A 115,343-nucleotide genomic window follows, 5' to 3' on the forward strand; every position below is an offset into this window, starting at 1 on the left:
GGAGATGCCGTGACCACGCTGGGAGACCTCTTCGACGTGGCCCGCGCCCGTCTGCGAGCGGCCGCCGAGACACCGCTCGCCGCCCGGGGACCGCAGGAGAGAGCCGGCGTCGTGCTCAGGCTCGAGCTCTTCCTGGAGCAGCTGCACGCGAGCCTCTCCACCGGCGTCTCGGATGCGCCCTCCGCCGAGGGGGAGTTGACCGTCCATGTGCGGGCCGCCCGGGCATCCCTGCACACGGCCCAGGAGATGCTGCCGGTCCGGACGGGGACCGGCGTCGCCGAAAGCCTCGTCCACGAGGCCACCCGCGCTCTGGCGGCGGCCGGCGATCTGATCGCGGGTCACCGGGGCGCCGACGGCGAGCCGCTGACCGCGTACGCCGCCGCGCTGAGCACCCGGGAGGCCCGCGACCACCTCACCCGGCGGTCCGCCGAACTCGCCTATGAGGCCGGCCACGTCGCCTACGCCCTGTCCCTGGGAGAAGGACACCCCGGCGCGGCGGCAGCGCTCCTGGACGTACGGCTCGCGCTCGGCCGCGGCCTGGTCCTCAGCGACGCCAGGGTCCGCGACGCCGGCACGACCGTCGACGCCCTGCCCCTCGCCCTGCCCGGCCAACCGGTCCGGATCTCTCCCGCGGAGACGCCCCGGGAGGGGGCGCGCCGGCTCGCCGAGGACTGTGAGCGGCTGTCGCGGGCCGCCTTCGAGACGCTGCGCGGCCGGTCCGGTCACCGGCTGAGCGGATCGGACATCCAGGACCTGTCCAAGTGGCTCGCTCTCGGCCACTTCCTGTCGGGCCGGCTGCTCCTGCACGCCGCGCAGCAGTCCCCGGAGGCCGGGGCGTTGCGCGAGGCGGCCGCGGCGCTGCGCACGGCCGCGGTCGCAGTCGCGTGGCAGCAGGCGTCGGCCGCCTGGCACCGCGTCGTGGACCTGGCCGACCCGCGCCATCACCCCGCGCTACCGAAGGCCCCGTACCGGCTCCGTCACCTGGGCCGGGTGGTGCAGCTGCCCCGGGTGGATCCCCATCCGGCCGTGGTGACGGCGTGGACGTCGGCTCTGCGCGTGGGAAGGCTGCTGTACGGGCCGGAGTGGACTGCCGAGCGGAGAGAGACGGCGATGCGGGCCAGGCCCGTGGAGGACGTGCTCGCCGACTGCGGCGGGCCGGGTGCTCGCCGCGGCGCTCTACCGGTTGCCGGCGACCGGCTGGCAGCTGGCCCTGGCGGTGCCGCTGGCCGTACGGCGGGCTCAGAAGGGCCTGGTCACGGACGACATCGAGGGCCGGCCGGCTCACTTGGACGGCGGGCTGCCCTTCTATCCCGTCTCGCAACAGCAGGTGCAGGACCTGCTCCGTGTCCACGAGGCCGTGCTCCGGCCGGAGCAAACCGCCGCGAGCGTGCTGATCCACGCCGCGGGGCGGTGCGGAACGTCCGTCCCGCGGGCTCGTCTGGACGCGGCGGCGCACAACGTGCTGGTACGAGAGGCAGGGTGGGAGGCGCAGCCCCCTCGGGCTGTTCAGCGACCGAGACGACAGACGCTTCCGCCGGAGCGCCCCCGGATTGGGCGCGGTGGGCTCCGCCGGTGACTGGTCTGGTCTGTGAGGGGCCACGGTTCGGCGGTGCAGCGGCGGCTGACCGGCCCGCCGGCCGGGAAACAGACCGGGGCTCAAGAAGGCTCGGACCGAGGGGTGTCCGGTCGAGCCTTCTTGAGCCTGCTGGGGATGGTGACCCTCCCGGGAGTTACGTCACGTCGACGTAGTCCGCCGTTGAGGCAACCGCCCGGGTGGTGGACGTGCCTGCGAAGGAGTAGCGGAAGTAGCCGTCCGCCGTGGCCTTCGTCGTCGTCCTCAGCTTGCCCTTGCTGTCCGTCGTGACGGTCTTGAGGGTCTTGTAGGTGCTGGTGCCCTTCTTCTTGAACTGGAGCTTCACCGGCTGCTTCGTGTAGCCCCCGTACTTGTAGGTCTCCCAGTTGGCGCGGGTCAGGGCCCCCGTGACAGTGATCGTCTTGTTCTTCTTCACCGGTTCCGGCGAGGCGTTGACCGTCAGCCTGGAATTGCGCAGGACCTTCGCCTTCGCGGCGGAGTCCTTGGTGATGTAGTCACCGTCGTTGGCCAGGGCGTGGGCTCTCACGGTCCAGGTGCCGGCCGTGGTGTTGTCCTGGGGGTGGATGCGCGGGTTCATTTTCAGTGTGTAGGTGCAGGTTGTCGTGGTGGAGCTCTGGCGCACACACGTGCCCGCGATGTCGTCGGGCATCACGAGACCGTAGGAGTCGCCGTTCGGGAGGGGCGTGTGCCACATGACCGGGAAGGTGTTTCCGACCTCGATGCCCGAGTCGTCCGTGGCGGTCACCGCGATGGTGAACGTCTTCACGTCCGTGGTCCCCAGGACGATGTTCTTCCCTCCGTTGACGACCACCTTCGTGATCCTGATGTCGCCCGATACCTCATCTGCCTGGGCGGCCCCCGGAATCGCGAGCGCGGTCAGGGCGATGGCCGCCCCGGCGAGGCCTGCCACGGTGGTGCGGTGATGCACGAGGCGTTTTCCCCCATGTTCCAGCGCCTCGGGAACGTCCCGAGGCGGGGCTGACAATGCCCACCCGGTACGCGGGTGGCACGGACATGACCATCAGGTCGCGGGAATGGTTGCCCATCGGTCACACAGCTGAGCTTCCAGGCGTAGCCGACCTTGCGCTTCACGCCTGCTTCCGTTTTGGGCCGCAAGGGCGGCGGCGACGGTGTCGTCCAGGTGACGACGCAGGGTGGGTTCAAAGGCGCCGCTGGGCACCGAGGGCGGGGGGAGGATCGTGAGCAGTCTGATCCTCCGACTTCATCAAGGAGTGGCTGTGGCCGAGGAAGCGCGGGCGCTTGAGCTGGTCCGGTTTGCCGACCGGACGCAGAGCGTCACCGTCGAGGTGGCGTGTGATGCGCCCGTTGTCATGGGTGACGAGCGGTTCTACGCCGCCGAGGTCATGCTGGTGAGCGGCTTCGTCAGCGGCCGGGTGGGCCTGATGGTCTCGCTGGAGGATCTGAACGACTGGGGAAGGTGTCTCGACATCCTGGCGGAGGACGAAGCAGTGGAGTGGCCCAGCGGAGACCGCAGCGCGTGGCTGGAGGTGGTGCCCGGTGATCCGGTGGAGGTGACCGTGCAGGACTCGCCGTCGACGCAGATCGCGGTGCGGGTACCCCTCGACGTCGCCACCGAGTGGCTGGAGGAGAACCGGTTGCGGCTCAGCCAGGTCAGGGCAGCGGTCGGGCACAGGATCTCGGGAGCAGCCAACGATTCGTGTGGCGGGTAAGGACGTCAGGGTGACGCCGGAAAAGGCGAGAAAGATCAACTCTCCTGACGGCTGGAGCGACCTCAGCGAAGCCGAATTGGCGGAGGTTGGGATCGGCCCGAGGATGTCCGAGCCCGGGGACGACTCCGGGTGCGCACCGATGCGCGCAGTGCAGCAGGACCGCTGAACCGGCGCGGCGGCCGGGCATCCTGGAAACCACGCCGCCACGGGTGATTCGCCGACGAGGATGGGGACTCCCCGCCGCCCGCTGCCGGAGCTCCGCCGACGTGCCGGAACCCCGTCCGTCCTGGTTGTCAGCACGATGTCCGGTGCCAATCGGCGCAGCGCGTGCAGCGGCCCCACGGCTCTCGGACGGCGGAGGTAGATGGCCGGGCGGCCAGGGGCGACGTCAGGACGGGGGCGGTGCCGGGCGGACGAGTGGAAGAATGCTGCGGGGGTTGCAGAGCCTATGAAAGAACAGACGAACACTATGCCCGTTTCACTGCTTTCGCGAAGATCGGCGAAAGTAAGTAAAAACAGCGTCCCTCGCCAGTAAACCTGCAGGTCGCGAACTCTGCTCCCCGCGCACGCGGGGATGGTCCCTTCCGGGGGGAAGCCCATGCAGCGCCGTCCCTCTGCTCCCCGCGCACGCGGGGATGGTCCCCGGATCGAACCGGCGACGTCGGCGCCCGGCCTGCTCCCCGCGCACGCGGGGCCGGCCCGAGGCATCGGCCACGCGTTCGACGGCTGCCGCCCGAGGCAGAGGGACCGGCCGCCCCGGATGATCTAGAGTTCCGGCGGCGGCAATTGACCCGCCGAACAGACACTCGGCTCAGGGGTGGGGATTGATCACTTCAATATTGGCTGCTGCTCCGCAGCGGCGCAAAGCCTCGGCTGCACGGCGTGCGGCCGTCGCGGCGGTGGCCGGGGGCATGGCGTTGGCGGGCGTGGGGCTCACGGCGCCGAGCGCGCACGCCGCCGACAGTGACATCTCGTTCTCGAACGTCGTGTTCAACAATGGCAAGCCCATCGTCGTCGGCATCAGCGCCGAGGTCGAGGCCCCGTTGACGTACACCGTCAAGAGCAAGGTGACGCTCGACTCCTGGTGGGTCGAGGCCTACCGGGGCACTTACGGGACCAACGAGTACACGCTCGCGGGGACCACGACCAGGTGGGGCTGCGGGCGGTCCTCCGCGGGCGGCTACACCTTCCACGACTGCGACGAGACGATGACCATCGACCCCGACGACATGCCGGGCGGCAATGGCAACAAGCTCGTCAACAGCGACGCCACCGCCTGGAAGAGCGTCGGCACGGCCATCAAAAAGAACGGCAGTTACGACGACGACCGGCTCTCCGCGACGGTCCGCCTCCAGCGTGCCACGCGCATCCGGAACATGAACGCCTCCCCGGAGCCCGTCACCAAGGGCAAGCCGATCACCGTCACCGGCACCGTGCAGCGCGCGAACTGGAGTCTGCACCGCTACGACAACTACGGCGGCCGACTCGTTAAGCTGCAGTTCAAGCCCGCCGGTTCCAGCACCTACACCACGGTCAAGTCGGTAACCGCCAGCAGTACCGGCTACCTGAAGACCAAGGTGACCGCCTCCAAGGACGGCACATGGCGCTGGCGCTACAGCGGCAACACCACGAGCGGCGCCAGCAACTCCTCTGGTGACTACGTAGACGTGAACTAAGTCCCCTGGGCGCCCCTTCGACCTGCGTCTCGGTCGCCGCGCCTGATCGCGCAGCGGAAGCCCCGCTCCGGCGGGGCTTCCGCACGCCGGGACACGATGACCGCCCCTGCCCGACTGGCGTGCCGACCACCGGGTGCTGCCCATGCTCGTGAACATCGAACGCGGCCGGGATCGAGAGCCGCCCGAAGTGCTGAACAACCGCTGCCGGCACTCGCGAACAGAACCAGCGAATCATCACCGAGGGCTGCGCCCGCTGCGCGAGCGCTTCGGCCAGTCCACCGCGGATCTGGCCCGGGCCGCCCTGCGCTACCGTCTCCAGCACGCCGACAACGCCGCTGTCCTGACCGGCTTCACCACTCCCGAGCAGGTCACCGAGAACCTCAAGACCGTGAGCGAACCCCTCGGCCCCGAGGACATCACGTTCATCCGTGAGACCGCCGGGCGCCTCCAGCAGCGGCTCGACACCGCCGGAGAGGTCTTCTTGGACGAGAATGACACCGCGCGATGACCGACATCCCCGCCCAACTCCCCCTGCTCACCCCCGCACGCCCCCGCCACGCCCGCTCCGGTCGCCCGCTCGGACCCGTTCATGCAATGAGGACTCCACGTCGATAAGTGTCCGCACAGCCACAACGGTTCCCGATCCATCGGGCCGGGGTATGCCTGGCTGACTGCGCGCACCCTGTTGTTGCGGGAGAGGAAGCCGAGGACCCGGCCGACCGGAGCGGGCGTGGCGGAGGGCTAAGGGCTGTCCCGCTACTCCGCCCTGGGCAGGATCAGGGTTGAGTGCTGGGACGACAGGCCCCGATATCGGGTGTGGTTTCCTGGCCGTCATCGGACAGCAGATGCTGGCATGATGATGCTCATGACCTTGTACCGAAAGGCCGATGCCGCGTAGACGGCCCGGCGCGCTACGCGCTGAACAGTCTCCTCGTGTCCCTTGGAGCTTGCCCCCGGACCGGATCCACGGCCTCTCGTCCCGGACCAGCGTGGCGATAGATCGGGTGGAGAGACTCTCGGACGACTACTACCTCTACCCCGGCGCTACCGACCGCGCGCTGCGGCGATATAGCGCGTTCCTGCAACCACCGGGTCGACGACCCCTGTATCCGCAGGAGACGGGGTGTTCATGCCGTGGCTGTTCCTTCGAGGACGTCCGACACGCCCGCGATGTGCTTGAGGAAGTCTTGCGGCAGTTGCCACCCAGGCCACTGGCCGAGCTCAAAGACCGAGTGCGTGCCCTGGACGTCAGGTATGTCGAGCGCACACTGCCGGATCAGTTCGCGGCTCATCGTCAGTGGCGTTCTGACCGCTGGTGGCGGCGCCGCCTGGCCGACGGTCCGGAAGGTAGGTGAGGAGTTCTGCCCTGGCATTGAAGCAGCGGTGGAATGATCAACGCGTGGCTGGTGTGATCAAGGGGGTTGCAGCCGTCCTGGATAGGGCCTTTCACCGGGCTGGGCCCGCGCTGCTTCGGCAAGGTCGTGACCGCCATGCGCTGCGAAGAGCGGACGGGGCCCGCCGAGGCTGGCCGTGGAGCCTCCCCCTGGAGGACCGTGTTTTGCTTGTCGCGGCGTACTGGCGCACCAACTTGACGCTGCGCCCAAGCCGTCGCTGAACTACCAGCAGCGGCCGCTCGGGTCAGCTCATACGAAACGGTGGGCGGCGCGCAGCCAAGGTGGCCCGCCGCTCCGGATGCGTGGGAGTCACGCAGGAAGGAGTTGGACGACTCCCACCCACGGAGAGTCACCCGTCTCGTGGGCCGCACGAACCCTCTACTCCCCGCGCACGCGTGGTGAAACATGGACGCCGGAGATCGACAAGTCATTGAGAATTCGAGGCAACGACCGGGCAGGGTGGTGGGATGCCTGAGTCGTCCTTGCCGGGAGGTTTCGTCAACGCCGTCGTTCGTGTCGGGGACACGGTGCGTCGTCCGGCCTCTGCTCGCACGAAGTTCGTGGGTGATCTGCTGAGGTTGCTCGAAGCCGGTGGCTGGAGCGGGGCTCCGCGGTATCTCGGTGTGGACGAGAAAGGCCGTGAAGTGCTCAGTTACCTTCACGGCCATGTGGCGTGGGAACCGCGGCAACCTGCTGCCGTGTCGTCGGACGAGAGCCTGGTGGCGGTCGTCCGGCTGGTGCGCGAGTTCCACGACCTGACGGCCGGCACCCCACTGGCTGGAGACCACGAGGTCGTCTGTCACAACGATCTGTCGCCCAAGAACACGGTCTACCGGCTGGTCAGTGGCTCGCTTCGGCCAGTGGCGTTCATCGACTGGGACCTTGCGGCGCCGGGCGCCCGGATCCATGACGTCGCTCATGTCTGCTGGCAGTACCTCGGGCTGGGCCCTGTCGTGGCCGACGTCGGGGATGCGGCTCGGCGCATGAGGCTAATCGCTGACAGCTACGAACTGGCGGACCGGCGACGTCTTGTGTCCACGGTCCTGTGGTGGCAGGACCGGTGCCGGCGTGGCATCGAGACCGGGGCCGATGCGGGTGACGTCGCCATGGTCCGGCTTCGTGATGCCGGGGCGGTGAGGGGGGTTCAGAGGGCGTATCAGTGGGTTTCCGATCACCGGGGTGCTTTGGAACGCGCACTGCAGTGAGTGCGTGGTCACGGTCGATCCGGGTCGTGGGGCCTTCGGGCCTTCCTCCCGTCCGCGCCGGTACACGTGGGCACGGTCAGTCACCAACTGTGCGGATCCGTCCGACAAGGATTCTGGCCGGTGAGTCGGCCCGCCTGGTCCCGTGGCCTCGGCACGGGTGAGAATCCCGCCATGCACCCCGCCGTGGCACGTCTGATCGAACTCGTTCCTCCCCCAGGGCCGCGCCGCTCCCGCGACTGGCAGGCCGCCGAAGAGGAACTCGGCACCCCGGTTCCGGCCGACTACCAGCAGCTCGTCGAGGTCTACGGAGGCGGTGTCTTCGACGAGAGCATCTGGCTACTGGACCCCGCGTGCCCCGACGACGACTACAACCTCCTCGTCGCAGCCGCGGAACGCGCTGAGGTCCTCGCCGCCCTCTGGGAGACCGAGCCCGTACCCGAACAGCTCCAGAGGGCCGGGACACGGGTGATCCCATGGGCCTACGTCGAGGACAGCGGGGCCTGGCTGTACTGGCTGGTGCAGCCCGGGCGGAAGCCGGACGAATGGACGGTGATGCTCAATGAAGGCCGAGGCCCCCTGTGGGAACACCACAGCACTCCCTGCGCAGACTTCCTCCTGGCCGTCCTCACGGGACAGGCGGAAACCGAGTACTTCCCCGATCTCCCCGCCGGTGAGCACCGGTTCGACTCCAACGACGGCATCGAATAGCCCCGCACACCACCATGCCGACCCCGCCCCACCGCGACCGCCGCGGTCCTGGCCAAACAGCCCGAACCGCTCCGGTTTCGGCGCTGCCAACAGTAATGGCCAGGACGTCAGCACCAAGCATTCGTCCAGCCGCGAGCACGGGATCTTCCTGCGGTCTTGCACGTGCCTCTATGCTCAGGCGGGCGGGCGCTACGCACCAAAAAACCATGCAGTCCGTGCCACTCGGGGGAAGTCGTGGACGTGCCGATGCTGATCCTGCTGGGTGCGGCGGGAGGGGCGCTTCGCGGGCTCCTCGACGCCTATAGCCGGTTCCTGGACTGGCAGTCGGACCGCCGTGGCCATCGGCAGTTACCTGCCGAGCAGGCGAACGAATCGCCCAAGTTCCGGGATTACTTCGACCCTGTCGCCGACCCGATCGCGGCCGCCGTGCACAGTGCCATGGGTGCGGCGGCCGCGGTGCTCTTCGGTACCACCGGGCAGATCAGCGGTGCGTACGCGGCCGTCGTGGTCGGCACCTCTGCCCCTGTCATCCTGACTCAGCTCGGCCGTGTCCAGTCGATCAGCGATGCCGTCAACGGTGCACCGCAGGCAGGGACTGCCGCCGAACAGGGAACCGCCGAAGGCTCTCCGCAAGCCGCATCGCCGGTCCAGCAGCTTTCGCCGGCCGGCGATGGGTTCCAGCCCTCTGTCGCGCAGTCGGCCGTGATCGGCCTGACGCAGTCGCCATCGACGGTGCCCGCTCCTTCCCCAAGCTTCGACGAACGCCGTGGGCCAAGCCTCACCGGTCAGGGCTTCGCGAGTCCTGACCTTCACGTCGACCGCCAACCGGGCATCGGCGCCCGCGACCCCCAGCTGAACGGTCGGCCGGTGGACTCCGCAACAGCCGGGTCGGACGGCGCGCTCAATGATCAGAGGGCGCCGAGTCACCCGCACGGGCCGGTCATCGGCGAGGAAGGGACCACACGATGACGCGGCCCTCCATGAGCCGACGCATCGCTGCGGCGATCATGGGTGCCGGCCGCCCGGGCGACCGGCCGTCCGCTGTCTCGCATCAGCGTCGACTCCCCCTTGGTCGCCGTCTGCTGACATCAGTCCTGGGTAGTCAGGCACGCCCGCCGACAGTTTCCGCATCCCCACTCGAAGAGCCGAAGAGAGTAAAGGAAACACCCCGCACCGATGGCACAAGCCGCTTCGTCTCCCCGCCGGACACACCGAGCCCGCTGCCGCGGGACCAGTCGGGACCCCGGTACCCGGGCGGCCGCGTTCGGTCACGCACGCCGAGTGAGAGCCGCCCGGAACGCGGTGAGCGCCGGGCGAATCCGCTTGCGCAGAACCTGCTGAGCGAAGACCGCCACGAATACGAGCGGATCCTCGACGAGGCACTGCGCCATGCCCCGCACCGCTTTCCCGAACTGGCCGCTGTCGGACCGCGGCTCAGCAGCGAACAACTGCGCACCATGGCGCTCGCCGCCACCGCAATCATCACGGCGACCGCAGCGACCGAGTACCAGCACTACGTCAAGGCCCGCGATGAACTGCGTCGGCTGGCCCCGTCCACCCGCAAACCCGGCTACGGAGACCCGGACGCAAGCATGGGACTCGTCGCCCCCATGGGAGAGGTTGCCGAGAGTGACGGCGCGGGCATGGGCGCCGTCGTCGCCGTCCTCGTCCCCTTTCTGACCGGAGCCGCAGCAGCGATCTCCCTGCTCGCGGGATTCATTCTGAAGATGCTCGTCCCCAAATCGGCGTCGGCCGAGCGCCTTCTGACCTTTGGGTGGATCTCCGGAGCGGTCGCCGCAGCCGCCGTTCTCGTCGCTGCCGTCGCGTTGCTACACACCGCACTGCGCCACCCGCCCCGCCCCGGCAAGCCGTACCGCGAACTGAGCGGGGAGGTGGACCGGGCCAGGGCAGCCTGGCGCGAGGCCCTGCTTGAGCGCGGCATCCTGCCGTTCCTGCAGGACGCCCTGACCGACTCGGGCACGGCGGCACTGCGCCACCCGACACCGCCGGCGGCGGCCGGCCGAACGCCGCTCCTCGGCTATGCCCGCCCGGGCTTCACGAGCCCGGACTTCGAGGAGCCAGCCGAAAGCAGCCCCTCCACGGGACCCGAACAATCAGGCTGATCATCCCCTATGCGGCGTGAGGCGGAGGGCCCCGGAGCCGGCGGGGTGGCGGGCGGGGGCTGTGGTCGCTTCGGAGGTGGCCAGGTGGAGGTCGAAGTCGGTCTCGGCGGTGGGTGGCGGCGGGGGCGGCGGTGTCTCGTGGCCGTGCCGCGCCTGCCATCGGTACCGTCCGCGCCGGGCGGTCGGGGCCACAGGTCGGCGGGGTTCTCCGCCCGTTCGGTGCTGGACTCGGGCCCGGGCACGGTCGGGTTCCCCGTCGGTTCGGTGGTCGGCTCATGCACGGTGGGGCTCCTCTGCCGCCGGGGCTGTGGGCGGTACGCCGGTGTCGTCCCCGGGTCCGGGCTGCGGTCCGAGTCCTCCTTGCCCTGCCCTCGGCACCGGCTCCCTTCCCGGCCCCGGACATCGTCCCGACCCCGGCTCCGTCCCGTATCCACGCTCAGCCCCGTATCCGGGTCCGGCTCCGAACCCGGACCCGGGCTCTGGCTCGCGATCGGACCCGGCCCCGGCACCCCCCGCCGGTGCGGAACCCGGCTCCGAACGACCAGGCACCGCAAGCAGCCTCCGCAAGTCCTTGTCCCGGAACGTGAGCCGCATCCGCCCCTTGATCGGCGGCAGGTTGGAGTACTGCGCGATGGCCGTGAAGTCCGGGAGCTGCTGCAGCGAGTGGACGGGCGCGAGGTCGGTCTCCGTCGGCGAGCTGTTCGTGGTGTGTTCGCCCCGGGAGCGGCCGTGGGAGGTGCGGATCACCTCCGTGCGCCCGTAGAGGCCGGAGAAGTACCGCAGGGTACCGCCAGCGCGGCGGCATGTGGACGAGCGGCCACCACACCGGTGTCGACTTCGCCGTGCCGGCCGGCTCCCAGGTGAGGGCCTTCGGCCCGGGCACGGTGGTGTCGGCAGGCTGGGCCGGCCCGTACGGCCGCGAGATCGTCATCCGCCACCCGGACGGCATGTACAGCCAGTACGCCCACCTCTCACAGCTGGAGGTGGGCCCGGGGAGCACCGTCAGGGGCGGGCAGCGGATCGCCCAGTCGGGTTCCACGGGCAACTCTTCCGGCCCGCACCTGCACTTCGAGATCCGCACCACCCCGGAGTACGGCTCCGATATCGATCCGATCCCCTACCTGCGCCACCACGGACTGGAGGTCTGATGCCGGACACCCTTCACACCGAGCGGGACGCGGCGGCCCCGCGGGAACCGGACGGCCCCGCGTTCCTCCCCTGGGGCACGGTCACCCCCACGCTTCTGGGACACCGGCGCCCAGCCCGCACCGCCGAGGCCGGAGCCCGACGGTGCCCCCGCATCCGCCGAAACCGCAGCCGGGCCCGCGCCCACCGCCGTCCCGGAATCCGTACCAACTGGCCGCCATCACGGCCGCCGCGGAACGCGGAGACCTCACCGCGGCCGAGGAGCGCGCCGAGGCACTGGACGACGAGATCACCCGTGCCCACGGGCAGACCCACCCGCACACGATCCACATCCGGGAGGTCCGCGCCCACCTGGCCCACCTCGCCGGTGACCCGGGCACCGCCACCCGCTGGTACCTCCACGTCACCGGCCTGTACATGGCGACAGCGGGCGCCGCCGACCCGCAGACCCGCCTCTCCGCCAAGCGCGCCTACGCGCTCTGGCGCTCCATCGAGGACCCGGCGGTCCAGGAGGAAACCCGCGAGCCGGTCACCGCGATGCTGACCGACATCCTTGGCCAGGGCACCACCCCACCGCCCCGGGCTCAGGGTCCTGCATGACCAGCGATACAGCGGGCGGTTTATCGATCAACTTCAACTACCCTATGTGCAAAGGATGTTACTCTTCCGTCACCGGTGATCAAGAAGTGACACCGGGAACGGGAGGGAACAAGTGAATCGAAAGCTGGCTGTTGGAGTGCTCGCGACCGGGCTCTTCTTTACAGGCATGGGGACAGCGTTCGCTACGGCAGGTGGGTCGACCGGTGCGGCCGAGGCCAGTGCCGCGTGGAAGGGCATCCCCACGCTGAACAGCGGGGGGGTCCAGTTCAAGAACGGCAAATACAAGTTCGAGCCCGCGGGCACCAACCGTGGCGCCTTCCACTGGAAGGGCAACCTCAGGGACTCCAACCACGGCGACGGGCACAACGTCTACATGCAGGTCCGCGTCGAGGGATACAGCTGGAGCCGGTTCAACGGCAAGCAGAAGAAAACCGTCTGGCTGGACAAGCTGAGCTACGACGGTGCCGCGCGGCACACCGACGACGCGTGGATACGGGCCTGCCGCGACCGGGGCTCCCTTCGCCCGGACAACTGCTCGGTGACGAAGGCATACCACCGCTAGAAGAGACTGACGGGTGACACCGCCAGTCATGGAACGACCTCGGGGCCCCGGTCTGACCCACCGGGGCCCCTCCGGCCTCCGGGGGACACGATCAGTACCAGTACGTCCAACACGTCACACATCCTCTCCGCGAGCGGTGTCGAGTTCTCCTACGGCTCCACACCAGCCGTGCGCGACGCACATCTCGCGCTCGCCCGCGGTGAGGTCGCGGCGATCACCGGGGCCAGTGGCTCAGGAAAGTCGTCATTGCTCTACTGCCTGGCGGGAGTCCTGCCTCCGTCGCGAGGCCGGATCAGCTTTGACGGGCAGTCGTTCGCCGAGCTGGACGACGAGGAGATCAGCTCTCTGCGCCGGGAGCGGTTCGGGTTCGTCTTCCAGTACGGCGAGTTGCTGCCCGAGCTGACCATCGAGGAGAACACCGCCCTGCCGCTGCGCCTCGCCGGCCGGCGCAAGCGGCCTGCGCTCAAGGCCGCCGCCGAGGTGCTCGAGCGGCTGGGGATCGCCGATCTGCGGGAGCGGCGGCCGTCCCAGGTGTCCGGCGGACAGAACCAGCGCGTCGCCGTGGCCCGGGCCCTGGTGCACAAGCCCGCCGTCGTGTTCGCGGACGAGCCGACCGGTGCCCTGGACAGTGCCAACGCCGGCGCCGTTCTGAAGGAGTTCCTGGACCTGGCCCGCTCACAGGGCACCGCCGTGCTGCTGGTGACCCACGATGCGACGGTGGCCGCCCGCGCCGACAGCCGCTACACCATGGCCGACGGAGTGCTCGCCCCCGTGGGAGCGGCGGAATGAGGGAGTTCCTGCTCGGTCTGCGGTTGCTGTTCGGGTCCGGCCGGGGCAACCGCGCCCGGTTTCTGCTGATGACCCTGGGCGGGTCGCTCGGTGTGTGCTGCCTGGCTCTCGTCCTGACGATCCCGTCGATCCTCGACGCCCGCGACGGCCGGGCCGCCGCCCGTGACCCCCTGGTCCACGCCGGCCAGCCGACCGGCCAGCGGACCCTGGTCCAGGAGTTCCGGGACCCGCACGGCTCCAAGCCGTTCGGCCGCGTCTTCATCGCCCAAGGCACCCAGGACACGCCCGCGCCACCGCCCGGCCTGAGCCGGCTGCCCGCCCCGGGCGAGGTGTACGTCTCCCCCGCCCTGCACGACCAGCTCCGGCGCGAGCCCGGCCTCAAGGGTCTGCTGCCCGGCACCGAGAAGGGCCTGATCGGCCCGGCCGGTCTGACCGCCCCCGACGAGCTGTACGCCTACATCGGCACAACCCGCGCCCACCTCGGGGACGACGTACGGGCGTTGAAGAGCTTCGGCAAGGAGTACCCGCCCACCTGGACCGTCGAGCCCTCCACCCTGGAGGCCCTCCGCTTCACCCTGGCCACCCTGGTCCTGCTGCCCCTCGGCGTCTTCCTGTCGGTGTGCGCCAAGCTCTCCGCCGCCAGCCGCAACCGCCGGCTCGCGGCCCTGCGCCTGCTCGGACTCAGCGCGAAGGGCACACAAAGGGTCAACGCCGCCGAGACCGTCGTGGCGGCCCTGCTCGGTGCGGCCCTCGGCCTCGCGGAGTTCTGGCTGCTCAACCAGATCGTCGCCCGGGCGGGCCTGCCCGGCCTGAAGTGGTACGCGGCAGACGGCGCGGTGTCGTGGCAGACAATGGCCCTCTGTCTGCTCGGGTGCCCGGCGCTGGCCTGGGTCGTCGGCCGGGCGAGCGCCCGCGCGGCGGCCCGGAACCCGCTCGCCACCCGCCGCGTGGCGGCCCCCAGGGCACCCCGCGTCCGGGGCGCCCTGCTCCTCGTCACCGGCCTCGGAATCGTCACCGGCTTCAGCGCCACCGGCCTGACCGACCACCCCGCGCGCAGTGACGGCATCAACGCCCTCCTGGTGCCGGCCGGGGTACTGCTGACCGGCCTCGGCCTGGTCCTGACCCTGCCGCTGCTGTCATACCTGCTGGCCAGGCGGCTCGCCCGCTCGGGCAACCTCGCCCTCAACCTGGCCATGCGCCGCAACGAGGTCGAACCGGGCAGTGCGATGCGCGTGGTCACCGGCCTGGTCCTGCTGGTCTTCTCGGCCTCCCTCGCCCAGGGCGTCCTGGTCGAGCTGAGCCAGGTCTCGCGCAACACCTCGCCGACCCAGGAGTACGGTCTGCAACTGTCCCAGTTGAGCCGGGACCAGCAACAGCGGCTGCGCGAGATCCCCGGCGTGGACGTGTCCGCCGTCGTCATGAACTTCGACAACGACCTGCAGAGCGACACCGACGACAACCAGGCCAACGCCCTGATCGCCACCTGTGCCCAGCTCACCGCGCTGACCCGGCGGGTCGAGGGCTGCGTGGACGGCAAGGTGATGCGCCTGTCCGACCCCAACACCGGGGACGAGCCCTTCAAGACCTCCGTCTTCACGCTGGAGAAGGACAGCAGGCACACGACCCTGCGCATCCCGGTACCGAAGGACACCGTCCTCTACGCGGGTCAGGGAGTGACGAACCTGACCAACGCCGCCCTCCTCGTCCCACCCGGCAAACTGCCGCCCGGTGCCGTCCCGGCGTCGGCCATGCTCGTCCTCGCCTCCGACTCCGACCCCTCGACGGTGCGTACGGTCCTGGACGGGATCGGCGCGATCGCACCGACGGCCGACGTGGACCCCACGGGCATCAACATCGAGGCCCTGCAGCAGCTAACGGTGATCAAGACGCTCCTCGTGCTGGGCATGGTGATGGGCCTGGTCATCGGCGTCGCCGCGTTCCTCGTATCGGTCACCGACCGGGCCGTGGAACGCCGCTCCCAGGTCACCGCCCTCGCCCTCATCGGAGCCCGGGCCGGCACCCTGCGCGCGGTGCAGTGCCTGCAAGTCGTCCTGCCGCTCGCGATCGGCCTCCTCCTGGCTCTGGTCTCGGGCAAGCTGGCCGAGACCGCCTACCTGGTCACGGGCGGCGGTGAGATCTTCTGGGACGGCGCGGGCGTACCCGTGCTGCTGGCCTCCACCCTCGGTGTCCTCGCCGTGGCCGTCGTCGGCACCCTCCCCCTGGTCGGCCGCCGCATCGACCCCGAACTGATCCGCCGGGACTGACAACCGCATCCACACCACCGCCTGCGAAGGCTTCCAGCCGGCTGGCCACTGATACATCGTCAGCAGCATCGGAGCGAATACCGACAGAAGCCACAGGAGGGATAATCCCCTCTGCCTCTGCACACATCGCCCTCCGGGCCGGGACAGTGCGCCTCATCACCCCGTGCGGCGCACCGTCAAACTCATCGGTCGAATGCGGGACCGCCTGCCGGCCGTCGGCACAGAGGCGTGACGCCTCGCGCTCATCGCCGGCCACGAAAGGCGACATACAGAATGATCGCGAGTGCGGCGAGGAAAACAGTCACCACGAGCCATTCATAGCCCCTTGGCGCGGAGCCCGGAAGGAGGGCCAGTGAAGACATATCAGCCCTTCCAGTACTGCACCGCGAACAGGAACGCGGCAGCCAGCAACGCAAGAACGGCGAGCGCAGGAACCCGGGGAGCAAGATTCCGAGAACAGTGAATACAGTTGCCAAGGATACGTAGCGCTTGACTGCCGCACGTGTTCAACGACCCAATCGATTCCCGGCACTGGATCTCCCGCGATAAGGACTTCCCTGGGGAATGAACCTTACCGCGACCGCACTCATCTGCCTTCAGCGACTTTTTGGGGAGCTGGTCACGTAGAATGCCATGATCCAGAATATAGCGAGGATAGCCAATCCCACCCACGCGCCATACATGCCCTGGAAGATCATTAGGAAAACGAGGAACAACGCGAACAGAACAGAGGCAACGAGCCACATCCTCAAGAACCTGTTTTTCTCACCAGAGAACCTCTTCATCCTCCACCCCTCTCCAGAGGGCTGAGGGGACTGGCTGAACCATCCCCTCAGCCCTCTCATTGTATTCGGTCTATGTCAGAGCCGCGGTCGTTACCTCACCTGCGTAGAAGCCGACCCCCGCGCACACGGCAGGAGCAGCAGGAGCAGTAACTCCTGCGCTGGTCATCATGGCTCCGCACCCCAGACCCGCGAGTGTGCCGACCCCCCACCCCGCGAGGCTGGCCCAGGCCGCCCGGGTATCGCCTTGGAGCGCGGCGATGCCCGTGTTGAGCAGGTCACTCGATTTCCCCAGTCCCTCGCCCGAGGCGATCCGCCCCAGTGTTTCCACCTTGATCATTCTTCATGCTCCCGAGCTGCGGGGGCCGCCGGTCCGGGTGGCCGGCGGCTGAGGTTGCCGGACCTACGCGGGCCCCGGCCGACAGAGGCCGGCCGGCGCCCACGGTGTCAGGATGCGACGCTCACCGCTCCTGCTCGCACATCCCTTCCTCCAGCTCCTGAATGCCCCGGTCGCCGGAGGCCACGCAGATCCAGCGGGTCGGCTCCTCGGCGTATGCCCAGCTCCGGGGATCGGCGAGCAGATCCTCCAGATCCTGCCCGGTGACCTCCTCGCCGGTGTGGTGCGCCGGCCACTCGTCGGACCGGAACACCTTGATGAACCCGAGCCGGCTCCAGCAGGCGATGAGACGGGTGAAGCGCGGGACGTGCTTCACCCACTCCCGCTCGTCCTCACTGTCGGACCAGTCCGCGAGCAGACTCCAGAGATCCGAGCCCTCGCCGCCATTGACGTAGAGGCAGTACTCGTGGTCTGCCCACTCCTTCACGGCCGGCTGCCCTCGACGTGACGCAGAAACTCCCGGACCGCGTCCAGTAGTTGCTCAGCTGTCGCGTCGCCCGGATCCCGGTCGGCCGCATCCGGGACGTAGTCCTCGACCACGTAGAAGAGTTGGTTCAGGATGCCGAACTCGTCATCCGAGAGCCCATCGGCCTCTTTGAAGAGCGCCAAGAACTCCGCCTCGAACCCTTCGAGTGTGAGCTGCCCGGCGACGGCTCGCCGGGCGATCTCTACAAAGGGGTCCAATGGTCCCGGCATCACAGACTTCCTCGTTCGAGAACGTTCTCCGCCTGTTTCCTGTTGAGCTTCCACCCGCTGATGAACTGCCCATTGCGGTCGGTCATCACATTCAGCCTCTTGGTCGGATCGTAGTAGTGCACGACGTCATCGCCCCGATAAGTTCCTCTGATCTTCATTGTTCCGGTGGCGTCGACGTGGTTGTTCATGGCCTCCTGCCACTGCTTGGCACGGGCGGGCGAGTAGCCTCCTCCGTCGATTCCGAAGTCCTTGGCGTGCTTGTTGTACTTCTTCTTCAGCTGCTTCTCGCCGAAGGAGATGTCCAGACTCCGGGCCCTCTTCGCGGTGTTGGCCAGATCGCCGAGGCGCTCCAGCTGCTTGGGAAGCTTGACGAGGTCACCCCAGAAGGGGATCATCCCGGCCAAACCAACTGAGGCGCCGAACGTGTCGCCTTCGTCGGCGGACCGCTTAGCGTCATAGCCGTCACAGCCGGCTCCGAGGATGGGGAGCCAGCCGCAACCGATGAGCAGGAGCTCCTTGATCAGCTCGGGGTTCCCCTGCTCGCCCATCATGCCCGGGCAGACCGGATAGCCGGAGCCCGAACCGTTGCAGCTATTGCCGGTGTTTACCGAGCTGTCGGTCATGGCTGGCGCGCGGGTCGTGGTGCACCGGTTCATGCCCATCGCGTAGTGGCACGTGGTGGTTCCGGTGCTGCTGACCTGGGCGGTGCCGCTGCGGCCGCCTCCGCCACCGCCTCCGCCACCGCCTCCTCCACCTCGGCCGCCTCCGCCTCCGCCTCCGCCTCCGCCTCCCAGGATGCCGATGGTGAGGATGAGGCCGACCGTGGCGATTATTGCGCCGACGACACTGCCGATGATGGCGCCGATGCCGGCGAACAGGCCGCCCAGGCCACCGCTCTTCTTGAGCCCTGTGGGGTCGCTGAAGGTGATGGGTGAGTTGTCCGCGTAGGCGTATCCGTTCATGGACTGATGGGCGTCCAGGCTGAGCACCGGGTCGACGCTGAGGAACTGCCCGATGCCGGGGTCGTATTCACGAGCGCCCACGTGGGTCAGTCCGGTGTTCTTGTCGGTCGGCTTGCCGAGGAATCCCTTGTCGTCGGGCCACGAGGTCACCGCGGCTCCGCGGCTCTCGCCGAAAGGAGAAGTGAAGCGCTTGGTGACCGCATAGCTGGTGGCGTCGAGTGCGACGCCGGAGGTGCCGTGGTGGTCGGCGGCGAGGAAGCTCAGCTTGCTCCCCGACGTCCCGCTCACTGCCGTACGGCAGGCGATGCTCTGCCCGTTGGCGGAGTAATAGCGCGTACCCGACAGGGTCTTGGCCGTCCCCTTGACCGTCAGGCGTACCTCGGTGGCGCCCAGGTAGAGGACGGTTTCGCCGTCGCCCTTCGCCCGCCGGATCAGCAACTCACCGTCAGCGTCGTAGAGATAGCTGGTCTCAGCGGTGCCGTCGGTCGTCCGGGCCAGCTTGCCTTCGGCGTTCCAATCGAGGGTCTGCTGCCCCTCCGGGCCGGGGCGCTGGGTGGTGTTGCCGGTCTTGTCGTACGCGTAGGTCTGGTTCGTGCTTCCGGTGGTGGTCTTGGTCAGTGGGTGGGGCTGGTTCGTCGGCGTATTGCCGTACGTGTAGTCGGTCGTGGTGTCGCCCGAGGCCTTGTGCTCGGTCTCGGTCTTGCGCTGGCCGGCCTCGTTGTAGGTGTACGAGGTCCAGTACGGAGCGGCGCCGTCGATGTTGGACTGACTGCGGCCGGAAGCCGCGCAGTCCGCGGTCTTCGGTGTCCAGGCCTCGGTCAGACGGCTGTAACCGTCGTAGGAGAAGCACTGGTAGTCGGGCTTGGCCGTGCCGCCCTGTGTGGTGCCGTCGAAGATCGACGTGACGTTTCCGGCGTCGTCCTGTGTGAACTTCAGCTCCTGCGGCATGTAGCCGTGCACGTCGTCGGTGACGTAGGAGCGCACCAGGCGGCGGGTGCCGGCCTCGTAGTCGTAGTTGAGGTAGGCCTTCTTCGCGGAGCTCGCGCCGTCCAGGCCGAGGGTGAGCTGACGCAGGTCACCCTGCGGCGAGAAGGCCGCCCCTTGCAGATAGCCGCTCGTTCCCTTCGAGGTGAGCTGCTGGCCGGTCGCGTTGTAGGTGTACGAAACCGTCTCGGCCGGCAGTCCGCCGACCGCCGGCTGCGAGGCCTGGGAGACAGTGCCGTCGAGGCGGTAGCCGGTCGAGAACGAGAGCGTCTGCGGGACGCCTGCCTTCACCAGCTCGTCGTCCGCCGGGAGCAGCAGCTGGCTGCTCATCACCTCGTACTGCGCCGAGTACTTGGTGACCTTCGCCGTGTACGCCTTGCCGGTCAGGCCGCCGTCATAGCGCGTGGCTGTGTCCTGTTGCCCCTTGGCCAGGCTGTCGAAGGTCCAGGCGGCCAGCTTGTTGGCATCGGTCTTGTCCGTCTTCCACATGCCGGTACGGCGGCCGAGGACGTCGTACCCAGTGAGCAGCTTTCTGCCTTCGGCATTGGTGGAGCTGGTCAGGCGGTCGAGGGAGTCGTATGCGCTCTCGGTGGCACCGGCGTCCGGATCGGTGGCCTTGCCGAGGCGGCCGAACAGGTCGTACTCGTAGGACCACTTGGCCTCGTCCGGCCCGGTGATGGTCTTCTGCTGACCGGCCGGTGTGTACGTGTACCGCGTGCTGGTGAAGCCCGTTCCCGCTGGCTTCGTGCCGCCGTACTCGCGCCGCTCGACCGTCCGGCCCAGCGCGTCGGTCACCACGGCCGTGGCCTGTCCGCCGCTCGGCGCGGTGGTGGCCACCGTGTCTCCGCTGTAGGTGGTCTGCGTGGACCAGCGGACTGTGCCGTGAGTCTTGGTGATCTCCTTGACGGGTCTGCCCGCACCGTCGAATTCGGTGTCGACTTGCTTCGGCGCCTGACCGCCGTCGATCTCCACGGGGGTACCGGAGGGAGTGGCTGTCTCGTCCCAGATGTCGGCCTGCTGCGTGACCGCGAGGCCGCGCGAGTCGTACAGGGTCTGGGCGATCAGCCGGCCGCCGGCCGGCGTGGGCGACTGGGTCTGCCGCGGACGCAGCAGCGAGTCATAGATCTCGTACGACGTGTTGTAGCCGGAGCCGTCGCCCTTGAGCGTGCTCGTGGCCACATACGGCAACGCCGAGTTGGTGACCTTGTACTGGTAGGTGCGGTTCGGTGTTTTGCCCAACGCCTTGGAGCGGTTGGGCAGCCATACCTTGGTGAGCCGGCCGAGGCTGTCGGTTTCGGACTCGGTGATCTTTCCGTTGGGGTCGGTGACCTTCACCGCCGAGCCGGTGCCGATGTCCACCGTGGTGGTGGTCTTGAATTTCTTGGCGTCCTCGGTGGAGGTGGCCGTCAGCGGACCGCTCGCCGCCGGGGTGTAGGTCACCGTGCTGGGCCCCGGCCGGACCGCCGCACTGGTCCCCCTCCGGCGCGGACGCCGCCAGGCAACAGGCGACGCAGCCACTACCGACCGTAGTCCGCGGACGAACCTGCCGACCAGGTCACGAAAAAGCACTGGAGTACCAGATCGGCTGAATCTATCGGTCACTCTCGTTCTTTTCAGCCCCACGCGTCGCCTCGGGAATCGCGCCCCGCGGCGCGCTTACTCAGCTTGCCAGCCCAGCGTTTCTGCAAGCGGCGACGGCCGTCGCATAGCGGGAACTTTTCGTTCGGCGTCCTGAACCGACTCCCACCGTGTCGAAATTGCCCAAGAATGAGCAGTTCGTCGCCGCTTGAAATGGGCCATCGGAATATCCGATTCCTCTGAGGAGTGCCGTATTCCCCCGAGAAGCGTGTTGCGGAAGGGACTCTGTACGCCTTGGATGGGTCGTCACGGGGGATAACCGTGCTAGCCGAAACAACCTATGGGTGTGACGCATTGAAGGTCGGCCGTAAGACAACTACAGCCTTGACATTTCTCCTTGCCACGGCCGTTCTGGGGACTACGGCAGGAACAGCCACTGCCACGGGCGGAGAGAAGCCGGACGCGGCACGTTCTGCGCAGATCGTGGAGTCGGCAACGGGCACGAACGACATCGAGAAAAACCCTCTCTCCGTGACCCAGCCGTCGCGGGCCAACGAGGCACTGCAATACAGAAGCGACGAGGGCGAGAGAATCTCCCTGACCCTTGGCAACGCAGCTTCAGCGCCGGCCCAGAAGGGGGACAACGGAACGACCATCTACCAGGAGGCCCGCACATCGACGGATTTTGCCCTTCAGCCGACGTCCGACGGGAGCGCCCGGGCGCTGGTGGTACTCAAGGACGACTCCGCCCCAAACGAGCAGCACTTCGACATCGGCATGCCGGCAGGGGCAGTACTCGCTGAGGACGAGGACGGCACTGTAGACGTGCTCGTCGAAGCTCCTGAGGGTGCTTACGAGTTGGGCGAGTTCACGGCACCGTGGGCCAAGGACGCCAACGGCAATGCCGTACCGACCTCCTACCGCGTCGAGGGCGACACTGTTGTCCAGACGGTGGAGACCAGTCCGTCCAGCGCCTACCCGATAGTGGCAGACCCCAAGTGGAACTGGGGTATTATCTCCGGAACGGTCTACTTCAACAAGAAGGAAACCGTTAAACTTTCAGGTGGCGCTGCCACGGTGTCTGCACTGCTCGGCATCTGGCTGCCCAGCCCCATCGCGAAGGCTCTCGCCTCATATGCGGCTGTGATCGCCGCGAAGGCGGCGATAGCGTCGGGGAAGGGCAAATGCATCAAGGTGAAGAGCTACGGCACCGTGTCCGAATACGGCAAGCACGCGAAGCCATACCGGTGCAAGTAAAGACTTAGGGAGTACCAGTGACCAAGCCAGGAACGAAGCAATGGGTTCTCGTCTCTTTGGTTGTCGCTGGAGTGGTGGCTGTAGCCTACGGATGGACACGAACCGTCCAGGATGACGGCTGGGAAGCGCTATACGAGCCGTGGACACACCCTGTTTCCGCAGCAATCATGGTGGCTCTCCTGGCGGGGTATGCGACAGCGGCCGTGAAGACAAGGGAGTGGTTAGGAACTCTCCTTCCCGGCCTCATCATCTCCTGGATAGTAGGCATGATCCTCGTCGAATACATCCTGTAGTCAACGAGCGATGCGCTGGCCTCGATTTTTCCTCGACGGTCCGCCGACTCTGTCGGCGGACCGTCTGCTTTCGGTGGCTGGTGGTGGGTATGTCGGGGGGCCTGAGTGTCGTCTCAGGTGGACCGGCGACGAACTCGTGGGAGCGCCGCAGATGAGCGTCCAGCGCACTTGCCAGCATTTCTTGGGTAGCTGGGCGAGGGCCAGGCGGGCGGTGGTGAAGTGGTCGGCGACGGTTCACGAGTCGGCGTTCCTCGGCCGCAAGCAGGACCGCGACGGGTTCGCCATTCCGCCCGGGCCGCTGTCGACGAAACCCATGAGGCGGCGGCCGTAGGTCTTGTTCCAGGTTGGGGCGGCGTGCTGCTTGTCGGAGTGCGCGAGGATCAGCGCACCATCCAGGTCCAGGTGTCCGCCAGCGTCCGGAGCCCGGCCTGCGGCCAACTCCCAGAATCGGTCGCGGTTTTCTGGCCGGGCGTCGCCGATGGCCGTGGTCCTGCTGACGACACCCTTGGCACCGGACAGTTGTCGTCCGCAACGGCAATGGCCTCCTGGTGTGCCGGCGGGGCGACTCCGCTGCTGGAAACACGTGGCAGTTCCCTGCTGGGGTCATCAAGCCGGGAGGTAGAGCGGAGACCACCACCGTGCAGGAGACACCTTGGACGAGATGGGCGCCCACCGCACGGTCGGCAGCGCCTCGGGAACGGGCCCATCCCGTCACGGGGCCTGTTCTGCAAGTATTCCCGTGGGCACCTCGGCGTCGAGGCCACGAACAGCGACGTGATGTGGGTCCCCAGAAAAGCGGTGATCCGCTCCATCCCTCGATACGGTCGCCCCATCCATCCCATCCGTCCTGGCCGTCCTGGCCGTCCTGGCCGTCCTGGCCGTCCTGGCCGTCCTGGAGGAGTAAACGTGACGCATAGGAACACTGACGAACGACCGGGCATCGCTGCTGCCATCGTCGTGAACGAGGGGCGTGTACTGATGGTGCGCCGCCGGGTCAGCGAGGGACAGCTTTCCTGGCAGTTCCCGGCTGGAGAGATCGAGCCCGGCGAGGCCCGCGAGGACGCCGCCGTGCGAGAGACCCAGGAGGAGACAGGGCTGACCGCGGCGGCTGTGAAGCTGCTCGGCGAGCGCATCCACCCGAAGACGGGACGGCTGATGTCGTACACCGCTTGCGAGGTGGTGGGCGGTACCGCTTACGTCGCGGACATCGAGGAGCTCGCCGAACTTTCCTGGGTCGCCCATGGCGAAATCCCGCAGTACGTGCCGTACGGGCTCTTCGAGCCGGTGCAGGACTACCTCAACGAAGCCCTGCACTCCTGCATGGCCTCGGGGAGCAGAGACCATATCCCCCGTCACAGCCCTTTTGACACACCGAAGAAGGCTCGGGCGCGGCGAGCAACTGCCGTCATAACAGGTCCCTGTTCACCTGCTGCGACGTAGTCAGGGTGGATTGATCTCTTCCAGGTGCCCAAGGTCCGGGCCAGACGGAGGGCGAGGCTGCGGTCCTGGTCGGGGCCGTCGGCGTAGCCGCGGCAGATCGCGGGCTCGGTTGTCCCGAGGGTGGCGTGGCAGGGGATGTGTCCCTCGCGCGCTCGGGCTTCGGTAACCATGCGGGTGACCCGGCCCGGTTCGAGATGCATCGGGTTGCCGGGGCGGAAGATGCAGGTATTACACATCCAGGCGCACAGGCGGATGGCCCCGGTGGCCGGGTCGGCCACGTCGGCGTACAGCCCGTCCCTCTCTGGTTCGACACCGTCTTCCGTCAGGTCCGGTTCCGGGGTACCGCCTTGGTGAGGCTGGGTGTTCGGGATCATCGGCGTCCCCCGCAGCCTGCGTGGCCGCAGCCGCCGCAGAAGTCTCCGCTGTTGCACTCGCACGGGCAGGGCCCCGCGACGAGAACGCCGTCGTCATCATCAACAAACGCGAAACCGTCCGCGTCCCGGCCGCCATGATCGCCGTCATGCTGCTGGGACCCGGCACCCGCGTGACCCACGGCGCCGTCCGCCTCCTCGCCGACTCCGGCACTGCCGTGTGCTGGGTCGGCGAACAGGGCGTCCGCATGTATGCCGCAGGACTGGGGCCCAACCGCAGTGCCGGCCTCCTCCACCGCCAGGCTTGGCTGGTCACCCGCCCCAAGGAGCGCCTCAACGTCGCACGCGCCATGTACGGCATGCGCTTCCCCGGCGAAGACGTCTCCAGCGCCACCATGTAGCAGCTCCGCGGCCGCGAAGGGACCCGCTTCCGCAAGCTCTATAGGCAGCACGCCGCCCGCACTGGCATTCCCTGCGACGGCCGCGTCTACAAGGCCGGAGATCCCTTCGCCGCCGGTGACGACCTCAACCGACTGCTCTCCGCCGCCAACTCCGCTCTCTACGGCATCTGCCACGCCGTCGTCGTCGGGCTCGGCGCCAGCCCAGGACTCGGCTTCGTCCACACCGGCGCCGCCATCTCCTTCGTCCTGGACATCGCCGACCTCTACAAGGCGGAGTACACCATTCCGATGGCCTTCGATCTCGCTGCCCAAGGCCTCACCGAAGAACGCGACGCACGCATCGGCCTCCGGGACAAAATCGCCGAGACGAAGCTCCTGGGCCGCATCGTGCGCGATGTCAAAGCGCTCATGTCCCCCGACGGCACCGAATTCGACACTCCGGAGACCAGCGAACTCTGGGACGAACACCTCGGCACGGTAGCCGCCGGCGTCAACTGGGCCGACCGCTCCGCAAGGTCCCGGACACCCATGGAAGCAAACGGCGAACCTGGCCGTGCCTCTCCCCTACCGGCTCACATGGGTGAACAGCACATCGCGGTCATCGGCCCCGAACTCGATCAGTCCCCATCCGCGGATAAACTCAGATGACCGTCATCGTTCTCATTGCAGCCCCCGAAGGACTACGCAGCCATCTCACCCGGTGGATGGTCGAAGTCAATGCCGGCGTATTCGTCGGCAACCCCAGCCGCCGTGTCCGCGACCGCCTGTGGGAACTCCTGGCCAGCCGCATCGGCGACGGCCAAGCCGTCCTCGTCGAACCGTCAGCCAACGAACAGGGCTGGGCGGTCCGCACCGCAGGCCGCGACCGCTGGCGCCCCGTCGACTACGACGGCCTCATCCTCTCCGCACGTAACCGGCGATGATCCCACGCACCAGTCCGGTTAGCACCGGCCGACGCCACCCGCCCTTGAACCCAACTAAAGGAAAACACGCCTCTGCGGAGACATAACCCCAGGTCAATAAGCGTCGGCCCCGCACCCGCGGGGATGTTCCCACCGTCAGCAAATCCCATTCCGCCGGGGCCGCGTCGGCCCCGCACCCGCGGGGATGTTCCGCGGCGGTAGCGGATGTCGCCGTGGCTGTTGCCGTCGGCCCCGCACCCGCGAGGACGTTCCCTTCCGCTTCACGCCTTTTCGAGGGGCACGTGCGGTCGGCCCTCCGCCCGCGGGGATGTTCCCGGTGACCGACCTCGGACTGGACAGTGGCGACAGCGAGGGTCATGTTCCCCGGAGTGGGCCCCCGACCCCTCCCCCGCACCTGTCGGCCCTGCACCCGCGGGGATGTTTTCTCCTGCTCACCGATCAGGCACCGCCGCGAGTAAGTAATGGCCCTGACCCGGATCTCCTCAGGGTCAGGGCCATGAAGGTGGACGAGTCGGCCTGTGCGCCGGGTTCAGAGTGAGACGGCCGCCGTCACCATCAGCGTCTCGCCCCCCGTCAGCGCCGATCCTGCTTCCCATGTTTTGCGGCTCCTGCCGGGGACTCGAACCTGCGGCCAAGCGTCGACGTCTACCGGTTCAGCCGCACAATCACCTGGATCAACAGCCGGCCGCCCACGCCGGGGAACGGCTGGTCGAAGCCAACGAAAGATGAGCCTGACCCGGATATAAGCCAGTTCGGGGCAGCGTCAGCGTACGAGTCGGTCTGTACGCCGGGTACAGAGCGAGACGGCCGCTGTCACCATCAGCGGCCGCAGCCCCACGACGCCAGGAGGTTCACCGCGCAGCGCACCCAAACCAGCTCTGGAAGGCCGGAACGGTGGAGCTTGGTAGCGCGCTGAACTGCCCTGCGCGGCGTGGCGGTTGTGGGAGTGCCCCGTCTGCGGCCAAAACGCCAAGGGGCATTGGCCGTCCCCGGCCCGGGATGTCGTCGCCAGCCCGGCACCATGGCCCGCTCTTGGCCTGCACAGATACCGCAAACGGGGCCTCGGCGAGGAGCACAGTGGTCCCCGTCGTATGGGGAGCGGCGCCGGTGCTCCCAGTCAGGAAGAGGCCGGTGAGCGGACAAGGGGTTCTTTGGCCGGTCGCCGGCCGGATCGGACCGACGCGGGTGGGTGACCGTAGGGGCGAAGGGTTGACGGCGGCGTGCAGTGGCGCGGTACGGCCGGCTACGTCTACCGGATCGGGTGACGGACGAAACGGGCACGGTTGACACGTCTGCGAGGTGGGAGCGCAAGGGCTCCCAGCGGGCTCCCCGTCGCTCCCACCCCGGGAACGGCAAAGGCCGTTCCCGCTACCCGCGGAAACGGCCTACGACCTGCGAAAACGCTGGTCGGGACGACAGGATTTGAACCTGCGACCCCTTGACCCCCAGCACGGCGCCATGGCCCTGCAGCAAAGCCCTGAACAGCCGTAGAGCGCCGTAGGGCTACCCCTGAGAGCTGGCCGCGCTGCTGAACCGACTCCCGCGCGGTGTACTGCGCCGGGCACGGCTGCTGGTGCGCCCGGACACTGTGCTGTCGCTGGCACCGTGACCTGGTCTCGCGCCGCCACGCAGCCCGTTCCCGGCCAAGCGTGCGGGTCGGCCGCGTATGGTGCGCTCGATCCGCGTTCTCGTGCTGCGTCTGGCGCGGGAGAATCCCGGCTGGGGCTACCGGCGCGTCCACGGCGAGCTGCTGGTTGTGGGCGTGCAGGTCGCCGCCTCCACGGTGTGGGAGATCCTGAAGGAGGCGGGGTTCGAGGTCGTACTCAGCGGGGTCCGGATGCCGCGGATGAACGCGCTCATGGAACGGTGGGTGCAGACGTGCCGACGCGAACTGCTGGACCCACCGGCCCCACCAAGGCATCGCAGAGAACTTCCACCAGGACAAAGATAGACGCGACTGTGGACTCGTCGACCTCTTCCGCCGCAACGCCCACTCCGCGGCGGCAATCTACGACCAAAGCCTATCTCGGACCCGGGCCAGACGCATACCGGCTGACACCGGCACACAACGACATACGATTCGCGGCAGCTCTGAACTGGGCGCTGACCAGGGACTTGGCACATGATGGAGGCGGAGGAAGAACCGGCGGGTGTGGTCAGGAGCCGCAGCCGGATGCCCCGGAGACCCCCGAGATGATGGAGGCAAGGCGGCGATGACGGTCCCGAAGGAGCCCATGCCCGGCGGGTCTGGGCGAATGTTCAACGTGGCGCAGATGGCCCTCGCGGTCCTGGACGGACAGGGAGTGGTCACCAGCTGGACCGTCGCAGCGGAAGGCCTGGTCGGCTACCGGGATGACGAAATCTTGAACCGGCCCGCCGCGGCGTTGTTGGACCGGCCCGAGGAACGGGCGGCCGCCGCCTCCGTAGCAGAGCAGTGCCGCGCGCAGGACGGCTGGGACGGCGTCGTTCCCGTGCGGCACCGCGACGGACGGACTCTGACGCTGAGGGTGCGGGTCTTTCCCTTGGTTGATCCGGCCGGGAGCGGCCGGTGGGCAGTGCTGGCCTGGAATGAGCGGCAGACGCCGGGCCCGGGGCTGGACCAGAAGATGCTCGAGGCGCTACTCGCGCACTCGCCGATCGCCGTGGCGGTACTGGATACGGACCTGCGCCACGTCTGGGTCAACGACATGCTGACGTACGGTGGTGAGTGGCCCCGCGAACGACGGCTGGGCCGGCGACTGACGGAGATGATACCGAGCGAGGAATCCAAACGAACCGAGGCGCAGTATCGGCGGGTGCTGGAGACCGGGGTTGCGTTGCTCAACCGCGAAAGCCTCATGCCCAATCCGACGGACCCGACCCGGCGGCGCGCGTGGTGGGAAAACATCCTCCCGCTCCAGGACTCGGCCGGCCGGGTGCTGGGCGTGTGGTTCATGGCCCTGGACGTCACCGAGCAATGGCGGGCCCGGGAACGCCTGGCTCTGCTGGCCGAAGCCAGCGAGCGCGTCGGCAGCACACTCGACGTCGAACGGACCGCGCAGGAACTCGCCGATGTCGCGGTGCCGCGCTTCGCCGATGTTGTCGCCGTCGATCTGCTGGAGCCCGTCCTGCGCGGTGAGGAACCTCCTCCCGGGCCGGCCGGCAGCAGTGACGCCCTGCGCCGCGCCGGGCAGCAGTCGGTCCACAGGAGGGGGCCCGAGACGATCGGGGAGGTCGGCGACCTGCTCCGCCTCCTGCCTACCGCGCCCAAGGAACGCTGCCTGGGCGACGGCTTGGCCGTGGTGGAATCACTCGCGGACCCCTCCGCCAGCGCCTGGCTCGCCGAGGACCCGGCGCGGGCGGCCGAGCTCCGCGCATCCGGGATCCACTCGTTTCTGGTCGCGCCGGTGCGCGCGCGGGGGGTCTGCCTGGGCGTGGCGACCTTCGCGCGGTCCGAGTGCCCGGATGCGTTCGACCGGGGCGACGCGAGCCTGGCCGAGGAACTCCTGGCCCAGGCCGGAGTGTCCCTGGACAACGCCCGCCGCTTCACCCGGGAGCACCGGGCGGCCCTGGTGCTGCAGCACAGCCTGCTTCCGCACAGCCTGGCCGATGGGACCGTTCTGGAGGTGGCCTCGCGCTACCTGCCGGCCCACGCCCCGCACGCGGTGGGCGGTGACTGGTTCGACGTGATCCCTCTCTCCGGCGCCCGGGTCGCTCTGGTCGTGGGAGACGTGGTCGGGCACGGGATGCACGCCGCCGTCACCATGGGCCGCCTGCGCACGGCCGTGCGCACGCTGGCCGATCTGGACCTGCCCCCCGATGAGCTGCTGGCCCACCTGGACGATCTCGTCATCAGCCTGGTGGAGCAGGAGGAAGGCCACGAGGCAACCGCGGACAGACCGCCGGACATCGCCGCCTCGGCCCTGGGGACCACCTGCCTGTACGCGGCCTACGATCCGGTCACCCGACGGTGCACGCTGGCCCGCGCCGGTCACCCCCCGCCCGCGCTCGTCGGGACCGACGGCACGGTCACCTTCCCCGACCTGCCAGCCGGACCTCCGCTGGGCCTGGGGTTTTTGCCCTTCGAGGCCGCTGAGCTGGAGCTACCCGACGGCGCTCTGCTCGCCCTCTACACCGACGGCCTCCTCGGGGTCCATGCGGACGTTGACGTCGGGCTGACCAGGCTCACCGAAGCCCTCTCCCGCCCCGCCGCGCATCTGGAGGCCGTCTGCGAGAACGTGGTCGGCTCCCTGCCAACTGGTCCACCCTCCGACGACGCCGCCCTGCTCCTGGCCCGCACCCACGGCCTGGACGCGGACCAGGTCGCCACCTGGCCACTGACCTCGGACCCGGCCATCGTCGCCGAAGCCCGCGACCTCGCCTCCCGCCAACTCACCGACTGGGACCTGGAAGAGCTGCAGTTGACCACGGAACTGATCGTCAGCGAATTGGTCACCAACGCCATCCGCCACGGCAGCGAGCCCGTCCACCTGCGGCTGATCAGGCAGAATGTGCTGATCTGCGAGGTCTCCGACGGCAGCAGCACCTCACCCCGCCTGCGGCACGCCCGCACCACCGACGAGGGCGGCCGCGGGCTGTTCCTCATTGCGCAGTTCGCCCGGCGCTGGGGCACCCGATACACCACCACTGGAAAGATCATCTGGGCCGAGCAGGGCATTCCAGTCCTCGCAACGAGCCCAGTTTCCCAACGCGCGTAGTTCCTGTCTGCCGAGTGGGTACGAGTAGATCACCGCGAGGCTTGCGAATGCGTGCGCTGTACTGTGCGCGTGTGGTCGGCGATCGACCGGCCCACCAGGCGGCGCGAGAAGCAGTCGATCACCGTCGCCCGATACCGGAACTCACCATCCCCCGCAGGCAAGTACGTGATGTCCCCGACATACTTGGTGTTCGGCGCGCACCACCGCCAGGTCCCGGGGCAAGGCCTCGTTCTCGGCCTGATGCTCCTCGGCCCGTCGGCGGGGAATCAACCGTGTTCTTCTCCGTGCTCGTGCTCGCCGTGCTGCCCCCGCTCTTCCAGGAGTCGAGGTCGCCTCCGCGGCCTTCACCCATGAGCTGGGCGAGGGCGGTAACGAGCCAGGACGGGGCCGCCATCTCCGGGCGTCATGCGAGGAGTTCGCGCATACAACCCGCCTGGTGCCAGTGACGGTCACCAAGTCGGCAGTCCGAAAGTACGGAAGTCGGCGACGTGTTCGCGGTATCGCCCGTACCCGATGACGAGGGTGCTCTCGCCGTAGGTGGCAGTTGCCTCGCCGTTCTGCACGAGGATGTACAGGGGGTCGGCGCGGTCAACCGCCCACTCGACGCGGGCTACCCCGCGACGCACGTACTGCGAGTCGTTGAACGACCACGGGATCTGAACGAGGCGGCTGATGTCGAAGCCCTCGCCCTCGGCGCTCGGGATCAGCTTCAACGTCAGGTGGTTGTCGAACCAGCCCGGAGCGGGGCGCGAGGCGACAGCAGCGGGGGCGAGGGTCACCGTGGAAGTGAGAAGCTGCACGCCGCGCCCAGTCGTGAACCCCGCTTCCAGCGTTCGGTCATCCTCAACAAGGCGCACCTCACGCGCCTGTTTCTTCGGCAGCCCGAACAGTTCGCGACCGAGGATGCCGTGGTTCAGCCCCTCGACGAAGGTGACGACCGCGTAAGCGGAATCAACACCGGAGTGAGTGCACCGAACCGAGACTCCGCCCTGCGTGTAGGCGGGGCGGTTCTCGATGACCCCGCCTGGTCCCGTGAACTCCGCCCCCATGAACTCTGCGACCCAGATCGCAGCCTCCAGTTCGTTACCGGGCTCGATTTGCTCGGGTAGGAGTGCTCTGAGCACCCGGGCATCGGTGGGGTACGTGATGGTCAGCCACCGCACTCTCACCCGCTCCGTGCCTGCGACGAAAAGCGGTGCGTAAGCAGGCATCGCAGTGGCGCGTGGAGCCGACGGCAGGGACGCAGGGATCGGTTCGGTCATCTCATATCTCCCCTCAGCGTTCGAAGTGACAGCCGGCCTGCTGGTCGGCAATGGCGAGCCGCTGTGCGAACCGGAGCAGTTCCTCGTCGGCGTTGTGCCGGCCGACGAGCATCGCCCCGACCGGCAATCCTGTGGAAACAGCGACCGGCACCGACAAAGCCGGATGGCCGGTGACATTGAAGGGACCGGTGTTGCCGAGCACCCCCCAGCCGCGGGTCGTGCGCTCGATATCGCTCAGACCCTCACCAACCGGGAGCGCTTCACATGGTGCCGTCGGGAGCACGAGGAAATCCGCCCCCTCCAACGCCGCGTCAACGGCCGCGATCAACCTCGTACGCGCGGCCAAGCCGCGGCCATACGCACGACCAGGCTCTCTGCGCTGAAGTTCCTCCGCTGCGGCGAGCGCGAATCTGAACGAGGGCGACAGGTGGTGGATGTGATCGGCTACTCCCCGGCTCAAATGCTGCTGAAGTTCCTCCCAGTAGAAGGCGGGGCCGGTCCAAGGAGCAGACGTCCCGCGCAGCGTGGCCAACGCGCCCTCGATGAACAGAGCAGCGGGCACGGGCCCGTGATCGGCCGGGTCGAAGCTGGTCGGCTCGACGATGACGCCGCCGTCCGACCATGTCCGGAGCGCCCGCTCCAACAGCGCCCGCGTTCGGTCTTCGGCGTGCAGCAACGAAGCGGTCACCACACGTACCGTCACGGGTCCGGATGCGGCCGGAAGCGGACGGCCCCATGGGGCCTGACGCCCGTCGAGTCCATCGGGACCGCCGAGAACCGCCAGGACACGCCCCATCAGCTCGGGGGACCGGGCGAGGATCCCGATGTGGTCCAGCCGGGCTTCCATGCCTACGACACCCGTGTAGGGGATTCGCCCGAAAGTGGGCTTCAGTCCATAGACCCCGGTCCAGGCCGCCGGCAATCGCACGGATCCGCCCTGGTCGGTGCCGATCGCGACATCGATCCCGTCGAGAAAGAGGGAAGCCGCCGCACCTCCTGACGACCCTCCGGCCAGGACCGCAGGATCGTGGGGATTCCTCACAGGTCCGTAGTAGCTGGTGTCGCCGGCGCCTGAAAACGCGAGGTCGTCCATATTGGTGACCGCCCGGATGCTCGCGCCGGCCTCGAGAAGTCTGCGTGTGACGGTGGCGTCCCCTGAGGGAACGAACCCCTGAAGCGCGGCAGAGCCTGCCGTCAGCGGGAGACCGCCAATGGCTACGGAGTCCTTCAAGGACACCCCGATGCCCGCGAGCGCACCCGAATCGGCATCGGCACTCACGTCCACCCAGCGAACGACGGCGTTGTACGGATCTTTCTGTGGAGCAGCCTCCGCGCGAACACGCGTGACCGTCCGGGGAAGCAGGGGAGCCGGAGGCAGCGCTGCCGCCGCCTCGCAGAGCTCTTCGACAAACGCGCCGTCGCCGTCTCTGCTGTGCCGCTCGGCACAGGGCAGCGATGGCTCCCGGCTATCTCGGCTCATCATGCACGAACCCTTCGCTCCCGAAGGCCCAGCCCGCCTTCAGGGTCCCGACGTAGGAGAACTGGACGCGGACCGCTGAGAACCGCCACCGGCCGTTCTCGACCCGAAGCACGTCTACGTACTTGCCGACAGCGACGACGGAATCCGGCCCTCGGGAGGCCAACTGAAGGAGATCCCATCGCCCTTCTGCGGTGGCCAGCATCGCGTCAAGCTGGACCCGCTCGTTACTGAGCAGGTGAACTGCCCACGGAAACACATTGTCCCCGATACTGGTCATGAACTTGGCGATCTCCCCCCGCCCCCGCACCGCCGGATAGGTGTTGCTCTCCCACACACCGTCCTCGGTGAACAGGTTGGCGATCGCCGCGCCTTCGTAGCCGGTGTCGCAGAGGTCCGCGTACGCCGCTTTCAGCTCGTGTATCTCATCGCGCGCCTCGAGCCGTGCAAGGCGACGTTCCAGGTTCGCTGAGCTGTTCATCGGCGTGCTTCAACCAGTGCGCTGAAACGGCCTGAGGTGAACGCGACGGCGCCGAGCAGGACTGTGCCTTTCAAGAGCGACTCGATGTAGAACGGCAGCCCGAACTGCTGCAGGCCCGCAACCAGCGCCGCGAGAACGAGGACAGCGGCTACGGTTCCGATGACGTTGTAGCGACCGATCGTGTAAATGGCGGCCCCGAGGAAGACGGCCGCGAACGCGGGCAGGAGAAATCCAGCTCCCACTTGCGGGTTGCCAGATCCCAGGATCGCCGCCTCGACCACCCCTGCGAATCCCGCGACGGTGCCCGACGCGATGAACGAACCCACCGTGAGCCGCTGCGTCGGCAAGCCGGCGAGCCGAGCGGCGTCCTGGCTGTCGCCCATGGCGTACAGGTACCGGCCTGTCGGCGTCTTCTCCAGCACCCACCAGATCACGACGCAGAGCAGTGCGGCCAAGATGACCGGGAGCGGGAGGCCGAAGACGCGGTCACCGAGCGCGCGGAAGGAGGCGGGGACGTTGGAGGCGAAGATGGAACCGTCCGTCCACCACAGCGCGATCCCCAGGGCGATGCTTCCCGTGGCGAGGGTCGCGACCATCGAGTTGATCCGCAGCCATGCCACGCTGAATCCGTTGAGCGCCCCCACAGCGGTGCCGGTGAGCACGCCGGCCAGGCACGCGAGCCAGGTCGGCGCTTCGAAGAACTGGAACGCTCCGACCGACACGATCATCGAGAGGGTGAGAACGCTCGCGACCGAGAGGTCGAAGTAGCCCGCGACGAGCGGGATGAGCATACCGACGGCGAGCATCAGGCCCACCGCCTCGTTGCTCATGATGGCGGTGCCGTTCGCGATCGTCGGATACGTCCGCGGCAGGAGAATGCTGAACAGTGTGACGATGACGGCCAACGCGTAGAAGCCGTACCAGCGAGGATCCGCGAATCGTGCGAGCACGCCGCGGTGCGGTGCCGGCGCCGTGCCCCTGCCGGCCGACGGTGTAGCCGTCGAGGTCTTGTTGTCTGTGACAGTCATGGCCTTGGGAGTCCTTCTGAGTTTCGCTTCACTCGTCCGTTGCGGCGAGGTGGAGCAGCTGGTCTTCTTTGATTGCGGCCGGGTCGACTTCCCGCCGCACCCGGCCTCTGCGCATCACGAGGATCCGGTCGCTCAGTTCGAGCAGTTCACCGAAATCCGACGAGACGACGATCACGCTCAGCCCCTCTTCCGCCAGATGCTTGATCGCGGTGTGGATCTGCACGCGGGCATGGACATCAACGCCTTGGGTCGGCTCGTCCAAGAGCAGGAGCGCGGGTGAGATCCGCGCCCATCGCCCGATGATCGACTTCTGCTGGTTGCCACCGCTGAACAGCCGGAACGGCTTGTCGGGGTCACAGGGTCGGACATCGAACTCTTCCATCGTCCTGAGAGCCGACTCGCGTTCTCCCCGCTGGGGAATCCAGTAGGGGCTCGCGTACTGCCTGACCGACGCGACAGTGACGTTGTCCGCCATCGACATCTGCGGGAACGAGCCGTGCCTCCGCCGGTCTTCAGGAATGAATCCGACCCCGGCGCGGCGCGCGGCGCGCGGGTTGCCCGGCTTCAACGGCCTGCCGTTCAGCTCAACGGTGCCGTCTCGGGTCTGAGCGCCGTAGAGGAGGCTCAGAAGGGTGCTCCGGCCCGAGCCGAGCAGACCCGCGATGCCAAGGATCTCGCCGGTACCGACATCGAGCGACACTCGGTCGACCCGCCCCCCGGACACCTCTCTGGCGCGGAGAGCGGTACTCGACGACGGTGGTCTCCGCCGCGCTGCCGTGGACTGCTCTGCGACACCCTCTTCCCCCACCATGAGCGAGGCAAGTTGTGGTTTGTCCAAGCGCGAACTGTCCGTTGTGGTGATCAGCTTCCCGTCGCGGAGCACGCTCACGCGATCCGCGAGATCGAGAATCATGTCGAGGTCATGCGTGATGAACAGGACCGTCACGCCTTCGGCGGCGACACGGCGCACCATGTCGGAGACGAGTGCGACCTCGTGCTTGGGAAGGGACGCGGTCGGCTCGTCGAGGACGAGCAGGCGGACGCCCCGGTCACTCCACTGGTACTGCACCGCGCGGGCGATCGCCACCATCGTTCGTTGCGCCTGAGACAGACCGCCCATCTGCGCGCGCGGACTGATGTCGTCGACACCAAGCCGGGCAAGAACCTCTGCGGCCCAGGCTCTCTCTCGCTTGACGTCCACTCTGCCGTGTGAACTCCGGGTGTACCCCGCGCCGACGGCGATGTTGTCCGTCACGGTGAGATGTGCGAAGGAGACCGGGTCTTGATGCAAGAACTGCAGCCCCAGCTCACTCGCCTTCGACGGCGTCAATTCTCCCGCGCCGGCGCCGTCGACCAGCACAGCGCCCGCGTCCAGGGAGTGCACACCCGCGAGGACCTTGACGAACGTCGACTTCCCGGATCCGTTGAGGCCCGCCAGCGCATGGATCTCACCGCGGGTGAACGAGATGCTGACGTCGTTCAATGCACGCTGAGCACCGAAGATCTTGACAGCGTTCCGGACTTCGATAGAGGACTCGGTCATGTCCGATCAACACCCCAGAGCTTCAGGTACGCCGACTTGAAGTCGACATCGCCGTCCCAGAGCCCTTCGATGCCCTGCTCGGTCGCGACTGCGTGATCGATGAGCTTGACAGCAAGGGCGTCGGCAGCGGGCTCGGGGGACTCGCCGGCGAAGATGCGGTTGAGCGCGTCGACGTTCGACCATCCAATCCAGTCGAGAGCTACCGCGGTCGTCGCGGTCTGTCCGTCCTGATGACGGATCGATGCGATGCTCGTCGAGGTCCCTTCGGATCCGAGCACGATCTTGTCCTCGGCACCGATGGCGCGAAGGCCCTGAAGAACCGCAGGAACGGCGTAGTCGTAGTCGATGTAGACCGTGTTGAAGTCGGGGTGCCGCTGCGCCATCTGCTGAACCATGCGCGGCACCGCTGTGGCAAGGTCCGCGAAGGTGAAGCTCTGGCTCTCGAGAATTTCGCAGGTCTCGCACTCTTCAAGGCGACCCGTGAAGGCGTCGAATCTCGCCCCGAGTACCTCGAAGCCCGTATCGTGGAGCACGAGCGCTTTGACATCGCCGTCGGTCTCCGCGATTGCATAGTCCGCCAGCAGCGAACCGGTCTCCTCCCAGACCGTGCGACTCGGGATGCCAGAGAAATCCGGCAGATCGGACTGAACGGCCGACGACGCGATGACGGTGACGCCGTCCTCCCGAGCCTGCTCGAGCGAACCCCGGATCGTGCTCGGATTGATCGCAAAGGTGATGATCGCATCCGGATGGAGCGTGAGCGCTTGACGCACTGCCGCGTTCTGGCTGTCAGCCGTGTCCTTGCCGTCGATCAGCTTCACTTTCCAGCCGATTGCCTCCGCTGCTTGCCGCGCCGCATAGGCCGGCTGAGCGCAGCCCTCGGACGCGACCGAGCAGGGTACGAGCACGACGGATTTGTCCGGCTGCGCCATCGGGCCGCTATCAGGCACCTTGGCCGCGATCGGTGCCTTGGCGGCCTTCATGCGTTCACGCGCCGCCTCAGCAGCCGCCGGGCCCGCGGTGCCGCCTCCTGCCGCGTCCCCTTGGGAGGACTGGCAACCCGCCAGGATGATCATAAAACTCAGCGCAGCTCCCGCAGCACCGAGAATTCGATTCCGAGTTCTCATTCCTGCTTCCTCAGTGAGATCTTGCGCTCCGTCGCTGGAGCTACGTCTTTCACGCCTTCTCGTGGTGATTTCGGCAAGTGGCTGATTCTCCGCAGGACGCCTGTCCTCAACATCCAGAGGTTCCTCGGAGCCGTGTCACCGCCTGTTCTCCGTTCCGGATCCGCTCCCGGGGCCGCCTGGATCCTGAGATCCGAGAACGGTGCGGTCCGTCTGCCGGTCGACCTGAGGCCTGTGTGACGGTCGCGACCGCTTAGTCGACGTCGATGTGGAAACCATGTTGAAGACGGGTTCCGGCGGTCCGTCGGCTGAACCGGACGGGACATCGCCGTGGCACGGTCGGCGGACATGAACCCTGCTCTTCCGGGGCCTGCATCGCGCTCATTCGGCGAGCCGGGATGTGAACGCCTCGTGGTGAGCTTCGAGAACCTCGAAATCCGTGTCGCGCACCACGAGCGCTCCGACCTGCCCGCCGGTTGCCGCGGCCGAGTCCGCGAGAGGGATCCGTTGTCAGGCCGGACTCGCTCTGACGCTTCCCAGGGAGCGACGAGGCCGGTCTCCAGCACCCTGAGGCGCCATGGTGACCACGCCCTGAGCGCGCTTGCGCGAGAGTGCCTGGAGGGCCGGCCTCAAACGGCCGTGATCACGGAGTCGCCGTATGAGGCGCTACTGGGCCGGCTGGTTCCGGGGCTGTGTCACACGCGGGGAGCACCATAAAGCGGGACCTGCGAGCGCCGCGATGAGCACCCCGCTTCGGGTCTTGCCATCCATGTCGTGGCTCCTTCGTGTATGACACACAGGGGGTCAGCCGGCACCGCGACCAGGCGTGCGGGCGAAACGGTGAGCCGCCCAATCCGCCGGGTGGGGCGCCGTGGACGCTAAGGCGCGGAAGGCGTCATCCACGTGCTCCCCGAACGACCTCGTTCGTCCATGTGCCGGCGAGCCGGCCCACCGTTCCTTCACGGCTGCTCCCGTCGACGCGGGCCGACAGAGAACGCCACGATCCACGCATAGACGCGCGGTCTTCAAACAAGGGCCCGCGATCCTGACGTGCTGCGCGATTGCTGCCAGTCCTCCGGAGTACCCGACCGCTGGGCTGCTCTCCCCTGTCCCCGTCCTCGTGGACACCTGAGTGATCTCAGCGGGAGGCAATCCGTCATCGCACAGCGCCGGGCGGCACGCCTGCAGACGGTTGATCTGCTGCCCGGCGTACAGATCTTGGATCGGGCATTCCTTCATCAGAGGAACCTTCAGGCGAGGCTGAGCGTGCCGTGCACAACACGGCGAACCGCATCGGCAATGGACTCAGCGCTGGGGATGACCGCGGCAGCGAGGTGCGGGGCTGCCGGGATGCGGACATCGGGCGTGCCGACCCTGGAGATCGGGGCGCGCAGGGTGATCCCGTGCTCGGCGATCCGCGCGGCGATCTCGGCGCCGACGCCACCCACCGTGTGGGCCTCGTGCGCGATGACCACTCGCCCCGTCCTCTCCACGCTTGAGAGCATGGTGTCGTGGTCGAGCGGACGAATCCACCGCATGTCCATCACCTCGGCGTCGATTCCCTCGCGTTCGAGTACGCGGGCCGCCTCGAGCGCTTTGAACTGCATCGCGCCCCACGTCACGACTGTGACGTCAGCGCCCTGGCGACGGATGCGGGCGCCATCGACCGGTTCGACCGGGCCACCCAGCACCACCTCGGCCTTGCCCGCGTGATAGAGCGTTCGGTTCTCGATCACAATCGTCGGGTCGTCACTCCAGATGCTGGTGAGGAGAAGGTCGTACGCGTCCTGGTGAGTGGCCGGCATGCACACCTGGAGGCCGGGGACGTGCGCGAAGATCGCCTCGAGCGACTGTGAGTGCTGCGCACACGCACCTGGGGCGTTCCCCTGCTGCGTCCGCACCGTCATGGGTGCGCTCAAGGCGCCTCGCGAAAGGTAACGGACGTTCGTGGCCTGGTTCACGAGCTGGTCGAGAGCGACGAGCGAGAAATCGGCCCACATGATCTCGACGACGGGTCTGGCCCCGAACATCGCGGCACCGACGGCGCCGCCCAGGATGGCCGCTTCGGAGATCGGAGTATCGAACACCCGATCGCCGAACTGCCGGTGCAGGCCCTTGGTCACGCCGAAGACTCCGCCCGGTTTTCCGACGTCCTCCCCGAACACGAGGACTTCGGGCCGCTCTGAGAGTGCGCGCGCGAGAGCCGCGTTCACCGACTCCGCGTACGACAGCTTCTTGATCTCAGACATACAAGTGCTCCAAGACGCTCGTGGTGGGCTCGAGCCGATCTGCGAGCGCCTCCGCAGCGGCACGCTCAACCTCGTCGGCAACGGTCTGCCGGATCTGATCCAGCGCGCTCTGTGGCACTCCGTCACCGCGCAGACGTGCTTCGATCCGGACGATCGGCTCGGACTTCGCGATCTGGTCCAGTTCGCCTTCGGGCCGGTAGTGCTGAACATCGCCGATGTAGTGACCGACGAGCCTCTGCGTCATCATCTCCAGAAGGACAGGCCCGAGTCCGCGGCGTGCGCGGGCAACCGCCTGGTGCATCGCGGAAGCGACAGCAACAGGGTCGTTCCCGTCGACTTGGGCGCCGGTCATGCCGTAGGCGTTCGCGCGGCGGAACAACTGGTCCACTCGCACCATGTCGGCGATGGGGGTGAGTTCGGAGTAGGAGTTGTTCTCGACGACGAAGATCACCGGCAGTCTCCGGATGGAGGCGAAGTTCATCGCCTCGTGCACGGCACCCTGGTTCATGGCGCCGTCACCGAACGCCGCCACCGCCACCCGCCCTGACCCGTCGTATGTTCCGGCCAGGGCGGCGCCGGCCGCGATCGGAGCGCCCGCCCCGACTATCGAGTTCTCTCCGTAGAACCCGTATGCGGGAGCGGTGAAGTACGCAGACCCGCCCCGGCCGCCGCTGATACCCGTCTCACGCCCGAGGAGCTCAGCCAGGATTGCCCGCATCGGAACCCCACAGGCAACGGCCCAGCCGTGCCCCCGGTATGTCGGGAACACAGCGTCCCGTGTCAGGTCGAGCGTCGCCACGGAACCGACATAGATCGCCTCCTGTCCATTGCACAGATGGACCGAACCGACGATGTCATTGCCGGCGCGCAACTCCGCGACCTTCTCCTCGAGCGCGCGAATCCGCCTCATCTCCGTCAGATAAGCGGTGAGGCTCTGGGTGTCGCTCATCAGACGCCCCCCTTCCTTTCGCCAAGCGCTACGGCGATCTTTGCTACGTGTGTGCTGGCTTCGAGCGCGTGAAGGGCTTCGACAGCCCCAGTGAGCGGGTACTCTGCCCCCACAACCGGCCGGATCCCGTGCTCGGTCACGAACTCGAGCATCGCCGTGTACTCCTTCGCACTGGCCATGGAGGTTCCCGCTACGGAGATCTGGCGGAAGAAGAGGTCTCGCAGATCCAGTGCTGTCTCCGCGCCGGTGGTCGCCCCGATACTGACGAAGCGACCGCCCGGCCGCAGGACCCGTAGAGCCTCGTCGAAGACCGCCGTCCCGACCGTGTCCACGACGACGTCGACGGGTTCGACCTCCGAAGACCACTGAGCACCGGTGACCACTGCATGGTCCGCCCCGCGGGCGACCGCGTCGTCAAGGACGGCTCGTCGGCGCGACGTCACGGTGACTTTCGCCCCCACCGCCTTCGCGAAGTCCATCGCCAGAGCGGCTACACCACCGCCGATACCGGGAATCAGAACGTGCTCCCCTTCCCGGAGCCGGCCCACCGAAAAGAGGGCCCGGTACACAGTCATGCTCGCGAGAGAGAGAACACCTGCCTCGACCTGACTCAGATGTGCCGGCGGGCGTGCCAGGTTCGACACGGGGACGACGACGTACTCGGCGAGCGTCCCCCAGCGGGGATCGCCGAGGATTTCGGGGACCGGAGGAACCTCATCGGGACTGTCCCAGCCGAGACAGGGGTTGATGATCCACTCGCCACTGAGACCGGATGTGTCGACTCCGGGCCCGGCGTCGACGACGGCACCCACTCCATCCGATCCCACGACCAGGGGCGCCGACTTCTCGTCTCTGGCGTTCAGGACGAAGATGTCGTGGCGATTGAGACCCGCATAGGCGAGTCGCAGAAGGACCTCCCCCGGCCCTGGTACCGGTGTTTCGACCTCGGAGAGCGACACATTCGCAACGCCCGGCCCTCCGGAATGCACTGCGGCCCGCATCATCACGATTCGACTCCCCACCGCTTGAGATAGATCTTCCGGTAGTCGGAGTCGCCATCCCACATCCCGTCGATCTGGTCGGCGTTCTCCGAAGTGATCAGCTTCACCCCCAGCGGATACACCGCCCGCGCGGGGTCCTCGCCCGCCCACATATGGGTGAGCTGATCCACGGCGGCCCAGCCGATGCCCTCCAGCGAGAAGGCCGTCGTCGCCGTCTGTCCGCACTCCTGGGCAATGCATTCTGTTGCTTGAACCGTGCCGTTCGAGGCAAGAACGGTCTTGTCCTTGACGCCCAGCGACTTCAGCGCCTGCAAGAGAGGGGGCACCGCGTCGTCATAGTCCACGTAGATCGTGTTGAAGTCCGGGTGACGCTGTACCAGTTGCTGCACCAGGCGGGGCAGCCCCACCGCGAGATCCGCCGCGGTGAAGTTCTGCTCTTCGAGCACTTCACACCCCGCGCATTCGCCCAACCGGTTCACGAACCCCTCGTAGCGCGGCCCCAACACACTGAAGCCGGTGTCGTGGAGAACGAGGGCCTTCACCTGTGCGTCGTTCTCGACGATTGCCAGGTCCGCCAGGAGCGATCCGGTCGTGGTGTAGACGTCGGCGCGGGGATTCACCGAAGAGGCGACCAGATCCGACTTCTCACCCGCCGAAGAAATCACGGGCACGTCCTGGTCTCTCGCCGCCTTGAGGGACTGCTGGATCGTGGAGGGATCAATGGCGAACGTCATGATGGCGTCGGGCCGCAGACTGAGAGCCTGCATGACCGCGGCGTTCTGGTTGTCGCCTGTTCCCTTCCCGTCGATCATGTGCGCCTTCCAGCCGAGCGCCTCGATCGCCTGCCGCGCGCCGATGGCGGGCTGGGTACACCCAGGTTGACTCTGGTTGCACGGGACGAGGACGACCGAGCGCTTGTCAGTCCCAGCGGCGACCGCGGACTTGGACCACTCGGCTTCAACCGGAGCCGTGGCGACGCGCACCCGTTCGGCGGCAGCCGACAAGAGTTTCGCGTCGTCGCCCTCACCTGTGGCTCGCTCTCCCGCTGTTCCGCAGCCGGACAGGATTGCCACGGTCATGAGAAGGGGGATCGCAGCCCACCGCTGGGGTCTTCGACTGCGCGACTGGCGCCTGCTGTGCATTGTGCTCTCCTTATTCGGCGATGTCCGTCTGACATCGGAATCGGTCATGGTTGCCCTGGGTGGTGCCGGCCCGCCGTCACTGCGTCGACCGGACGCTTACCGGCAAGGAACCGCGTGGCCATCGCTGCCGCCTCGACGACCGCTGCGACGAGAGTCGGCTTGAGCTTGGCGAATCGGATGGTTGGAACCGAGACCGTGTACGCGCCCGCGGGAGTGCCGTCAGGCGACACAAACCCCGAGGCGACGCACTGCACGCCCTCTGCGAACTCCTCGCGATCCATCGCGTAGCCCTGCCGTCGTATCTGCGCAAGCTCGACCAGGAGTTCCTCGTAGTCCGTGATGGTCGCCGAAGTCAGCTGGGCGAGCTTCACTCCCTTGAAGAGGGCCTCGACCTGGTCGCCGGGGAGCAGAGCGATGATTGCCTTGCTCGAAGCCCGCGCGTGGAGGTCCCCCCCGAAGCCCACTTCGAGCTTTCCCACGTTCGTGGCCTGGGTGCCCGCCAGGTAATGCTGCAGGATGGCCGCCCCGTCCTGCCAGCGGGTGATGTAGCTCGTCTCACCGCCCGTGACGTTGTGGAGGCGGGCGAGGATGACACTGAGCTCAGGGACGACGGCGACGCGCTTCTGTATCTGCCGCGCGACCCAATACGCGTGGGGCCCAGGCTCATACTGGCCGTCCGGCTGGCGGGCCACGTGCCCGGAAACCGCCAGAGTGCGAAGAATGTGATAGCAGGTCCCCTGCCGCAGCCCGAGATCTCTCGCGATACGCTTCGCATTCGCGGGCCCGTGCTCGCAGATGTACTCAAGCACGGCGAGTCCGCGCTCCAGCGTGGAGAGTGTTGTCGTCTCGGGAACACTCATGCCGCACCTGCCAGAGCGATCGCCAGGACCTTGGCTGCGGTGAAGACATCGGCAACGGCGATGCTCTCGTCGGGCGCATGGGCAAGGGCCACGTCTCCGGGCCCGAAGATCGCCGTCGGGATTCCGCGGCCTCCGTAGAACGCCGCATCCGATCCTGCGGTGAACGCGGCGATCGTCGCCGCGCCCACGACATGCTCCTGGGCGCGTACGAGAGACTGAACGAGCTCAGCCTCCCGAGGGGTCTCCCATCCGCGCAGGCCGGCGTTGCCCCACTTCACGGCCGCGGGATGGTCCCGGAACCAGTCGTCATCCTCGGCGAGCGACTCGAGAGCCGCCGAGATGGCGGCGCGAAGCCCCTCCGGATCCTCTCCGGGCCTCAGGCCCATGCGGCCGGACATCGTCGCGAAGGCGGGGATGGAGGCCGGGTAGTCGCCGGCGGCGATCTTCCCGATTGCGAACGGGATGCCCGTGGGGACGTCCTCGAAGAGCTCGTGGGAGTACGAGTCCGACCGTGCGGCGGCAAGACGCCGCAGCCGATCACGGGCGGCCAGGAGCTTCTCGAAGGCGTCAACCCCACGCCAGGGCGCGGACGTGTGGGCAGCCATCCCGGAGACCTCCACGGTGAAGAACTGGAGGCCGGTGCTGAGCGGGACGATATGGCCGCCGGATGGCTCCATTACGATCACCGCGCTCGGAGCCTCACTCTCGGCCTCCACCATGAGCCGCGTTCCCACACCGGTCTTCTCCTCACCGATGACGAGTTCCAGCCGGATGTCACGCAAGGGCTGCGCACCGCAATCCTCAAGAGCCGCCAGCGCGAGGACGGCCGCGGCGATACCGCCCTTCATGTCGACAGAGCCACGCCCGTAGAGGCGCCCGGCCCGAACGTGACCGGAGAATGGTGATTCCCTCCACTCCGACGGATCACCGGGAGGCACGACGTCGACATGCCCGTTCAGGACGGTCAGGCCGTCGCCTGCGCCGGGACGGTAAGCGACCACATTCGCCCGCTGCCCGACACGTGGCTCGTCGGCACACAGGGCCGAGCCTGCCAGCGGCAGTGAGCGGACCTCCCAGCCGAGGGCGCGGAGCTCTCGTTCATAGAACTCGGTGACCGGCTCTTCGTGGCCCGTGACGCTCTGGCACCGGACGCTCTCCGCCAGGAACTCGAGGAACTCCGGCGCCAGCCGGGCAACCGCCGTCTCGATGCGACTCGCGACACTTTCCATGACCACCCCTTCCTCGCTCCGGTCGATTACTCGAAACTACGAGCGCCCTTGTTGTGGCTTTGCCCATATGAACGCAATGTTCGAATATTTGAAATCTTACCCGCGAAACGAGGAGCGGAAGAGGTCACGGCAGTAGCGTGGCACCATGCTGGAATCACAGATACCGGGTGCTGACCTGCTCAGTCGGCACAAGCGCGTCATGCCCGACTGGATGGCCCTCTACTACCGCGAACCGCTGGAACTGGTCGCCGGCGACGGCAGACATGTCGTCGGCGGCGACGGCCGCACCTACCTCGACTTTTTCGGCGGGCTGCTCGCGACGATGGTGGGGCACAACGTTCAGGAGATCGTCGAAGCTGTGCGTGCGCAGGCCGGGAAGCTCTTGCACTCCTCGACGCTCTACCTCATCCGGCAACAGGTCGACCTTGCCGAAAAGATCGCTAAACACTCCCGCATCGACGACGCTCGCGTCTTCTTCGTGAACTCCGGCAGCGAGGCCGTGGAGACCGCGTTGCTCTTGACCACGGCGGCGGCCAAGAGCAACCAAGTGCTGGCGCTGCGCGGGAGCTACCACGGCCGGACCTTCGGAACAGTGGCCACAACCGGGATCCGCGCCTGGTCGGCGACAAGCCTGAGCCCGCTCCAGGTGAGCTATGTCCACAGCGGATACCGGTATCGGAGTCCCTTCGGACACCTTCCCGACGACGGGTTCACGGAAGCGTGCGTCGATGAGCTCCGGACAATCATCGAGACCACGACGAGCGGTCGGGTCGCCTGCATGATCGCAGAACCGATCCAGGGCGCCGGCGGCTTCGCCTCTCCGCCCCCAGGGTTCTTCCAGCGCACCAAGGCCGTGCTCGACGAATACGACATCCCCCTCGTCTCCGACGAGGTGCAATCGGGCTGGGGTCGCACAGGCCGCGCCTTCTTCAATATGCACGCACATGGTGTCACGCCAGACGTCATCACCTTCGCAAAGGGTCTCGCCAACGGGCTTGCCATCGGGGGCGTGGTCGCGCGCCCCGAGCTCATGCATGCGATCGAGGCAAACTCGATCTCAACAGCAGGCGGCAATCCCATCGCCATGGCTGCCGCCAATGCCACGATCGACTACATCCTTGATCACGACCTCCAGTCCAACGCCGCTGCCCGCGGAGATCAACTGCTTGCGGGGCTGCGGAAGCTTGCGGAGAAGTACCCCGCCATCGGGGACGTCCGCGGTGAAGGACTGATGATCGGCGTCGAACTGGTCGTCCCCGGTACCAAGACCCCCGATGTCGCCGGCACACTGCGCGTCTTGGAGCGCGCGCGAGAACTCGGTCTCCTTATCGGACGGGGCGGACTGCTCGGCAATGTGCTGCGCGTGACTCCCCCGATGACGGTCACGAGCGACGAATGCTCCACCGCGCTCGAAATACTTGACCAGACCCTGGCGCAGACGCCCGAATAGGCCTGCCAAGGTTCAGTGAAGTCCTCTCGGTAGCGTGACGGTTGCGGTGGGCCGGATGACTTACTGAGATTCCACGCGCGATGTCGCAGACCGCCTTGCGCTTGAACTGCGAAGGCGGTTGGCCATAAAGCGACATGACACCAAGATCATCAGTAGCGCTTGTCTCACGTGGCAAGTGGTGCGAGCTTCTTGTAGCAGGTCAGTCCTTCTGGTCCCTATCGGGTAACGCCTTCCGGGACCCGCATCCTGCGGGCCGACTCGCAGTTCAACAATGCTGGGTTCATCGCCGCCTGCCACCGGGCCGGCGCCCACTTCTCGATCACCACCGGCATGAACCCCTCCATCAAACGAGCCGTCCACAGCATGCCCGCACTCAGCCGACAGCCCGCCCCGAAAACCCTCGCAGCTCATGCCGAAACCGCGTCGGTGGATCGAGGCTAAGGGCGGTCCCATAACTGGCGGTCACGGGACAACCCCTTAAGGGGTGTTGCACAATGCTGTGAACTGGGCATCTTCGTTGTATGGCTGGGTGTTGAGGGCCGAGCGGGGTGTGGGTGGAGACGTTCACCCGGCTGCGGTGGATTAGTTGGGCCGGCTACTGAAAGCGGTCCGGGAACGTGGTGGCGAGGGGTGTGGATGGGGCAGGCCGTGGCGGCTCCCGCTGGCCGAGCGGGTGCTGCTGGTGGCCGTGTACTACCGCACGAACCTCACCACGCGGCAGCTCGCCCCGCTGTTCGGCGTCTCGCCCGCGACCGTGTGCCGGGTCGTCCAAAGGCTCGGTCCGCTGATCGCGCTCGAGCCGGCCCGCACCTCCCGGGAAGCAGTCGAGCGGCTGTGGATCGTGGACGGCCCGGTCCGTGATCGCGTCGACGGGCTGTCCATGATCGCCACGGTTTCTGACGGCGCACCCGCGCACGCGGGGATCACAGCGGCCGGAAACCGACCACGCAGGGCGGGTTGTGCCCGTGTGCCGTTAGGTTCAGGTGCGTGGACGAGAAGGAACTGATCGAGCGGGCCGGCGGCCCGGTGACCCGCGGCCGTCTGGTGCGCGACCTCAGGGCACTGGGCGTGTGCGGCGGCGACACCGTTATGGTGCACACCCGCATGTCCGCGGTCGGGTACGTCGTGGGCGGCACGCAGACCCTCATCGGAGCGCTCCTCGACACCGTCGGTGACGCCGGCACCCTCATGGCGTACTGCGGCTGGAACGACGCCCCACCATACGACCTCGCCGACTGGCCGCTGGGGTGGCGGGAGGCGGCCCGCGCCGAATGGCCCGCGTACGATCCGCTGTTCAGCGAGGCCGACCACAGCGTCGGCCGCGTCCCCGAGGCGCTGCGGCACTGGCCCGGCGCCGTCCGCAGCCGGCACCCCGACGCCAGCTTTCTCGCTGTGGGGCCGGCCGCCCACCGGCTGATGGACGACCACCCGTGGGAGGATCCGCACGGCCCGGACAGCCCGCTCGCCCGGCTCGCCCGGGACGGCGGCCGGGTGTTGCTCCTCGGCGCCCCGCTGGACGCGCTGACACTGCTGCACCACGCAGAGGCCCTGGCCGAGGCCCCCGGCAAGCGGTATGTCGAGTACGAGCAGCCCGTCATCGTCGACGGGCGTCGTGAGTGGCGGCGTTTCCGGGACATCGACACCGAGACCGAGGCCTTCCCGTACGGGCGCGTGGTGCCCGAGGGCGTGTGGCCGCTCACGGTCATCGCCGAGGACATGCTGGTTGCGGGCATCGGCCGCACCGGCCGGGTCGGCGCCGCCCCCAGCCATCTCTTCGAGGCCCCGGACGTGGTCCAGTTCGGCGTCGAGTGGATCGAGAGCCGGCTCGGGGAGGCGGCCGACGACCGCTGAAGCCGCCGGCCGCCCGCCGAGGAGTGGCCGATGGCCCGTCAGACCGCCGGCATTCCCGCACCGGTCTTCGCGCGGATGTCGCGGCGCAGCCGCCCGCCCACCGCGGCAGCGGCCGCCGCCAGCAGTTCCTCCCGGCGGGGCCCGTCGCCGTACGGCACGACTTCCAGATCCGCCACGAGTCCTGTCAGCAGCCCCGCTTCCGCCAGTACGTCCGCGTACCGGTGCGCCAGGTACTGCTTGCAGCGGCGGTGCGCCCGTGGCCGGTCCGCGAGCCGACGGGCCACGTCGGCGGCGTTCGCCTCCGACACGACCAGCCAGGGCGCCCTCCGCAGCAGCGGCCCGTCACCGCCGGGCCGCCCGGCGAACGCCCGCACCACCGCGTCCCTTGCGTCCGCGCGGGCCAGGAGCGCCGCGCCCAGCACGTCGGCCCAGCCCGTCGGTTCCGCAGCGGCGAGTGCTGCCGCCGCCGAGTCCGGGAACCGGGCCGCCACAAGGAGCGCCAGTTGTTGCACCACGTTGTGCGCGGCGATCCAGTCGCCCGGGTCCTCCGTGGCGGCCAGCCGCCGCCAGGCCGCGTCCAGCCGGGCCAGCGCGCCCTCCGGGCCTGCGGCGGAGGCTGCCAGCACCTCGGCGCGGATCCGTTCCTCCGTACAGAGCATGCCGACGGCGGTGCCCAGCGGAAGTGTCTCCAGCGTCTCGAACAGCTCCGAGTCGTCGTAGACGAGCCGGTAGTCCACAAGCGCCCGGAATACCTGCGCCCATTCCGGTTCCCGGAAGGCCGCCGGCAGGTCTGCCACGTCCTCGGCGGGCACGTACGAGAAGTCGTACGAACCGTCGAAGAGCATCCGGAACACGCCCAGGGCGAGGCGCATCTGAGAGAGCGTGAGCCGTTCCATGCCGGCCGGGGGACGTGCCTCCACCTGAAGCGTCCACGTCCCCGCCAACAGCACCCGCTCGTAGCGGAACACGAGTTCCGGGAACCACGTGCCGCATCGGTCCAGCAGGACCGTCAGACCGGTCAGCCGTCCCGCCTCCTCCTCGGTGACGTCCGGCGGCTCAGTCCACTCGCCCTCCACCCGGTCCGGGCGGAACAGCAGGCTCGCCTTGTGGATGCCGAGCGGGACGTCCAGCTCGACCGCGTCCCGCGTGAACCGCAGCAGCTTGTTGCCGCCCGGGCCGAACCGGTCCGACAGCCGCTGGAGTTCCCGTACCCCGGAGGGCGCCCGCTCGGCGGGGTAGCGGGGCGTCCGGGCCAGCAGCCACTGGTGCAGCACATTGTGCAACTGGTGCGGATTGGCCGGCCCGTCCCCGGCGTCGGCCGCCGCCCGCTCCAGCAGTCGGCTCCACGTCAGCTCCTCGTCCAGGCCGAAGTCGTCCGGCACGGGTTCTCCGCGCCACGCCGCGACCCACGCACCGAACCCCTCCACCGCACGCCGCTCCCCGGGCGTGAGGCCGAACGTGCCCACCAGGCCCAGCCACTGCTCCAGCACGTCGAGGTACGCGCGGTAGAGGCCGGGCTCCGGGTGGTCGACCAGTTCCAGCAGCAGGCGTTTGAGAGTGCTGTCGTAGGCCTCGATGAGGTCGCTCCTGGTCAGGTCCAGCAGCACCGCGTCCCCGCAGTCCCACGTCCCGGCGGCCGCGTACGCCCGGTAGGCGTCGTTCAGCGCACAACTGCGCTGCGCCGCCTCCTGCGGGTCGGCGGCCGCCAAGTCGACCCGGCCGCGCTCCACCGCCAGGTACCGCGCCGCGAACTCCTCGTCCCCGGCGGCCGCCGCGAGCAGCCGGTGTGTCTCCGCGGGCGGCGCCGATGAGCGCACGGCGAACCGGCACAGCGCCTCGGTGCGGGCGGTGTCATCCAGCGGCAGGGCTGCCACGGTCCGGGTGAGAATGTCGTCGCGCTCGGCAGCCGAGTACACGTCCAGGGCGTGCAGGGACGACGCCAGGGACGTCACCGCGTCCAGCAGGGCGAGGCCCGCCTCCGTGCCACGCCCGCCGTCGTCCGCGAGGGCGCGGGCCGGCGCGAGGACGGTTTCCAGCGCCGTGTCCGATACCGTGCCCGCCGCTTCGAGACGCGCCACCGCGACGGCCGTTCGCACGTCGGCGGCGCCGGCCGCCCGTGCGGCCCCCAGCCCGCGGGCGTACGCCCGCGCCGCGTCCGGCAGCAGCTCCGCCACCCGCTCTGCCGGCAGGCCACCGTCGAGCAGCACCTCGGCGCAGCGGGCCGTGAACGCCGGCGACGACACCTGGGCGCCCCGCCGGATGAACACGTCCGGGGACGGCAGGAAGCTGTCCAGCACGATCCGGTCCCGCACCCGCGGCGGCAGGTGCGGCAGCTCGTACAGCCGGCCGACGCCCGGCATCAGCGCGAGGGTCGGCCCGGTACCGTCCGTCCGCGCCGCGGCTGCCGCGCCCGTGGCGTCGGCCGGTGCGAACAGGAGTCGGCAGCCCTGCGGGACGGCCGACATGCGCCGCGTTCCCGTCTCCACCGCCGGGGGACGGCCGGTGCCGAAATAACACTCCTGCGTCCATGGGTCGGCCAGCGCGTACGACGCGGTCTCCGGGATGTCCTCCGGGCGACCCCGCAGCACGGCGACGCCCTCCTGACGGAACATCACTGCGGCGTGCTCGCCGGGGCTGCCGCGCTCCACCAGGACATGCCCGAGGCGCCGTCGCTGATCAGGTTCGAGGCGCAGGTAGCGGCTCCAAGCGTCCTCGAGCCGCACCGACGTGAGGAACGACGAGGCGCGCACCCGGCGTGGCGGCACGAGGATGTCCACGGGCGCGGCCGCGCACGTGCCGCGCCAGACGTCCCGGCACGCGTCCGTGAGGACGTCCAACGAGGGCTCCGGGTCGAACGCGGTGGCCGGCCGGATCTGCACCAGCCGCGTCCGCGTGGTCTCCACCCGCCGCAGCAGCGCCCCGCGCCACAGCGTCGTACCGGGCAGGCCGGTGAGCCAGGCCAGGCTGTTGTCACCGTCGCCCAGGCGCTGAGCGGAGGCGAAACCGAAGCCCAGCGACAGCTGGCCGACGAGCCGGTCGTCCGGCGCGAGCTCGGTGAGCCCGGTGACGGACACCGTGCCCGCGTCGGTCTCCAGCACCCACTCGGAGTCCAGGCGGGGCATGCCGAAACCGTGGTGGAGCCGCGTCAGCAGACCGCTCAGCGCGGCCACGTCCGCGTCGTCCAGCAGCGGTGTCTCCGCCGGGGAGACCGGCCGGTCCGCCACGACGGCCCGAGCCGCGTCCACGGTGTCGTCCGCGTCGCTGACGAGCGGCTGGACGAACGCGGCGATCGGGGAGGGGCGGTATCCGGGGTCGGTCAGCCGCTGCTGGGCGACGGCGTGCTCGCCGTACCCGCTGAAGACGACCGCTGCGACCGTGGCGTACAGGTCGTCGGGACGCGGGCACACCAGACTCTCGTAGCCGCCCGCGTTGACGTTGTCCTCCTGGTCCTCCGCGCCCGAGCTGCGGACGATCCAGGGTGCCTCGCCGCACACCTCGCGGAGCAGTGCGGCGAGACCGGGATGCCGCTCGCGCAGGAATCCCGCGTACCCGACAACGAGTTTCTTCTGCGACGTTCCCTCCGCGTCCGCCGCTGCGATGAATTCCCGGGCGTCGGCAGGGTTGAGCGGATACACCGGAAGGGCCACTTCGATGAATTCTGGATCGTGGTACAACCGGAGCAGTCGGGCGCATTTCATGCCGTATTTCTCGGCCTCATCGGAGAACTCCTGCTCGGGCCCACCGGTGGTTCCGACAATCGCTGGGCTGTCCATGGAAAGGTGTCTCAATCTCTCTGGTCCTGGGTTCGGGGAATGGGGCCGGGTTCAGTCGTCGAGCAGCCGCGCCAGCCATCCGTCGGTGTCCGCCCGGTCGCGGCGGGCCTCGCGCAGACCGTCCATCACGTTCCACGCCACCCGGTAGCGGGCCGCCTCGTCGACCGGTTCGGCGCCCGCGTACGCCGACAGCCGGTCGCAGACCCGGGTGAACCGCTGCTCGGCGTCCGTCAGCACGGCGTCGTCGAAGGCGGCCGACACGCTCTGGTTGTCGCCCGTGTAGAAGAGCAGGCCCTCGGCGTTCGCCGCCTCGTAGAAGGCGGCCTCCAGTTGCTCCGAGGCCGGAACGAACTGGAAGAATGTGCCGTCGCCCGCGATCTCCACAGGCAGCGCCGCGTCCTCGAGCGCTTTGCGGGCGTGGCGCAGGAACCGGTCGCCGGCCTCGCGCACCGCCCGCTGGGGCTCGCCGGTGGCGACCCGGTCGAGCACGGTGTCCGCCGCGGCCAGGATCGTCGGCTCGAAGAAGGAAGTGAACGACACCTCCTTCAGCGGCCTCAACAGCGCCCGGGGCCCGCCGACGGCGGATACGGCGTGCCCGTTGGCCATGCCCTTGGCGACCACCCATACGTCCGGGGTGATCAGCCCGGACGTGGACAGGCCGGGCCCGTAGCGCAGGCCCACCTTCACCTCGTCCGCGATCAGTACTGCCCCGGCGGCCGAGCAAAGCCGGCGCAGCTCGCGGTACCAGCCGTGCGACAGGTGCATGTGGTCCGGTGACACGACCACGGCCGCCGCCCGATCGGGTGCGGCCAGCAGTTCCTCCAGCAGGCCCAGGTCGAAGAAGAAGTCCACCACCCCGTCCGCGTTGGGCCTCAGCGGTGCCCCCGACGGGTACCACATCGGGTCGTAGCCGTGGTAGCCGGCGCTCAGCAGCAGGTGTCGCCCGGTCGCCTCGCGCACCGCCAGCGCCGCCGCCCGCACCGCCGCCGTACCGGACCGGAACAACCCCACGGCATCGCCGCCGCACAGGGTGTGCAGCCGTGTCAGCACCGCGTCGATGCGCGGGCTCCAGCCCGTGGCCGTGCCGTCCGCGCCGGTCGCGGCCCTGGCCACGGCCTCCGCAACACCCGGGTCGCCGTGTCCCAGCAGAATCGATCCCCGGGCATTGTCGAAATCAATCCAACGGAATCCGGATTCATCGGTCACATAGGCTCCGGCGGCCGAAGTGAAAACCCGGGGGCGGTCCCGCGAATCGCGCGGACAGGTGGGGAATTCGGCCAGCAGGGAAGAGTTTTCCGTCATAATTCACCTCATGGGAAAGGAAGATATTGAACGTGAATTCGGGCGGGTGCAGAGTGTTCACGCAGTCCGGGCGTGAGAAGCACCGGAAACAAGTGACCCCGAACCCTGGAGGAATGGACGTGGTGACGACCGGCATGGCGCTGCCAGCCCTGCACCGTGCTTTCGTGGACACGGCCCGGCAGGACGGGAGCGCGGCCGCCCTGCACGCCTGCTCCTGTTTCGCGGAACAACTGCTCTCCGATACCGCCGCCGCGGCGGCCCGGGCGGCCGCGGCCGGCCCGGCCCCCGCGGCCGACACGGCCGGACTGACCGATGCCGCACGTCGGTTGCGGGAGCTGTGCACCGTACTCGCCCGGGACATGGCTGCCGGCCCCTCCCAACCGGTCCGTGGCGCGGAGCGACAGCTCACAACCGTGGAGCAGGCTCTCGCTGCAGCCACCGACGCCACCGACACGCTGTGGCGCTCCCCCTCCGCCCGGACGGACGAGGAGACCGCCGCCCTGCTGCGGCACGCCACCGACTGGAAGACCCCGGAGTGCTACGGCTACGACCTGGCCGATCCCGAACTCTCTCTGGACCAGGCCGCCGGCTGGCTCGCGGCCCGCCCCGCCGATACCCCCGTCCTGGTTGTGGGCGTCCGGACCGGCGGCTCCTACCTGGCACCCTTCTGGCAGGCCGGTGTTGAGGACGCCGGGTTGGCGGCAGGCCCCTGGCACAGCGTCCGCCCGGTGCGCGGCGCCGGAGGCATCATCCTGCCGGCCTCCGAACTCGCCGCGCTGCCGCGCGAACTGCGACCCGGCACCACAGTGGTCCTGGTCGACGACCAGCCGGACACCGGCGCCACTGCCAGGGCCGTGCGCGACCGGCTCGCCGAACACTTCCCCGGCGTGCGGGACATCGTCCTCGCCGCGCCGGGACGGCTCCACGATCTGAACGGTCCCGCCGTGCGGGTCCTCACCGAACGGCCTGTCGTCCGCACCGGCACTTCCCGCCTGTGGCAGCTGGCCGGCGCGGGCGACACCGCCGGGCTGGTCGCCCGCGCCCGCGCCGCCGGGGTGCCGCTCGCCGTCGGCGCCGTCCACCGGATCAGGCCGTTCCGAGGCCCGTTCCTCACCGCGTACGGCACGGCCGCCGTTCCGGCGCAGGACGGCGGGGTCCACCGCATCGACCCGCACAAGCGGCCCTTCACTCTGATCGCCGACTCGGACGGCCTCCGGGGCACGGGCTACGACGGGCATGACAGCGCCCCGGAGGCGTACCACTTCCGTTTCATCGGCACGGGCACGCACGGGCTGCACTGTCACCGCACCCTGTGCGCCCTGGGCGACCTGCTCCCGGCCGGCCACACCTTCGCCGACGGTTACCTGATCACCCATCACGAAACCGGCTTGCGCCCGCTGCGCGAGGAGCTGCCGGCGCTCACCCCGCCGCAACAGCGCGGGGCGCTCGGCACGGTCGCCGCCTCCTGGGAAACACTGCGGCGCCTCGGCGAGCTGGGCCGTCCGGGCCGCGGCGCCGCCTACAACCCGCGGGCTCGCCTCGATGAGGCGCTGCGGCGGCTGCGCCACCGCATGGGCCGCCCGCTTCCCGTGGACGGGGCATGGACAGCCCGGCACCTGCCGGAGCGGGCACCCATCGGCGGCGTCGACGGCATCCTGTTCCGCACCCCGCTGCCGTACGGGCACGGGCACTGGCACTGGCAACTGGCTGGGGACGGGGACTGCGCGACCGGGCTCGCCGTGCGGCGGTTCGGCCTGGACTGGATCTGGGGCGGGGGTGGCTGTCTGGAGAGCGAGATCGCCTCGTTCGTCGTTGAGAACCGGCTCGACGAATCCGCTGTGAACGTGCTGGGTGAGGCGGTCGCCGCGGCCACGGGTGACGCCCGGGCCTTCGACGCCGGGCTTCGGCTGGCCGGCGAGGCGCTCTACTGGAATGTCAAGACGTGGCTGCGGCGCTGTCCGGTCCTCACCGGGGTCACCGCTGACCGTGTCGAGACCGAACTGGCCGCGCAGGCACGGTACGTCGCCGCCCTGTTCTGATCCGCGCCGGCACCCGCCGTGGCCGCTCATCGGGCTCCTGCCGGAGCGGCCGCGGCCCACACCCGCTCGGCGTGCGCCGCACGCCCGCGCCGGGCCGTCTCACCCGCACCGCCCGGCACGGTCCCGGAGCCGGGACCCTGCGCGGTGCGGCGGGCGTGCCGCAGCGTCTCGCGCACGCATTCGGCGTCGGTCTGGCTGCCGTACACGTACATGCCGCGCACCTTCTGCTCCACCACAGCGGAGATGTCGATGCCCGCGAACGGCACCAGACCCCGCTCCTCGCGCAGCGTCCGCTCGACATCGGCCAGTTCGTACTGGCCCGCGTAGGGCAGGTCCTCGTAGAACAGTGCCCGCGTGTCCCCGTCCCCGTCTCCGACCGCGGCGCGCACCGCGCCGTGCACCAGCAGGTGGTCGATGTGCCCGCCGACCGCGGCCGGGGCCAGCACCGTGTCGGCGCCCGACGCGCGCACCGCCTGCGTGATCGCCTCCTCCACGGCACCGCGCAGTTCGTCCGCCTCGGCCGGCGACGACACCTCTGCCTCGTCGTCGTAGCCGCGCAGACTGGCGTCGTCGAAACCGAGCGGACGGTAGTCCGCCAGCCCGCGCAGCCGGCAGTAGCCCAGCTCCTCCTCCCGGCGCCGGGCGCTGATCACCCGCACCCCGGCGCGCCGCAGCCGCCTGGGCAGCGCCCAGGCGGAGCGGGTGAACACCGTGAGCAGCGTCGCATGCGCGGGGCGTCCCACCGCGGCCAGCAGCCCACCGCACGAGTACGCCACGTCGTCCGGGTGCGGTGACACCAGCAGCGTCCGCCCCTCACGCAGCCGCGCGGACAGGGCCCGGTCTGTTCCGTCCGTCGCCTTCCGTGTGGGTTCACCCATCGTGCTGTTCCTCCCGTCCCGTCTGCACCCGCCGGCTCCGGATGATCTCGGCGTACCGGGCGGCCACGTCACGCCAGCCCGTCGTCAGGCGCGGCTTCGCCGCCAGGGTGCGGCCCGCACCCGCAACGACCCGGTCCAGCAGAGCGTCCAGCGTCTGGGCGCGCAGTGACGCGAACCGGGGCAGATTGCCACCTTCGCCGAGGGTCGCCACCGGCACACCCAGTTGCACGGCCTCCGCCGCCGCGAAGTTGAAGGTTTCGTGGAACACCGACGGCAGCAGGAACAGCGCCGCACCGCCGAAGACCCGATCCCAGTCGGTACGAATGTCATAGGCGTCCAGCACCTCGATCTGCCGGCCCGCCCCCTGGTGTGCCCGTACCAGCTCACGCGCCTCCCGGCCCCGGCGCGACCAGGTGGCGAACAGGACGCGCAGCGGCACTCCGGCCCCGGCCAGCCGGCGCAGACAGCGTTCCGCGTCAGCCGTGTCGATCTTGCCGAGTTGGAGCACCACCGGACCGGACGGGTCGTGCAGGTTCTGCGCCGGGACGTGGTCTGCGGCCCACGGGATCACCGACCGGTCCGGGAAGCAGCGTGTCCAGGGCAGGTCCAGCAGGAACACCTCGTGCATCGGCCCATCGGGGTGCGTGTCCTGCGCAGGGCACCCCGCCGCCCCGGGCGCGCCCGGCACGGCGGGAGCGACCGCGTGTACCGGGCACGGCGGCGGCGCCGACAGGTCCTCCGACAGCCTGCTGACGTCGTGCCAGATCCGTACGGTTCTGTCGTGCAGTTCCGGCAACCGCTTCGACTGCGCCCCCTCGAACAGCTCGCTCTCCACGAGCGGGAACACCGCATCCACGCGATCCCGCTCCATCCGCGCCGCGAGCACGTCCAGGTCGGCGCCTTCCGAAGCCCGGTAGAAGTCCGCCGCGACCCCCGCCTCGCGCAGCGACCGCACCAGGTGCCACAGGGCGGTCTCCACGCCACCCCACGACGGCGAGTCGAAGCCCTCGTCGTAGATCTCGAACAGGGCCGGTCCGGCGGGCGGCTCAGCCATGGCGCACCTCCCGCGGGCCGTGCCCCGTGGCCTCGGTGACCAGCTCCACCAGGTCCTGCACCACGAGTCGCCGGCCCGGCCGTGACCTCAGCGACAGCGTGCAGTCGAAGTAGCCCTCCAGCCGGTTGACGATGTTGAGGAACTCGCGGTCGTCCACGTCCACGAACCCCTGGGCGACGATGTCCCCGGCGTCGTCGCCGGTCTCGTCGCTGAGGCACTTCAGGACGAGCATGCGGGTCATGCCGTCCTGGCCAGGTGCGCCTTGCTGTTCGCCACCACCAGGGAAGCGCATCCGTCCTCCGTTCTGTCCACGATGAACACACCGGTGTTGCTGATCTTGAAGCGGGTGCGGCGCAGCAGCGCGTCGTCAAGGCCCAGCAGCTCGAAGAGGAGGGCCTGCATCGTCTCGGAGTGCGACACGAGCACCCATCGGGCGCCATCCCCGCCCGCGGGGCAGCACGCGGCCAGGAACTCCCCGATGCGGCGCCTCTGCGCCACCCAGCTCTCCACGCCCCGTACTTCGGCCGCCGGATGCCGCAGCCGGTCTTCCAGCACTGCGTCCCACTCGCGGACCACGAGGGGCCGCGGGAAGGCCTCCGGCGCCCGCAGCTCCGCCAGCCGGGCGTCCGCCACCACTGGCACGCCCAAGGCGGCGCCCAGTACCTCCGCGGTGCGGGCCGCCCGCCGCTGCGGGCTGGAGTACACCCGTACGGCGGCGCCCGGCCCACGGTCCGGTGGGCCCACCGCCGGGTCCCGGGGCAGGTGGTCGGCGAGGGCCCGGGCCTGCCGTTCGCCGAGCGGGGTGAGTCCGGCGTGTGGGTCGAAGCCCGGCAGGACGTCGTCGTCCCGCAACACGTTCAGGCTCGCCTCGGCGTGCCGGACCAGCACGAACCTCTGGGCGGCCGTCATACGACCGGCAGCGGGACGCGGCCCTGCGGGACACGCATACGCTCACGCGAGTTGTTGAACTCCTGGTTGGCTATGCAGGTGCCGCACGGCCAGTCGTCGAACTCGCGGATCGGGCCGAAGCCGTGCACCAAGTGCTTGGGCACCGAGTAGCAGTCGCACTTGACCATCCGAACCTCTTCCCCGGATACCTGGTAGTTGTAGCCGTTGGTGATCTGGTCGCAGACCGCGTCCCGCTTGCCGGTCTCGTAGATGTGATTCCAGCGGCGGAAGTACTCGGGCGGAGCCAGGAAGTCCGCCGGGTTCAGGTCCTGGTAGCGCAGGTTCACGGTCAGCGGCTGTCCCTTGAAGGCCAGCAGCGGCATGAAGTGCAGCAGCCCTTGGTAATTCCTGGACCTGAGGAGATCGATGTACGCGTTGACCTCCTCCACCGGCTGACCCCAGTACACGGTCTGGAGCTCCGCCTTCAGCTCGACGGCGGCGTCCAGGATGCGGTCGATCTGTCCCTGTTTCAGACCGCGCTTGGAGTTCATCGCCTCTGTGTGGCCGTCCACCGAGAACACCCACAGCAGGTCCGGGCGTCCCTCCAGGGCTCGGGGCAGCTTCGTGCCGTTGCTCAGCACTTCGATGCGGTAGCCCTCGGCCGCCCGCTTCTGCAGATGGTCGACGATCTTCGGGTAGAGGGTGATCTCGCCGTCGGACTCCACCCGGAACAGCACCGTGTCCGGCTCGTACTCGGCGAAGATCCGGTCCAGTGAACGGATGGTGGCCGGCTGGTCCACCTTGGTCTTCTTGACCTCGCAGTAGGTGCATCGGATGTTGCAGGCGCCGTCGACGACGATATTGCGGTAGGTGCGCACCCGGCGCACGGGCGGCGGCCAGACGATGTCGGATGCCATGGTGTGACTCCTCGCTCGGGGTGGGGAAGAACCGGCCGCGGTGCGGTGGCTCATACATGCGCGGTGTGCCGGGACACCAGGTCGCCGGCCACCGCCTTGGCGCTGCGCAGCGCGTGCGCCTGGATGGTGAGGGTGGGATTGAGGCCGCCCGGGTACGGCATGAAGCTGCCGTCGACGACGTACACGTTGGGCGCCGAGTGGACGCGGCCCCAGCCGTCCACCACCGACGTGGCCGGGTCGTCGCCGGCCCGGCAGGTGCCGTGCAGATGACAGCTGCCCTGCGCGAACCCGCTCTCCTCGTGCTGGATAGCGGTCGCGCCCGCCTGCCGCAGCAGCCGTTCGCACTTGCCGGTCATGTAGGCGAGGCGGCGCAGGTCGCGCGGGTCAGTGGTGTAGTCGATGACGACGGCCGGCACGCCGTCCTCGTCGACGCGGCGGGACAACCTGACCCGGTTGTCCAGGTTCGGGTGGTCGGCAAGGATCGTCTCGACGCGCAGCTCCAGCACGTCGTGCCGGATGCGCTCGGGCATGTCGTTCTTCGACTCGTAGATCATGCCGCCCACGCCTGTGGGGCAGCCGGGGTCCACGTAGTGGTCGAGGAACGCGATCGTGGAGAACGGGCCCGAGTGTGTGCGCCAGTCGGCGAGCGGCGTCTCCGCCGACACCTCGACGAAGCCGCTGACGTACTCGCTCAGCTTCATCGTCAGCCCGCGGCCCACGAGGCCCGAGTGGTTGCCCACGCCGCCCGGTGCGTGCCCACCGTGGGACCGCAGCAGCAGCGCGGCCGTCTGGATCGCGTTGCACGCGACGACGAACGACCTGGCCCGGATCCGGTGCGCGGTGCGGGTCAGCCGGTCCAGGCAGGTGACCGAGGTGACCGCGTCCGACCTCTCCTGGTCCAGGCGCAGTGCCCGCAGCCCAGTCCGCAGCGCGAAGCCGGGGTGTCCGGCGAGCGGGGCGAGGAAGACGGCGACGGCGTCCCCCTTGGCGCCCGTCGGGCACTGGTGGCTCACGCACAGCGTGTCCCGCGCGCACGCCGAACGCCCGTCGTGAGCATGCCGGTTGATGGCCAGTGGTGTGGGGAACGGGTCGTAGCCGAGTTCGGTGCCCGCCTCATACAGAACCTCGGCCGCAGCTGTTGGCGGGTGCGCCGGGCCGCGGCTGCCTCCCCCTTCCTCGCCGCCGCACACCCCGAGCCGCCGCTCCAGCACGTCGTAGTACGGCGCGAGTTCGGCGAGCCCGTACGGCCAGCGCACATCGAGGTCGCCGGCGTCGATCAGCTCGCTCGGATCGAAGTCGAACGGCCGGTAGCGCCACGAGGCGCCGCCGTAGAAGACCGTCCCGCCGCCCAGGTTGGATGTCGTCCACGGCCAGCCCTCGTCGGTCCAGCCGCCGTTGCCGTCACGGGCCAGGGCGGTGCGGCACATGTCGTCCAGCTCCGGGTTGCCGAGGCCGGGAGAGAGCCGGAAACCCTCCTCGACCATCAGGACGTCCAGCCCTTGCCGGACGAGCCGGTCTGCGGCCACCGAACCACTGGCACCGCTGCCGATCACGACGACGTCCCAGATCCGGCCGTCGTCCCGGGGGTCCCACCCGTCGCGGTGCACGGGCCCCAGCGGCTCGGGGTGCCATGCGTGCGCGGTGTCCGAGGGCAGGGGGCCCCGAAGACGCTTCATCGTGTGCCTTTCGTCGAAGGGTGATTACGGGGAGGCGGGGAGAGCCACCGGGCAGAAGCTCCCGGGGCATGGCGACGTCACGCTGTCGTGACGGCCAGCCAGCCCCGCTGCATGCCGGCGAACCGTCCGCCCGCATCCAGCAGTTGCGCCGGACTGCCGTCCTCGACCACCGCCCCGTTCTCGATGACCAGGACGCGATCGGCGATGGCGAGCGTGGACAACCGGTGCGCGATGATCACCGCGGTGCGGCCCGCGAGGACCCGGGTCAGCGCTTCGTGCACGGCCCGCTCCGACGGGGTGTCCATGCTGGACGTCGCCTCGTCGAGAATCAGCACGCGCGGCGAGGTCAGCATCACCCGCGCCATGGCGATCAACTGCCGCTGGCCGGCCGACAGGCCCGAACCCCGCTTGTGCACGTCCGTGTCGTAGCCACCGGGCAGCGCGCTGATGAATCCGTGCGCGCCCACCGACTCAGCGGCCGCCCGGATCTCGGCTCGTGAAGCGTCCGGCCGGCCCAGCGCGATGTTGTCCGCGACCGACCCGGAGAACAGGAACGCCTCCTGGGTGATCATCGAGACGGCGCCGCGCAGTTCGGCGTCGGCCAGCTCCCGCAGGTCCACCCCGTCCAGCCTGACCCGGCCCGCCGCGGGATCGTACAGCCGCGCCATCAGCTTGGCGATCGTGGACTTGCCGGCGCCGGTGGTGCCCACCAGGGCGACCGTACGGCCCGGTTCGAGCACCAGGTCGACGCCGGACAGCACACGGCGGCCCTCATCGCCGTACCGGAAGTGGACGCCCTCGAACCTCACGGCGCCCCGCCCGCCCGGCGGGTCCGCCGGCAACGCAACCGGACGCTTCGGCTCGGCCACCGCCGGGTGGGGCACGAACAGCGCACCGATCTTCTCCAAGCCCGCCGACGCCGCCGAAAAGGCGTTGGCGAAACTCGCCAACTCGTCGATCGGGTCGTACAGCCGGTGCACGTACAGCAGGAACGCGGTGAGCGTGCCGATGGCCAACTGGCCCTGGTCCATGCGGAACACGCCCAACGTCAGCAGCCCGGCCAATGACAGGTTGCCGATGAGCTTCACTCCGCCGCTGAAGGTGGCGCTCACCCAGCCGGCGTCCGCCCGCGCCACCGTGTACCGGGCGTCGAGCCGGCGCAGCCGGGCCGCGTTGGCCTCCTCGCGGCGGAACGCCTGTACGGCCCTGATGCCGTTGAAGGCCTCCACCGTGTGCTGCACTACGCCCTCGACGGCCGTCCTGGTGCTCCGGTAGGCGCGCCGCGACCGGTTCCGGAACCACTCCGTCAGCACGTACAGCGGGATGAACAGCACGATCACGACCGCGGCCATCGGCTGGTCCATCCACAGCATCACGGCGAGGATTCCGACCATCGAGAACAGCGCGGAGAACAGCCCGTCCAAGCCCATCTCCAGCATCTCCTCGACCGACTCCACATCACTGGACAGCCGGGCGATCACCCGCCCCGAGGGATACGACTCGTGGAACGCCAGCGGCTGGCCCATCACATGGGTGAAGGCCCGGTGCCGCAGCTCGAACAAGAGGTCCTGGGCAATGCCGCCGGAGTAGCGCAGAAAACACCACTTGAGCGTGGCCGTGGTCAGCCCGGCAGCCAGTGCCGCAGCCGTGAAGCCGATCAGCGGCGTCCACCGGCCGTCCGCTGCCTCGGGCACACCCCGGTCGATGGCGGCGGCGATCAGCAGCGGCGGGACCAGCCCGCACACGTTCTCCACCAGGGCCAGCGCGGTGGCGGCCGCCAGCCGGCGCCGCTTGGGCCACAGCAGCATGCGCAGCAGGGCGTCCCGCTGGGCCCGGGACGGTGCTTCCTCGTGTCCCTTCATCGTGTCCGCCCCCGTCCTGCCATGCCGTCTGCCGTGATGTCGTCGAGGATGTCGTCGGAGTCGTCCTCCGGGCGCGCGATGACCGTGGGCAGCGACGGCGCGACCAGCAGCCGGTACTCCGGCTCACGAGCCATCAACTCGTCGTGCGTGCCCGTCGCGGCGACCCGCCCACCGGAGAGGAACACCACCTGGTCCGCCAGGCGCAGGGTGCCCGGTCGGTGCGCGGCCACGAACGTGGTGACGCGGCAGAGCACCCCGCGCAGAGCGGTCTCCACCTCCCGCTCGGTCCGTACGTCCAGGGCGGACAGCGCGTCGTCCAGCACCAGTACCGTCGGCCTGCGCAGGATGGCCCGAGCCAGCGCCAGCCGCTGCCGCTGACCGCCCGACAGGCCCAGGCCCTCCTCACCGATCACCGTGGACAGCTTGTCGGGCAGAGCGGAGACGAATGCGTCCGCGCGTACCGTCCGCAGCGCTTCCCACACCGCGGCATCACCGTCCTCGCCCGCAGCCGCGTCACCGGTCTCCGGTAGGCCCAGCGTGACGTTGGCCCGCACCGTGCCGGAGAACAGCACCGGGTCGTCGAACGCTCCGGACACCACCGACCGCAGGTCGGCCAGGGCCAGATCGCGCAGATCCACACCGTCCAGCGTGATGCGCCCCGACGTCGGGTCGTCCAGCCGGGACAGCAGCGACAGCAGCGTGCTCTTGCCGGAGCCCGTCGCCCCGGCGACGGCCACCGTGGTGCCCGCCCGGACCGTCAGGTCGACGCCCCGCAGCGTCGCGGTGCGGCCACCCGGGTGCGCGTAGTGCACTCCCTCCAGGCGGATCTCGCCACGCACGGGTGACGGCAGAGGCCGGGGGCGCTCCGGGTCGGTCACCGTCACCGGCTCGTCCCGCACCTGCCAGTACCGGTCGGCCGCCGTGGCCGCCGTCGACGCGTCGGCGGTCAGCCAGCCCAGTGTGTCGGCCGGCCAGCGCAGATACGTGGCAACTGTCACCGCGGCCATCAGCGTGCCCAGTGTGAGCGCGCCAGTGGCGACACTGTGGCCGCCGTATCCGATCATCGCCACGATCGCCAGGTCCGGCAGCGCCGTGATGATCCACCACAGGGCCGCCGTGTACGACAGCTTCCGCAGCTCCAAGTCCCGCAGCCGACGCGCCCGGCCGGTGAACTGGCGCACCGCCTCCGGGCCGCGCCCGAACACCTTCAGCACCCGCACACCGAGCACCGACTCCTCCACGGTCGTGGACAGGTCTCCGCCCACTTCCTGCGCGGAGCGTGCCACCACCCGGAACCGCTGCTCGAACACCGTGGTGGCCACCACCATCGGCACGTACGCCAGGAACACGATCAGCGCGAGCACCGGTGCCAGCCACGCCAGGACGCCCAGGCCCACGGCGAGCGCCGCGACGTTGACCATCAGGTAGATGGCAGAGAAGGCCGCGAACCGGCCGATCTCCATCACGTCCGAGACGGTCCGGGACCGTAACTGACCTGACTGCCAGCGGGAATGGAACGACAGGGGCAGCCGCTGGATGTGCGCCGACACGTCGGCGCGCATCGCCGTCTCCAGCCGGGTCGCCGGGCGCACCACCAGCAGTCGGCGCGCGCCCAGCAGGACCGCTTCGACCACACCGAGGAGGGCGAACCCGCCGATGAACCACGGAAGCGCGGCGAGGTCCCGCTCCACGACCGGCCCGTCCACCAGCCGCTGGAGCACCAGCGGCATGGCCAGACCCGCGAGCATCGACCCGAAGGCGGCGCCGCACGCCCCCGCCATCAGCCAGCGGTGCGGGCGCAGATAGGGGGCGCAGCGTCGCAGCGACGTCATGGCGTACACCCGGCACCTCCCCCGGAGGTCCGGCCGAGCGCCCGTCGGTAGTGTGCCAGCGCCCGCTCCACGGTGTCCGCCCCATAACGGCTCAGCAGGTCCGGCACCGCCGAGGCCACCGTCTTGCGGTGCCGTTCCGCCTCCGTGACCGCCTCACCGGCGACGCGGGCCAGCGCCGCCACGTCGCCGCGCGGAACAAGCAGCCCCGGAGTGACCGAACCGACCGTGTCGGGCAGCCCGCCGACGGCGTAACCCGCCACCGGCGTCCCGCACACCATGGCCTCCAGCGCGCTGCCGCCCAGCTCCTCGTGGGCGGACGGCATGACGAGCACGTCCAGCGCCGTCATCACGGACGGCACCGCGTCGTGCGGCAGGAACCCGGTGAACACGAACCGGTTTGCCAGCCCCGCCGCCCCGACGGCCTCCCGCATCCGCTCCCGCTGCGGCCCGTCACCCACCACGAGAAACACCGCCCCGGGCGCCGCCGAAACCGTGGCGTCCCACCGGCCCGCCATGGCGACGAAGTCCCGCCACCCCTTCTCGTGCGCGATTCGGCCGACCCAGCCGACCACCGGCACACCGGCCGGCACGCCCAGTGAACGGACATACTCTTCCGCCCGCCGCCGCGGCACGGGCCGTACATCCCCGACCGAGTCGGGCAGCACGTCCACCAGGGCACGGTCGAGCGGCAGCAGCCGCGCCACCGTGTCCGCGGTGCGCGCGGTGAGCACCGAGACCCGGCGGGCGTGCCGCAGGGCGTACCGCTCGGCCGCGGTCACCAGCCGGTGCTGGAGCCGGTCGAACCGGGACATCGGCTCGTACACCGCCAGCCGTGAGCAGTGCAGCGTGATGACGTACGGCGCGCCGAGAATGCGCGACACGAGCGGCCCGGCGAGCAGCGCCCACAGCTGTCCGTCCGCGTGGACGTGCACGAGGTCCGGCTGCCAGGTGCGGCGCAGTGGCCGGCACGCCGCCGGCACCGCGGCGAGCCACGCCTGGTTGAGCCCGACGAGGCCGGTCAGCTCGGAGCGCAGTCGGGGAAGCGGAGCGCGGGTGACGCGGACCGTGAGCCCTGGCCGGTCGACCCGCTCCCGGGGCAGTCCGGGGAACCCAACGGTCATGACGAGCTGCTCCACGCCACGGTCGGCCAGCTCCCGCGAGAGGCGGAGGATCTGCACCTGCATGCCCCCGACGGCGTCGAACTCCGCGGGCCAGGCGGTGACGCAGTCGTGGTGGAAGAAGGGGGTGAGCCGCAGCACACGCACGGAGAACTCCACGGAAAGGGAGGGCGGTTGGCGAAGGCGATACGCGGTACGGGGTGGCGCGGTTGTGCCGGTTACGGCAGCGGGCCGGCCGGTGGAGAGCCCGCGTACGCCGCTGCGGGCTCGGCGGCCCCGCCGCGCGAAGCCGCCTCGTCGACAACCTCGTCCAGCAGGGCGAGGGGGACGGGCACGAGCGGCAGGGTCCCCGTGTGCAGGACGTCGCCGGGCGCCGACAACAGCACCATCGGGGTGTACCCGGGCGGGCTGTCGAGGTAGCCGCGCTTGTTGTCGTACGCCAGCCAGTTCCTGATCAGTGATGTGTCGACGTGTGCCGGAATCGCGGGCTCCACCCCGGCGGCTGCGACCAGTTCGCGGTGCAGAGGGACGAGGCCGGCGTCGGCGTGACCCAGACGGCGGGAGACTTCGGCGGCGACGGTCATGCCGACGGCGACGCCCGCTCCATGGGCAACCTCGCCGCGGGAGGCGTGCTCGATGGCGTGCCCGGCGGTGTGTCCGTACTCCAGAACGAGGCCGGAGCGACGCTCGTGCTTGTCGTCCCGAGTGACGTCGGCCTTGGCGGCCAGGCTCTCCGCGATGATCCAGCGCAGGGTCTCGTCGTCGTAGCGCGCGTCAACACGCAGGGCGCCCGCGAGCCGGTCGAGCATGGCCGGCCGGATGGCGAGGGCGTTCTTCACCACCTCGCCCATGCCGGAGCGGATCTCGCGGGGCGGCAGTGTGCGCAGGAAGGCGGTGTCGGCCAGGACTTCGACGGGCTGGTAGAAGGTGCCGACCAGGTTCTTGCCGAAGGTGGCGTTGACGGCCTGCTTCAGCGAGAGCACCGAGTCGAGCATGGCCACCACCGTGGTCGGCACGTGGACGAGGCGGATTCCGCGGAACAGCAGCGACGCCATCAGGCCGGCGATGTTGCCGGTGACGCCGCCGCCGAGTGCGACGACGAGGGAGCGTCGGTCCGCTCCGCGCTCCAGGGCCTGCTCCGCGAGCGCGGACACGGTGGCCAGAACCTTGTGCACCTCGCCCGCCTCGTGGGTGAGGAGGTGGGCCGGGCCGGCCTCCTTGCCGATGCGGGTGGCGAGGTCGAGGCCGTAGAGCTCGGCCACCGTGGTGTCCGCCACCACCAGGTAGCTGCTGGCGCCGAGTGCGGCGAGGCAGGTGATGACGTCCTCGGCACACTCGGTGCCGAGCCGGTAGGGGAATGAGGCGTCTTCCATCGCGATGGGTGTGACCTGCATGATCCTTCGGATCCTCCGGCGGTTCGCGGGACTGGGATGCGGTGGGTTGCCGTGGTCAATGCACCAGTTCGGCGCCGTGCCGCAGGACCTTGGCGAAGGCCGCGGCGATGTCACCCATGTCTTCTTCGCCGCCGAGCAGGGCGGCGTGGTGCAGGGTCACCGTCCGCCGCGCGGCGCCCTCGCACACGGGCAGCGCGAACCTCTTGGGGTCGATGCGCTCCTCGTGGGTCAGACCCAGCGTGTAGCGCCTGCGGGTGTGCGGCGCGTACAGCTTGTTGGCCGGGATCGGGGCATAGCAGGGCAGCACGGGGAAGCCGAGCTCGGCGGTGAGCGCGTCTGTCACCTCGGTGACGGGGACGTCCTCCAGCACGCCGTCGGGCAGCCGCACCGCGTAGGTGTAGTAGGTACGGGAGGTGGTGCCGGCGGACGTGGTCTGCGGGCGCAGGCCCAGCCCGCCGAGGAGGCCGTCGAGGCGGGCGGCGTTGGAGCGGCGGGTCTCGTTCTGCTCGTCGAGGATGGTGAGCTGCTCGGTGAGAATGGCTGCCTGGAATTCGGACAGGCACCGGTTGCTCCCCATCAGCTCGCCGGTCTCGACCAGTTCCATGGCTCCAGGGCTGGGCAGGGTGGCGGACAGGCAGCGGCCATCGGCCCGCAGGTGCTCCACGCGACGGGCGAAGTGCGCGTCACGGGTGACGACGGCGCCGCCCTCGCCGCTGGTGAGCACCTTGCTGTGTTGCATGCTGAAGGTTCCGGCGGTGGAGAGCGCCCCGACCTTGACTCCCCGGTAGGTGGCGCCGTGCGCCTGGGCGCAGTCCTCGATGAGGGGCAGCCCGTGGCGCTCGGCGATCCGCAGGAGCGGGTCCATGTCAGCGAGGGCCGAGTAGAGGTGGACCACGACGATGGCCCGGGTGCGTTCGGTGATCGCGGCCTCGACCGCGTCGGGTGAGAGGCAGAGCGTGTCGGCTTCGACGTCGCAAAAGACGGGAACGGCGTTGACACCGAGAATGGTGGAGCCGGACGCGACCCAGGACAGGCCGGGGACGATCACCTCGTCTCCGGCGCCCACCTCGCACGCCTCCAGGGCCAGCATCAGGCCGGCGGTGCCGCTCGCGGCGGGCACGCAGTGCGGCACACCGTTGTAGGCGGCGAACGCCCGGGCGAAGCGCCGCTCGTAGGAGTCGGTGCCGCGGTAGGGGCCGCTGATCGACCACCGGCCGGATCCGAGGACATCCGCCATTGCGCCGGCAACCCCAGGCGCGGGTTGCGGCCATGCGGGCCAGGGGCGCGTGCGTAACGCGTCGCCGCCGTTCACTGCCAACCGGGAAACCATGGACCTTCCTTCCTGATGTCATGCCGTGGATGTGCGGATGAGGTACGGGAGGGGCGGCCGGCGCGGGGCACGGCGTCGTTCAGGCGTGGAGGTTGAAGTACGAGCGGGTGTTGCCGTCCGTGCGGCGCAGGGCCACGTCGAGGGCCTTGGCGTGGTCGTCGAGCGGGAACTCGTGGCTGAGCAGGCCGTCCACGTCGACGGCGCCGGACGCCAGGACGTCGATGGCCTCCTCGAAGCAGGTGCCGGGGCCCATGGACGCCCGGACGGTGAGCATCTTGAGCACGATGTGGTGCGGGGCCATCACGGCCGACTCCTCGATGCGGTAGCCGACCAGGCCGACGCGTCCGCCCGGGCGGACGGCCTCCACGGCCTCCTGTACCGCAGTCGGGTATCCCGACCCTTCCAGGACAACATCGGGCACCGCGTCCGGGTTCGCGCCGGTCAACTCGACCAGGGCTCCCGGGGCGCCGGACACGGCTGCGGGGACGCCCATGGCCAGGGCGGCGGCGCGGCGTTCGGGCACGGGCTCGGCCACCGCGGTGACGGTGCCACCGCGCAGCCGTACGGCCTGGACGAGCAGCAGCCCGATGCCGCCGGCGCCCATGACGGCGACCTTCTCGCCGCCGGTGACCCCCAACCGGTCCACCGCATTGAGCGCGACCGCCAGCGGCTCGACCTGGCAGGCGGCGCGCAGCGGAAGGGTGTCCGGCAGCCGCCTGAGGTTGGCGACGGGAATGGTCATGTACTCGGCGCAGGCACCGTCCCGGGTGAACCCGAGCTCGCCCAGGTCTTCGCAGAGGGTCGGCGTCCCGGCTAGGCAGTGTGCGCAGGTGCCGCACGAGCAGGTCAGGTCGCCGACCACGTTGCCGCCGACGAGGTCGGTTCCCCGGGCGCCGTTGACGTCGACGACCGTGCCGCTCCACTCGTGTCCGGGCACGACCGGGTACGTGAAACCGTGCCAGACGCCCTTGTAGAAGGAGAGGTCACTGCCGCAGACGGAGTTGTAGGCGATGCGGACGAGAGCTTCGCCGGGTGCCGGGTCCGGTATGTCGCGGTGGGTGAGGACGGCCCGCTCGGGGGCCTCGAACACCAGAGCCTTCATCGTGCCGGACCTCCGTGGTCAGGGAGCGCCCGGCGGTCCCCGGGCGGTTGACGTTCGCTAAAGTTGATGAAGCTTGGCAGGATCGTACGCTGAGTCGATGTCAACTTGTCAACAGTGGCTGATAGTTGTTTGATGATCGGGTGGGCATTGTCCGCTGAAGCGGTCACGGAAGCGCGCCAGGTGTCCGGGGGAGCCGGAACGGAAGGGAGAGATGCGCATGGCGGGTAGCGGGCAGGTCCCTGAGCCGCCGGAGCGGCCGCTGGTGCGGGAGTTCGGCCAGCGACTCAACGAGTTGATCGCCGCCATGCACCCGGACCAGCGCAAGCGACCGGGCTACGCCCGGCTGGCGAAGGAGATCCGCGAGACCACCGGCGGTGCCATCTCCGGCACCTACCTGTGGGAACTCGCCACGGGCAAGAAGCGCAACGTCACGCTCGAGCAACTGGACGTGCTAGCCGAGTTCTTCGGGGTACCGCCCGAGTACTTCCTCAACGAGGAGACGGCCGAACGCGTCAACTCACAGCTCAAGCTGGCCACGGCGCTGCGCGACGCCCGCGTGCGCAACCTCGCCCTGCGGGCCGATGGCCTGTCCGCGGAGAGCCTGGACGCTCTGCTCATCATGGTCAACGAGGCCCGCAGAGTGCAAAACCTTGCAGCGTTCAACGACCAAGACCACATGGGCGCACCGGACGGCGGCCCGACCGGAACGTCCGGAAGCACGACGTAGCCGGGGCTACGGAACAACGGGCCCAGCAACAGCAGAGGCTACGGAATATGGCCGCTGGCGTTGTCTGGAGAGACGTCATGCATGGGGAGGCTGTCATCATTTCTCATATCGTTCATCGCCCAGCAGGCATCGCAAGGCAGCGGAGAATCGTTTCCTTCTCCGGCACGGATGTCCGCGCGGTTCCCCACACGGCTTCCCTCTCGGGTTTCCCCGCGAGTTCGGCCGCAGGTTCCTTCACAGCGGAGTGGTAACCCACCACCGGCCACACAGCCGGTTCTGACCAGGCCGCCGCCAAAACCGCCCGTCCGTACAGCCGCGACCACCACACGGGACCCGCTCCGCGCGCCCCGGCATGCCGACCTGCGCCGGAAGCACCCCGGCGCGCTCCCCGTACGACCAGGTGGCCCCGGCCGGCCGTCATCCCGCTGACGCCCGAGGCGCGCTGCCGCAAAAGACGGCACCGTGCGGCCATGCCGCCGTGCCGCGATGGCGCCCTGCAGCGCGGGCGAACCCGGCGGACGGACCGTTCCCGCCACGCCCGTCAACGCCGACCGAGGAAGGCCAAACGGTACACACCGCATGCCGTACAGGATCGCCAGGCTGCGCCGACGCTGTCGACCGCTGCTGGACCAACTCGCCCTGCCCCGTCCGTTCTCCATCGAGCCGCTGTGCGCCCACCTCTCCGCACACCGCAGGCGCCCTCTCCACCTGCACCCGCTGCCTCCCCAGGCCGCCGCGGCAGGAGCGTGCGGACTGTGGGTGGCCACCGACACCGACGACCACATCTTCTACGAGCAGCGCACAGCCCGGTCCCACCAGGAACACATCGTGCTGCACGAGATCGGCCACATGCTCTTCAACCACCACGCCGTCACGGACACCGCCGGCTCACCCGGCGGCCTCCTCGGCGACCTCAGCCCTCGGCTCGTCCGCCGCATCCTCGCCCGTGCCAACTACTCAACCCGCCAGGAGCAGGAAGCCGAGATGCTGGCCACCCTGATCCGCACCGGCGAGACCGGGCCTGTCCGGTGCCCGCCGTCCGACACCTACGGCAAACTGCACGCGGCCCTCGGAGTGAGCACCGACCATGAGCTGTGACTTACCGGGGACCTGGGGCACTCTGGAGACGTTCAGCGTCGGCTTCCTCTGGGCCGCTGTCCTGCTCCGGGCCCGCCCCGCCGTACGCAACCCACACCAGCGCGGACTGTGGCTCGCCGTGGCCTCGGCCGCCGTCGCGATGACCCTGCACCTGGGACCGGTGAGCGCGTACGCCGCCGAACTCACCAGCTCCCCGCGGGCTGTCGCTCTCGCCAAGAACCAGGTCGGCGTCATGTCCGCTGCGGCCGTGCTGCACTTCGCCGTGTACGCGACCCGCGGCCGCCGCCACACCGGCACCGTCCTGGTCGCCATGATCACCGTGATGGCCGCACTCCTGGCCCTCGCCGGCCTGGGAGCCGCCCCCGCGCCGGGCCACGGACCGCCCTTCACCCTCGCCCGGCCATCCTCTGCCGCGTATTGGCTTCTCCTCATCACCGCGCACGTGGTGGCCTGTGCCGCGTGCGTCCGGGTCTGCTGGACGTACGGCCGTCGCGGCCCCAATGCGTCCGTCAACCTCGGCCTGACCCTTTTCGGCTGGGGCACCGCCCTCGCCGGCCTCTTCTGGCTCACTCACTACTTCCTGCTGGCTGCCGGCTCCCGCCCGGGCGTTCCCCTCTGCCTCATCATCAGCCTGCACGCGGTGCTGCGCGCCGCCGCGCTTCTCGTACCCACCGTCATGCAGCTGCGCCATACCGCCGACCACGCCCGCACCATCTGGCGGATCTGGCCGCTGTGGCGGGACCTGGTCGACGCCGTGCCGCACGTCGCCCTCTCCCCCACCCGCTCCCGCCTGCTGGTCCTTCTCCAGCCGCAGCTCTCCTGGCGGCTCATCGCCTACCGGAAGGTCATCGAAGTACGCGACGTCATTCTCGTCCTCAGCCACTACACCAATCCGGCCGTTTCCCGCAGCGCCCGCGCCCACGTAGTCCGCTGCGGCATTCCCGCCGACCACGCCGACGCCTACGTGACCGCCTGCGTGCTGAGCAGGGCACGCGCCGCCAAACTCGCCGGCGCAGGGCCCGACCCCGCGGCCGAAATGCTCACCAACAGCCAGGAAGCCGGCGACCTCGCCGCCGAAACCGCCTTCCTGCTGCTCCTCACGGAGGCCTATCTCTCCCCCTGCGTAAAGGACTTCGGCCCGGGGGTGGCGGCCGCCGCGGGGTACCGCCGCAGGAGAAGACCGGTGACCCTTTCCCCGCCCTGTCCGAAACCGTCCGGGAAAATGACCCAGGAGAGGAAGGCAGTCTCTGCCATGATTCCGACCATGGACAGCACATTACGCCGGACATATCCGCACTACGCATGGCGCCTCGTGAACGAAGGGGATTCAGGTGCCTTCGTCTACCACCTCACCGGCCACCGGCCCGAGCTCTATGCGAAAATCGCGCCGCGTACCCCGGAGAACCCCGCCTTCGACCTCGTCGGCGAGGCCGACCGCCTCGAATGGCTCGCGCACCACGGCATCCCCGTTCCCCGTATCGTCGAGCGCGGCGCCGACGACACCACCGCCTGGCTCGTCACCGAAGCCTTGCCCGGCGCCGCGGCCTCTGAGGAGTGGCCCGAACATCAGCGGACCGCCGTCGTCGAGGCGATCGCCGAACTGGCCCGCACCCTCCACGAACTCCCCGTGGATGACTGCCCCTTCGACCGCCGCCTCGACGTGGCGGTCGCCGAGGCCCGGCACAACGTCCGGGAGGGCCTGGTCGACCTCGACGACCTCCAGGAGGAGCACGCCGGCTGGACCGGCGACCAGCTCCTCGCCGAACTCGACCGCGCCCGGCCCGAGAAGGAGGACCTGGTCGTCTGCCACGGCGACCTGTGCCCCAACAACGTGCTGCTCGACCCAGGGACGTGCCAGGTGACCGGAGTGATCGATGTGGGCCGCCTCGGCATCGCCGACCGCCACGCCGACCTCGCCCTCGCCGCCCGCGAGCTGAAGATCGACGAGGACCCCTGGTTCGGCCCCGCATACGCCGAGCGGTTCCTCGAGCGGTACGGCGCCCACCGCGTCGACAAGGACAAGATGGCCTTCTATCAGCTACTCGATGAGTTCTTCTGACCTGCTTCTCACCTCGGTCCTTCGCTCGCGGGGACCGAGGCCTTGATGATGTGGTTGATCTCCGCTCGTGATCTTGCTGTCGTTTGCCGGAGGGAGTCCGAAGATCCTGGAGGTACGGCCGTGCTGGGCTCTCCGGGGTCCGGAACGGGAAGGAACGTTCAGTGGGCACCCTGGCTGGCCAGTGATTCGCCCGCCTCTACGAGAACAGAGCCCAGCGCAGCCCGGCGCAGGACCTCGTTCTCCTGCTCCAGCAGCCGCACCCGCTTCTTCAGTTCACGGTTCTCCGCCGACTCCGACCTGGTGACACCGGGCTTCTCGCCGTCTTCCACGGCGGCCCGGCGCAGCCACTTCGACAGCGTCATCTCATGAACACCGAAGTCCCTCGCGGTCTGGGCGAGGGTCGCACCCTTCTCATGGTTGCGGGCCACCCGCACGACGTCATCACGGAACTCTTCGGGATAGGGAGCAGGCACAGCAACATCCTTCCAGGCCCCGCCCACAGGCAAGCCGGATCAGATGTCACCTATCCGTGCAGCAGACCCGAACAAGGACCAGGCGGGGTGCACTGCATCACCGACTACCCACTGTACAATGTCACACCTCATGCGTCGTGTGGCTACGAAAGGGACCCATGAACTCTGCGTACGCGACCGTCGACCACGTCTTCACCGTCCCCCTCGACCACGCGGCCCCGCACGGCCCGACCATCCAGATCTTCGCCCGAGAAGTCACCGAAGTAGGCAAAGTCGGTGACCAGCTACCCTGGCTTCTCTACCTACAGGGCGGCCCCGGCGGCAAGTCACCCAGGCCATCGGCTGGTTCACCCGGCTGGCTGCCCCAGGCTCTCAAAACCCACCGGGTCCTCCTCCTCGACCAGCGCGGCACTGGGCGTTCCACCCCCGTTACCGCCCGTGCGGCCTCTCGCTTGACCTCACCAGCCCGGCTGGCCGAGCATCTGGGCCACTTCCGCGCCGACTCGATCGTCGCGGACGCCGAGCTGATCCGCCGGCAACTGTGCGGCGATGAGCCCTGGGAGACTCTCGGCCAGAGCTACGGCGGCTTCATCACCCTCACTTATCTGTCTCAAGCCCCCGAAGGTCTGCGTGCCTGCTACGTGACCGGCGGCCTGCCCGGCCTCTCGGCGACCGCCGACGACGTTTACGCCCGCACCTATCCCCGGGTACGGGACCGGGTCCGCGACTTCTACACTCGCTATCCCCACGATGCCGCCCGGCTGCGCGGGATAGCCCGTCTTCTGGCCACCACCGATGTACGCCTGCCCAACGGAGACCGGCTCACCTCCCACCGCCTGCGTACGCTCGGCCTCGTCCTCGGTATGGGCGACGGCTTCGAGCGGATCCACTGGCTTCTCGATGAAGCTCTCGACGAGGACGGGAAGCCAACCGACACCTTCCTGCACCAAGTGCTGACACTGACCGGCTTCACCGACAATCCGCTCTTTGCCGTCATGCAGGAGACCCTGTACGGCCAGGGCGCAGGTCCGACCAACTGGGCGGCGTCCAGGGCCATGGCCGCGTTTCCGGGGTTCGCCGAAGACGCCGATCCTCTTCTGCTCACCGGAGAGATGATCTACCCCTGGATGTTTCGCGAGATCAGTGGCCTGCGTCCGTTCGCCGACGCCGCCGATCTGCTGGCCGAACGCTCCGACTGGCCACCGCTGTACGACCGTCGCCGCCTCGCCGCCAACCGGGTCCCGCTCGCCGCACTCGTCTACCACGACGACATGTACGTGGATGCCGGGCTCTCCCTGTGCACCGCACGCGAGGTCGGCGCCACCCGGGTATGGGTCACCAACGAATGGGAGCACGACGGCGTCACCGCTGCCGGCGACCGCGTACTGTCCCGCTTGATGGACCTGGCTGCGGGACGCGCGTAAGGCCTGGTGCCGCCGACCCGCCTACCACGGGAAAGCCCGACTCTCCGCCCTACCACCTGCGTCCGCCCGGCTCGGGACCGCGGCTCGCAGCAGTCGCGAGCCGCGGTCCCGAGCCGGGCGGACTCGTTCCGTCAGCGCCTGCGGCCCATCACACGCCAGGCCGCGGGCAAAGCCGCGCTCGCGGCGACTGCCTTGAGCACGTCGCCGACGAGGAACGGCACCAGTCCGTGGAGCACCGCCCACCCGAGCGACTGGTGCGTGACGGCGGCGAGCACGGGAACACCCACCGCGTAGATGGCTGCCGAGCCCGCGAGGTAGGCCAGCAGCGTGCCGGCGACGCGCCGGTCGGCGCCCCGCTGGGCGAGTGCTCCGACGAGGTAGCCGGCGACGACGAACCCGAGCAGGTAGCCGCCGGTCGCGCCGAGGACGGTGGACAGGCCGCCCGTCGCCCCGGAGAAGACCGGCAAGCCCGCGGCACCGATGGCGAGGTAGAGGAGTTGGCCCAGCGCGCCGCGTGTGGCACCCAGCGCGGCAGCGGTGACCAGGACGGCGAACGTCTGCAGCGTGACGGGGACCGGCGATCCCGGTACGGGCACCGATATCTGGGCGGCCAGCGCGGTGAGCCCGGCGGCCCCGAGGACGAGCACGGCGTCACGGACGCGGCTGCGCGCCCAGACGGAGTCGGCGAGTGCGCCCCGCCGGGGGATGGCGTATGCGACGGAACTCATGGTTGAGGTGGATCCCTTCGAACGGTGGTGGCGGCGGCAAAGGCTGCGTGTCGCAGGTGGTTAGGACAGCGCCGTGCGCAGTCGCTGGACGCGGGCTGCGGTTTCCGCCCGGGCCTGGAGCGCTTGCTCCATGGACACCGGGCAGAAGCGGGTCCGGGACCCGGGCGCGGACTGGCCGACGGCGTCGAGGTCGGCACTGATCACCGTTGCGACCATGGCGTAGCCGCCGCCGGAGACGGCATCGCGGTGCAGGATGATGGGCTCCACCCCGCCGGGGACCTGGATGGATCCGAGGGGGTATCCGGCGTCCACGATGTTCGACGGGTCGGACCCCGCGCCGAACGGCTGCACTCGTTCCTTCCACTCCAGTGTTCCGCCGCTGTACCGGAAGCCGACCCTGTCCGCGACGGGCGTCAGCGTCCAAGTGGTGTCCAGCAGCGCTGTGAGGCCGGCCGGGGTGAGTCGGTAGTCGTACAGGCCGAGCATGACGCGCAGTTCGAGTTCGCGGGACAGTTCGGGACGGAGGTTCTCCGGAACAACTCGTCCCAGCCGCCCGGATCCGGTGTCAGTACCGGTGGCCAGTACGTCCCCGGCCTTGAGCGTGCGGCCGTCGAACCCGCCGAACGCGCCGAGGGCGTATGTCGACCGGCTGCCCAGCACGAGCGGTACGTCGATGCCCCCGGACACCGCGATGTAGATCCGGGCGCCGTGTTCCAGGAAGCCGAAGGAGAGAACGTCCCCGGCGCCGATGTCGAAGGACTCCCACTGTGGCGCGGACCGGCCGTTGACCTTCACCGGCATCGCGGCGCCTGTGACGGCCACTACCGCAGGTGCGGTGAACCGCAGTTCGGGTCCCATGTACGCGGCTTCGATCAGTGCGGCCCCGTCGTCGTTGCCGACCAGCAGGTTCGCGGCCAGGGAGGAGTACAGGTCGACCGCGCCCGATGGCGGGATGCCGACCTCGTAGTAGCCGGGGCGGCCCCTGTCCTGGATGCTCGAGGCAAGGCCGGGGTTGAGGATCTCAATGGCCATGCAGGGCCTCCAGCAGTGTGGCGTTGTAGGCGTCGGGGCCTGCCAGGAAGTCGTGCAGGCTGAAGCTGACCGGGCTCTGGCGGTAGCGGAATGCCCCTGCTTCCACGTCCTGTCTGACGCGCTCGTACTCGTCCCCGTCGATCGGGCGGAATTTGACGATGTCGCCGGGCCGGAAGAAGACCATGAAGTCCGCGAAGTCGGGGAGTTTGCGGGCCGGGTCGAAGATGGGTACCGGGGTGACGCCGAACATCTGGTAGCCGCCGGCGCCGCGCACCGAGTAGATGCAGGAGAAGCAGCCGCCGTACCCGACGGTCAGGGCCGGCGTGTCGGTGCGGGGACGCAGGTACTTGGGGACTTCGAGCTGTCGCTCCTGCGGAACCATCTGGAAGAGGAAGGGAAGTCCGGCGACGAAGCCGACCATCGAGGTGATCCACGGCGAACCGGAGTGGCGGTCGATGAACGCCTGCGCCGAAGGCAGGCCGTTCTCGATCGCGGCGAACTCCAGGTCGTTGCCCTCCGGCCGCTGGTGCCGGTCGCGGAACCGGGCACCGGTCTCGTTGGTGAACGGGTCGTCATACCAGACGGGTACTTCGACGATGCGGGTCTGGAGCGTCAGGGACGGCGCGTCGCCGACCTCCCGCTCGACTTGGCGCACCGCGCCCTCCAGTGCCGCCGGGGCAATGACATCCGGGTCGAAGCGCACCATGAGGGAGGCGTTCGCGGGACAGACGTCGATCACGCCTGGCAGCTTCTGGCTTTGCAGAAGCCTGGCCATGGCCATCGCCTCGAAGTTGACTTCCAGGCTCATTGCCTCGTCGAGCTGGACGACCAGGTGTTCGTCTCCGCCCCACGAGTAACGGCTGTTGAGCGGACTCATGCGGCCCTCCCTGCGGCGTCGCGGTCGGAGGCCCGGCTGGCCATCCAACTCTCCAGGAACGTGGTGTGGTAGTTCGCCTCGGCGAACTCCGGTAGATCGACCAGGGAGCGCAGGAACGGGGCCGTGGTGGCCACTCCCCGCACCTCGATCTCGTCCAGCGCCCGGCGGGCGCGCGCCAGAGCGGCCTCACGGGTGTCACCCCAGACGATGAGTTTGGCGATGAGCGAGTCGTAGAACGGGCTGACCTGGCTGCCCTGTTCGCAGCCCGAGTCGATGCGTACGAATGGCCCTCCGGGCATCCGCATCACGGTGATCGTGCCGGGGCTGGGCATGAATCCCGCGCCGGGGTCCTCTGCGTTGAGCCTGAACTCCAGTGCATGGCCGCGTGGTTCGACTTGTTGCTGGGTGAATGACAGGGGGGCGCCCGCGGCGACCGTGAGCTGCTCGCGCACGAGGTCCCTGCCGGTGACCATCTCGGTGACGGGGTGCTCGACCTGGATGCGGGTGTTCATCTCGATGAAGAAGAATTCCTGCCGCTCGGAGTCGTAGAGGAATTCCACCGTCCCGGCGCCGGAGTAGGACACTGCGGCGGCCAGGCTCACCGCCGCGTTGGTCATGTCCTGGCGCACCTGTGCGGGGAGGTTGGGCGCGCAGGCCTCCTCGACCACCTTCTGCCGGCGCCGTTGCAGAGAGCAGTCGCGCTCTCCCAGGTGTACGAAGCGCTCGCCGTCGCCGAAGATCTGCACTTCGATGTGGCGGGCGTTGTGCACGAACCGTTCGAGGTAGACCTCGCCGTTGCCGAACGCCGCCTTGGCCTCGGCCTGGGCGAGGGGGAGCGCCTCGCGCAGTTCGGCCGGTGATCGCACGATGCGTATACCGCGGCCTCCGCCGCCGGCCGCCGCCTTCACCGCGATCGGGTAGCCGACGTGTCCGGCGGTTTCCAGGGCGCTGTCCACGTCGGTCAGCGGTCCGTCGGAGCCGGGCACGGTGGGTACTCCCGCGCGGGCGGCGGTGGAGCGGGCCAGCGCCTTGTCGCCCATGAGGTGGATGGCTTCGGGGGACGGCCCGACGAACGTCATTCCCGCGTCGATGACCTGCTGGGCGAACGCGGCGCGCTCGGAGAGGAACCCGTAGCCGGGATGCACCGCGTCGGCCCGCAGGCGGACGGCGGCGGCCACCACGGCGTCGGCGTCCAGGTAGCTGCGGGCCGCGGGCGCGGGGCCTATCACGACGTGCTCGTCGGCCATGCGCACGTGCAGGGCCTCGGTGTCGGTCTCGCTGCAGACCGCGACGGTCCGAACACCGAGTTCGCGGGCCGCGCGTATGACCCGTACGGCGATCTCGCCGCGGTTGGCAACCAGAAGCTTGCGCATGTTCGGTCAGCTCATCTCAATGGTCGCCACGGGATCTCCCGGGCCAAGGAGTGTCTCGTTCTCGGCGGCGAAGGCGGTCACCTGGCCTCCGGCTCCTGCTTTGACCTCCGCGAACTGCTTCATGATTTCGATGATTCCGATGGTCTGGTCCTCTGTGACGGTCGCGCCGATCTCAGCGAACGGCGGCTTGTCCGGTGCGGGGCGCCGGTAGAAGACTCCGGGCATGGGTGCTCGCACGGTGTGCTCGGGCACGGGGTTCCTTTCGCTGTCGGGAAGGGGTTCAGGCTGAGTTGATGACCTGGCGCACGACGGTGGCCACGTCAACGGCGTTCGGGGTGTCGGAGTGCACGCAGATGCTGTCGAACCGGACGGGAAGGCGCTTGCCGGAGTCGGTCTCGACCAGACCGTCGGCGAGCGCGAGCCGGGCGCGGTCGGCGGCGAGTGAGGGTGGAGTGGCGTGGGGCCGGCGGGCGATGACGAGGCTGCCGTCGGCGCGGTAGCCGAGGTCGACGTAGAACTCGGCTACGAAGCCCACGCCGCGCTCAGCGGCGACGTGCTCGTGCGCGGTCCCGGCCATGCCGTAGACCGGGACGCCGTACTGCACCGCCACGTCGCAGACCGCGTCCATGAGTTCGCTGTCGCGGGCCACCATGCCGTAGAGCGAGCCGTGCGGCTTGATGTGGCGCAGCGGCACTCCCTCGGCGTCCAGGTATCCCTTGAGCGCCGCGACCTGGTAGAGCACCAGGTCCCGCACCTCCTCGGGGTACAGCTTCATCTCCCGGCGGCCGAAGCCCACAGCGTCGGGCAGGCCGGGGTGCGCACCGACGGCCACTCCGGCGGCGGCGGCCTTGGCCACCGTCTGGTGGATGCCGACGGGGTCGCCGGCGTGGAAGCCGCAGGCGATGTTGGCGGCATCGACCAGTGGCAGTAGGGCGTCGTCGTTGCCGAACGAGTGGATGCCGAACGACTCGCCCATGTCGGAGTTGAGGCTGACGGGCATGGATACCCCTTCTTGCGCCGTAGGCGGGCATCGATCAGGTCGCCGTTTCCGCCGAGGCCACGACGGCGGCGAGTACTGGGGTTGGTGGTTGGCCGCTGAGCGCTGCGGCCACGTCGAGCCGCAGGCCCGGCAGGGACAGGAGCACTTGCCAGACTCCGCTGACGGTGTCCACCAGGACGCTTCGTCCGGTCCCCGAGTGGACGACCCATGCTGCGGCCGCGCAGGTCACCCGTGCGGGGTGGCCTGTCTCGCTCAGGGCGTCGTTGATGATCCGGGCGGCCTCCCAGCGGGCGCGCCTGGTGAGGAAGACGCCGGACCAGGCATCGGTTGTGGAGGTTCTGCCGCAGGCGCCGCACATGGTCCCCTCCTACGGCATGACGTCGCCGGAGTTGGGCCCCAGCGTCTGGCCGACGAACAGGTCACCGCTCGGGGAGCCGGCCAGCAGCACTGCGGTCGGGGCGATCTCCTCGGGCCTGCCGAACCGTCCGAGGGGCAGTTCCGCGCGCTTGGCCTGTTTCCACTCCTCGGAGATTCCGTCGATCAAAGGTGTCTCGATGGGGCCGGGGGCGATGGCGTTGACCAGCACCCCGTCGCGGGCCACCTCCAGAGCCAGGGCCTTCGTCAGACCCAGGACGCCGGCTTTGGCGGCGCTGTAGTGCGTCAGCGATGTTCCTCCCTTGATGGCCAGCTGTGAGGCGATGTTGATGACCCGGCCGTGCCCGCGGGACACCATGCCCGGGACCACGTACCGGCACATGAGGAACACTCCGGTCAGGTCCACGTCGATGGTTTGCTGCCACTGCCGCAGCGACATCTCCACCAGCGGTGCCTGGGTGAGGATGCCTGCGGAGTTGACCAGGATGTCGATCCGGCCCAGAAGGAGCTCCGTCTCGGCGACGGCCCGCCGGACGAGTTCTTCGTTGGCGATGTCTGCGGCCACACCTCCGGCCGCGCCGATGGACCGCGCGGTCCGTTCGGCCACGGTGGCGTCGTGGTCGAGCACGACCACGCGCGCCCCGGCGGTGACGAGCGCCTCGGCGATCGCCCGTCCGATGCCGCTGGCGCCACCGGTGACCAGAGCCGTCCGGCTGCTCAGGTCCGCGATCGGGTTCATGCGCGCATCCTCACGGTCAGGCCGCCGTCGACGACGAGTTGCTGGCCGGTGACGTACCGGGCCTGCGGCGAGTTGAGGAAACGGATGACGTCGGCGACCTCCTCGGGCCGCCCGACTCTGCCGAAGGGGATGTCGCCGCCCGCGCGGGCGAGTCCCTCCGGGCCCAGCGAGTTCACCGGGTCGGAGGACTGGGGGGTCTCGATGAGGCCGGGGATGACGGCGTTGACGCGAATGCCGCGGGGTGCCAGCTCCACCGCCAGACTGCGGCACAGTCCGAGCACCCCGGCTTTGGCGGCGGCGTAGTGCGCGTGGTCCTCCCAGCCGTAGACACCGCCGGCGATCGACGAGACGGCGACCATCGCGGAGCCCTCCGCCATGTGAGGCGCGCACGACCGGAAGGTGCGCAGTACCCCGGTCAGGTCCACGGAGAGCATGTCGTCCCAGGCCTCGTCAGTGAGTTCGGCCAGTGGAGCCCGTCGGAGCACGCCGGCGTTGGCCACCACGTAATCGATCCGCCCGAACGCCGCGTACGCGCTGCGCGCCAGTTCGTCGACCTGGCCGCTGTCGCGGACGTCGACCTCGACGATCAGTCCCCTGCCTCCTGCGGCCTCCACCAGTCGGAGCGTCTCGCGTGGGTCGTGCGGGTCACCGGGGAACGTGCCGATCACCACGTGCACGCCCTCCTGTGCGTAGCCGACCGCGACGGCCCGGCCTATCCCGCTGGCCGCTCCGGTGACGACCGCGACGGCGGGCCCGGCGCCATCCGGCTGAGCGTGTGCTGCCATGACGTGAACCTTTCTGTTCCAGGCGGTGCCGGTGAGCGGATGGTGGTCCCGCCCACCGGCACCGTGAGATAGGGGTACGTGCCGCTCGGGCGGTCAGTTCTCGAGCCGGGCGACCGGCTTGGCCAGCAGCATCAGCGCACCGGAGAGGAAGGTGCCGACCGCACCCACCCAGAGCGCTGCGGAGCCGGTGCCCCAAGCTGCCGCCGCTCCGGTGAACAGGAACCCGCCGATGATCGTGCCGGGCTGGCTCATGGCGCCGATGATCACCGTGCCGGTACCGCGGCAGTCCGTGGGGTAGCACTCCCCCATGTAGAACATGATCGCCGCGTAGGGGCCCACCAGGAAGAACAGTCCCAGCGCGTAGGTGGTCACGATGAGTGCGGTGCTGGTGACCAGCGGGGAGAGCATGACGGCGAAGGCCACGCCGGAGATCATCCAGCCGATGACGATGGTGTGCTTGCGTCCGATGCGGTCGCCGAGCCAGCCGTGGAAGATGTAACCGAAGTACGCGCCCAGGTTGATGACGATGAGCATCCAGAACGCGGTGCTGAGCTGTACGCCCTTGGCGTTGGCCAGGATGGAACTGCCCAGCACGCTGAAGATGTTGATGCCGAAGAAGTTCACGATCCACGCCAGCGAGAGCACGATGGTGTTCCGGCGCAGCTCGGGCTGGAAGATCCGCGCGATCGGGGCGCTGTCGGTGTGCTCCACGCCGTATTCGGCGGCCAGTGCCCCGGCCTCCCGGGTCTTCCCCTCTGCCTTGAGCTTGCGCAGACGCTGGTGCAGCTCGAACTGCGGAGTCTCGCGCAGCTTCTTGCCGATCACAATGATCAACGCGACGGCGGGAAGGCTCGCGACCAGGTACATCGCGCGCCAGCCCAGTGTGTCGAGCAGGACGAGCGCGAGGGCACTGGAGAGCAGGAAGCCGAGCGGCCAGCCGCCCTGGACGATGCCGTACCAGAATCCGCGGCGTTCGCGCTTCCTCTCGTCCTCGGTGATCGAGAACACTTCGTTGAGGTAGGTGGCGTTCACCGACTGCTCGGAGAAGCCGAGACCGCCCAGCGACCGCACGCCGACCATGGCGCTCGTGCTCAGCGCCCCCATTTTCGCGGGGATGACGGCCGTCAGGACGGAGGCGACGGCGGTGCCTCCGATGGTGACCATCATGCCGCGGCGACGTCCAAGGCGGTCGATGACCGGCCCGACTCCGAAGGCGATGATCGCAGTGCCGATCGCGATGAGCGTGTTGACCAGGTAGGCGGTCGAGGCACTCCAGCCGAAGTCCTCCTGCATGACGGGAAGCAGGGTGCCGAAAAGGCCGTAGTCGAAGACCGCGACGGTCCAGGCGAGCAGTGCCAGGACTATGGCGGTGTTGGTCTGCTTCCGTGTGAACGCCGGGAACTGCCGCCGCTGGGGTTCCGTTGCCGGCGTCTCGGGCGCGCCGCCCTCCGGCAGGGTCGTTTCGCTGGTCACTTGGCCTGTCCCTTCCATGGGTGCCGGGCGGCGTAGTCATCAGCGATCTGGTCGAAGGTGACCCATCGGACGCCGTCGTGGCTGTTGATGTGCTCGATGAGCCGCTCAAGCATGAGCAGCACCTGGGGGCGTCCAGAGACGTCCGGGTGGATGGTGAAGGTGACGGCCGCGTAGTCCATCTCCCGGTGGACCCAGTCGAACTGGTCCCGCCACATCTGCTCGATGTCGCGCGGGTTCACGAAGCCGTGGCTGTTCGGGCTGGCCTTGATGAACATCATCGGAGGCAGATCGTCGAGGTACCAGTTCGCCGGGATCTCGATGAGCTCGGTCTCCTTGCCGCGGACCAGCGGCTTCATCCAGTCCTCGGCCCGGGCGGAGTAGTCGATCTTGGTCCACCTGTCACCGACGCGCACACGGTAGGGCGTGAAGTCGTTGTGCATCAGCGAGTGGTCGTACTTGATGCCCCGTTCGAGCAGCAACTCGTTGGTCACTGGCGAGAACTCCCACCACGGTGCGACATAACCGGTGGGGCGCCGGTTCGTGACCTTCTCGATGAGATCGATGCTCCGGTCGAGGACCGCAGCCTCCTGGGCGCGGGTCATCGCGATCGGGTTCTCGTGGCTGTAACCGTGCACGCCGACTTCGTGCCCGGCGTCAACGACCTGACGGAACTGGTCCGGAAAGGTCTCGATGGAGTGGCCCGGTACAAACCAGGTCGTCTGCAGGTCGTACTTGGTGAAGAGGTTCAGCAGGCGCGGCGTGCCGACCTCGCCGGCGAACATGCCCCGGGAGATGTCGTCCGGGGAGTCCTCGCCCCCGTATGACCCCAGCCAGCCGGCGACAGCGTCGACATCGACGCCGAACGCGCACAGGATTTCCTTAGGCAAGGCCAACTCCTTCTTGTAGCCCCGGCCACCACAGCCGGGAGTCGATGTGTCCAGCGGCTGGGATCAGCCGAGGGTGTGGGCGGCCAGCGCTTCACGCGCGGCGCGCGGGTCGGTGTGCACTCCGAGCAGCGCTGCCAGGACCACCCGGGCCTGTGACGGGCGCAGCAGCCCGGTGGGGACGGCGCCGGCGGCTATGAGGTCGGCACCGCCGCCGTCGCCGTAGACTGCGGCGACAGGTCCGGCCGTGACCCGGGTGGATGTGGCCACCACGACGCCGGAGGCGGTGAGCTCGGCCACCGCCTCGCAGATCGCGGTATTGGCGTTGCCTGCGCCGGTGGCCTCCAGAACGATGCCGCGTGCGCCGGCTGCGGCGAAGGCATACAGGGCCGTCGCGTCCGCGCCGGGATAGCAAGCGGCGATGTCCACGCGTGCACGGGAGAGGTCCACGGCCGACAGATCCAGTCGCGGACGCCGACGACGGCCCCCGGCGATGTGGACGGCACCGCCGCGGACCCAGCCGAGAACCCCGCCGTCGGGGGAGGCGAAGGTGCTCGAAGCGAGCGTGTGGCTCTTGCGGGTGCCCTCCGCCGTGAACACCGAACCGTCGAAGACGATCAGTGCTCCCAGTCCCCGGCTCGCCGGGTCCGCGGCCACGGCGATGGCGTCGGAGAGGTTGCGCGGACCGTCGCTGTCCGGTGCGTCCGCGGGCCGCTGTGCGCCCGTGAGGATGACAGGACGCTCTTCGTGCCGGAAGAGGTCCAGGAAGAGGGCCGTCTCCTCCATGGTGTCGGTGCCGTGTGTGATCACCAGTCCGGTGACGTCGTCCTCCAGCAGGTGACGCTGCGCCCGGGCGGCAAGCTCCCGCATCCGTTCCAGGGTCATCAGATAGCTGCCGACCCGGAACACGTCGTGAACCTTGACGCGGATGTCATCGGCCACGGCCAACCGTTCCACCAGCTCGGCGCCGCCGGCGCGGGCGACGGCTCTGCCTGTGGTGTCGCTCCGGGTGGCGATCGTCCCGCCCGTGGCGAGCACCATGACGATACGCACAGATGTCTCCTGGTTTGTCCCTGCCCGATATGTCCGCGCTAACGTTCGCGCCAAACGATTGCGCATATAGAATGTGCCCCGGGGGGTACGCGTCAAGAGGCCGGGGGCAAAATGTTGACCGACCGAGGGAAGGGCGGAGAATGACCGAGGGTCCTGCGGGGGAACCGCTGCCACACATGGACGCCGCGGGCCGGGCCACGCTGCGCACCGTCGCGGAGCTCGCCGGGGTCCACGTCTCGACGGCCTCGCGAGTGCTGAACGGCACGGTCGGCACCGGCATGCGCACAGCCGGCCAGGAGACCTCCGAACGGATCCGCCGAATAGCCGAGCAGGTCGGTTACACGCCCAACCCCCACGCGTCGAGCCTCCGCACCCAGCGCAGCAACCTGGTAGGGGTGCTCGTCCCGCGACTGGTCGACATCGTGCTCGCCACCGTCTACGAGGGCATCGAGCAGGAGTGCGCGGCGTCCGGGTTTTCCGCCTTCGTGGCCAACACCGGTGACGATCCGGTGGCGCGGCGCCAGCGAACTGAGATGGTGCTCGCCCGCCACGTCGACGGCATCATCTTCGGTGATGCCCACCTGGACGGGCGCTTCCTCGACAAGGTGGTCGAACGGGGGGTCCCATTCGTCCTCGTCTCGCGACGTGCCGACTCCCACCCTTCGGTGACCTGTGACGACTACCGGGGCGGTCAGTTGGCGGCCGAACACCTCCTGCAACTGGGCCACCGCAAGGTCGCGGTCATCGCCGGCGAGCCTTACGCCAGCACCGGCGTCGACCGCACCGCCGGATTCCGGGACACCTTCACCGCGGCGGGCATCAAGGTGCCTGCCTCCAGAATCGTGCACTCCCGCTTCGACACAGGCGGCGGCCGGGAGGCCATGGAGCGGCTCCTCGCGGGGCGGACCAGGCCGACCGCGGTGTTCGCCGTCAACGACTTCGCCGCGATCGGAGCCATGGGCGCGTCACGCGACGCGGGGCTGCAGGTCGGAACCGACATCGCGGTCATCGGGTTCAACGACGTACCGCTCGCGGGATCGCTGCCGGTGGGGCTGTCGACCATCCGCTCCCCCATGCACGACATGGGAGTGCACGCGGTCCGGCTGCTCATGAAGCGGTTGGCGGGCGAAGTAGTCGACTCCGAGCGGCTTTCCCCCACCCTGGTGGCCCGGGCCTCGACCCTGGGCGGTGGGAGTTCTGGCTGACCGCGCCGTTGCGGCTGGGCGGTCACATGGCCTGTCGCCGTCTCCGTGGCGCGAACGCACCTGGGCCAGCAGCCGGTTACCGGCCTTGAGCGCGTGAGGTCGTCATGGTGGCTGGCTCCGGAGGCCGGTTTGGGTGAGCGGTTGTCGAGGGCACCCGGGGCGGTACCGGAGCCGGCACAGGCTTCACCGGCCTGCCGCAGGGCACGCCAGGAGTCAACGGCGCCCACTCGTCGGCCGGCCCGCCTTGCGCAATGCTCATGTCATCGGTGTACCGCAGGAATCACAGATCGTCAGCTGCGCCGACACCAGCGTTGGGTGTCGTGGAAACGGCCGTGGGTGAGGAACGCAGTCTCGCAGCACGCCTCTGCGCAGGGACAGGTAATTGGCTGTGCGGGGTCTCCGGTGCGGCCGGCCCGGTCGGCTATGTGCAAGTACAGAGCCGCGGCCGTGCTCCAGAAAGCAACTTCAAGGGCCAGCACTATGTCGGTGACTGCGTCTTTCACTGCCCATCCTCTTCTCCCGCACGCAAGGGCAGAGCCCTGGCGTGGGGTGCCGCTGAGGAAGGGAAGACGCCAGTACGGAGGGTTCGGCGCAACGGCAGGGTCGCAGTTCCCCGGATCGAGCCGTCGTAGCTCAGGTCAATGGCGAAAGAATCAGCGCCGTGTCCGCATGCACTCAGTTTCTTGCTCCCTTACAAGTGATGAGCCACCGTGTGATCGCCGCGGTAGAGGTTCGGCGATCACACGGTGGCGTCTTCAGCGCGCTGAGCGGACCGCGGCGGGCGCGACCATCAGCGTCCCCGTCAGCCGGAGAGCAGGGTGACTCCCATCTGCGAGAGTGCCCGGCTGACCGGCTCATGGATCATGCCGCAGCCGCTGGAGGGGCCGCCGCTGAGAATTCCGTAGGCGGTGGAGCCGTAGTAGACCCCACTTCCGCTGTCTCCGGCAGCCACACATGCCGTGCTCCACGTCATTCCCGTGAGCGTGCGGTTCGGGTAATAGACGGTGGCATTGGTCTGCGTGATCCGCCCACAGGTGTAGCCGGTCGTCGACCCCTGCTTGCACACGTACTGGCCAACGTAGTCGTAGCTCCAGTTGCGGATCGACGTCGAGGGGTAAACCCATCCACGCGGCTGCCAGAAGCTTGCGTTGTCCACACGCACGATGGCCGAATCACCGTAGTAGCCGAAGGTGTAGTCGACGACACCACCGACACGCTGGTAGCCGTAACTGTAGGTCGGGATCTGCCAGTACGAGCTGCCCTCGGCGCAGTGCCCCGCGGTCAGCATGTAGTAGGCGTAGCTGTCGTAGACCGAGAAGGCGCTGGTGCAGCGGATGTTGCTGCCGTAGATGGCCACTCCCGAGCGCAGCGGGGGGTCGCAGGAGTACTGGCCGCCGCAGTACACGGGCTTGGAGGCGTGTTCGTAGGTGTCCACGCGCAGGGAGCTGCCGAACTTCTGTTTGGCCCACTCCACGACCTTGTGCTGCTTGGCCGTCAGCTTCTTGCCTTTCGGCAGGTCGAGACGCAGTGCGTTGTCCTGTGTGACGACTGCGGCTTGCAGCCCGTTCGCGGCGCCCTTGTTCGCCTTGGCGATCTGACGGGCGAGCGCGTCGGACATCTGCGTGAGTTCACGCTGGCTGTGCCTGACGACGATCGTTCTCGTCTCACTTGCCCCGGCCTTGGCAGCGGTTGCGCGGACCTTGGATGCAGTGGCCTTCTGCGTGACGGCGACAGTGAGGCGACCGCCGTTGTCGTGGTCGATCCACGCACCGCCGAATCGTGACCCCAGGGCCTTGCGCACGTCGGTCGCCAGGTCCGCCAAGCGGTCCTGGCGCTGTATCCGGCGCTGCGCCTCCTGGCTTGAGACCCCGTAGTCCTTGGCCAGTTGAGCGGCTGCTGTCTTCTGCTGGTTGCCGAGTTTCGGATCGGCTGACGCGGGGGCGTCGGCTGACGCCGGCCCCGTGAGGGTGAACGCCGCGGCAAGCGCGGCAAGAGCCGGCCAGGTGACCCGGGACCAGGTCCGTAACGAACTGACTTTCATCGAGCACCTCCGGTGGGAGCGGATGGCTGACGTGCAGATCGGTCTGGTGCCTCTGAGTTGAGTGCCGTAAGAGCCAAGAGCAATATGGCGTATGACATTTCACATTGCAACCCCTCCCGCTGGAGTACTTCCTGCTCCCTCATCAGGACTGCGTGAGCGGCACAGGCTCCGCACGCCGTCTCCGAACGCGTGCGGTCGGCCGCAGGTACGGGATCCGCCGGCATCCGTCAAGGAACCCCGGCCGGGAAGGTGGCGACCGGGCCGGAGACGCCTCGCGTCACACATCTGCGGCGCCATGCCCTCGGGCTTCTCCTCGGCGCCGGCGGTGCGTGTTCTCCCGGAGTGCCTGCGCCTTCAGCCCGCGATCCTGACGCACTCCAGGGTGTGGGTCTTCTCCGGCTGCACCGGCGGCAGGGTTCCGAAGGTTGGGGTTGAAGGCCTTCAGGACACGCTCATCGGTCTCCGGGCCGTCCGGTGGCAAGACGCCGCGCCCACAATGGCCCTGATCCGTGGCGTCCTACAAAAAACGCGTGGGCCTCGTCAGACCCAGCCTCAAGGTGTGCACGAGAACGATCTGCTGCGATGCCATGCGATTCCCGCTCTCCTCCGCTCACCGAGTACCGTCGCCCCCGGGAGCTTCCACCTCCGCCCACCAGACCATTCCCTCGGCCACTGCCTGACTTCCCTGCCTGACGGACAAGGCGGCGATAAGTTCCTTGCCGCGCCCGCTCTCTTCCGGACGGGAACGTGCGTCTTCCGTGCGGCTTCTCGGCTCAGGGCCGGCGTCGGTGACTTCGATACGGATCGCGGGTACCTGTCGGCGATTCCGGACCCAGGACAAGCGCAGCGTGACGGGTGGGAGGGCATGCCGCACGGCGTTGGTGACAAGTTCCGAGACGACCAGAAGCGCATTGTCCAGGCATTCGGAGTCGGCCTCAGCTTTGTCCAGGGCGGATCGTACCTGCCATCGCGCGAGGCCAGGGGCTTCAGACGAGTGAGGCAAGAGACGAGCGGAGTCGAGAAGATCAGTTCTCAGAGATCTGTTCCCTTCATTGGATTCACGAGCGGCGGCGTCTCCGAACGGAACGCAGTGGCCGAATTCAGAACTCCGGTCAGACGCTTTCCGTCTCCGGGAAGTGGCACGCCACTTCCCGTTCCTCTCGGCCAGTGATCCTCAATAGCGGCTGATCGGTGCGGCAAATATCCTGAGCCTTGAAACAACGCGGATGGAAGGTGCATCCGCTCGGCGGCTCGGCGGGGCTGGGAGGATCCCCCTGCAAGACGATGCGTTCGCGGGCCCGTTCCACCACCGGGTCGGGTACCGGAACTGCCGACAGCAGGGCACGGGTATACGGGTGAGCAGGGGTGGTGTAGACCTCGTTACGGTCGCCGATCTCGACGATGCGGCCGAGGTACATCACCGCTACCCGGTCGCACACGCGTTTCACCACAGACAGATCGTGCGCGATAAAGACATAAGCGAGCCCCATTTCCTGCTGTAGACGCTCCAGCAGGTTGACGATCTGAGCCTGAATGGAGACGTCGAGAGCGGATACCGGCTCGTCGGCGATGATCAGCCGTGGTTGTGTCGCCAAGGCCCGCGCGATACCGATGCGCTGGGCCTGGCCGCCGGAGAACTCATGCGGGTAACGGTCGAGGTGCTCGGGGATGAGTCCGACCTGTTCCATCAGTTCGGCAGCACGCCGGCGGGCGGCGCCTGCGTCGATTCCCTGTACCAGCATGGGGTCGGCGATGATCCGGGACACCCTCTGCCGCGGGTTGAGGGAGGAGTGCGGATCCTGGAAAATCATCTGAAGGGAACGGCGCAACGGCCGCATTGCGCGCTGGCCGAGGTGGCTGATGTCCACGCCGTCGAAGGCAACCGATCCGCCGGTGGGCTCCAGCAAGCGCACCAGCATGCGGCCTGTCGTGGACTTCCCGCAGCCGGACTCGCCGACCAGGCCGAGGGTCTCGCCTGCCCGCACGTCGAAACTGACCCCGTCCACGGCGCGCACCGGCGGGGTCGCCCGGCCGGTGCGGGTACGCCGTCCGGGGAATGTCTTGACCAGCTGCCGTACGGACAGGAGAGCGGCAGACCTGTCCGCTGTCTCGTTGCGGGCACAATCGACGGTGGCCCGGCTGTCAGCAGGAGTCATGGGATTCTCTCTCCAAGGACGGCGCTTGCGGGTCGCCGGGATTGTCAGGGCGGTGCCCGGGGTCGACGCGCTCGCCGGTCACGAGCGGCAGATGGCATGCGACGAGATGCCCGTCGCGCAGCGGGGCGAAATCCGGCCGGCCGCTCGTGCACAGCTCACGGATCCGGGGGGCCGCGGTGGTGGCGCGGGAGCAGCGGGGCTCGAAGGCGCATCCCGCTGCCGGTTCGAGCAGGGAGGGCGGGCTTCCCGGGATGGCGCGCAGCGGCGCGTCATCGGCGTCATCGAGGCGGGGCAGCGAGTCGAGCAGGCCGCGTGTGTAGGGGTGGGCCGGTTCGGCGAAGAGGGCATCCGCGCTCGCCTGCTCGGCACCTCGGCCGGCGTACATGACCAGCACTTCGTGGGCCACCCGCGCGACGACCCCGAGGTCGTGGGTGATCAGCACGACTCCGAGGCCGCGTTCGGCCTGGATCCGCGCGATGAGTTCGAGGATCTGCGCCTGGACGGTGACGTCCAGGGCTGTGGTGGGCTCGTCGGCGATGAGCAGTTCGGGTTCACAGGCGAGCGCCATAGCGATCATGACACGCTGACGCATACCGCCGGAGAACTGGTGGGGATAGTCGGACACCCGCTGGTTGGGGCGCGGAATGCCCACCTCACCCAGCATCTCTACGGCACGGCGGTGCGCGACGCGCCGGCTTGCCTTGAAGTGCACCCGGTAGGCCTCGGCGATCTGCTCGCCGACGGTGTAGTAGGGGTGGAGGCTGGACAGCGGGTCTTGGAAGATCATTGCCATCCGGCGGCCGCGCAGCTTGGCGAGTTCGCGGTCGGGGAGGGTGGTCAGTTCACGTCCGGACAGGGTGATGGAGCCGCTGACCTCCGCGGTGCGGTGCAGGCCCATGACGGCAAGGGATGTGACGGACTTCCCTGAACCGGATTCTCCGACGATGCCGAGCGTGCGGCCGGCTTCGACCGTGAAGTCGATGCCGGTGACGGCTCTGACGCGCCTGCCGGAAACGGGGAAGGTAACGTGCAGGTCGCGGACTTGCAGCAGCGGCTCGTCCGAGCCGGCCGGAGGATGAGTGCCCATGATCAGTACCTCACCCTGGGGTCGATGAACGCATAGAGGATGTCGACGATGAGGTTCGCGGCCACGATGAAGAAAGCGGCGAGCAGCGTGACACCGAGGATGACCGGCTGGTCGGATCGCTGGAGTGCGTCGAAGAAGAGTCTGCCGACGCCGGGTATGCCGAAGATGCTCTCGGTGATGACGGCACCGGCGAGCAGGCCGCCCAGATCCATGCCGAAGATCGTGAGCACCGGCGTCAACCCGGAGCGAAGGCCGTGCTTGACGACCACAGTCGGCTCGGGCATTCCCTTGGCACGGGCGGTGCGGATGTAGGGCTGTGCCATGGCTTCGATCATGGAGCTGCGGCTCTGCCTGGCGTACATCGCCGCGTAGAGGACCGCGAGCGCGCTCCAGGGCAGGAGCAGATTGGTGGCCCAGGCAGCCGGGTCCGCGGTGAGCGGCACGTATTCGGGGTAGGGCAACAGGCCCGCGACGCGCACCACTCCGTAGAGGAGCATGACCGCAGTGAAGTAGACCGGAAGTGAAGCGGTGGCCACGGCACCGATCATCAGGGTCCGGTCGGTCATCGTCCCCTTGCGGAGGGCCGCGGTGATTCCGGCGCCCAGGCCGAGCACCAGCCACATCAGCGCGGCGCCGAAGGCCAGCGACGCGGAGACGGGCAGCCGGTCGGTGAGCAGCTCCCACACGGGCAGGGAGTTTTCGTAGGAGTAGCCGAGGCAGGGGAAGCCGCAGCTCAGCGTGTGCGGCTCGGTACCCAGCTCGCGTCCGGCGAAGATCCCGACCAGGTAGTCGGCGAACTGCCGCCAGACGGGCTGGTCCAGTCCCATGAAGTGGCGCACTTCGGCGAGGCGTTCGGGACTGCAGGTCTTACCGCAGGCGGCAGCGGCGGGATCGGCCGGCAGCAGGTAGAAGATGGTGAAGGTGATAGCGCAGATGGCCAGGAGAACCCCGGTGACACCGGCCAGTCTGCGGGCGAGGTAGGTGATCACGCACGGTCTCCGTGAGGATCGAGGATGTCCCGTAGCGTGTCACCGAGGATGGTGAACGCGAGCACGGCGAGGAAGAGGAAGGCGCTGGGGATGATGAAGTACATCGGATCGGTTTCGTAGAAGGCGACAGCCTCGGAGATCATCTGCCCCCAGGAGGCGGTCGGAGGCCGCACCCCGACGCCGAGGAAGCTGAGCGCCGCCTCAGTGCTGATCATGCCGGGGATGAGAAGCGTGGTGTAGGCGATGATGGGGCCCGAGACGTTGGGCAGGATCTCCCGGGTGAGGATCCGCCAGGAGCCCGATCCGCTCACGCGGGCCGCCTCGACGTACTCGCGGTGTTTCAAGGACAGCGTCTCCCCGCGGACCACGCGGGCAATGCCCGGCCAGCCGAAGATCCCGATGACCACCGTCATGAGCAGGACACGGTTGACGTCCTGGGCCACCGACATCATCGCGATCATGAAAATGAGCGAGGGGAATGACATGGTGAGATCCATCAGGCGACTGAGTACCGTGTCCACCCGGCCCCCGAAATAGCCGGCCGCAATGCCCGCCGCGGTACCGACCACGACCACGATGGCGGTGGCGGTGAATGCGATCAGCAGAGAGACTTGCGCCCCGTACACGACGCGGGCGAAGAGGTCCCGCCCGGTGACGGGTTCCACTCCGAGCCAGTGCTCGGCACCGATCCCGCCGAACGAGCCCTTCGGCAGTCCGCCGAGGTAGGGGTCGATGGCGTTCTTGTCGAACTCCGTCGGAGACCAGCCACCGAGGGCGCTGATCAGTGGTGCGGCGACGGCCATCAGAGCGAAGAGGGCGACGACCCCGAGGGCGAGCAGTGCGCCGCGGTCACGGCGTACCGCGGTCCACGCGGCGCGCCAGGGAGCCCGGCCGGCGGGTTCGGGCGCCTCGGGAGTACCGGATGCGCCCGAACTGTGGGCCGGGGCCGGGGACCGCCCGGCGAGGAGCCGGGCGGTCTTCAGCGGGCTGGTCATGGCAGTGCGGCTCCTCAGCCCTGGCTCTTGTCAGGGTTCTTGAGGCCGATCACCGCGTAGTCGAACTGACCGGTCCACATGGGGTGCCCGAAAGCGCCGGCGATGTTGCTGCCGGCCAGTAGGGGCTTGCGCTCCCAGAGCAGCGGAACGGACGGTGACTTGGCCATGATCTGGGCGTCCAGTTCTATCCACGCCTTGTTCGCCTTGGTGGGGTCGCTCATGTCGGCGATCTCGTCCATCCGCTTCATGACCTCTTCGTCGCGGAACTGGGCGTAGTTGCCCTGGTTGCCCTTTTCCTTGATGGTCCGTCCGTCGAAGATGAACGGCAGGAACGTGGAGCCGGAGGGGTAATCGGGGCACCAGCCGCTGATGGCCATGTCAGGCGCGTTCTTGGTGTCACCGATGGTGTCGTAGTAGACCGACGGGTCCACGGCCTGGATCTTGACCTCGATCCCGGACCGGCTCAGACTCTCCTGCAGCGCTTCAGCCCTGGACTTGTCCCCGGTGGAGACGGTGAGGGTGGTTTTGAAGCCCTTCGGTTTGCCGGCCTCGGCGAGCAGCTTCTTCGCCTTGGCCGGGTCTCCCCCGGGCTCGACCCGGAGCACGTCGGACTTGTTGCCACCGGTCAGCGACGGCGGCAGGTAGGCGGTGGCGACCTCGTTGAGGGCCGGGCCGCCGTTGGCGGTCATCTGCCCGTCCTTGTCGACCGCGTACTGCATGGCCTCGCGCACCTTGGGATCGTCGAAGGGAGCGCGTGAGGTGTTGAGGTGCAGCATGTCCGTGCACCCGGTCAGCTCCGCGGTGAGCCGCTTCTTGGTCTCCTTGTTGCTCAGCACCTTGGACACGCTCGCCGGCTGCATGTCCGCCCACTCGACGGCTGAGGCGTCCGCGCCCTGGCTGGCGATGATCCGGTCGTCGATCTGGCCGCCCTTGAAGCCCATCTTCACCACGATCTTGTCCGGGTACGCCTTGCGGACGGAGTCGGTGTCGGGATCCCAGTGCTTGTTGCGGACCAGCACCATCTGCTTGCCCCTGTCGTAGCGGGCGATCTTGTAGGGCCCGGAGGAGAACGGGCGCAGGTCGTACTGCACGCCCTTCTCCCTGGACTCCGGTACAGGGGAGAAGGTCGGCAGGGTCACGGTGTAGGAGAACTCCGCGACAGGGCGCTTGAGGTGGAAGACGAGAGTGTGGTCGTCCGGCACCTCGATCGACTTCAGGTGCTTGCCTTTGAGCGGTCCCTGGTACCCCTCCGTGTCGGCGAGGTATTGCTGGGCGTAATCCGGGCCCCCGGTCAGGTCGGGAGAAAAGGACCGCTCAACGTTGTATTTGATGTCCTGGGCCTTGACAGGGCTTCCGTCTTCGTACTTCAGCCCTTTCTTCAGAGTGAAGGTCCACACCTTTCCGCCTTCGGAGGGTCTGCCCAGATCCGTGGCCAGGTCTGGGACGATCTCGCTGCCCTCTGCGCCCGGCGCCGCCTTGAAAGTGGTCAGGGTCCGGTAAAGCAGGCGGACGCCGAAGTCCATATTGGGCATCACCCAGTTGCGGGCCGGGTCCAGGTGGGAGAAGTCCTGGTTGGACAGGACCGTCAGCGTGCCGCCCTTCTTCGGGGTCCCGCCGATGACACCGGTTGCCCCGGGCCCCCGTCCGTCATCACTGGTTTCTCCGCCGGAGTCGTTGCCGGTGGAACAGGCTCCCAGGCCGAGAACCAGGGAGGTCGCGAGCGACGCCGCCAGGGCAACGTGCATGCGTTTGGTCATATGCCACTCCGTTGTGGATGGACCAGATGGGTCCCGAATGTGCCCGGCACGTACAGGCCGGATCCTCGATGTCTGCTCTCGAGGCCTGGCGGGTAACATAGTAATGTAAAATTACACTGGCAAGAGGCGTGGAGAGCTCGTTACGCACCCGTGTCCGGCACCGCTCTCCCCGCCCGTGAAGAGCGGCGATGCCGACCTCCGGGGCCCTCTCGCCTGCTACGGGCCACCCTCCCAACCAAGGAGCGATCTATGACCGTGCCTGTTGCCCGCCTGAACACAGGCAGCCACGACATGGCGGTCTCCCCCGCCCTCGAGGCCTTCATGAGCACCGCCTGGGCACCCTCGCCTCTGGCACCGGACATCCGCGTTCCCGGCCACAACGTCACCAGCAGACGACGCACAAGCCTGTCCGCGCGCTTTCCCGGGGAGCGGCTGCTGATACCCGCAGGTGTGCTCAAGGTCCGTTCCAACGACTGCGATTACCGCTTCCGTCCGCACAGTGCCTACGCCTGGCTGACTGGTCTCACCGGCGAAGACCAGGTGGGACACGTCCTGGTCCTCGAACCCGCCGGAGCCGAGGGCCACGAGGCCGTGCTCTACCTGCGTCCCCGCTCGCCACGCGTGGGAGATGAGTTCTACCGCGACCGCCGGTACGGCGAGTTCTGGGTCGGCCGCCGACCCGACCTCGAGGAGGCGGCAACGATGACGGGCCTCACCTGCCGGCACTTGGACGACCTGACGGCACTGCTGGCCGGCGCCCAGCCCCCGACCCGCATGGTGTGGGGGGTCGACAGCTCGCTCGACTCACTGTGCGGACGCAGCCTCCCGGGAAGCACCGAGCACGACCGGGACGCCGAGCTGGCGGCCTGCCTGGCCGAGCTGCGGCTGATCAAGGACCTTTGGGAAGTCTCCCAACTGCAACTCGCCGTTGACCACACCGCCACCGGCTTCGAAGATGTGGTCCGCGCTCTCCCCCGGGCTCTGCGGCATCCCCGCGGTGAACGGTGGATCGAGGGTGTCTTCAACCTCCGCGCCCGGGCCGAGGGGAACGGTACCGGGTACGACACAATCGCTGCGGCCGGAGCACACGCCTGCGTCCTGCACTGGATCCGCAACGACGGTCCCCTGGCTCGCGACCAGTTGCTGCTGCTCGACGCCGGGGTGGAAACCGACACCCTCTATACGGCCGACATCACGCGGACCCTGCCGCTGTCGGGGCGCTTCTCGAGCGTGCAGCGTGAGGTGTACGAGTTGGTGCTCGCCGCGCAGGACGCCGGGATCGCGGCGCTGCGGCCGGGCGCCCGGTTCCGCGACTTCCACATGGCGGCCATGCGCGTGATCGCCGAAGGGCTGTATGAATGGGGCGTGCTGCGGGTCCCCGCGGAAGAAGCGCTCGCCCGCGACAACGGTCTGTACCGCCGCTACACCCTGTGCAGCAGCGGGCACATGCTCGGTCTCGATGTGCACGACTGCGCGAAAGCCCGGGCGGAGGTGTACCTCGACGGAGTCTTGGAGGAGGGGCAGGTACTCACCGTGGAGCCCGGGCTGTATCTGCAACCCGATGACGAGACATTGCCTCTGGAACTGCGCGGCATCGGTGTCCGCATCGAGGACGACCTCGTGATCACCGCTGACGGTGCGCACCTGATGTCCGGGGCACTCCCCCGCAGCGTGGAGGCGGTGGAGGAATGGATGGGCTCGTTGCTCAACGAATGACACACACCAGTGCGGCCGACTCCGGCAACAGGCATACCTCATACGCCTGACAGCCGTGCCCGCCCGGGAAGCCACAAACGGCGCCGCGTGAAAACCACTTCTCGCGGCGCCGGCTTCTCACCCGGCGTCCTGGCGGCTCCCGTACAGATGTGCCGACAGACCTCCTAGCGGTTGGGCAGCCGCAGCGCGCTGGGCTTGTCGGCGTCCTGCTTCCCCGCGGCCCACAAGGTGCGCACGTGACTGAGGTGATGACGCATGAGCTCCTGAGCACCTTCGGCGTCGCCGCTGAGCATGAGATCCAGTAGCCGAATGTGCTCTTGTGCCGAGTCGACCAGCACCCCGGCCTGATCGAGTTCCGTCAAACCGTAAAGCCTGGAGCGCTTGCGCAGGTCTCCGACCACCTCCACCAAGTGGTTGTTCCCGGTCAGGGCGAGCAGGTCGAGGTGGAATCGGCGATCTGCCTCAAGGTAGCCGATGAGGTCGTGCTCACGGGCGGCAGCCACAATCTCTTCCGCTGCCGGGCGTAGCGCTTCGAGCTGTTCGGGTTCGGCCGTGGTGGTGATCACTCCGATGGTTGGGATCTCGATGAGCCTGCGGATCTCGGTGTAGTTGTCCAGGTCCCGCTCGGTCATCTCAGTGACGCGGAATCCCTTGTTGCGGATCGCTTCCACCAGGCCCTCACGAGCCAGGTCGAGCATGGCTTCGCGAACGGGGGTGGCCGAGACACCGAACTCTGCCGCGAGAGTTGGAGCGGAGTAGACGACACCCGGGCGCAGTTCCCCTGCGATCAGAGCAGCACGCAGGGCATGGGCCACCTGGTCGCGCAGGTGCTCCTGAACCGAAATGATCTTGCCCGGCTTCAGGTGAGCCATAGCAGTCCCCTTCACAGCTTGGCGAGCGGACACGGAGTACAATGTCACGTTTCCCTGATCTTACCGCGTGTTGTCCAGAGCCGAAGAGGCCGGGCGGGCTCCGCGGAACGGCTCCGGCCCGGGCTGTGTTCGCGACCCGGGTGAGGTGCCGTGGGTACCGTCCGGCAACAGCCGGCCCGCCCGTCGGCCCTGCACCGGACGCGACGGCGGCAGCGGCGAGCCCGGAAGCCGTCGGCAGAGCGCGGTCTCCGCCACGACCTCTTCAGCCGCAGCTGGCCGGATTTCGGAGACGGGCACTCCCGCAGGGCCCGCGGTCAACGCGAAACCGAAGGCCTATGGCTGCACACGGCCGCCGTCCTCTCCGTCCGCCAACCCGCCGCCGGAGACGGGCGCCACCGTGCCAGGACTCTTTCAAGATCAGATATCCGCCCACCGGGCGTGACCCCGTTCGTCTACCAAGCCCCAGGGGGAAGACCATGCACCACACTCGCACCGTCGCGGTCGCTGCTCTGGCCGCCTTCTTCGCCGGCAGCTGTGCCCCGGCCACCAAGGCCGAGGAGCCCTCGAGCCGCACAACCGCCACCGCGGCCTGCACCGACGACGTGTTTGACATGCTCATACGCAATCTGAACGGCGACGATGACGGTGACAGCAGACCTCAGTCCTGTACCGACCTCACGGACGAACAGTGGAAGAAACTCATCAGCGAGCAGGCGGACAAGGCACTCGACGCTTCCACGGACCGGTCCGCCGCAGACGCGCCTTCCAGCGGCCGGGAACCGTCACAGCTTCCGCAGGTTGTCTTCAAGGTGTGGGGCAGCGCGGCATCCGGGGTGACCACCACCTACGGTTCCGACTCCAAGAACCTCGGCAGTACCGACCTGCCGATGACCAAGAGAGTCAAACTCGACCCGGATGCCGTGTATTACCAGGTCAGCGTCCAACTCGCGCACAGCGGAGGAGACATCCGCTGCTCCATCACCATCGACGGCCGGACAACTACCGACCACGCGAAAGGCAGCTACGAGGTCTGCTCAACCCAACTGAACAACCTCGGCAGCAACGGATGGAGATGAGATACCGCAGTTCGGCCGCGCCCGCGGTGGCAGGGCGTGCCCGGCCTCGGTGGTGTCACCGTCCGATCGGCCCGCTCCAAGACTGGGCCACGCCGGTGACCTGAGCCGGGGCCGGCGGGGGAGACCGTCCTCTCGGCCCAACTGGTGAGCCTCCGAGGCGGGGCCGCTGCATATTCGGACGGCCCCCGCCTCGGATCGGCCATCATCGCTAGGATCCACCGGGCAGCAGGGAGATGGTCTGCCGGCTGGTGTAGAAGTCCAGGTCAGCCCGACCCTCTTCGTGGGGACCGTGGCCGGACCCCTCTGTTCCCCCGAGGGAAAGGGGAAAGTAGTCGACACCGGTCGTCGGTGCGTTCACACCGACCATGCTGGTCTCCAAGTGGTCGCTACCGTACAGAGCAGACTCCAGGTCGGTGGTGTGGAGTGAGGTGACCAGACCTTGCCGTCCCGCGTTGGCCAAGTGCACCGCCTGGTCGAGACCGTTCGCCTCCTGCAGCACGGCGATGGGGCCGAAGACAACGTCCTCGAGCAGCTCATGGCCGTCCGGTACCGTTTCGAGAAGCGTGGGGTTGACATACCACCCGCTTCGGGGGGCGGTATGCCCGTCGGCGCCTCCCGCGAGCAGACACGCGCCCGCAGCAAGAGCGCTCATCCGCATTTCCGCGACCCGGTGGCGGGCGGCAAGGGAGATGACCGGACCGCAGATCGTGGAAGCAGAGCCGGGGTCGGCTGCCGGCATGGCGCCAAGCCGTTCGGCCAGGGCGTCACGCAGTGGCTCACGCGCTGATCCGACGGCGATCACCTGGCTGGTCGCCGTGTATTTCTGCCCGGCGTACCCGGCGATGGCTGCCGCTATGTGCGCAGCGGCCTGGGGGATGTCCGCGTCTGGCAGAACTATCGCCGCATTCTGCCCGCCCATCTCCGCCTGCACCGGAGTACCACATGCGGTGGCCGTGCGTACCACGGCTTTGCCGACGGCGGTGGACCCGGTGAACGACACCACGTCGGCCAGGTGAACCAGGGCCTCGCCAACGCGCGGACCGCCCGGAACGACCTGCAGCAGGCCGTCAGGGAGCACATCTTTCAGGGCTTCGGCCAGGTGGAGCGCACATGCGGTGGCTTCCGGGGCCGGTTTGAGAATGACGGCGTTGCCGGCCGCGAGTGCCGGAGCTGCCTTCGAACTGGGAATGGCCAAGGGGAAGTTCCATGGCGTAATCAGCCCTGCCGTGCCGAGGGGGCGCCGCCGGGTCAGCAGCATCCCCGGGCCGGCCGAAGGCTCGTGCAGAGCGCCCGAGGGCTCATAGAGCACTCGGGAGTAGTACCGCCAGATCGACACAGTGTGAGCGAGTTCGGCGCGGGCTTCGGCCAGCGGCTTCCCGACTTCCCGGATCACCAGACCAGTCATCTCGTCTGCGGCACGCTCGATCGCGTCAGCAGCCTTGCACAGCGCCTCCGAGCGGGCGGCCACCCCGGCGCCGAGCCACTCCGCCTGGGCTTGTCGGGCGCGCTGCGCCGCCTGTATCACGGCTTCCTCTCCACAGCCGGGGAACTCTATGACGATGTCGGACGGGTCGGCGGGGTTGCGTGAGGTGAAAACTGCGGGATCCGCCGGGGTCGCCTGGGGGGTCACAGCAGGAAGCCTTCCGGGAAGGGGTCTGTCGGGTCGAGGAAGAACTGGGCGGTGCCGGTGACCCAGGCGCGCCCGGTGATGGTCGGTACGACGGCGGGCAGACCCGCGATTTCCGTCTCTTCGAGGAGCCGACCGGTGAAGGACGTACCGAGAAATGATTCGTTGATGAAGTCGCGGTGGAGCGGCAGTTCGCCGCGTGCGTGCATCTGGGCCATGCGCGCCGAAGTCCCGGTGCCGCAGGGTGAGCGGTCGAACCAGCCCGGGTGAATGACCATGGCATGCCGCGAGCGGACCGAGTCCGCGTTGGGTGCCAGCAGTTGCACGTGGTGGCATCCCTTGATGGCGGAGTCTTCCGGGTGAACGGGCTGGTCCACGGCGTTGATGGTCTTCATCACGGCCAGCCCGGCCCGGAGGATGTCGTCCTTGCGGGTCCGGTCGAAGGGGAGCCCGAGCTGCTCCAGCGGCAGGATCGCGTAGAAGTTGCCGCCGTAGGCGAGGTCATAGGTGATGGGGCCGTACCCGGGGACGTCGGCCGTCCGGTTCAGACCGGCACTGTATGAGGGCACGTTGCGCAGAGTCACTGCCCGCGCGGCGCCGTCCTCGACCCGCACCTCGGCAACGACCAGGCCTGCCGGGGTGTCGAGTCGCACTTCGGTCACCGGCTCGGTCACCGGCACCATACCCGTCTCCACCAGTACCGTGGCGACACCTATGGTGCCGTGGCCGCACATCGGCAGGCAGCCGGACACTTCGATGAAGAGCACACCCCAGTCGGCGTCCTGCCGGGTGGGGGGTTGCAGGATCGCCCCGCTCATCGCGGCATGCCCCCGCGGCTCATACATCAGCAGGGTCCGCAGGTGGTCAAGGTGCTGCAGGAAGTGGGTGCGGCGCTCGGCCATGGTGGATCCGGGGATCGTTCCGACTCCTCCGGTGACGACGCGGGTGGGCATGCCCTCGGTGTGGGAGTCGACGACGTGGATGATGCGGTGGCTGCGCACGGAGCTACTCCTTTTGTCAGCTCAGGCCCTCGGCGAGGAGCTTCTCCGTGACGGCGCGCACGGTGGCCCGGTCCTCGGATGACAACGGGGAACGCGGAGGGCGGCACAGGCCGCCGTGCAGGCCGGCGACGTCCATCGACAGCTTGATGGCCTGGACGAACTCAGGCTTGGAATCCCAGCGGAGCAGGGGGTGCATGGCCCGGTAAAGCGGCATGGCCATGTCCAGGTTCCCGGCCGCGGCAGCGTGGTAGAGGGTCACGCATGCCTCGGGCAGGGCGTTCGGAAAGCCCGCGATCCAGCCGACCGCTCCGGCGAGGGAGAGTTCGACCAGTACATCGTCCGCGCCGATCAGCAGGTCCAGTCCCGGCGCCAGCTCAGCGATCTCGTAAGCCCGGCGGACGTCTCCGGTGAACTCCTTCACCGCAACGATGCTCTCTTCACCGTGGAGAGTCGCCAGCAGCCGCGGAGAGAGATCGGTGCGGGTGTCGTAGGGGTTGTTGTAGGCCACGACGGGGAGACCTGCCCTGGCCACCTCCGCGTAGTGTGCGCGCACGGCTACCTCGTCGGCCCGGTAGGCGTTGGGAGGAAGCAGCAGGACCGATCCGGCACCCGCCTCGGCGGCCTGTTCTGTCCAGCGGCGCGCCTCGGTGCTGCCGTACGCGGCGACGCCCGCCATGACGCGGGCACCGTCGCCTGCGGCTTCCACCGCGGTGGTCACGAGACGTGCGCGTTCCTCGTCGCTGAGAGTCTGGTACTCCCCCAGCGAGCCGTTCGGGACGACACCGTCGCAGCCGGAGTCGATCAGTTGCCGCACATGATCGGCGTACGCCTCGAAGTCGACCGAGAGGTCGGCACGCAGCGGGGTCGCCGTAGCGACCATGACGCCGCGCCAGGGGCGGGTGCGGCGTCGCTGAGAGATGGTCATAACTCACTCCAGGTATGGGGCAACAGTCCTCGGCACCTCTCCGAAAAGGCGGTTGCTGGGCCTGTGAGGTCAGGTGGGCGGCTCGGAGTTACCGGTTGGTCGGATCACCGAGCGGGTCGGGATACGACAGGGCAGGCCGGCTTCGGTCCATCGGGCACTTCGCTACCTCCCGCAGCCGGGCAGCTCATGGTGGGACCGCACAGACGGCCCCGCGCCGGCTCATGCCCGCGTGCCTGAGCAGTTCGGCCCGGCATGCGCTGCCTCCTGCGCGCAATCGCGCCCAGCGATGCCCGCCATGCAACGTCCACCATCTGCTCCGCGAGGACCTTCAGTAATATGTCACATGTTTCATCGTCGGCCAAGGATCCACCGGGTCAAAGCGGTGCCGGGCGGGCAGCGGCGCGCCGAGGGCCGCTGCCCGCCCGGTTCACCGGGCAGGAGTTGTCGTCTTCTCCCGCGCTCTCCGTGCGAGGCTCAGTACTCGGACTTGACCGTCACCCCTCCGAAGTCGTCAACGGCGGCGACACTGATGTAGTTGTAGCCCGCCGGGGGGTTGGTAACGGTCAGCGTCTCGCTGTTGCCGGGGCCGGTGGACTTGCTGCTGTAACTGGTGGTCGTGGCCCAGGTGCTGTTGCTGTAGTAGAGGTCGCCGTTGCCCGTGCCCCCCGAAGATGTGATCTTGAGCTGCTGGGTGCCCGCCGGGACGTAGATGTACAGATAGGCGTAGTTGCCCGCAGTCGCCGACAGGTTGCTGCGCTTGCAGTTCCGGTCGAGCTGGCGGGTGTCGCTGCCGGTGCACTCGGGGACGGTGCTGCCCCCGCCGACGGCAATACTCTGCGTGGCAGTGTTCGGAGCGCCCTTGTCGTCGGTGACCGTGAGCTTGACCGTGTAGGTGCCGGCCGACGTGTAGGTCTTCGACGGGTTGGTGGCGGTCGATGTGGTGCCGTCACCGAAGTTCCACGACCGCGAGGCGATGGTGCCGTCCGAGTCGGTGGACTTGTCGGTGAAGGAGGCCGTCATGCCGCTGACGGCGACGCTGAAGGCGGCTGTCGGGGCCTGGTTCCCCGGCGGGTTCGTGCTGCCACCACAGTCGCCGGCCGCACACGCAGACAACCAGTTGTACCAGTCCGCGTCGTAGCGGGAGCCGATGCTGCTGGTCAGGTAGGTGCGTGCAGCATTCCAGTTACCGGTGCGGTAGTAGCCGAGGACGGTGTCCATCTCCGCGCGGTGGGACTGGAGCATGTACCGGACGGCGAGGTAGCCCCATCGGTATACGCGTGTCGTGTCGTGGCTGTAGGTGGTGTCGAACAGGGTGCGTAGCGCGTAGGTGCGGCGGCCCGCCTCGTTGATGGCAGCGTCGTACCGCACGTTGCGGTAGGAGTAGGACACGTACTCGGCGAAGCCCTCGATCCACCAGATGGTGGGCGTCGAGACGTTCGAGGAGAAGTCGCCGTGCATGTTGAAGCGGCCATCGAGGTAATGCGTGTACTCGTGGTTGAGGTTCCAGATCTCGAATGTCGGCCTCAGCCATTCGGCTTCGTAGGCGATGAACCTCGGCTGGTTGCCCGCGGCGGAGGGGTTGCCCTCCAGGTACATGCCTCCGTTGTTGGTGTCGATGCCGTACATCGCCCCGGCGTAGGTCTGGTAGTCGGTGCTGGAGTCGAACGCCACCACTTCGAGAGTGGTGTTGCGGTCTCCGGCGACCGGACCGCTGTCCTTGGCGATGTTGTGGAAGAAGGCGTCCTGGCCGGCCAGGCTGCTGCAGGTGCTACTGAGCTGGCCCGCCGTCATCTCCTGCGCCTTGATGCGCAGGCTCGAGCTGCAGGCGTGGTTGATGGGGAGGACTTCTGCGGCCAGGCGCTGCTGCAGGTTGCAGGTGCCGTAGGAGGAGCAGTTGGCCTTGTCGTAGTAGTCCGTCATCTCCGCGACGCCGACCCACAGCGGCGCCGTCCTGCCAGTGATGGAGCTCTGGTTGAGCAGGCTCGTGGCGTACGGGCGGACCTTGGAGTGGAGTTCCGTGTGCTGCAGGAAGCGTCCGAGTTCGCGTCCCGCGTTGGAGGTGAGGTAGCCCTGGTCGGTGCCCAGCAGACCGGTATGCGAGGACCCGAAGGTGTACACCGTGTCGATCACGCTCGGGTCGGCCTTCACCGCGGTGACGAACGCGGGCACCTGGTGGCCCCGGAAGAGCACCGTATACACGTTGTTGACGGCGTTCAGCATCCACCAGGAGGCGTTGTAGGAGCTGTTGTAGTCGTTCAGCAGCCGCTTGACCACATACAGGTAGCGAGCGTTCTCCTCGGCGCTGTCGATCAGCGTGACGGCCTCGGCGAGGGTTTCCCCGTTGGCGTCGGTGACGTCCCTGGAGTGAGTGCTGGCGAAGAAGGCGTCAAGGCCCGACCGTATCGCTGTCTGAAGATTGGGCCCGTAGGTGCCCACGGTTGAGGCGTTGTACCAGTGTACGTAGTAGCCCGCCCGCAGGTACAGCACCAGCTGCGGCATCCCGGTGCTGCTGTTGCCCGGGTACGCGGATGAGCCGTCCCTGACCGCATAGGCGACGCTGGCCATCTGCGACTCGCGGAAGGCGTAGTAGGCGTCGCTGCCGGTCAGATTGAACAGCGTATTGATGCAGTCCGTGGTCGATGCCTTGATCTGCTGGACGAGCGCGGCGCCGGAACGGCTGGTGAAGTCACTGGTGCTGCACGCGGTCACGGCGGAGGGTGAGAGCTTCCCCTCCTTCTCCTGCGCCGCCTTCATCGACGGGCTGACCCGCGGAGCCGGCGAGGCCGGATCGTCGTAGTCCCTCTTGAGCGCATCCTTCGTTGCGGGCAGGGGCGCGCGGTCCGCCAGCTTCAGCGGCGACTTCCGGACGTGTTCGGCCTCCTCACGGTCCTGCGTGGCCGAAGAGGCCTGCGGCGGCGGGTCCTTTGGCGCCTTCTCGGATGTGGTCGCCGTTGCTGTTGCCGCCCGGCCGGGCGCGGAGAGCAGCCCGACCCCCAAGCACAGTGTCACCACCAGGACGAGAATCCTGGCTACGTCCTGTCGCACCTGTTTCGTTCTCACGTGCCGCCTCCAGCGGTGGGTGAGGCCACGCCGGGGGCGTGGCCTGAGTGAGAGTTGTCCTGCGCGGTTCCGGGGCGGTCGCCCCGAGAGGTTTGGCATGAACACGCGCGTGCCATGCGACAGTACAATGGCACACGTCACATGTTTCTTGAAGACCTCGTACTGAGGAAAACGCCCCCAACTCACGGTGCCGCAACGGGACATGCGGCGGTCTTCCACGAGGAATCACGCACACCGACCGGCATCCCTGACCGCTCGGGCCGCTGTGGTGGGCGCCCTACCGCGCCTGAGCTTCACCCGGCTTGGCGAGAGCAGGTCGGCAGGGGTGGGCGCTGCCGTGCAGGTCACCGGCAAGGCTCCATCACAAGCCGGGCATGCCTGACCCGGGCCGGGTGCCGCGTCGACGTGCGGCCGACAAGCCGCCGCTGCACGAGTTGCCGCGCACCCCGGAAGCCACGGCCGCTCGGAACCGCCCTACCGGCCGCCCTGGACAACAAGCGGCCCGTGACTGCGAGGCCCTGGCCCGTGGCGCGGGCAACCTCTTCAAAGGCTCGCATCCCTGTATGTGTCCGGCGCCGCGGCAGGAGTTCGGTGTGCCGTTACCTGGACCGCGGCTCCAGCACGCCGTCGATGAGGCGGGTGACGCCCAGCGGGTTGCCGGCACGCAGTTCCTCGGGCAGGAGTGCATCGGGGAACGACTGGTAGCAGACGGGCCGGAGCCAGCGTTCGATCGCCAGGGTCCCGACACTGGTCGTACCGGGCGAGGACGTCGCGGGCCACGGACCACCGTGCACCATGGCGTGGCAGACCTCGACCCCCGTCGGCCAACCGCCCCACAGGATGCGCCCGGCTCGCTCTTCCAGCACCGGCAGGACCCGCTCGGCCGTCGCCAGGTCGGCGTCGGTCCCGTGCAGGGTGGCCGTCAACTGCCCCTCGATCTGTTCCAGCAGAGCAAGGAGCTCATCGGCCCCGGACCACCGCACGACGAGCCCGGCGGCACCGAAGACCTCACCCGAGAGGTCCTCGTGGCTCGCGTACGTCGCCGCGTCGCATTCCAGGACCGCGGAGCTCGGCGCGTACGGGCTCTCACCGGGCACACCCTGTGCCACCACGGAGACACCGTCGACGGCCGCCCACCGCCGAGTCCCCTTGGTGTACGCCTCTGCGATCCCGGGGGTGATCATGACCTGTCCGGTCGTGCCGGCCACGGCCTGGGCCACGGCCGTGCAGAAGGCGTCACCTGCTGTGCCCGACGGCAGCAGCAGGAGACCGGGGTTCGTGCAGAACTGGCCTGACCCGTTGGTCAGTGACGACACGTACGCGGTGGCAAGCGGTGCGGGATCGGACAGGGCGCCGTCAAGGACGATCACAGGGTTGACCGCCGACATCTCGGCATGGACCGGGATGGGCACGGGTCGGGCGTTCGCGGCCTCGACCAGCGCGAGCCCTCCGCTCCGGGAACCGGTGAATCCGACGGCCGTAATCCGCGGATCGCGCACCAGCGCCTGGCCGACCTGGGTACCGCGGCCGACCAGCAACGAGAAGACACCGGCGGGCATGCCGGTGCGCTCGCCGGCAGCGGTGATGGCACGGGCGACGAGTTCGCATGTGCCCGGATGAGCCGGGTGCGCCTTGGCAATGACCGGGCAGCCGGCGGCGAGCGCGGAGGCCGTGTCACCGCCGGCGACGGAGAAGGCCAACGGGAAATTGCTCGCGCCGAACACGGCGACGGGACCGAGAGGGATCCTGCGCAGGCGCAGGTCCGCTCGAGGAAGTGGCTGACGCTCGGGGAGCGCGGGGTCGACACGGACTCCCAGCGCATCCCCGCTTCGGACGAGGTCGGCGAACATGCGCAACTGGCCGCAGGTGCGTCCGCGTTCGCCGGTCAGGCGGTCCAGCGGCAGCCCGGACTCGCTGGCCGCGAGCCGCAGGAGGGCGTCGCCGAGTGCCTCGATCTCCTCCGCGCAGGCGTCGAGGAAGGCAGCTCGCCGAGGCGCGGGCAGGGCACGGTAGTCGCGCGCGGCCGAGGAGGCCGCCTGGGCTGCCTGCCCAACCTGGTCCGGCGAGGCGTCCCGCAACCGGGGTCCCTGCGGCTCAGCCGTGGCGGCCACAATGCTCCGCCACGTTTCTCCCGTCCCGGGAACGTCCCGGCCGGCCACGATTGAGCTTCCCGTCAGGTTCACAGTTCTCCATCCCTCGCCCGTGCAGGACAAAAGTCATATCGGTGTGGTCGTTGTCTCAGCTCGCTCTGACGTATAGCCTAGGCAATAACATGTGACATTGCACAGAGGGAGAGCCGATGACCCTGAAGGTCCTCGTCGTGGGCGCGGGTGTCGTCGGCGCCGCCTGCGCCTTCCACGCCAGCTTGGCGGGCCTCGATGTCACGATCATCGACCGCGGCCCCGTCGGTGCCGGGACGACAAGTCGCGGAGAGGGCAACATCCTCCTCTCCGACAAGGAACCGGGGCCCGAACTCGAGCTGGCCCACCTGAGCCGTGCGCTCTGGGACGAGGCCGGCGAGGAACTCGGGGCGGACTCCCTCGAGTTCGAGTCCAAGGGCGGCCTGGTCGTCGCGAGCACGGACGAAGGTCTCCCGGCGCTCCGCGCATTCGCCGAGCGGCAGGCGGCGGCCGGCGTCCTTATCGAGCCGGTCGATCGCGTACACGACCTCGAACCCCACCTCTCACCTGGGATCCCCGGCGGGGTCCATTACCCGCAGGATGCCCAAGTGCAGCCTGTTCTCGCAGCGGCCGCACTGCTGCGCGCCGCCGTGGCGCGTGGCGCGCGCTTCCATACGGGCGAGGTCGCCGCCGCAGTGACCGACCGGCACATCAGGGTCACCGGCATCCGGACGACGGCCGGAGACGTCCTGCCCGCCGACGCCGTCGTCAACGCTGCTGGGACGTGGGGCGGTGAGGTCGGCCGCCGACTGGGTGCGCCCATCGAGGTGCTGCCACGCCGGGGCTTCGTCCTCGTGACCGAACCGCTGCCACCGATGGTCCGGCACAAGGTCTACTCGGCCGACTACGTCGCCAACGTCGCCTCGTCCGACGCCGGACTGGAGACCTCGTGCGTTGTCGAGGGCACGCGGGGCGGCACGATCCTCATCGGTGCCAGCCGGGAACGCGTCGGCTTCGACACGACGATGAACCCCGCCGTGGTCACCAAACTTGCCGCGCAGGCGTGCCGGTTGTTCCCCTTCCTGAGTGAGGTCCAGGTAATCCGCGCCTACCGCGGGTTCCGGCCGTACTGCCCGGATCACCTGCCGGTCATCGGTCCCGACCCGCGGGTCCCGGGGGTTGTCCATGCATGCGGTCACGAGGGCGCGGGCATCGGTCTCGCCCCCGCAACGGGTGCGCTCGTGACCGCCCACCTGCTGGGCCGTCCCTGGCACGGCGCCGATCCGGCAGCGCACGCCGGCCTTCTGCCCGACCGCTTCTTCACCTCCGGAGGTGGGTCAGAGTGAGCGAGATCATCGTCGATGGAAGGCCACTGGCGTTCATCGAGGGACAGACCGTTGCCGCAGCCCTCGTGGCCGCGGGCCGGGTCGCCTGGCGCACCACCCGCATCGGGCACCGCCCGCGCGGCGTGTTCTGCGGGATCGGCGTCTGCTTCGACTGCCTGGTGACGATTGACGGAGCCGGTGGGCAGCGTGCCTGTCTGGTACCGGCGCGTCCGGGCATGACCGTCACGACCGGGGAGGGTGACGATGAGTGAATCAGCGGATCTCATTGTTGTGGGTGCGGGTCCGGCCGGTATGGCCGCGGCGGTCACGGCTCTGGCCGGCGGGCTGCGCGTCATCCTCGTCGACTCGGGCACCGCCGTCGGAGGTCAGTTCTGGCGGCATCCGCCCGAGCACGCGCGGTCGGCGATCCGGACAGAAGATCTCCACCACAAACTGCGGGATTACCATGCGCTCTCCCGTGCGCTGTCGGCAGGCCGGGCGAAGGGCCGGCTTGGACTGCGCCTGGCGCACCACGTGTGGTCCGCCGTCCGCGAGGGCGACGGATTCGCGGTCCGCGCGGTCGATCGGCGCGAGGTGCCCGAGGAGACCGCCGTGGTCCTGCGCGCACCGAGGTTGCTCGTGGCCACCGGGGCCTACGACCGGCAACTGCCGTTCCCCGGGTGGGACCTGCCGGGTGTACTCACCGTCGGCGGCCTCCAGGCGCTGCTCAAGGGCGGCGGAGTCGCGGCCGGGAGCCGCGTGGCGCTGGGCGGCACCGGCCCGTTCCTGCTGCCGGTGGCCGCAGGCCTCGCGAAACGCGGAGTCGAGGTGGTCGCGGTGTGCGAGGCGGCCCACCCGCTGGCGTGGCTGCGGCACCCGGGTCCGCTTCTGGGCAACCCGGGCAAGTGGGTTGAGGGTGCCCGGTACGCCGCGGCCCTTGCGCGCCACGGCATCCGGGTCCGACCGCGCACGGCGATTGTCGGCGCCGAAGGGGGCGACCGGGTGACCTCGGTCCGGATTGCCTCACTGGCGCACGACGGTAGTCCGCGCCCGGGCACGGAACGACGGGTCGAGGTCGATGCCGTCGGCGTCGGCTGGGGTTTCACACCTCAGCTCGACCTGCTCATCCCCCTCGGCTGTGAGCTCACGGGTTCCGAGGACGGCAACGCGGTCGTCGCGGTCGACGACGGGCAGCGCACCACCGTCCCCGGATGCTATGCCGCGGGTGAGGCGTGCGGTGTGGGCGGCGCCCCCCTTGCGGTGGGTGAGGGGCGCCTTGCCGCCGAGTCGGTTCTCGCCGATTCCGGAGCGGCTCCCGTGCTGGGGAAGAAGCGTCTGGCCAGGGTGCGCGCCACGGTGGCCAGGCAACGTGCCTTCGCGCGGGCGATGAGCCTTGCTCACCCGATCCCGCCGGCATGGTCCTCGTGGCTGACCGACGAGACCGTGGTGTGCCGGTGCGAGGAGGTGACCGCGGGCGCGGTCCGGGCCGCCTGCACCGGCAGCGGGGCATGTGATCACCGGCAGGTCAAGCAGCTGACCCGGGCCGGTATGGGCTGGTGCCAGGGGCGGATGTGCGGACCGGCGGTCCACTGCCTCGCATCACAGGAGCGGGCCTACGTGCCCGCGGAACGACTCGTCGCGACGCCCGTCACCCTCGGTGCGCTCGGCGACTTCGAAAAATACAGTGAAAACCGATAAAGGAGTATTCATGAGCGAGACTCGCAAGCCCTGGCACGGCGTCATCGTCGCGACGAGCCTGCCGTTCAACGACGACCTCACGGTGGACTTCGGCGCCTACGGGGAGAGCGTCTCCTGGCTCGCCGAGCAGGGGCTGCACGGTGTCGCGCCGAGCGGTTCGCTGGGCGAGTACCAGACCCTGACGTACGAGGAGCGCGACCGCGTCGTCGAAGCGGCCGTTGCGAACGCCCCCGAGGGGTTCACCGTGATGCCGGGCGTCGGCGCCTATGGCGGTGGCGAGGCCCAGCGGCATGCCCAGTTCGCCAAGGACGCAGGCTGCCAGGCCGTCATGTGCCTGCCGCCCAACGCCTACCGCGCCGACGACCGCGCAGTCCTCGAACACTTCGAGCTGGTGGCCTCGGTCGGCCTTCCCGTCACCGCGTACAACAACCCCGTCGACACCAAGGTCGACCTGCGCCCGGAGCTGCTGGCCAAGTTGCACGCCGAGGGTTTCATCGTCGGCGTCAAGGAGTTCTCCGGTGATGTCCGGCGGTGCTACGAGATCTCCGAGCTCGCACCCGGCCTCGACCTCATGATCGGCACCGACGACACGGTCCTGGAGGTCGGCATAGCCGGCGCCAAGGGCTGGGTTGCCGGTTACCCTCAGGTCTTTCCCCAGGCCTGTCTCGCGCTGTACAACGCCTCGGTCACCGGTGACCTCGAGACGGCTCTGCCGCTCTACCGTCAGCTGCACCCGGTTCTGCGGTGGGACAGCAAGACGGAGTTCATCCAGGCCATCAAGCTCGGCCAGGAGATGATCGGCCGACGCGGTGGCGCGTGCCGCCCGCCGCGGCAGGCACTCAGCCCGGAGACGGAGGTCGTCGTGCGCGGCGCCACCCAGGCCCTCATCGACGCCGGAGTCAACTGACGATGCGCTCGACTGTCTGTTACCACGCTGTCGACTCACACACTGAGGGGATGCCGACCCGTGTGATCACGGGTGGCGTCGGCGTCATCCCCGGGGCGACCATGTTCGAGCGGCGGCAGCGGTTCGTAGCAGAACGGGAGGACCTGCGCACCCTGCTCATGTACGAACCGCGCGGGCACGCGTCGATGTCCGGGGCCATCTTGCAGCCCCCGACCCGGCCGGACGCCGACTTCGGCGTGCTGTACATCGAGGTCTCCGGATGCCTGCCCATGTGCGGGCACGGGACCATCGGCGTCGCGACGGTCCTCGTCGAGACGGGGATGGTCGAGGTCGCAGAGCCGGAGACCCTGGTCCGTCTCGACACACCAGCGGGGCTGGTCACAGCCCGGGTGCGGGTCCGTGACGGCCACGCCGAGTCGGTGACCCTGGAGAATGTCGCATCGTACTGCCACGCTCTCGATCAGGTGGTGGATGTCGAGGGGTACGGGCCGGTGCGGTACGACATCGCCTACGGCGGCAACTTCTACGCCATCGTCCGGCTGGAGGATCTCGGCATTCCCTTCGACCGGGCGGAGAAGCAGCGGCTGCTCGATGCCGGACTGTCCATCATGAAGGCGATCAACACCCAGAACCCGGTGGCCCACCCGGAGAATCCCCAGATCAACGTGTGCCACCACGTCTATCTTGAAGCCCCCGGATCGACTGCTGAGCACTCGCGGCACGCGATGGCGATTCACCCAGGTTGGTTCGACCGGTCTCCCTGTGGCACGGGTACCAGCGCCCGGATGGCGCAGCTGCACGCACGAAGGCAGTTGCTGGTCGGCCAGGAGTTCGTCAACGAGTCGTTCATCGGATCCCGGTTCGTCGGCCAGGTTCTCGGCGAGACGACGGTCGGGGGCCGGCCAGGCATCCTGCCATCCGTTGCGGGACGCGCGTGGATCACCGGAACCGCGCAGTACATGCTCGACCCTTCCGACCCCTACCCGGCCGGTTTCACACTCTGAGTGAACTCGTATGCCGCCCACGCGGCATACGAGACGGCCAAAAGTCACGCGTCTATCACAAGTGTCGACAAAGCTCGCACCTCAGGGCGTCGACAGCTATCGTTTGTGCAATGTCACACATCACAGCATGTGTGCATGACATCGACCCAGGCGGAGTTACGCGCCCACCCCAGCGGAACTCTCAGCCCAAAACACCCGCCTCCACCTGTGCAATGTCACACATTACAGAGGCGTGGCGTTCCGCAGCAGATCCACGCGCCACCACAAGTGCCGGCGCCTTCCCTTCCACGGCCCCAAGACAGCCTCTGTGCAATGCCGCACATCGCATGCACGTGCGTGGCATTGCCGCAGCCGGGGAGCAACCTCGGCCAACGGACGGTCCGCCCGCCGGCGGATCACGCGAGATGGAGTAAGGCATGACCCTCATTCGTCGCGGCACCATGGCGGCGGCCGCCATGGCACTCGGGCTCACCATCACTGCATGTGGCGGCAGTCTCACCCAGGACAATTCCGGAGGCGACAGTTCCGGCACCATCAAGCTCGGCATGCTCACGCCGCTGACCGGCAGCTCGGCCGCCATCGGCCCCTACATGAAGGATGGAGCCCAGCTCGCAGTCGACGAGATCAACGCCAAGGGCGGGGTCGACGGCCGCAAGCTCTCGCTCACCGTCGAGGACGAGGCATGCGACCCGAAGACGGCCGCCGCCGGCGCCGCCAAACTCGTCAGTGCCGGCATCGACATCTCGGTCGGTGGCTACTGTTCCTCGGCGACTCTGCCGACGCTGAGCATCTTCGGCAAGGCCCACATCCCCATGCTCATCCCGGCCGCCAACTCCGCCGACCTGGTCTCCCAGAAGCAGCAGAACGTCTTCCTGCTCAACGGCACGGGCATCCAGCAGGCGGAAGCCGCGTCGAAGTTCATCAAGGCGGCGGGCAGCAAGGGCGTCGCCCTGGTAGATGACAACACCTCGTACTCCACTGACATCACCAAGCGGACCGAAGAGGGTCTGAAGCAGTCCGGCGTTGAGGTCGTCAACCACCAGTCGGTCACCGCGGGCGAGTCGGACTACTCCGGTGCCATCAACGCGGTGCTGGACTCAAAGGCGGACTTCATCTACTGGACGGGGTACTACCAGGAGGGCGGCCTGCTTATCAAGCAGCTCAAGGCCGCGGGTTACAAGGGCGAAATCATGGTTGCGGACGGTTCGGTCGACGCCAAACTGATCCAGATCGCCGGACAGAAAAACGCGCAGGGCGTATTCGCGACGATGACTCAGACGCCGCAGACCATTCCCGGTGGCGAGGCCTGGGTCGCCAAGTACAAGGAAAAGTTCGGCTCCGAGCCCGGTCCCTACTCAACGCAGGCATACGACGCGGTGCGCGTCGCCGCGGAGGCGGTCAGGAAGGCAGGCTCCACCGACGGCCAGGCCGTCACCAGCGCGCTCGAGCAGATCGACGGCCTCGAGATCTTCTCCGGCCCGCTGAAGTTCACGGCCCAGCACACGCTGAGCGCCGGCGGCTTCGACATCCTCGTCGTCAGAGACGACAACTTCGTCCTGAATAAGTGACGTCGGCCGGGTGGCCAGCCAACACCGGCCGGCCACCCGCGCGTCGCTGCTTCCCTTCACGCACCGGGAATCTTGCATGGACCACTTCGCCCAACTCGTGCTCAGCGGCCTGTTCGTCGGCTCGTTCTACGCCCTGGTCGCACTCGGCTACTCGATGGTCTACGGGATCATCAAACTGCTCAACTTCGCTCACGGGGACATCTACATGCTCGGAGCGTTCGCCGGCTTCACCGTGCTCAGCGTCGGTGCCGGTGCGCTCGGCGGTGGATTCTTCGCGCTCATCACCATCATGATCGTCGCGATGATCGCTACCGGTACCTTCGGCATGGTCCTGGAGCGGACGGCCTACCGCCCGCTGCGGAGCGCGCCCCGGCTGTCCGTCCTCATCACCGCTGTCGGCGCGAGTTTCGCGCTCGAGTACGGCATCGCAGTCGCCTTCGGCCCGACCCCGGAGGTGTACCAGATCGGCATCCACGGTGGCACGCTGGACCTCGCAGGCGCGCGCATGACCTATGCGCAGCTGGCGATGATGGCGATCGCGGTCGTGCTCATGATCGCCCTCGACACCCTGGTCCGGAAGACCCGTTCGGGCCGCGCGATGCGGGCAATCTCGCAGGACCCCAAGGCCTGCCTACTCATGGGGATCAACGTCGACCGGGTCATCTCGCGGACCTTCTTTCTCGGGTCGGCGCTGGCCGGCGCCGCGGGCGTCATGGCCGGTGCGTACTACGGGAAGATCGACTTCCTGATGGGTTTCATCATCGGGCTCA

General features: G+C 68.7%; 94 protein-coding genes and 10 pseudogenes (3 of these 104 running past the window's edge). 43 read left to right on the forward strand and 61 right to left on the reverse strand.

Going from position 1 to position 115,343, the window contains the following annotated elements; translation table 11 throughout:
• Positions 1–13: the end of a hypothetical protein gene (locus tag LIX60_RS03915; RefSeq protein ID WP_227957214.1), read on the forward strand. The gene continues 320 nt to the left of window position 1, outside the view; 13 of the gene's 333 nt are visible here — the last part of the coding sequence; the start codon falls outside the window, past its left edge; its stop codon occupies positions 11–13.
• On the opposite strand, the gene LIX60_RS03920 is transcribed toward LIX60_RS03915, so the two are convergent.
• On the reverse strand, positions 1–612 hold the 5' portion of the coding sequence (locus LIX60_RS03920; RefSeq protein WP_227957215.1) for a hypothetical protein. It extends 39 nt beyond the left edge of the window; the window shows 612 of its 651 coding nt (coding positions 1–612); its start codon is at positions 610–612; the stop codon falls past the left edge of the window. The genes LIX60_RS03915 and LIX60_RS03920 overlap by 52 nt on opposite strands.
• 1,118 nt (positions 613–1,730) lie before the next feature.
• Positions 1,731–2,522 carry a DUF5707 domain-containing protein gene (locus tag LIX60_RS03925; RefSeq protein ID WP_227957216.1) on the reverse strand — a complete coding sequence of 264 codons (792 nt, stop codon included), beginning with the start codon at positions 2,520–2,522 and terminating at the stop codon, positions 1,731–1,733.
• Positions 2,523–2,832: 310 nt separating this feature from the next.
• Here LIX60_RS03925 and LIX60_RS03930 point away from each other — a divergent pair, with 310 nt between their 5' ends.
• A complete protein-coding gene (locus tag LIX60_RS03930) occupies positions 2,833–3,285 on the forward strand; it encodes a DUF5959 family protein (RefSeq protein ID WP_227957217.1) in 453 nt (150 codons plus the stop codon).
• Between the two features lie 811 nt (positions 3,286–4,096).
• Here the strand turns inward: LIX60_RS03930 and LIX60_RS03935 are convergent.
• A complete protein-coding gene (locus LIX60_RS03935; protein WP_227957218.1) occupies positions 4,097–4,279 on the reverse strand; it encodes a hypothetical protein in 183 nt (60 codons plus the stop codon).
• Between LIX60_RS03935 and LIX60_RS03940 the strand changes: the two genes are divergently transcribed.
• Both LIX60_RS03940 and LIX60_RS03945 read left to right on the forward strand, forming a co-directional pair.
• Positions 4,272–4,961: a hypothetical protein gene (locus tag LIX60_RS03940; RefSeq protein ID WP_227957219.1), complete on the forward strand. Its 690-nt coding sequence runs from the start codon at positions 4,272–4,274 to the stop codon at positions 4,959–4,961. The two genes, LIX60_RS03935 and LIX60_RS03940, sit on opposite strands and share 8 nt — an antisense overlap.
• A 142-nt stretch (positions 4,962–5,103) precedes the next feature.
• On the forward strand, positions 5,104–5,469 hold the full coding sequence (locus LIX60_RS03945) for an aldo/keto reductase (protein ID WP_227957220.1): 366 nt from the start codon (positions 5,104–5,106) through the stop codon (positions 5,467–5,469).
• A 619-nt stretch (positions 5,470–6,088) separates the two neighbouring features.
• On the opposite strand, the gene LIX60_RS03950 is transcribed toward LIX60_RS03945, so the two are convergent.
• Positions 6,089–6,253 carry a hypothetical protein gene (locus LIX60_RS03950; protein WP_227957221.1) on the reverse strand — a complete coding sequence of 55 codons (165 nt, stop codon included), beginning with the start codon at positions 6,251–6,253 and terminating at the stop codon, positions 6,089–6,091.
• Positions 6,254–6,360: 107 nt separating this feature from the next.
• Between LIX60_RS03950 and LIX60_RS03955 the strand changes: the two are divergent.
• The 12 genes and pseudogenes from LIX60_RS03955 to LIX60_RS04010 all read left to right on the forward strand — a co-directional run.
• Positions 6,361–6,561: pseudogene (locus tag LIX60_RS03955) on the forward strand (IS5/IS1182 family transposase); the annotation flags it as partial.
• Between the two features lie 261 nt (positions 6,562–6,822).
• Positions 6,823–7,560: a phosphotransferase gene (locus LIX60_RS03960; RefSeq protein ID WP_227957222.1), complete on the forward strand. Its 738-nt coding sequence runs from the start codon at positions 6,823–6,825 to the stop codon at positions 7,558–7,560.
• 171 nt (positions 7,561–7,731) lie between these two features.
• Positions 7,732–8,268 (forward strand): SMI1/KNR4 family protein, encoded by a 537-nt coding sequence (locus LIX60_RS03965; protein WP_227957223.1) that lies wholly within the window; start codon positions 7,732–7,734, stop codon positions 8,266–8,268.
• A 246-nt stretch (positions 8,269–8,514) separates the two neighbouring features.
• A complete protein-coding gene (locus LIX60_RS03970) occupies positions 8,515–9,237 on the forward strand; it encodes a hypothetical protein (RefSeq protein WP_227957224.1) in 723 nt (240 codons plus the stop codon).
• A 365-nt stretch (positions 9,238–9,602) separates the two neighbouring features.
• Positions 9,603–10,391, forward strand: a complete 789-nt coding sequence (locus LIX60_RS03975) for a hypothetical protein (protein ID WP_374117957.1) — start codon at positions 9,603–9,605, stop codon at positions 10,389–10,391.
• Between the two features lie 583 nt (positions 10,392–10,974).
• Positions 10,975–11,154, forward strand: a complete 180-nt coding sequence (locus LIX60_RS31885) for a hypothetical protein (RefSeq protein WP_374117787.1) — start codon at positions 10,975–10,977, stop codon at positions 11,152–11,154.
• Between the two features lie 40 nt (positions 11,155–11,194).
• The gene (locus tag LIX60_RS03985; protein ID WP_374117788.1) at positions 11,195–11,539 is read left to right on the forward strand and encodes a M23 family metallopeptidase; all 345 of its coding nucleotides are present in this window, start codon (positions 11,195–11,197) and stop codon (positions 11,537–11,539) included.
• Between the two features lie 142 nt (positions 11,540–11,681).
• Entirely contained in the window at positions 11,682–12,137 is a 456-nt protein-coding gene (locus LIX60_RS03990) for a hypothetical protein (protein ID WP_227957225.1), read from the forward strand.
• 166 nt (positions 12,138–12,303) lie between these two features.
• Entirely contained in the window at positions 12,304–12,699 is a 396-nt protein-coding gene (locus LIX60_RS03995) for a hypothetical protein (protein WP_227957226.1), read from the forward strand.
• 168 nt (positions 12,700–12,867) lie between these two features.
• Positions 12,868–13,488 carry an ABC transporter ATP-binding protein gene (locus LIX60_RS04000; protein ID WP_227957227.1) on the forward strand — a complete coding sequence of 207 codons (621 nt, stop codon included), beginning with the start codon at positions 12,868–12,870 and terminating at the stop codon, positions 13,486–13,488.
• Positions 13,485–15,752: an FtsX-like permease family protein gene (locus LIX60_RS04005; RefSeq protein WP_227957228.1), complete on the forward strand. Its 2,268-nt coding sequence runs from the start codon at positions 13,485–13,487 to the stop codon at positions 15,750–15,752. Before LIX60_RS04000 ends, LIX60_RS04005 begins: the two co-directional genes overlap by 4 nt.
• A gap of 633 nt (positions 15,753–16,385) precedes the next feature.
• The gene (locus LIX60_RS04010; RefSeq protein WP_227957229.1) at positions 16,386–16,562 is read left to right on the forward strand and encodes a hypothetical protein; all 177 of its coding nucleotides are present in this window, start codon (positions 16,386–16,388) and stop codon (positions 16,560–16,562) included.
• A 433-nt stretch (positions 16,563–16,995) separates the two neighbouring features.
• Here LIX60_RS04010 and LIX60_RS04015 read toward each other — a convergent pair whose 3' ends face one another.
• The 3 genes and pseudogenes from LIX60_RS04015 to LIX60_RS04030 all read right to left on the reverse strand — a co-directional run.
• Complete coding sequence (locus LIX60_RS04015; protein WP_227957230.1) at positions 16,996–17,358, reverse strand: hypothetical protein; 363 nt, start codon at positions 17,356–17,358, stop codon at positions 16,996–16,998.
• Positions 17,355–17,627 carry a colicin immunity domain-containing protein gene (locus tag LIX60_RS04020; RefSeq protein ID WP_227957231.1) on the reverse strand — a complete coding sequence of 91 codons (273 nt, stop codon included), beginning with the start codon at positions 17,625–17,627 and terminating at the stop codon, positions 17,355–17,357. The genes LIX60_RS04015 and LIX60_RS04020 overlap by 4 nt, the downstream gene beginning before the upstream one ends.
• Positions 17,627–21,019, reverse strand: a pseudogene (locus LIX60_RS04030) (colicin D domain-containing protein); the annotation flags it as partial. The gene LIX60_RS04020 and the pseudogene LIX60_RS04030, both read right to left, overlap by 1 nt.
• Before the next feature lie 453 nt (positions 21,020–21,472).
• On the opposite strand from LIX60_RS04030, the gene LIX60_RS04035 reads away from it, so the two are divergent.
• The gene (locus LIX60_RS04035; RefSeq protein WP_227957232.1) at positions 21,473–22,408 is read left to right on the forward strand and encodes a hypothetical protein; all 936 of its coding nucleotides are present in this window, start codon (positions 21,473–21,475) and stop codon (positions 22,406–22,408) included.
• 17 nt (positions 22,409–22,425) lie between these two features.
• Positions 22,426–22,701, forward strand: coding sequence for a hypothetical protein (locus tag LIX60_RS04040; RefSeq protein WP_227957233.1), 276 nt, complete (start codon positions 22,426–22,428; stop codon positions 22,699–22,701).
• A 150-nt stretch (positions 22,702–22,851) separates the two neighbouring features.
• Here LIX60_RS04040 and LIX60_RS04045 read toward each other — a convergent pair.
• A pseudogene (locus LIX60_RS04045) lies at positions 22,852–23,184 on the reverse strand (IS1380 family transposase); the annotation flags it as partial.
• A gap of 65 nt (positions 23,185–23,249) precedes the next feature.
• On the opposite strand from LIX60_RS04045, the gene LIX60_RS31890 reads away from it, so the two are divergent.
• From LIX60_RS31890 to LIX60_RS04070, 6 genes and pseudogenes are all read left to right on the forward strand, one after another.
• Positions 23,250–23,618, forward strand: a complete 369-nt coding sequence (locus LIX60_RS31890; RefSeq protein WP_374117789.1) for a hypothetical protein — start codon at positions 23,250–23,252, stop codon at positions 23,616–23,618.
• Positions 23,608–24,012 (forward strand): annotated as a pseudogene (locus tag LIX60_RS04050) (NUDIX hydrolase); the annotation flags it as partial. The gene LIX60_RS31890 and the pseudogene LIX60_RS04050, both read left to right, overlap by 11 nt.
• A gap of 523 nt (positions 24,013–24,535) precedes the next feature.
• Positions 24,536–25,561: pseudogene (gene cas1e, locus LIX60_RS04055) on the forward strand (type I-E CRISPR-associated endonuclease Cas1e).
• The gene (gene cas2e / locus LIX60_RS04060; RefSeq protein WP_227957234.1) at positions 25,558–25,836 is read left to right on the forward strand and encodes a type I-E CRISPR-associated endoribonuclease Cas2e; all 279 of its coding nucleotides are present in this window, start codon (positions 25,558–25,560) and stop codon (positions 25,834–25,836) included. Before cas1e ends, cas2e begins: the two are co-directional and overlap by 4 nt.
• Before the next feature lie 1,516 nt (positions 25,837–27,352).
• Positions 27,353–27,787 (forward strand): annotated as a pseudogene (locus LIX60_RS04065) (hypothetical protein).
• 322 nt (positions 27,788–28,109) lie between these two features.
• Entirely contained in the window at positions 28,110–30,533 is a 2,424-nt protein-coding gene (locus LIX60_RS04070; protein WP_374117790.1) for a SpoIIE family protein phosphatase, read from the forward strand.
• Positions 30,534–30,562: 29 nt separating this feature from the next.
• Here LIX60_RS04070 and LIX60_RS04075 read toward each other — a convergent pair.
• The 13 genes and pseudogenes from LIX60_RS04075 to LIX60_RS04135 form a co-directional block, all read right to left on the reverse strand.
• A pseudogene (locus LIX60_RS04075) lies at positions 30,563–30,730 on the reverse strand (DDE-type integrase/transposase/recombinase); the annotation flags it as partial.
• A gap of 252 nt (positions 30,731–30,982) precedes the next feature.
• On the reverse strand, positions 30,983–31,795 hold the full coding sequence (locus LIX60_RS04080; RefSeq protein ID WP_227957236.1) for an acetoacetate decarboxylase family protein: 813 nt from the start codon (positions 31,793–31,795) through the stop codon (positions 30,983–30,985).
• Positions 31,796–31,808: 13 nt separating this feature from the next.
• Positions 31,809–33,278, reverse strand: a complete 1,470-nt coding sequence (locus tag LIX60_RS04085; RefSeq protein WP_227957237.1) for an amidase family protein — start codon at positions 33,276–33,278, stop codon at positions 31,809–31,811.
• Complete coding sequence (locus LIX60_RS04090) at positions 33,262–33,753, reverse strand: nuclear transport factor 2 family protein (protein WP_227957238.1); 492 nt, start codon at positions 33,751–33,753, stop codon at positions 33,262–33,264. Before LIX60_RS04090 ends, LIX60_RS04085 begins: the two co-directional genes overlap by 17 nt.
• Entirely contained in the window at positions 33,750–34,781 is a 1,032-nt protein-coding gene (locus LIX60_RS04095; protein WP_227957239.1) for an ABC transporter permease, read from the reverse strand. Before LIX60_RS04095 ends, LIX60_RS04090 begins: the two co-directional genes overlap by 4 nt.
• Before the next feature lie 28 nt (positions 34,782–34,809).
• Positions 34,810–36,324, reverse strand: a complete 1,515-nt coding sequence (locus tag LIX60_RS04100) for a sugar ABC transporter ATP-binding protein (protein WP_227957240.1) — start codon at positions 36,322–36,324, stop codon at positions 34,810–34,812.
• Positions 36,321–37,400 (reverse strand): substrate-binding domain-containing protein, encoded by a 1,080-nt coding sequence (locus tag LIX60_RS04105; protein ID WP_227957241.1) that lies wholly within the window; start codon positions 37,398–37,400, stop codon positions 36,321–36,323. The genes LIX60_RS04100 and LIX60_RS04105 overlap by 4 nt, the downstream gene beginning before the upstream one ends.
• A 1,298-nt stretch (positions 37,401–38,698) precedes the next feature.
• A complete protein-coding gene (locus LIX60_RS04110) occupies positions 38,699–39,697 on the reverse strand; it encodes an alpha-ketoacid dehydrogenase subunit beta (RefSeq protein WP_019710649.1) in 999 nt (332 codons plus the stop codon).
• Positions 39,690–40,646 (reverse strand): thiamine pyrophosphate-dependent dehydrogenase E1 component subunit alpha, encoded by a 957-nt coding sequence (locus LIX60_RS04115; protein ID WP_019710650.1) that lies wholly within the window; start codon positions 40,644–40,646, stop codon positions 39,690–39,692. The genes LIX60_RS04110 and LIX60_RS04115 overlap by 8 nt, the downstream gene beginning before the upstream one ends.
• Positions 40,646–41,605 (reverse strand): zinc-binding dehydrogenase, encoded by a 960-nt coding sequence (locus LIX60_RS04120; protein ID WP_227957242.1) that lies wholly within the window; start codon positions 41,603–41,605, stop codon positions 40,646–40,648. The genes LIX60_RS04115 and LIX60_RS04120 overlap by 1 nt, the downstream gene beginning before the upstream one ends.
• Before the next feature lie 44 nt (positions 41,606–41,649).
• Complete coding sequence (locus LIX60_RS04125; protein ID WP_227957243.1) at positions 41,650–42,726, reverse strand: substrate-binding domain-containing protein; 1,077 nt, start codon at positions 42,724–42,726, stop codon at positions 41,650–41,652.
• A 107-nt stretch (positions 42,727–42,833) separates the two neighbouring features.
• Entirely contained in the window at positions 42,834–43,649 is an 816-nt protein-coding gene (locus LIX60_RS04130; RefSeq protein WP_019710653.1) for an IclR family transcriptional regulator, read from the reverse strand.
• Positions 43,646–44,878: a M20 family metallopeptidase gene (locus tag LIX60_RS04135; RefSeq protein ID WP_227957244.1), complete on the reverse strand. Its 1,233-nt coding sequence runs from the start codon at positions 44,876–44,878 to the stop codon at positions 43,646–43,648. The genes LIX60_RS04130 and LIX60_RS04135 overlap by 4 nt, the downstream gene beginning before the upstream one ends.
• 145 nt (positions 44,879–45,023) lie before the next feature.
• Between LIX60_RS04135 and LIX60_RS04140 the strand changes: the two genes are divergently transcribed.
• From LIX60_RS04140 to aac(3)-VIII, 3 genes and pseudogenes are all read left to right on the forward strand, one after another.
• Entirely contained in the window at positions 45,024–46,328 is a 1,305-nt protein-coding gene (locus LIX60_RS04140; protein ID WP_227957245.1) for an aspartate aminotransferase family protein, read from the forward strand.
• A 517-nt stretch (positions 46,329–46,845) separates the two neighbouring features.
• Positions 46,846–47,202 (forward strand): annotated as a pseudogene (locus LIX60_RS31895) (transposase family protein); the annotation flags it as partial.
• Positions 47,203–47,315: 113 nt separating this feature from the next.
• Positions 47,316–48,179, forward strand: coding sequence for an aminoglycoside N-acetyltransferase AAC(3)-VIII (aac(3)-VIII, locus tag LIX60_RS04150; protein WP_227957246.1), 864 nt, complete (start codon positions 47,316–47,318; stop codon positions 48,177–48,179).
• A 38-nt stretch (positions 48,180–48,217) separates the two neighbouring features.
• Here aac(3)-VIII and LIX60_RS04155 read toward each other — a convergent pair whose 3' ends face one another.
• Both LIX60_RS04155 and LIX60_RS04160 read right to left on the reverse strand, forming a co-directional pair.
• The gene (locus tag LIX60_RS04155; RefSeq protein ID WP_227957247.1) at positions 48,218–51,952 is read right to left on the reverse strand and encodes a hypothetical protein; all 3,735 of its coding nucleotides are present in this window, start codon (positions 51,950–51,952) and stop codon (positions 48,218–48,220) included.
• A 51-nt stretch (positions 51,953–52,003) separates the two neighbouring features.
• Entirely contained in the window at positions 52,004–53,254 is a 1,251-nt protein-coding gene (locus LIX60_RS04160; protein WP_095756584.1) for an aminotransferase class III-fold pyridoxal phosphate-dependent enzyme, read from the reverse strand.
• Between the two features lie 113 nt (positions 53,255–53,367).
• Here LIX60_RS04160 and LIX60_RS04165 point away from each other — a divergent pair, with 113 nt between their 5' ends.
• Positions 53,368–55,293, forward strand: coding sequence for a phosphoribosyltransferase (locus tag LIX60_RS04165; protein WP_227957248.1), 1,926 nt, complete (start codon positions 53,368–53,370; stop codon positions 55,291–55,293).
• Positions 55,294–55,319: 26 nt separating this feature from the next.
• On the opposite strand, the gene LIX60_RS04170 is transcribed toward LIX60_RS04165, so the two are convergent.
• From LIX60_RS04170 to LIX60_RS04225, 12 genes are all read right to left on the reverse strand, one after another.
• Positions 55,320–56,171, reverse strand: coding sequence for a PIG-L deacetylase family protein (locus LIX60_RS04170; RefSeq protein WP_227957249.1), 852 nt, complete (start codon positions 56,169–56,171; stop codon positions 55,320–55,322).
• On the reverse strand, positions 56,164–57,225 hold the full coding sequence (locus LIX60_RS04175; protein ID WP_227957250.1) for a hypothetical protein: 1,062 nt from the start codon (positions 57,223–57,225) through the stop codon (positions 56,164–56,166). The genes LIX60_RS04170 and LIX60_RS04175 overlap by 8 nt, the downstream gene beginning before the upstream one ends.
• On the reverse strand, positions 57,218–57,466 hold the full coding sequence (locus tag LIX60_RS04180; protein ID WP_019710663.1) for a DUF6137 domain-containing protein: 249 nt from the start codon (positions 57,464–57,466) through the stop codon (positions 57,218–57,220). The genes LIX60_RS04175 and LIX60_RS04180 overlap by 8 nt, the downstream gene beginning before the upstream one ends.
• Positions 57,463–58,134 (reverse strand): histidine phosphatase family protein, encoded by a 672-nt coding sequence (locus tag LIX60_RS04185; protein ID WP_227957251.1) that lies wholly within the window; start codon positions 58,132–58,134, stop codon positions 57,463–57,465. Before LIX60_RS04185 ends, LIX60_RS04180 begins: the two co-directional genes overlap by 4 nt.
• A complete protein-coding gene (locus LIX60_RS04190; RefSeq protein ID WP_227957252.1) occupies positions 58,131–59,030 on the reverse strand; it encodes a radical SAM protein in 900 nt (299 codons plus the stop codon). Before LIX60_RS04190 ends, LIX60_RS04185 begins: the two co-directional genes overlap by 4 nt.
• 50 nt (positions 59,031–59,080) lie before the next feature.
• On the reverse strand, positions 59,081–60,706 hold the full coding sequence (locus tag LIX60_RS04195) for a GMC oxidoreductase (RefSeq protein ID WP_227957253.1): 1,626 nt from the start codon (positions 60,704–60,706) through the stop codon (positions 59,081–59,083).
• 77 nt (positions 60,707–60,783) lie between these two features.
• Entirely contained in the window at positions 60,784–62,568 is a 1,785-nt protein-coding gene (locus LIX60_RS04200) for an ABC transporter ATP-binding protein (protein ID WP_227957254.1), read from the reverse strand.
• Positions 62,565–64,400 (reverse strand): ABC transporter ATP-binding protein, encoded by a 1,836-nt coding sequence (locus LIX60_RS04205; RefSeq protein WP_227957255.1) that lies wholly within the window; start codon positions 64,398–64,400, stop codon positions 62,565–62,567. Before LIX60_RS04205 ends, LIX60_RS04200 begins: the two co-directional genes overlap by 4 nt.
• Positions 64,397–65,665, reverse strand: coding sequence for a glycosyltransferase family 4 protein (locus tag LIX60_RS04210; protein WP_227957256.1), 1,269 nt, complete (start codon positions 65,663–65,665; stop codon positions 64,397–64,399). The genes LIX60_RS04205 and LIX60_RS04210 overlap by 4 nt, the downstream gene beginning before the upstream one ends.
• Before the next feature lie 71 nt (positions 65,666–65,736).
• Positions 65,737–66,912 carry a 2-deoxy-scyllo-inosose synthase gene (locus tag LIX60_RS04215; protein WP_227957257.1) on the reverse strand — a complete coding sequence of 392 codons (1,176 nt, stop codon included), beginning with the start codon at positions 66,910–66,912 and terminating at the stop codon, positions 65,737–65,739.
• Between the two features lie 55 nt (positions 66,913–66,967).
• Positions 66,968–68,242, reverse strand: coding sequence for a DegT/DnrJ/EryC1/StrS family aminotransferase (locus LIX60_RS04220; protein ID WP_308101087.1), 1,275 nt, complete (start codon positions 68,240–68,242; stop codon positions 66,968–66,970).
• 79 nt (positions 68,243–68,321) lie between these two features.
• Entirely contained in the window at positions 68,322–69,344 is a 1,023-nt protein-coding gene (locus LIX60_RS04225) for a zinc-binding dehydrogenase (protein WP_227957259.1), read from the reverse strand.
• Between the two features lie 217 nt (positions 69,345–69,561).
• Between LIX60_RS04225 and LIX60_RS04230 the strand changes: the two genes are divergently transcribed.
• From LIX60_RS04230 to LIX60_RS04240, 4 genes and pseudogenes are all read left to right on the forward strand, one after another.
• Positions 69,562–70,071, forward strand: coding sequence for a hypothetical protein (locus tag LIX60_RS04230; protein ID WP_227957260.1), 510 nt, complete (start codon positions 69,562–69,564; stop codon positions 70,069–70,071).
• Positions 70,072–70,650: 579 nt separating this feature from the next.
• Positions 70,651–71,169, forward strand: a complete 519-nt coding sequence (locus LIX60_RS04235; protein ID WP_227957261.1) for a hypothetical protein — start codon at positions 70,651–70,653, stop codon at positions 71,167–71,169.
• Positions 71,159–72,271, forward strand: a pseudogene (locus tag LIX60_RS31700) (MAB_1171c family putative transporter); the annotation flags it as partial. The gene LIX60_RS04235 and the pseudogene LIX60_RS31700, both read left to right, overlap by 11 nt.
• A gap of 150 nt (positions 72,272–72,421) precedes the next feature.
• Positions 72,422–73,228: an APH(3')-V family aminoglycoside O-phosphotransferase gene (locus LIX60_RS04240; RefSeq protein ID WP_374117958.1), complete on the forward strand. Its 807-nt coding sequence runs from the start codon at positions 72,422–72,424 to the stop codon at positions 73,226–73,228.
• Between the two features lie 215 nt (positions 73,229–73,443).
• Here LIX60_RS04240 and LIX60_RS04245 read toward each other — a convergent pair.
• Positions 73,444–73,701: pseudogene (locus tag LIX60_RS04245) on the reverse strand (transposase); the annotation flags it as partial.
• A gap of 158 nt (positions 73,702–73,859) precedes the next feature.
• On the opposite strand from LIX60_RS04245, the gene LIX60_RS04250 reads away from it, so the two are divergent.
• On the forward strand, positions 73,860–75,125 hold the full coding sequence (locus LIX60_RS04250; protein ID WP_227957262.1) for an alpha/beta fold hydrolase: 1,266 nt from the start codon (positions 73,860–73,862) through the stop codon (positions 75,123–75,125).
• Between the two features lie 131 nt (positions 75,126–75,256).
• Here the strand turns inward: LIX60_RS04250 and LIX60_RS04255 are convergent, their stop codons facing one another.
• The 12 genes from LIX60_RS04255 to LIX60_RS04310 form a co-directional block, all read right to left on the reverse strand.
• A complete protein-coding gene (locus tag LIX60_RS04255) occupies positions 75,257–75,853 on the reverse strand; it encodes a biotin transporter BioY (protein WP_019710678.1) in 597 nt (198 codons plus the stop codon).
• Between the two features lie 60 nt (positions 75,854–75,913).
• A complete protein-coding gene (locus tag LIX60_RS04260; RefSeq protein WP_227957263.1) occupies positions 75,914–76,885 on the reverse strand; it encodes a biotin-dependent carboxyltransferase family protein in 972 nt (323 codons plus the stop codon).
• On the reverse strand, positions 76,875–77,762 hold the full coding sequence (locus LIX60_RS04265) for an allophanate hydrolase subunit 1 (RefSeq protein WP_227957264.1): 888 nt from the start codon (positions 77,760–77,762) through the stop codon (positions 76,875–76,877). Before LIX60_RS04265 ends, LIX60_RS04260 begins: the two co-directional genes overlap by 11 nt.
• Positions 77,759–79,135 (reverse strand): acetyl/propionyl/methylcrotonyl-CoA carboxylase subunit alpha, encoded by a 1,377-nt coding sequence (locus LIX60_RS04270; protein WP_227957265.1) that lies wholly within the window; start codon positions 79,133–79,135, stop codon positions 77,759–77,761. The genes LIX60_RS04265 and LIX60_RS04270 overlap by 4 nt, the downstream gene beginning before the upstream one ends.
• Before the next feature lie 6 nt (positions 79,136–79,141).
• Positions 79,142–79,387, reverse strand: a complete 246-nt coding sequence (locus tag LIX60_RS04275) for an acetyl-CoA carboxylase (protein ID WP_019710682.1) — start codon at positions 79,385–79,387, stop codon at positions 79,142–79,144.
• A 28-nt stretch (positions 79,388–79,415) separates the two neighbouring features.
• On the reverse strand, positions 79,416–80,135 hold the full coding sequence (pxpA, locus tag LIX60_RS04280; RefSeq protein ID WP_227957266.1) for a 5-oxoprolinase subunit PxpA: 720 nt from the start codon (positions 80,133–80,135) through the stop codon (positions 79,416–79,418).
• 34 nt (positions 80,136–80,169) lie between these two features.
• Positions 80,170–80,493 (reverse strand): hypothetical protein, encoded by a 324-nt coding sequence (locus LIX60_RS04285; protein ID WP_227957267.1) that lies wholly within the window; start codon positions 80,491–80,493, stop codon positions 80,170–80,172.
• A 9-nt stretch (positions 80,494–80,502) separates the two neighbouring features.
• Positions 80,503–81,249, reverse strand: coding sequence for an SDR family NAD(P)-dependent oxidoreductase (locus tag LIX60_RS04290; RefSeq protein ID WP_227957268.1), 747 nt, complete (start codon positions 81,247–81,249; stop codon positions 80,503–80,505).
• Positions 81,246–82,034: an SDR family NAD(P)-dependent oxidoreductase gene (locus tag LIX60_RS04295; RefSeq protein ID WP_227957269.1), complete on the reverse strand. Its 789-nt coding sequence runs from the start codon at positions 82,032–82,034 to the stop codon at positions 81,246–81,248. Before LIX60_RS04295 ends, LIX60_RS04290 begins: the two co-directional genes overlap by 4 nt.
• Before the next feature lie 93 nt (positions 82,035–82,127).
• The gene (locus LIX60_RS04300) at positions 82,128–83,507 is read right to left on the reverse strand and encodes an MFS transporter (protein WP_227957270.1); all 1,380 of its coding nucleotides are present in this window, start codon (positions 83,505–83,507) and stop codon (positions 82,128–82,130) included.
• Positions 83,504–84,394: a polysaccharide deacetylase gene (locus LIX60_RS04305; RefSeq protein ID WP_019710688.1), complete on the reverse strand. Its 891-nt coding sequence runs from the start codon at positions 84,392–84,394 to the stop codon at positions 83,504–83,506. The genes LIX60_RS04300 and LIX60_RS04305 overlap by 4 nt, the downstream gene beginning before the upstream one ends.
• Before the next feature lie 63 nt (positions 84,395–84,457).
• Positions 84,458–85,444: an asparaginase gene (locus LIX60_RS04310; RefSeq protein ID WP_227957271.1), complete on the reverse strand. Its 987-nt coding sequence runs from the start codon at positions 85,442–85,444 to the stop codon at positions 84,458–84,460.
• Positions 85,445–85,584: 140 nt separating this feature from the next.
• Between LIX60_RS04310 and LIX60_RS04315 the strand changes: the two genes are divergently transcribed.
• A complete protein-coding gene (locus tag LIX60_RS04315; RefSeq protein ID WP_227957272.1) occupies positions 85,585–86,649 on the forward strand; it encodes a LacI family DNA-binding transcriptional regulator in 1,065 nt (354 codons plus the stop codon).
• Positions 86,650–87,451: 802 nt separating this feature from the next.
• Here LIX60_RS04315 and LIX60_RS04320 read toward each other — a convergent pair.
• The 7 genes from LIX60_RS04320 to LIX60_RS04355 all read right to left on the reverse strand — a co-directional run bounded on the left by LIX60_RS04320 (position 87,452) and on the right by LIX60_RS04355 (position 95,674).
• Positions 87,452–88,690, reverse strand: coding sequence for a S1 family peptidase (locus tag LIX60_RS04320; protein WP_308101088.1), 1,239 nt, complete (start codon positions 88,688–88,690; stop codon positions 87,452–87,454).
• A gap of 610 nt (positions 88,691–89,300) precedes the next feature.
• On the reverse strand, positions 89,301–89,693 hold the full coding sequence (locus tag LIX60_RS31900; protein WP_227957273.1) for an ATP-binding protein: 393 nt from the start codon (positions 89,691–89,693) through the stop codon (positions 89,301–89,303).
• Between the two features lie 109 nt (positions 89,694–89,802).
• A complete protein-coding gene (locus LIX60_RS04335) occupies positions 89,803–90,846 on the reverse strand; it encodes an ABC transporter ATP-binding protein (protein WP_227957274.1) in 1,044 nt (347 codons plus the stop codon).
• Positions 90,833–91,933, reverse strand: a complete 1,101-nt coding sequence (locus tag LIX60_RS04340) for an ABC transporter ATP-binding protein (protein ID WP_227957275.1) — start codon at positions 91,931–91,933, stop codon at positions 90,833–90,835. The genes LIX60_RS04335 and LIX60_RS04340 overlap by 14 nt, the downstream gene beginning before the upstream one ends.
• A gap of 2 nt (positions 91,934–91,935) precedes the next feature.
• The gene (locus tag LIX60_RS04345) at positions 91,936–92,922 is read right to left on the reverse strand and encodes an ABC transporter permease (RefSeq protein WP_043462410.1); all 987 of its coding nucleotides are present in this window, start codon (positions 92,920–92,922) and stop codon (positions 91,936–91,938) included.
• On the reverse strand, positions 92,919–93,917 hold the full coding sequence (locus LIX60_RS04350; RefSeq protein ID WP_227957276.1) for an ABC transporter permease: 999 nt from the start codon (positions 93,915–93,917) through the stop codon (positions 92,919–92,921). Before LIX60_RS04350 ends, LIX60_RS04345 begins: the two co-directional genes overlap by 4 nt.
• 14 nt (positions 93,918–93,931) lie before the next feature.
• Positions 93,932–95,674 carry an ABC transporter substrate-binding protein gene (locus LIX60_RS04355; protein ID WP_019710697.1) on the reverse strand — a complete coding sequence of 581 codons (1,743 nt, stop codon included), beginning with the start codon at positions 95,672–95,674 and terminating at the stop codon, positions 93,932–93,934.
• Positions 95,675–95,923: 249 nt separating this feature from the next.
• Here LIX60_RS04355 and LIX60_RS04360 point away from each other — a divergent pair, with 249 nt between their 5' ends.
• Positions 95,924–97,390, forward strand: a complete 1,467-nt coding sequence (locus LIX60_RS04360; RefSeq protein WP_227957277.1) for an aminopeptidase P family protein — start codon at positions 95,924–95,926, stop codon at positions 97,388–97,390.
• 164 nt (positions 97,391–97,554) lie between these two features.
• Here LIX60_RS04360 and LIX60_RS04365 read toward each other — a convergent pair whose 3' ends face one another.
• Positions 97,555–98,262 (reverse strand): GntR family transcriptional regulator, encoded by a 708-nt coding sequence (locus LIX60_RS04365; RefSeq protein WP_019710699.1) that lies wholly within the window; start codon positions 98,260–98,262, stop codon positions 97,555–97,557.
• A 476-nt stretch (positions 98,263–98,738) separates the two neighbouring features.
• On the opposite strand from LIX60_RS04365, the gene LIX60_RS04370 reads away from it, so the two are divergent.
• The gene (locus tag LIX60_RS04370) at positions 98,739–99,338 is read left to right on the forward strand and encodes a hypothetical protein (protein WP_227957278.1); all 600 of its coding nucleotides are present in this window, start codon (positions 98,739–98,741) and stop codon (positions 99,336–99,338) included.
• A 208-nt stretch (positions 99,339–99,546) separates the two neighbouring features.
• Here the strand turns inward: LIX60_RS04370 and LIX60_RS04375 are convergent, their stop codons facing one another.
• The 5 genes from LIX60_RS04375 to LIX60_RS04395 all read right to left on the reverse strand — a co-directional run bounded on the left by LIX60_RS04375 (position 99,547) and on the right by LIX60_RS04395 (position 108,134).
• Positions 99,547–100,968, reverse strand: coding sequence for an aldehyde dehydrogenase family protein (locus LIX60_RS04375; protein ID WP_227957279.1), 1,422 nt, complete (start codon positions 100,966–100,968; stop codon positions 99,547–99,549).
• Complete coding sequence (locus tag LIX60_RS04380) at positions 100,965–101,966, reverse strand: proline racemase family protein (RefSeq protein ID WP_227957280.1); 1,002 nt, start codon at positions 101,964–101,966, stop codon at positions 100,965–100,967. The genes LIX60_RS04375 and LIX60_RS04380 overlap by 4 nt, the downstream gene beginning before the upstream one ends.
• A gap of 16 nt (positions 101,967–101,982) precedes the next feature.
• Entirely contained in the window at positions 101,983–102,891 is a 909-nt protein-coding gene (locus LIX60_RS04385) for a dihydrodipicolinate synthase family protein (protein WP_227957281.1), read from the reverse strand.
• 474 nt (positions 102,892–103,365) lie between these two features.
• Positions 103,366–105,951 (reverse strand): collagenase, encoded by a 2,586-nt coding sequence (locus tag LIX60_RS04390; RefSeq protein ID WP_227957282.1) that lies wholly within the window; start codon positions 105,949–105,951, stop codon positions 103,366–103,368.
• Between the two features lie 599 nt (positions 105,952–106,550).
• A complete protein-coding gene (locus tag LIX60_RS04395) occupies positions 106,551–108,134 on the reverse strand; it encodes an aldehyde dehydrogenase (NADP(+)) (protein WP_308101089.1) in 1,584 nt (527 codons plus the stop codon).
• Positions 108,135–108,250: 116 nt separating this feature from the next.
• Here LIX60_RS04395 and LIX60_RS04400 point away from each other — a divergent pair, with 116 nt between their 5' ends.
• From LIX60_RS04400 to LIX60_RS04430, 7 genes are all read left to right on the forward strand, one after another.
• Positions 108,251–109,417 (forward strand): FAD-binding oxidoreductase, encoded by a 1,167-nt coding sequence (locus LIX60_RS04400; RefSeq protein WP_227957284.1) that lies wholly within the window; start codon positions 108,251–108,253, stop codon positions 109,415–109,417.
• The gene (locus LIX60_RS04405; RefSeq protein ID WP_019710709.1) at positions 109,414–109,668 is read left to right on the forward strand and encodes a (2Fe-2S)-binding protein; all 255 of its coding nucleotides are present in this window, start codon (positions 109,414–109,416) and stop codon (positions 109,666–109,668) included. The genes LIX60_RS04400 and LIX60_RS04405 overlap by 4 nt, the downstream gene beginning before the upstream one ends.
• Complete coding sequence (locus LIX60_RS04410; protein WP_227957285.1) at positions 109,661–111,094, forward strand: NAD(P)/FAD-dependent oxidoreductase; 1,434 nt, start codon at positions 109,661–109,663, stop codon at positions 111,092–111,094. The genes LIX60_RS04405 and LIX60_RS04410 overlap by 8 nt, the downstream gene beginning before the upstream one ends.
• A 10-nt stretch (positions 111,095–111,104) precedes the next feature.
• Positions 111,105–112,001 (forward strand): dihydrodipicolinate synthase family protein, encoded by an 897-nt coding sequence (locus LIX60_RS04415; RefSeq protein WP_227957286.1) that lies wholly within the window; start codon positions 111,105–111,107, stop codon positions 111,999–112,001.
• A gap of 2 nt (positions 112,002–112,003) precedes the next feature.
• Positions 112,004–113,005, forward strand: coding sequence for a proline racemase family protein (locus tag LIX60_RS04420; protein ID WP_227957287.1), 1,002 nt, complete (start codon positions 112,004–112,006; stop codon positions 113,003–113,005).
• 416 nt (positions 113,006–113,421) lie between these two features.
• Complete coding sequence (locus tag LIX60_RS04425; RefSeq protein WP_019710713.1) at positions 113,422–114,573, forward strand: branched-chain amino acid ABC transporter substrate-binding protein; 1,152 nt, start codon at positions 113,422–113,424, stop codon at positions 114,571–114,573.
• Between the two features lie 76 nt (positions 114,574–114,649).
• Positions 114,650–115,343, forward strand: partial view of a branched-chain amino acid ABC transporter permease gene (locus LIX60_RS04430; RefSeq protein WP_019710714.1) — the 5' portion only. Its footprint extends 206 nt past the window's final position; the window shows 694 of its 900 coding nt (coding positions 1–694); its start codon is at positions 114,650–114,652; its stop codon lies beyond the right edge, outside the window.

Origin of the sequence: Streptomyces sp. S07_1.15, from assembly GCF_020739505.1 — a bacterium.
GTDB classification, from domain to species: Bacteria; Actinomycetota; Actinomycetes; order Streptomycetales; family Streptomycetaceae; genus Streptomyces; species Streptomyces xinghaiensis.

What these genes read in the sequence shown, in the direction of transcription:
- LIX60_RS04195 (WP_227957253.1), bottom strand. Translation starts at nt 60,706, where the DNA reads ATGAAGCGTCTTCGGGGCCCCCTGCCCTCGGACACCGCGCACGCATGG.
- LIX60_RS04175 (WP_227957250.1), bottom strand. Translation starts at nt 57,225, where the DNA reads ATGGCTGAGCCGCCCGCCGGACCGGCCCTGTTCGAGATCTACGACGAG.
- LIX60_RS04080 (WP_227957236.1), bottom strand. Translation starts at nt 31,795, where the DNA reads ATGACCGAACCGATCCCTGCGTCCCTGCCGTCGGCTCCACGCGCCACT.
- LIX60_RS03965 (WP_227957223.1), top strand. Translation starts at nt 7,732, where the DNA reads ATGCACCCCGCCGTGGCACGTCTGATCGAACTCGTTCCTCCCCCAGGG.
- cas2e (WP_227957234.1), top strand. Translation starts at nt 25,558, where the DNA reads ATGACCGTCATCGTTCTCATTGCAGCCCCCGAAGGACTACGCAGCCAT.
- LIX60_RS04340 (WP_227957275.1), bottom strand. Translation starts at nt 91,933, where the DNA reads ATGGGCACTCATCCTCCGGCCGGCTCGGACGAGCCGCTGCTGCAAGTC.
- LIX60_RS04425 (WP_019710713.1), top strand. Translation starts at nt 113,422, where the DNA reads ATGACCCTCATTCGTCGCGGCACCATGGCGGCGGCCGCCATGGCACTC.
- LIX60_RS03960 (WP_227957222.1), top strand. Translation starts at nt 6,823, where the DNA reads ATGCCTGAGTCGTCCTTGCCGGGAGGTTTCGTCAACGCCGTCGTTCGT.
- LIX60_RS04110 (WP_019710649.1), bottom strand. Translation starts at nt 39,697, where the DNA reads ATGTCTGAGATCAAGAAGCTGTCGTACGCGGAGTCGGTGAACGCGGCT.
- LIX60_RS04220 (WP_308101087.1), bottom strand. Translation starts at nt 68,242, where the DNA reads ATGGTTTCCCGGTTGGCAGTGAACGGCGGCGACGCGTTACGCACGCGC.
- LIX60_RS03945 (WP_227957220.1), top strand. Translation starts at nt 5,104, where the DNA reads ATGCTCGTGAACATCGAACGCGGCCGGGATCGAGAGCCGCCCGAAGTG.
- LIX60_RS04265 (WP_227957264.1), bottom strand. Translation starts at nt 77,762, where the DNA reads ATGAGTCCGCTCAACAGCCGTTACTCGTGGGGCGGAGACGAACACCTG.
- LIX60_RS04320 (WP_308101088.1), bottom strand. Translation starts at nt 88,690, where the DNA reads ATGAAAGTCAGTTCGTTACGGACCTGGTCCCGGGTCACCTGGCCGGCT.
- LIX60_RS04360 (WP_227957277.1), top strand. Translation starts at nt 95,924, where the DNA reads ATGACCGTGCCTGTTGCCCGCCTGAACACAGGCAGCCACGACATGGCG.
- LIX60_RS04180 (WP_019710663.1), bottom strand. Translation starts at nt 57,466, where the DNA reads ATGACCCGCATGCTCGTCCTGAAGTGCCTCAGCGACGAGACCGGCGAC.
- LIX60_RS04020 (WP_227957231.1), bottom strand. Translation starts at nt 17,627, where the DNA reads ATGCCGGGACCATTGGACCCCTTTGTAGAGATCGCCCGGCGAGCCGTC.
- LIX60_RS04100 (WP_227957240.1), bottom strand. Translation starts at nt 36,324, where the DNA reads ATGACCGAGTCCTCTATCGAAGTCCGGAACGCTGTCAAGATCTTCGGT.
- LIX60_RS04135 (WP_227957244.1), bottom strand. Translation starts at nt 44,878, where the DNA reads ATGGAAAGTGTCGCGAGTCGCATCGAGACGGCGGTTGCCCGGCTGGCG.
- LIX60_RS04420 (WP_227957287.1), top strand. Translation starts at nt 112,004, where the DNA reads ATGCGCTCGACTGTCTGTTACCACGCTGTCGACTCACACACTGAGGGG.
- LIX60_RS03970 (WP_227957224.1), top strand. Translation starts at nt 8,515, where the DNA reads ATGCTGATCCTGCTGGGTGCGGCGGGAGGGGCGCTTCGCGGGCTCCTC.
- LIX60_RS04105 (WP_227957241.1), bottom strand. Translation starts at nt 37,400, where the DNA reads ATGATCATCCTGGCGGGTTGCCAGTCCTCCCAAGGGGACGCGGCAGGA.
- LIX60_RS04315 (WP_227957272.1), top strand. Translation starts at nt 85,585, where the DNA reads ATGACCGAGGGTCCTGCGGGGGAACCGCTGCCACACATGGACGCCGCG.
- LIX60_RS04385 (WP_227957281.1), bottom strand. Translation starts at nt 102,891, where the DNA reads ATGACCATCTCTCAGCGACGCCGCACCCGCCCCTGGCGCGGCGTCATG.
- LIX60_RS04290 (WP_227957268.1), bottom strand. Translation starts at nt 81,249, where the DNA reads ATGAACCCGATCGCGGACCTGAGCAGCCGGACGGCTCTGGTCACCGGT.
- LIX60_RS04225 (WP_227957259.1), bottom strand. Translation starts at nt 69,344, where the DNA reads ATGAAGGCTCTGGTGTTCGAGGCCCCCGAGCGGGCCGTCCTCACCCAC.
- LIX60_RS04185 (WP_227957251.1), bottom strand. Translation starts at nt 58,134, where the DNA reads ATGACGGCCGCCCAGAGGTTCGTGCTGGTCCGGCACGCCGAGGCGAGC.
- LIX60_RS04235 (WP_227957261.1), top strand. Translation starts at nt 70,651, where the DNA reads ATGCCGTACAGGATCGCCAGGCTGCGCCGACGCTGTCGACCGCTGCTG.
- LIX60_RS04285 (WP_227957267.1), bottom strand. Translation starts at nt 80,493, where the DNA reads ATGTGCGGCGCCTGCGGCAGAACCTCCACAACCGATGCCTGGTCCGGC.
- LIX60_RS04215 (WP_227957257.1), bottom strand. Translation starts at nt 66,912, where the DNA reads ATGCAGGTCACACCCATCGCGATGGAAGACGCCTCATTCCCCTACCGG.
- LIX60_RS04240 (WP_374117958.1), top strand. Translation starts at nt 72,422, where the DNA reads ATGATTCCGACCATGGACAGCACATTACGCCGGACATATCCGCACTAC.
- LIX60_RS04115 (WP_019710650.1), bottom strand. Translation starts at nt 40,646, where the DNA reads ATGAGCGACACCCAGAGCCTCACCGCTTATCTGACGGAGATGAGGCGG.
- pxpA (WP_227957266.1), bottom strand. Translation starts at nt 80,135, where the DNA reads ATGCCCGTCAGCCTCAACTCCGACATGGGCGAGTCGTTCGGCATCCAC.
- LIX60_RS04140 (WP_227957245.1), top strand. Translation starts at nt 45,024, where the DNA reads ATGCTGGAATCACAGATACCGGGTGCTGACCTGCTCAGTCGGCACAAG.
- LIX60_RS04260 (WP_227957263.1), bottom strand. Translation starts at nt 76,885, where the DNA reads ATGGCCATTGAGATCCTCAACCCCGGCCTTGCCTCGAGCATCCAGGAC.
- LIX60_RS04155 (WP_227957247.1), bottom strand. Translation starts at nt 51,952, where the DNA reads ATGGACAGCCCAGCGATTGTCGGAACCACCGGTGGGCCCGAGCAGGAG.
- LIX60_RS04200 (WP_227957254.1), bottom strand. Translation starts at nt 62,568, where the DNA reads ATGAAGGGACACGAGGAAGCACCGTCCCGGGCCCAGCGGGACGCCCTG.
- LIX60_RS04095 (WP_227957239.1), bottom strand. Translation starts at nt 34,781, where the DNA reads ATGACTGTCACAGACAACAAGACCTCGACGGCTACACCGTCGGCCGGC.
- LIX60_RS04170 (WP_227957249.1), bottom strand. Translation starts at nt 56,171, where the DNA reads ATGGGTGAACCCACACGGAAGGCGACGGACGGAACAGACCGGGCCCTG.
- LIX60_RS04230 (WP_227957260.1), top strand. Translation starts at nt 69,562, where the DNA reads ATGGCGGGTAGCGGGCAGGTCCCTGAGCCGCCGGAGCGGCCGCTGGTG.
- LIX60_RS04270 (WP_227957265.1), bottom strand. Translation starts at nt 79,135, where the DNA reads ATGCGCAAGCTTCTGGTTGCCAACCGCGGCGAGATCGCCGTACGGGTC.
- LIX60_RS04090 (WP_227957238.1), bottom strand. Translation starts at nt 33,753, where the DNA reads ATGAACAGCTCAGCGAACCTGGAACGTCGCCTTGCACGGCTCGAGGCG.
- LIX60_RS03950 (WP_227957221.1), bottom strand. Translation starts at nt 6,253, where the DNA reads ATGAGCCGCGAACTGATCCGGCAGTGTGCGCTCGACATACCTGACGTC.
- LIX60_RS04295 (WP_227957269.1), bottom strand. Translation starts at nt 82,034, where the DNA reads ATGGCAGCACACGCTCAGCCGGATGGCGCCGGGCCCGCCGTCGCGGTC.
- LIX60_RS04130 (WP_019710653.1), bottom strand. Translation starts at nt 43,649, where the DNA reads ATGAGTGTTCCCGAGACGACAACACTCTCCACGCTGGAGCGCGGACTC.
- LIX60_RS04125 (WP_227957243.1), bottom strand. Translation starts at nt 42,726, where the DNA reads ATGACCGTGGCAATCCTGTCCGGCTGCGGAACAGCGGGAGAGCGAGCC.
- LIX60_RS04370 (WP_227957278.1), top strand. Translation starts at nt 98,739, where the DNA reads ATGCACCACACTCGCACCGTCGCGGTCGCTGCTCTGGCCGCCTTCTTC.
- LIX60_RS04410 (WP_227957285.1), top strand. Translation starts at nt 109,661, where the DNA reads ATGAGTGAATCAGCGGATCTCATTGTTGTGGGTGCGGGTCCGGCCGGT.
- LIX60_RS04350 (WP_227957276.1), bottom strand. Translation starts at nt 93,917, where the DNA reads ATGACCAGCCCGCTGAAGACCGCCCGGCTCCTCGCCGGGCGGTCCCCG.
- LIX60_RS04165 (WP_227957248.1), top strand. Translation starts at nt 53,368, where the DNA reads ATGGACGTGGTGACGACCGGCATGGCGCTGCCAGCCCTGCACCGTGCT.
- LIX60_RS04010 (WP_227957229.1), top strand. Translation starts at nt 16,386, where the DNA reads ATGATCCAGAATATAGCGAGGATAGCCAATCCCACCCACGCGCCATAC.
- LIX60_RS04415 (WP_227957286.1), top strand. Translation starts at nt 111,105, where the DNA reads ATGAGCGAGACTCGCAAGCCCTGGCACGGCGTCATCGTCGCGACGAGC.
- LIX60_RS03995 (WP_227957226.1), top strand. Translation starts at nt 12,304, where the DNA reads ATGGGGACAGCGTTCGCTACGGCAGGTGGGTCGACCGGTGCGGCCGAG.
- LIX60_RS04005 (WP_227957228.1), top strand. Translation starts at nt 13,485, where the DNA reads ATGAGGGAGTTCCTGCTCGGTCTGCGGTTGCTGTTCGGGTCCGGCCGG.
- LIX60_RS04190 (WP_227957252.1), bottom strand. Translation starts at nt 59,030, where the DNA reads ATGGCATCCGACATCGTCTGGCCGCCGCCCGTGCGCCGGGTGCGCACC.
- LIX60_RS04335 (WP_227957274.1), bottom strand. Translation starts at nt 90,846, where the DNA reads ATGACTCCTGCTGACAGCCGGGCCACCGTCGATTGTGCCCGCAACGAG.
- LIX60_RS04355 (WP_019710697.1), bottom strand. Translation starts at nt 95,674, where the DNA reads ATGACCAAACGCATGCACGTTGCCCTGGCGGCGTCGCTCGCGACCTCC.
- LIX60_RS04400 (WP_227957284.1), top strand. Translation starts at nt 108,251, where the DNA reads ATGACCCTGAAGGTCCTCGTCGTGGGCGCGGGTGTCGTCGGCGCCGCC.
- LIX60_RS03985 (WP_374117788.1), top strand. Translation starts at nt 11,195, where the DNA reads ATGTGGACGAGCGGCCACCACACCGGTGTCGACTTCGCCGTGCCGGCC.
- LIX60_RS04070 (WP_374117790.1), top strand. Translation starts at nt 28,110, where the DNA reads ATGGCCCTCGCGGTCCTGGACGGACAGGGAGTGGTCACCAGCTGGACC.
- LIX60_RS04250 (WP_227957262.1), top strand. Translation starts at nt 73,860, where the DNA reads ATGAACTCTGCGTACGCGACCGTCGACCACGTCTTCACCGTCCCCCTC.
- LIX60_RS04365 (WP_019710699.1), bottom strand. Translation starts at nt 98,262, where the DNA reads ATGGCTCACCTGAAGCCGGGCAAGATCATTTCGGTTCAGGAGCACCTG.
- LIX60_RS04255 (WP_019710678.1), bottom strand. Translation starts at nt 75,853, where the DNA reads ATGAGTTCCGTCGCATACGCCATCCCCCGGCGGGGCGCACTCGCCGAC.
- LIX60_RS04085 (WP_227957237.1), bottom strand. Translation starts at nt 33,278, where the DNA reads ATGATGAGCCGAGATAGCCGGGAGCCATCGCTGCCCTGTGCCGAGCGG.
- LIX60_RS04205 (WP_227957255.1), bottom strand. Translation starts at nt 64,400, where the DNA reads ATGACGTCGCTGCGACGCTGCGCCCCCTATCTGCGCCCGCACCGCTGG.
- LIX60_RS04160 (WP_095756584.1), bottom strand. Translation starts at nt 53,254, where the DNA reads ATGACGGAAAACTCTTCCCTGCTGGCCGAATTCCCCACCTGTCCGCGC.